97 protein-coding genes and 1 riboswitch (2 of these 98 only partly in view) are annotated in these 115,343 nt (G+C 72.0%); of the genes, 34 read left to right on the forward strand and 63 right to left on the reverse strand.

The features are described 5' to 3' along the window. From ROT00_RS09305 to ROT00_RS09330, 6 genes are all read right to left on the reverse strand, one after another. Positions 1–1,566, reverse strand: the 5' portion of a protein-coding gene (locus ROT00_RS09305; RefSeq protein WP_404774254.1) for an ABC transporter ATP-binding protein. It extends 219 nt beyond the left edge of the window; 1,566 of the gene's 1,785 nt are visible here — the first part of the coding sequence; its start codon is at positions 1,564–1,566; its stop codon lies off the left edge, out of view. Between the two features lie 71 nt (positions 1,567–1,637). After that, positions 1,638–2,693 carry a glycosyltransferase family protein gene (locus ROT00_RS09310; RefSeq protein WP_404774256.1) on the reverse strand — a complete coding sequence of 352 codons (1,056 nt, stop codon included), beginning with the start codon at positions 2,691–2,693 and terminating at the stop codon, positions 1,638–1,640. Between the two features lie 134 nt (positions 2,694–2,827). Next, a complete protein-coding gene (locus tag ROT00_RS09315) occupies positions 2,828–3,985 on the reverse strand; it encodes a glycosyltransferase family 4 protein (RefSeq protein WP_404774258.1) in 1,158 nt (385 codons plus the stop codon). 16 nt (positions 3,986–4,001) lie between these two features. Continuing rightward, positions 4,002–4,991: a Gfo/Idh/MocA family oxidoreductase gene (locus ROT00_RS09320; RefSeq protein WP_404774260.1), complete on the reverse strand. Its 990-nt coding sequence runs from the start codon at positions 4,989–4,991 to the stop codon at positions 4,002–4,004. Continuing rightward, positions 4,991–6,091 (reverse strand): DegT/DnrJ/EryC1/StrS family aminotransferase, encoded by a 1,101-nt coding sequence (locus ROT00_RS09325; RefSeq protein ID WP_404774261.1) that lies wholly within the window; start codon positions 6,089–6,091, stop codon positions 4,991–4,993. Before ROT00_RS09325 ends, ROT00_RS09320 begins: the two co-directional genes overlap by 1 nt. Further along, positions 6,088–6,699, reverse strand: coding sequence for an acyltransferase (locus ROT00_RS09330; RefSeq protein ID WP_404774263.1), 612 nt, complete (start codon positions 6,697–6,699; stop codon positions 6,088–6,090). Before ROT00_RS09330 ends, ROT00_RS09325 begins: the two co-directional genes overlap by 4 nt. A 74-nt stretch (positions 6,700–6,773) precedes the next feature. On the opposite strand from ROT00_RS09330, the gene ROT00_RS09335 reads away from it, so the two are divergent. From ROT00_RS09335 to ROT00_RS09345, 3 genes are all read left to right on the forward strand, one after another. Continuing rightward, on the forward strand, positions 6,774–7,475 hold the full coding sequence (locus ROT00_RS09335; RefSeq protein ID WP_404774265.1) for a glycosyltransferase family 2 protein: 702 nt from the start codon (positions 6,774–6,776) through the stop codon (positions 7,473–7,475). A 5-nt stretch (positions 7,476–7,480) separates the two neighbouring features. After that, positions 7,481–7,885, forward strand: a complete 405-nt coding sequence (locus tag ROT00_RS09340; RefSeq protein ID WP_404774266.1) for a DUF2304 domain-containing protein — start codon at positions 7,481–7,483, stop codon at positions 7,883–7,885. A 62-nt stretch (positions 7,886–7,947) separates the two neighbouring features. Continuing rightward, positions 7,948–8,973 (forward strand): acyltransferase, encoded by a 1,026-nt coding sequence (locus tag ROT00_RS09345; protein WP_404774268.1) that lies wholly within the window; start codon positions 7,948–7,950, stop codon positions 8,971–8,973. Between the two features lie 19 nt (positions 8,974–8,992). On the opposite strand, the gene ROT00_RS09350 is transcribed toward ROT00_RS09345, so the two are convergent. From ROT00_RS09350 to ROT00_RS09370, 5 genes are all read right to left on the reverse strand, one after another. Continuing rightward, positions 8,993–10,954: a DUF6541 family protein gene (locus ROT00_RS09350; RefSeq protein ID WP_404774269.1), complete on the reverse strand. Its 1,962-nt coding sequence runs from the start codon at positions 10,952–10,954 to the stop codon at positions 8,993–8,995. Continuing rightward, the gene (gene galE / locus ROT00_RS09355) at positions 10,951–11,931 is read right to left on the reverse strand and encodes a UDP-glucose 4-epimerase GalE (protein ID WP_404774271.1); all 981 of its coding nucleotides are present in this window, start codon (positions 11,929–11,931) and stop codon (positions 10,951–10,953) included. The genes ROT00_RS09350 and galE overlap by 4 nt, the downstream gene beginning before the upstream one ends. A gap of 48 nt (positions 11,932–11,979) precedes the next feature. Continuing rightward, entirely contained in the window at positions 11,980–14,337 is a 2,358-nt protein-coding gene (locus ROT00_RS09360; RefSeq protein WP_404774273.1) for an FG-GAP repeat domain-containing protein, read from the reverse strand. A gap of 116 nt (positions 14,338–14,453) precedes the next feature. Then, positions 14,454–15,299: a glycosyltransferase gene (locus tag ROT00_RS09365; RefSeq protein ID WP_404774274.1), complete on the reverse strand. Its 846-nt coding sequence runs from the start codon at positions 15,297–15,299 to the stop codon at positions 14,454–14,456. Beyond that, a complete protein-coding gene (locus tag ROT00_RS09370; protein WP_404774276.1) occupies positions 15,296–16,249 on the reverse strand; it encodes a glycosyltransferase in 954 nt (317 codons plus the stop codon). The genes ROT00_RS09365 and ROT00_RS09370 overlap by 4 nt, the downstream gene beginning before the upstream one ends. A gap of 147 nt (positions 16,250–16,396) precedes the next feature. Here ROT00_RS09370 and ROT00_RS09375 point away from each other — a divergent pair, with 147 nt between their 5' ends. Beyond that, positions 16,397–17,539 (forward strand): glycosyltransferase, encoded by a 1,143-nt coding sequence (locus tag ROT00_RS09375; RefSeq protein ID WP_404774278.1) that lies wholly within the window; start codon positions 16,397–16,399, stop codon positions 17,537–17,539. Between the two features lie 45 nt (positions 17,540–17,584). Here ROT00_RS09375 and ROT00_RS09380 read toward each other — a convergent pair whose 3' ends face one another. The 4 genes from ROT00_RS09380 to ROT00_RS09395 all read right to left on the reverse strand — a co-directional run bounded on the left by ROT00_RS09380 (position 17,585) and on the right by ROT00_RS09395 (position 21,959). Beyond that, positions 17,585–18,967, reverse strand: coding sequence for an LCP family protein (locus ROT00_RS09380; protein ID WP_404774279.1), 1,383 nt, complete (start codon positions 18,965–18,967; stop codon positions 17,585–17,587). Beyond that, positions 18,964–19,431, reverse strand: coding sequence for a 5-(carboxyamino)imidazole ribonucleotide mutase (purE, locus tag ROT00_RS09385; RefSeq protein WP_404774519.1), 468 nt, complete (start codon positions 19,429–19,431; stop codon positions 18,964–18,966). Before purE ends, ROT00_RS09380 begins: the two co-directional genes overlap by 4 nt. Before the next feature lie 129 nt (positions 19,432–19,560). Then, entirely contained in the window at positions 19,561–20,796 is a 1,236-nt protein-coding gene (locus ROT00_RS09390) for an acyltransferase family protein (RefSeq protein WP_404774281.1), read from the reverse strand. 11 nt (positions 20,797–20,807) lie between these two features. Then, on the reverse strand, positions 20,808–21,959 hold the full coding sequence (locus ROT00_RS09395; RefSeq protein WP_404774521.1) for a 5-(carboxyamino)imidazole ribonucleotide synthase: 1,152 nt from the start codon (positions 21,957–21,959) through the stop codon (positions 20,808–20,810). 96 nt (positions 21,960–22,055) lie between these two features. On the opposite strand from ROT00_RS09395, the gene ROT00_RS09400 reads away from it, so the two are divergent. Next, a complete protein-coding gene (locus ROT00_RS09400; RefSeq protein WP_404774283.1) occupies positions 22,056–22,646 on the forward strand; it encodes a GtrA family protein in 591 nt (196 codons plus the stop codon). Here the strand turns inward: ROT00_RS09400 and ROT00_RS09405 are convergent. From ROT00_RS09405 to ROT00_RS09415, 3 genes are all read right to left on the reverse strand, one after another. Next, positions 22,613–23,452 (reverse strand): DarT ssDNA thymidine ADP-ribosyltransferase family protein, encoded by an 840-nt coding sequence (locus ROT00_RS09405; protein WP_404774284.1) that lies wholly within the window; start codon positions 23,450–23,452, stop codon positions 22,613–22,615. The genes ROT00_RS09400 and ROT00_RS09405 overlap by 34 nt on opposite strands. A 121-nt stretch (positions 23,453–23,573) precedes the next feature. Continuing rightward, complete coding sequence (locus ROT00_RS09410; RefSeq protein ID WP_404774286.1) at positions 23,574–24,113, reverse strand: PH domain-containing protein; 540 nt, start codon at positions 24,111–24,113, stop codon at positions 23,574–23,576. A gap of 4 nt (positions 24,114–24,117) precedes the next feature. Continuing rightward, a complete protein-coding gene (locus tag ROT00_RS09415; protein WP_404774288.1) occupies positions 24,118–25,032 on the reverse strand; it encodes a biotin--[acetyl-CoA-carboxylase] ligase in 915 nt (304 codons plus the stop codon). Between the two features lie 124 nt (positions 25,033–25,156). Between ROT00_RS09415 and ROT00_RS09420 the strand changes: the two genes are divergently transcribed. Together ROT00_RS09420 and ROT00_RS09425 are read left to right on the forward strand one after the other, a co-directional pair. After that, complete coding sequence (locus tag ROT00_RS09420) at positions 25,157–26,758, forward strand: acyl-CoA carboxylase subunit beta (protein ID WP_404774290.1); 1,602 nt, start codon at positions 25,157–25,159, stop codon at positions 26,756–26,758. A 9-nt stretch (positions 26,759–26,767) separates the two neighbouring features. Then, a complete protein-coding gene (locus ROT00_RS09425; protein WP_404774292.1) occupies positions 26,768–26,998 on the forward strand; it encodes an acyl-CoA carboxylase epsilon subunit in 231 nt (76 codons plus the stop codon). Between the two features lie 497 nt (positions 26,999–27,495). Here the strand turns inward: ROT00_RS09425 and ROT00_RS09430 are convergent, their stop codons facing one another. Genes ROT00_RS09430 through ROT00_RS09445 form a run of 4 tightly spaced genes read right to left on the reverse strand, consistent with a single transcriptional unit; the run spans position 27,496 to position 31,813 of the window. Then, positions 27,496–28,560, reverse strand: a complete 1,065-nt coding sequence (locus ROT00_RS09430) for a hypothetical protein (protein ID WP_404774293.1) — start codon at positions 28,558–28,560, stop codon at positions 27,496–27,498. Beyond that, entirely contained in the window at positions 28,557–29,747 is a 1,191-nt protein-coding gene (locus ROT00_RS09435; RefSeq protein ID WP_404774295.1) for a sensor histidine kinase, read from the reverse strand. The genes ROT00_RS09430 and ROT00_RS09435 overlap by 4 nt, the downstream gene beginning before the upstream one ends. Before the next feature lie 34 nt (positions 29,748–29,781). Then, positions 29,782–30,471, reverse strand: coding sequence for a response regulator transcription factor (locus ROT00_RS09440; RefSeq protein ID WP_404774297.1), 690 nt, complete (start codon positions 30,469–30,471; stop codon positions 29,782–29,784). 28 nt (positions 30,472–30,499) lie between these two features. Continuing rightward, positions 30,500–31,813, reverse strand: a complete 1,314-nt coding sequence (locus tag ROT00_RS09445) for a class I SAM-dependent RNA methyltransferase (RefSeq protein ID WP_404774299.1) — start codon at positions 31,811–31,813, stop codon at positions 30,500–30,502. A 54-nt stretch (positions 31,814–31,867) separates the two neighbouring features. Between ROT00_RS09445 and ROT00_RS09450 the strand changes: the two genes are divergently transcribed. The 3 genes from ROT00_RS09450 (at position 31,868) to ROT00_RS09460 (ending at position 35,625) form a co-directional block, all read left to right on the forward strand. Beyond that, positions 31,868–32,503: a Maf family protein gene (locus ROT00_RS09450; protein WP_404774301.1), complete on the forward strand. Its 636-nt coding sequence runs from the start codon at positions 31,868–31,870 to the stop codon at positions 32,501–32,503. Between the two features lie 171 nt (positions 32,504–32,674). Further along, positions 32,675–34,453, forward strand: coding sequence for an acetyl/propionyl/methylcrotonyl-CoA carboxylase subunit alpha (locus ROT00_RS09455; RefSeq protein WP_404774303.1), 1,779 nt, complete (start codon positions 32,675–32,677; stop codon positions 34,451–34,453). 128 nt (positions 34,454–34,581) lie between these two features. Then, the gene (locus tag ROT00_RS09460) at positions 34,582–35,625 is read left to right on the forward strand and encodes a GNAT family N-acetyltransferase (protein ID WP_404774305.1); all 1,044 of its coding nucleotides are present in this window, start codon (positions 34,582–34,584) and stop codon (positions 35,623–35,625) included. A 4-nt stretch (positions 35,626–35,629) separates the two neighbouring features. Here ROT00_RS09460 and ROT00_RS09465 read toward each other — a convergent pair whose 3' ends face one another. From ROT00_RS09465 to ROT00_RS09480, 4 genes are all read right to left on the reverse strand, one after another. Next, positions 35,630–36,145, reverse strand: coding sequence for a hypothetical protein (locus tag ROT00_RS09465; protein WP_404774307.1), 516 nt, complete (start codon positions 36,143–36,145; stop codon positions 35,630–35,632). A 54-nt stretch (positions 36,146–36,199) separates the two neighbouring features. Then, positions 36,200–37,057 (reverse strand): MBL fold metallo-hydrolase, encoded by an 858-nt coding sequence (locus tag ROT00_RS09470; protein ID WP_404774309.1) that lies wholly within the window; start codon positions 37,055–37,057, stop codon positions 36,200–36,202. Positions 37,058–37,131: 74 nt separating this feature from the next. Then, entirely contained in the window at positions 37,132–38,307 is a 1,176-nt protein-coding gene (locus tag ROT00_RS09475; protein WP_404774311.1) for an adenosylhomocysteinase, read from the reverse strand. 54 nt (positions 38,308–38,361) lie between these two features. Further along, the gene (locus tag ROT00_RS09480; protein WP_404774312.1) at positions 38,362–39,552 is read right to left on the reverse strand and encodes an MFS transporter; all 1,191 of its coding nucleotides are present in this window, start codon (positions 39,550–39,552) and stop codon (positions 38,362–38,364) included. A gap of 79 nt (positions 39,553–39,631) precedes the next feature. Between ROT00_RS09480 and ROT00_RS09485 the strand changes: the two genes are divergently transcribed. Then, positions 39,632–39,985 carry an ArsR/SmtB family transcription factor gene (locus ROT00_RS09485; protein ID WP_404774314.1) on the forward strand — a complete coding sequence of 118 codons (354 nt, stop codon included), beginning with the start codon at positions 39,632–39,634 and terminating at the stop codon, positions 39,983–39,985. A gap of 38 nt (positions 39,986–40,023) precedes the next feature. Here the strand turns inward: ROT00_RS09485 and ROT00_RS09490 are convergent, their stop codons facing one another. From ROT00_RS09490 to ROT00_RS09500, 3 genes are read right to left on the reverse strand one after another with little or no spacing between them, the layout of a single operon-like run. Next, the gene (locus ROT00_RS09490; protein WP_404774316.1) at positions 40,024–40,644 is read right to left on the reverse strand and encodes a dihydrofolate reductase family protein; all 621 of its coding nucleotides are present in this window, start codon (positions 40,642–40,644) and stop codon (positions 40,024–40,026) included. Continuing rightward, positions 40,644–41,186, reverse strand: a complete 543-nt coding sequence (locus ROT00_RS09495; protein WP_404774318.1) for an SRPBCC family protein — start codon at positions 41,184–41,186, stop codon at positions 40,644–40,646. The genes ROT00_RS09490 and ROT00_RS09495 overlap by 1 nt, the downstream gene beginning before the upstream one ends. Further along, positions 41,183–41,524 carry an ArsR/SmtB family transcription factor gene (locus tag ROT00_RS09500; protein WP_404774320.1) on the reverse strand — a complete coding sequence of 114 codons (342 nt, stop codon included), beginning with the start codon at positions 41,522–41,524 and terminating at the stop codon, positions 41,183–41,185. Before ROT00_RS09500 ends, ROT00_RS09495 begins: the two co-directional genes overlap by 4 nt. A 267-nt stretch (positions 41,525–41,791) precedes the next feature. Here ROT00_RS09500 and ROT00_RS09505 point away from each other — a divergent pair, with 267 nt between their 5' ends. Then, the gene (locus ROT00_RS09505) at positions 41,792–43,300 is read left to right on the forward strand and encodes a nucleobase:cation symporter-2 family protein (RefSeq protein WP_404774322.1); all 1,509 of its coding nucleotides are present in this window, start codon (positions 41,792–41,794) and stop codon (positions 43,298–43,300) included. Between the two features lie 31 nt (positions 43,301–43,331). Here the strand turns inward: ROT00_RS09505 and ROT00_RS09510 are convergent, their stop codons facing one another. Continuing rightward, on the reverse strand, positions 43,332–44,762 hold the full coding sequence (locus ROT00_RS09510; RefSeq protein ID WP_404774323.1) for an NAD(P)H-quinone dehydrogenase: 1,431 nt from the start codon (positions 44,760–44,762) through the stop codon (positions 43,332–43,334). 85 nt (positions 44,763–44,847) lie between these two features. Here ROT00_RS09510 and ROT00_RS09515 point away from each other — a divergent pair, with 85 nt between their 5' ends. Then, a complete protein-coding gene (locus ROT00_RS09515) occupies positions 44,848–45,675 on the forward strand; it encodes a purine-nucleoside phosphorylase (RefSeq protein ID WP_404774325.1) in 828 nt (275 codons plus the stop codon). Positions 45,676–45,735: 60 nt separating this feature from the next. Then, the gene (locus ROT00_RS09520; RefSeq protein WP_404774327.1) at positions 45,736–47,445 is read left to right on the forward strand and encodes a phospho-sugar mutase; all 1,710 of its coding nucleotides are present in this window, start codon (positions 45,736–45,738) and stop codon (positions 47,443–47,445) included. A 30-nt stretch (positions 47,446–47,475) separates the two neighbouring features. Here the strand turns inward: ROT00_RS09520 and ROT00_RS09525 are convergent, their stop codons facing one another. The 11 genes from ROT00_RS09525 to ROT00_RS09575 all read right to left on the reverse strand — a co-directional run bounded on the left by ROT00_RS09525 (position 47,476) and on the right by ROT00_RS09575 (position 59,202). Further along, the gene (locus tag ROT00_RS09525) at positions 47,476–47,760 is read right to left on the reverse strand and encodes a PTS sugar transporter subunit IIB (protein ID WP_404774329.1); all 285 of its coding nucleotides are present in this window, start codon (positions 47,758–47,760) and stop codon (positions 47,476–47,478) included. Continuing rightward, positions 47,757–48,209: a PTS sugar transporter subunit IIA gene (locus ROT00_RS09530; RefSeq protein WP_404774331.1), complete on the reverse strand. Its 453-nt coding sequence runs from the start codon at positions 48,207–48,209 to the stop codon at positions 47,757–47,759. Before ROT00_RS09530 ends, ROT00_RS09525 begins: the two co-directional genes overlap by 4 nt. 72 nt (positions 48,210–48,281) lie before the next feature. Then, complete coding sequence (locus tag ROT00_RS09535) at positions 48,282–49,397, reverse strand: adenosine deaminase (RefSeq protein ID WP_404774332.1); 1,116 nt, start codon at positions 49,395–49,397, stop codon at positions 48,282–48,284. Between the two features lie 126 nt (positions 49,398–49,523). Continuing rightward, entirely contained in the window at positions 49,524–50,825 is a 1,302-nt protein-coding gene (locus ROT00_RS09540; RefSeq protein WP_404774333.1) for a thymidine phosphorylase, read from the reverse strand. Positions 50,826–50,827: 2 nt separating this feature from the next. Next, positions 50,828–51,274 carry a cytidine deaminase gene (locus ROT00_RS09545; RefSeq protein WP_404774334.1) on the reverse strand — a complete coding sequence of 149 codons (447 nt, stop codon included), beginning with the start codon at positions 51,272–51,274 and terminating at the stop codon, positions 50,828–50,830. Positions 51,275–51,385: 111 nt separating this feature from the next. Next, positions 51,386–52,702 carry an ABC transporter permease gene (locus ROT00_RS09550; RefSeq protein ID WP_404774336.1) on the reverse strand — a complete coding sequence of 439 codons (1,317 nt, stop codon included), beginning with the start codon at positions 52,700–52,702 and terminating at the stop codon, positions 51,386–51,388. Further along, positions 52,699–53,979, reverse strand: a complete 1,281-nt coding sequence (locus ROT00_RS09555; RefSeq protein ID WP_404774338.1) for an ABC transporter permease — start codon at positions 53,977–53,979, stop codon at positions 52,699–52,701. The genes ROT00_RS09550 and ROT00_RS09555 overlap by 4 nt, the downstream gene beginning before the upstream one ends. Further along, a complete protein-coding gene (locus tag ROT00_RS09560; protein ID WP_404774340.1) occupies positions 53,976–55,490 on the reverse strand; it encodes an ABC transporter ATP-binding protein in 1,515 nt (504 codons plus the stop codon). The genes ROT00_RS09555 and ROT00_RS09560 overlap by 4 nt, the downstream gene beginning before the upstream one ends. A gap of 169 nt (positions 55,491–55,659) precedes the next feature. Further along, positions 55,660–56,757, reverse strand: a complete 1,098-nt coding sequence (locus tag ROT00_RS09565) for a BMP family lipoprotein (protein ID WP_404774342.1) — start codon at positions 56,755–56,757, stop codon at positions 55,660–55,662. 217 nt (positions 56,758–56,974) lie between these two features. After that, a complete protein-coding gene (locus tag ROT00_RS09570; protein ID WP_404774343.1) occupies positions 56,975–58,033 on the reverse strand; it encodes a BMP family lipoprotein in 1,059 nt (352 codons plus the stop codon). Between the two features lie 53 nt (positions 58,034–58,086). Further along, positions 58,087–59,202, reverse strand: a complete 1,116-nt coding sequence (locus ROT00_RS09575; protein ID WP_404774345.1) for a mannose-1-phosphate guanylyltransferase — start codon at positions 59,200–59,202, stop codon at positions 58,087–58,089. Positions 59,203–59,363: 161 nt separating this feature from the next. On the opposite strand from ROT00_RS09575, the gene sdhC reads away from it, so the two are divergent. Genes sdhC through ROT00_RS09595 form a run of 4 tightly spaced genes read left to right on the forward strand, consistent with a single transcriptional unit; the run spans position 59,364 to position 62,817 of the window. Beyond that, positions 59,364–59,786 (forward strand): succinate dehydrogenase, cytochrome b556 subunit, encoded by a 423-nt coding sequence (gene sdhC / locus ROT00_RS09580; RefSeq protein ID WP_189086221.1) that lies wholly within the window; start codon positions 59,364–59,366, stop codon positions 59,784–59,786. 11 nt (positions 59,787–59,797) lie between these two features. Continuing rightward, entirely contained in the window at positions 59,798–60,241 is a 444-nt protein-coding gene (locus tag ROT00_RS09585; protein WP_243568929.1) for a succinate dehydrogenase hydrophobic membrane anchor subunit, read from the forward strand. 7 nt (positions 60,242–60,248) lie between these two features. Further along, positions 60,249–62,054, forward strand: a complete 1,806-nt coding sequence (gene sdhA, locus ROT00_RS09590) for a succinate dehydrogenase flavoprotein subunit (protein ID WP_404774348.1) — start codon at positions 60,249–60,251, stop codon at positions 62,052–62,054. A 1-nt stretch (position 62,055) separates the two neighbouring features. Continuing rightward, on the forward strand, positions 62,056–62,817 hold the full coding sequence (locus ROT00_RS09595) for a succinate dehydrogenase iron-sulfur subunit (protein WP_404774350.1): 762 nt from the start codon (positions 62,056–62,058) through the stop codon (positions 62,815–62,817). 314 nt (positions 62,818–63,131) lie between these two features. On the opposite strand, the gene ROT00_RS09600 is transcribed toward ROT00_RS09595, so the two are convergent. Beyond that, positions 63,132–70,808 (reverse strand): DUF5979 domain-containing protein, encoded by a 7,677-nt coding sequence (locus ROT00_RS09600; protein ID WP_404774352.1) that lies wholly within the window; start codon positions 70,806–70,808, stop codon positions 63,132–63,134. A gap of 488 nt (positions 70,809–71,296) precedes the next feature. Further along, positions 71,297–74,716, reverse strand: coding sequence for a DUF7927 domain-containing protein (locus ROT00_RS09605; protein WP_404774354.1), 3,420 nt, complete (start codon positions 74,714–74,716; stop codon positions 71,297–71,299). A gap of 359 nt (positions 74,717–75,075) precedes the next feature. Between ROT00_RS09605 and ROT00_RS09610 the strand changes: the two genes are divergently transcribed. The 4 genes from ROT00_RS09610 to ROT00_RS09625 all read left to right on the forward strand — a co-directional run bounded on the left by ROT00_RS09610 (position 75,076) and on the right by ROT00_RS09625 (position 79,111). Beyond that, positions 75,076–76,395 (forward strand): YihY/virulence factor BrkB family protein, encoded by a 1,320-nt coding sequence (locus ROT00_RS09610; RefSeq protein ID WP_404774356.1) that lies wholly within the window; start codon positions 75,076–75,078, stop codon positions 76,393–76,395. A 10-nt stretch (positions 76,396–76,405) separates the two neighbouring features. Further along, the gene (locus ROT00_RS09615) at positions 76,406–77,242 is read left to right on the forward strand and encodes an exodeoxyribonuclease III (RefSeq protein WP_404774357.1); all 837 of its coding nucleotides are present in this window, start codon (positions 76,406–76,408) and stop codon (positions 77,240–77,242) included. 74 nt (positions 77,243–77,316) lie between these two features. After that, positions 77,317–78,327, forward strand: coding sequence for a tryptophan--tRNA ligase (gene trpS, locus ROT00_RS09620; protein WP_404774359.1), 1,011 nt, complete (start codon positions 77,317–77,319; stop codon positions 78,325–78,327). Next, a complete protein-coding gene (locus tag ROT00_RS09625) occupies positions 78,302–79,111 on the forward strand; it encodes an HAD family hydrolase (RefSeq protein ID WP_404774361.1) in 810 nt (269 codons plus the stop codon). The genes trpS and ROT00_RS09625 overlap by 26 nt, the downstream gene beginning before the upstream one ends. A gap of 213 nt (positions 79,112–79,324) precedes the next feature. Here ROT00_RS09625 and glpK read toward each other — a convergent pair whose 3' ends face one another. The 3 genes from glpK to ROT00_RS09640 form a co-directional block, all read right to left on the reverse strand. After that, positions 79,325–80,839 (reverse strand): glycerol kinase GlpK, encoded by a 1,515-nt coding sequence (glpK, locus tag ROT00_RS09630; RefSeq protein ID WP_404774362.1) that lies wholly within the window; start codon positions 80,837–80,839, stop codon positions 79,325–79,327. 122 nt (positions 80,840–80,961) lie between these two features. After that, entirely contained in the window at positions 80,962–81,735 is a 774-nt protein-coding gene (locus ROT00_RS09635; RefSeq protein ID WP_404774364.1) for an MIP/aquaporin family protein, read from the reverse strand. A gap of 151 nt (positions 81,736–81,886) precedes the next feature. Further along, a complete protein-coding gene (locus ROT00_RS09640) occupies positions 81,887–83,632 on the reverse strand; it encodes a glycerol-3-phosphate dehydrogenase/oxidase (protein WP_404774365.1) in 1,746 nt (581 codons plus the stop codon). Between the two features lie 121 nt (positions 83,633–83,753). Between ROT00_RS09640 and ROT00_RS09645 the strand changes: the two genes are divergently transcribed. The 5 genes from ROT00_RS09645 (at position 83,754) to ribH (ending at position 88,590) form a co-directional block, all read left to right on the forward strand. Further along, the gene (locus ROT00_RS09645; RefSeq protein WP_404774367.1) at positions 83,754–84,743 is read left to right on the forward strand and encodes a sugar-binding transcriptional regulator; all 990 of its coding nucleotides are present in this window, start codon (positions 83,754–83,756) and stop codon (positions 84,741–84,743) included. A gap of 127 nt (positions 84,744–84,870) precedes the next feature. After that, a riboswitch (FMN riboswitch) is annotated at positions 84,871–85,008 on the forward strand. Between the two features lie 76 nt (positions 85,009–85,084). Next, positions 85,085–86,131, forward strand: a complete 1,047-nt coding sequence (ribD, locus tag ROT00_RS09650) for a bifunctional diaminohydroxyphosphoribosylaminopyrimidine deaminase/5-amino-6-(5-phosphoribosylamino)uracil reductase RibD (RefSeq protein ID WP_404774369.1) — start codon at positions 85,085–85,087, stop codon at positions 86,129–86,131. Position 86,132: 1 nt separating this feature from the next. Next, a complete protein-coding gene (locus ROT00_RS09655) occupies positions 86,133–86,795 on the forward strand; it encodes a riboflavin synthase (RefSeq protein WP_404774371.1) in 663 nt (220 codons plus the stop codon). After that, complete coding sequence (ribA, locus tag ROT00_RS09660; protein ID WP_404774373.1) at positions 86,792–88,105, forward strand: GTP cyclohydrolase II; 1,314 nt, start codon at positions 86,792–86,794, stop codon at positions 88,103–88,105. Before ROT00_RS09655 ends, ribA begins: the two co-directional genes overlap by 4 nt. Beyond that, positions 88,102–88,590, forward strand: coding sequence for a 6,7-dimethyl-8-ribityllumazine synthase (gene ribH, locus ROT00_RS09665; RefSeq protein WP_404774374.1), 489 nt, complete (start codon positions 88,102–88,104; stop codon positions 88,588–88,590). Before ribA ends, ribH begins: the two co-directional genes overlap by 4 nt. 73 nt (positions 88,591–88,663) lie before the next feature. Here ribH and ROT00_RS09670 read toward each other — a convergent pair whose 3' ends face one another. Next, positions 88,664–89,125 carry a DUF2269 family protein gene (locus ROT00_RS09670; protein WP_404774376.1) on the reverse strand — a complete coding sequence of 154 codons (462 nt, stop codon included), beginning with the start codon at positions 89,123–89,125 and terminating at the stop codon, positions 88,664–88,666. A gap of 275 nt (positions 89,126–89,400) precedes the next feature. Here ROT00_RS09670 and ROT00_RS09675 point away from each other — a divergent pair, with 275 nt between their 5' ends. Both ROT00_RS09675 and ROT00_RS09680 read left to right on the forward strand, forming a co-directional pair. Next, positions 89,401–90,780 (forward strand): MFS transporter, encoded by a 1,380-nt coding sequence (locus ROT00_RS09675; RefSeq protein ID WP_404774378.1) that lies wholly within the window; start codon positions 89,401–89,403, stop codon positions 90,778–90,780. A 91-nt stretch (positions 90,781–90,871) separates the two neighbouring features. Continuing rightward, on the forward strand, positions 90,872–91,099 hold the full coding sequence (locus tag ROT00_RS09680; RefSeq protein WP_243568948.1) for a hypothetical protein: 228 nt from the start codon (positions 90,872–90,874) through the stop codon (positions 91,097–91,099). A gap of 15 nt (positions 91,100–91,114) precedes the next feature. On the opposite strand, the gene ROT00_RS09685 is transcribed toward ROT00_RS09680, so the two are convergent. The 10 genes from ROT00_RS09685 to ROT00_RS09730 form a co-directional block, all read right to left on the reverse strand. Beyond that, positions 91,115–92,515: an FAD-dependent oxidoreductase gene (locus ROT00_RS09685; RefSeq protein ID WP_404774379.1), complete on the reverse strand. Its 1,401-nt coding sequence runs from the start codon at positions 92,513–92,515 to the stop codon at positions 91,115–91,117. Next, positions 92,512–93,399 carry a uroporphyrinogen-III C-methyltransferase gene (gene cobA / locus ROT00_RS09690; protein ID WP_404774381.1) on the reverse strand — a complete coding sequence of 296 codons (888 nt, stop codon included), beginning with the start codon at positions 93,397–93,399 and terminating at the stop codon, positions 92,512–92,514. Before cobA ends, ROT00_RS09685 begins: the two co-directional genes overlap by 4 nt. Further along, positions 93,396–94,430: an ABC transporter permease gene (locus ROT00_RS09695; protein ID WP_404774383.1), complete on the reverse strand. Its 1,035-nt coding sequence runs from the start codon at positions 94,428–94,430 to the stop codon at positions 93,396–93,398. The genes cobA and ROT00_RS09695 overlap by 4 nt, the downstream gene beginning before the upstream one ends. Continuing rightward, complete coding sequence (locus ROT00_RS09700) at positions 94,420–95,175, reverse strand: ABC transporter ATP-binding protein (protein ID WP_404774385.1); 756 nt, start codon at positions 95,173–95,175, stop codon at positions 94,420–94,422. The genes ROT00_RS09695 and ROT00_RS09700 overlap by 11 nt, the downstream gene beginning before the upstream one ends. Continuing rightward, positions 95,175–96,266 (reverse strand): ABC transporter substrate-binding protein, encoded by a 1,092-nt coding sequence (locus ROT00_RS09705; RefSeq protein WP_404774387.1) that lies wholly within the window; start codon positions 96,264–96,266, stop codon positions 95,175–95,177. The genes ROT00_RS09700 and ROT00_RS09705 overlap by 1 nt, the downstream gene beginning before the upstream one ends. Positions 96,267–96,359: 93 nt before the next feature. Further along, positions 96,360–97,673 carry a sulfate adenylyltransferase subunit 1 gene (locus tag ROT00_RS09710; RefSeq protein WP_404774389.1) on the reverse strand — a complete coding sequence of 438 codons (1,314 nt, stop codon included), beginning with the start codon at positions 97,671–97,673 and terminating at the stop codon, positions 96,360–96,362. Continuing rightward, on the reverse strand, positions 97,673–98,662 hold the full coding sequence (gene cysD, locus ROT00_RS09715; protein ID WP_404774390.1) for a sulfate adenylyltransferase subunit CysD: 990 nt from the start codon (positions 98,660–98,662) through the stop codon (positions 97,673–97,675). Before cysD ends, ROT00_RS09710 begins: the two co-directional genes overlap by 1 nt. Next, a complete protein-coding gene (locus tag ROT00_RS09720; protein ID WP_404774392.1) occupies positions 98,659–99,420 on the reverse strand; it encodes a phosphoadenylyl-sulfate reductase in 762 nt (253 codons plus the stop codon). The genes cysD and ROT00_RS09720 overlap by 4 nt, the downstream gene beginning before the upstream one ends. Then, the gene (locus ROT00_RS09725; RefSeq protein ID WP_404774393.1) at positions 99,417–101,165 is read right to left on the reverse strand and encodes a nitrite/sulfite reductase; all 1,749 of its coding nucleotides are present in this window, start codon (positions 101,163–101,165) and stop codon (positions 99,417–99,419) included. The genes ROT00_RS09720 and ROT00_RS09725 overlap by 4 nt, the downstream gene beginning before the upstream one ends. Before the next feature lie 146 nt (positions 101,166–101,311). After that, complete coding sequence (locus ROT00_RS09730; protein WP_404774395.1) at positions 101,312–102,115, reverse strand: sirohydrochlorin chelatase; 804 nt, start codon at positions 102,113–102,115, stop codon at positions 101,312–101,314. Between the two features lie 193 nt (positions 102,116–102,308). On the opposite strand from ROT00_RS09730, the gene ROT00_RS09735 reads away from it, so the two are divergent. Then, complete coding sequence (locus ROT00_RS09735) at positions 102,309–104,192, forward strand: ABC transporter ATP-binding protein (protein ID WP_404774397.1); 1,884 nt, start codon at positions 102,309–102,311, stop codon at positions 104,190–104,192. Between the two features lie 349 nt (positions 104,193–104,541). Here the strand turns inward: ROT00_RS09735 and ROT00_RS09740 are convergent, their stop codons facing one another. Continuing rightward, on the reverse strand, positions 104,542–106,413 hold the full coding sequence (locus ROT00_RS09740; RefSeq protein WP_404774398.1) for a phosphoenolpyruvate carboxykinase (GTP): 1,872 nt from the start codon (positions 106,411–106,413) through the stop codon (positions 104,542–104,544). Between the two features lie 210 nt (positions 106,414–106,623). On the opposite strand from ROT00_RS09740, the gene ROT00_RS09745 reads away from it, so the two are divergent. Further along, positions 106,624–108,066, forward strand: coding sequence for a helix-turn-helix domain-containing protein (locus ROT00_RS09745; RefSeq protein WP_404774400.1), 1,443 nt, complete (start codon positions 106,624–106,626; stop codon positions 108,064–108,066). Positions 108,067–108,136: 70 nt separating this feature from the next. On the opposite strand, the gene ROT00_RS09750 is transcribed toward ROT00_RS09745, so the two are convergent. Both ROT00_RS09750 and ROT00_RS09755 read right to left on the reverse strand, forming a co-directional pair. Beyond that, positions 108,137–109,012, reverse strand: a complete 876-nt coding sequence (locus ROT00_RS09750; RefSeq protein WP_404774402.1) for a M48 family metalloprotease — start codon at positions 109,010–109,012, stop codon at positions 108,137–108,139. Between the two features lie 26 nt (positions 109,013–109,038). Further along, positions 109,039–109,605, reverse strand: a complete 567-nt coding sequence (locus tag ROT00_RS09755) for a LemA family protein (protein WP_251202224.1) — start codon at positions 109,603–109,605, stop codon at positions 109,039–109,041. A 160-nt stretch (positions 109,606–109,765) separates the two neighbouring features. Here ROT00_RS09755 and ROT00_RS09760 point away from each other — a divergent pair, with 160 nt between their 5' ends. Genes ROT00_RS09760 through ROT00_RS09770 form a run of 3 tightly spaced genes read left to right on the forward strand, consistent with a single transcriptional unit; the run spans position 109,766 to position 112,102 of the window. Further along, on the forward strand, positions 109,766–110,464 hold the full coding sequence (locus tag ROT00_RS09760; protein ID WP_404774404.1) for a TetR/AcrR family transcriptional regulator: 699 nt from the start codon (positions 109,766–109,768) through the stop codon (positions 110,462–110,464). After that, positions 110,454–111,371, forward strand: coding sequence for an ABC transporter ATP-binding protein (locus tag ROT00_RS09765; RefSeq protein WP_404774406.1), 918 nt, complete (start codon positions 110,454–110,456; stop codon positions 111,369–111,371). Before ROT00_RS09760 ends, ROT00_RS09765 begins: the two co-directional genes overlap by 11 nt. After that, positions 111,368–112,102, forward strand: a complete 735-nt coding sequence (locus tag ROT00_RS09770; RefSeq protein ID WP_404774408.1) for an ABC transporter permease — start codon at positions 111,368–111,370, stop codon at positions 112,100–112,102. Before ROT00_RS09765 ends, ROT00_RS09770 begins: the two co-directional genes overlap by 4 nt. 228 nt (positions 112,103–112,330) lie before the next feature. Here ROT00_RS09770 and ROT00_RS09775 read toward each other — a convergent pair whose 3' ends face one another. The 3 genes from ROT00_RS09775 to ROT00_RS09785 all read right to left on the reverse strand — a co-directional run. After that, entirely contained in the window at positions 112,331–113,644 is a 1,314-nt protein-coding gene (locus ROT00_RS09775; RefSeq protein ID WP_404774523.1) for a D-arabinono-1,4-lactone oxidase, read from the reverse strand. Between the two features lie 59 nt (positions 113,645–113,703). Continuing rightward, positions 113,704–114,945 (reverse strand): alanine racemase, encoded by a 1,242-nt coding sequence (locus ROT00_RS09780; RefSeq protein WP_404774525.1) that lies wholly within the window; start codon positions 114,943–114,945, stop codon positions 113,704–113,706. Positions 114,946–115,046: 101 nt separating this feature from the next. Further along, positions 115,047–115,343 carry the 3' portion of an MFS transporter gene (locus ROT00_RS09785; protein ID WP_404774410.1) on the reverse strand. 1,020 nt of this gene lie beyond the right edge of the window, so the window shows 297 of its 1,317 coding nt (coding positions 1,021–1,317); the start codon falls outside the window, past its right edge; it ends in the stop codon at positions 115,047–115,049.

Consider the following 115,343-nt stretch of genomic DNA (forward strand, 5'->3'; position numbering starts at 1 on the left):
CGCGCTCGTGGCCTCATCGAGCACGAGGATCAACGGATCGCTGTAGAGCGCCCGGGCGATGCCGAGGCGTTGCCGCTGCCCCCCAGAAAGCGACATCCCCCGCTCGCCAATCTTGCCGCGCATCCCCCCGGTGCGCGCTTCGATCGTCTCCCAGAGCTGCGCCCGTTCGAGCGCCTCCCGCACCTTGTCGAAGTCGATCCGGTCGTCGTCCCAGGCGAGCGCAACGTTCTGCGCGACGGTCCCGTCGAACAATGCGACGTCCTGCGGTACGTAGCCGACTCGCGAACGCCAGGCGGCGAGCACCCGTTCGAGCTCGATGCCGTCGAGCGTGATGGAGCCGTGCTGCGGCACGAGGAGTCCGAGCAGGATGTCGACCATGGTCGACTTTCCAGCTCCGGACGTGCCCACGAGCGCGAGCGAGCTGCCGATCGGGATCTCCAGGTCGATGTCATGCACCGCCGGAGTCTCCTCGTGTCCCGGGTAGCCGTAGCTGACGCCCTCGAGTCGGAGCGAACGCGGCGTCCCATCGATGGGCTCTCTTCCGAGCTTCTCGGCAACGTCGATGTGCAGTTGCGAGGCCTTGATGTCGAAGATCACGGCCTGCACGTGCGGGACGTTCGCGGTGGTCGTCGTGACGATGCCCTGGAAGCCGGTGAGCGACGGGATCAGCCGGAAGCCCGCGACGGCGAAGAGCGCCACCGACGCGAGCGCCGCCTCGAGGCCGCCCGTGGCAAAGCCGATGCCACCGACCAGGATGAACCCGCCGACGAGCGCCGCGTTCAGCACGAACACGGGGAGCGAGCTCAGGAAGTTCATGTTCGCCCTCGCACGCGTGCTGAAGACGCGGTTCTGCTGGACGACGTCGGCGACCTCGCCCGTCTTGTCGCGGAGCGTGATCTCCTTCAGGGCCTGCATCATCTCGGTCATCAGGGTGGCGACCCGGAACGAGTAGTCGCGAGAGACGCGGCCGGCTTGCACCGACTTCCCCGACACCACCCAGTACAGCAGCGCCATGATGCCGCCGAGGTACACGACGGTGATGAGCGCCATGAGCGGCTGGGCGACCACGATGATCAGCAGGATCGTGATGAAGCTCACGACGAGCGCCGGCAGCTGGATGATCGGCAGCAGGAAGCCGCTCGTCGCGTTCGCGATGCCGACATCGGCGATGCGCACGATCTCGGCCGTGTTTCGGGCGATCCGGTGCGTCCACGGTGCCTTGATGTACGCGTCGAACAGGCGCCGTCCGATCTCCAGTTCGAAGCCGGCGAAACGACGGGTCGCGAACCACTGCTGAACCATCGCGAGGATGGACTTTGCGAGGATGAGGCCGGCGACGGCGCTCACGATCCAGATGTACTGATCAGGTCCGATGGTGCCGATGACCGGGAACGTCATGGAGGCGCCGGAGAGCATCGGAGCCAGGCTCAACGCGAGCAGCATGATCGCCGCGATGTCGAGCACTGCAAGGAGGCAGGAGATCACGACATAGCGCCACAGGTAGGACTGCGCGTTGCCCGGCAGCCAGGGCAGGAGGTCGCGGAACGTGCGCCACACGAGTTTCATGCGTCGGGTTCTCCGCTCGAACGGTCAGTCGGCATGATCAGTAGTCTCCCATGTCGATGCTGGCGGTCGGCTCAACGGACCACGGACGTGCTGACGCCGAGGAACGGCGCGAGCACCGCCGCGGAGCGCCGCCCGTCGTGCACGGCCTCGACGAAGGCCGGACCGGCCTCGGCGATCGTGGAGAAGCGTGCGCGTTCGCCGCAGATCGTCCGGAGCGCGCCCTCGAGCTCGCCCGCGCTCGCCTCGACGATGGGCAGTTCGAGGCCAGTGGTACGGCGCACGTGCGCCCGGGTCTCCTCGCCGACGTGACTCACGACGATGCGGCCCGCGGCCATGGCCTCGCAGGCCGCGACCCCGTAGATGCCCAGCGAGAACTGATCGAGCACGATGTCGGCGGCGCCATAGATCTCGGGCATCGCCGCCGACGGCACTCCCGAGACCGGCCGGTACTCGACGACGCCTTCCCCGTGCAGTCGCTCGAGGACGGGGGCGATGAGCTCGCTCCCCTTCAGACCCGCGTTACTCGGCGCGTGAACCACGACGGGTCGCGCACGGGTGAGCGGGGCGACGGGCCCGGCTCCGCGCCAGCGCGCGACATCGATCACCACCGGGAGCCAGCTGGCCCCAGGGACGAAGTGGAGCAGATCCGGAGTCGACACGAACGACGGCGCTGCGCTCACGGCGATCAGCTCGCCGTTCCGCGTCGCGATCTCTTCGAGCCGATCGGTCTCGTGATAGCGCCCGCCGATGAACGGCGAGTCCGGTTCACGCCGCGCGTGTTCGCTCGGCAATCGGATATCGCTGCCGTGCCAGAGCAACCCGACCGTGACGCCGCGGGCGCGGAGACCGTCGATCTGCTGCAAGACGGTGCCCTCGGTACCGAAGAGGTGCCGACCGGACTCCAGCAGCACATGCGTGAAGCGCCGGGCGACCGCCCGACGTTGATCGCGTTGCCACCCCTCGCTCGACCGGAAGAACGTCGTCGGAACGGAATGGTCCGCAGGAAACGCGAACGGGTCGCTCGGGTTCCGGTACATGAAGTCGGCCGCTGCGACCCCGTCGAGTCGTTCGGCGGCACGCGCCCAGGCGAAACCCTGCCCCGCCGAGTTCACCGGGCCGATGAACACGCGTCGACGTGCTCGGCCGACCCGTGTCGTCCCCTCGGCTTTGATGCGACGGCGGCACCCGGGCAGTACCCGGTCCGCGACGAGTGGAGGGAGCGTCCCGGCCAGACGGTTCGCGGCCGCACGGACACGGCCGATCATTGCGCCCGCTCCACCACCAGCGCCGCCTTCGCACCGGTCGCGGCGATGGACGCGTGCCCCCGGACCCATTCCGCCGTACGGCGGCGCTCGAGCGGTGACGGCTCGATCGCGAGACCCGCCACGAGCGCGCTCGCGACATCCGCGACCTCATGGTCGACCGCGCGGCCGATGCCACCCGACTCGATGACCGCGACCGATGCGCCGGCTCCGGCGAAGATCACCGGCGTGCCGCACGCGGCCGCGGCGAAGAGCTTCGTCGGAACGGCGAAGTCGTAGCCGATGCCCGGCCGAAGGCTGACCAGCCCCACCCTCGCCGAGCGCAGCGCGGTCGCGGCCTCCGCCGGTGGCACCGGATCGCGGAACTCGATCGCGTCCCGAGCCAGGCCCGATGCGAGCCGCTCGAGCTCGGCTCGTGCGCTGCCCTGGCCGACGAAGACCAGGCGGGCTTCCGGGTTCGCGGCGAGGACGGCGGGCATCGCGCGCACGAACACATCGGCGCCCTGCCATTCGGAGGTGGTACCGGCGTACACCGCAGTCGGCGGGCCGGACACCCGCGGGCCGTCGGGGGTGAAGATGTCGGTGTCGACGCCGTTCGGCACGAGTGCCACGCGGTCGTGGCCGCCGAGCTCGCGCACCCGGTCTGCGACTCCCTGGGTCACGGCGATGACCTGCGCCGCACCGCGGAGTGCGCGACGCTCGAGCCAACGGACGAATCGCACGACGGGCTGCGGCGCTCCGGTCGACTCCGCCGCATCCGACCAGATGTCGGCCGCATAGTACACGTAGGGCGTCCGCCGAAGAGCGGCGGCGAGCCGAACGACGAATCCGGTGGTCGGCGGCGGCTCGGTCACGATGCGTTCCGCCCGCCGGCCGAACAGCAGGCGGAAGAACAGCGGCACGTCGAACGAGAGGTACGGCACGTACCCCCGGACCTGTCCCGCGCCGTCCCGCAGCACCGGAGCCCGTCGCACGTGCACGCGACCGGTCCCGTGCACCCGGGCGACGTCAGGCTTGCCCATCGCCGCCGGCGCCCGCGTCGTCAGGACCGTCACTTCATGTCCCGCGTCGGCGAGCGCGGTCGCCAGGGCGGAGAGGCGATACGCCGCCGCCGCCGGCTCCGGGGCGAAGATCCGGCTGGTGATGGTGACGCGCATCAGCGAACGACCGGGCTCAGAACTCGACCACGGTGCCCGTCGCCGCCGAGGCGATGACGCCCTCGACGACTTCGAGCGTTCGCAGGCCCTCTTCCATCGTGACGACGTCGTGCCGCTCCCCGAGCACCGCGTCGCGGAACGCTTCGTGCTCGACGCGCAGCGGCTCCCGCTTGGCGAACGCGAATCGGATCATGTCGCCCTCACTCACCCCGCGGAAGGCGGAGACGGCCTCCCACTCGGTGGGCACGGTGCCGTTGCGGAACAGGGTGAGGTCGCCGGTCGAGGTGTCGGCGACGAGGGCGCCGAGCTCGCCGGTGACAATGGTGACCCGCTCCTTCATGGGGCTCAGCCAGTTGACGATGTGGTTCACGAGGACGCCGCTTCGGAGCATCCCGGTGGCCAGCACCATGTCCTCGTACTCGCGACCGCTCTTGTGCAGGGTGCGGGCGGAGATCGAGGCGTAATCGCTCTGCGCGACCCAGGCGGTGAGATCGACGTCGTGCGAACCGAGGTCCTTCACCACGCCGACATCCGCGATGCGCGCCGGGAAGGGTCCCTGACGACGGGTCGCCACCTGGTAGACCTCGCCCAAGTCGCCCGCGGCGATCCGCCGGCGCATCTCTTGCAGGGCGGGATTGAAGCGCTCGATGTGGCCGACGGCTCCGACGAGGCCGCGTTCGGCGAAGGCCGCCGTCATCTCCCGGCCCTGCTCGACCGTCTGCGCGATCGGCTTCTCGACGAGGGTGTGCACGTCGGCATCCGCGAGCTTCATGGCCGCGTCGTAGTGGAAGCGCGTCGGGATGGCGACGACGGCGAGGTCGATCCCCACCGCGATCATCGCGTCGACATCGGGCAGGACCTCGAGGTCGCCGGCGACGCCGTGGGGGTCTCCCCCGGGATCGGCGATCGCGACGAGTTCGACGCCGGGGAGCTCACGCAGCACGCGGGCGTGGTGGCGTCCCATCATGCCGACGCCGATGAGGCCGGCGCGCAGTGCCGCTGCCATCAGGCGCCGGCTCCGGCCAGCGCGTTCACGGCCTCGACGATGCGCTCGAGGTCGCGGGTCGTGAGCGAGGGGTGCACCGGGAGCGAGACGACTTCGGCGGCCGCGCGCTCGGTCTCCTCGAGGTGCAGGCCGGGCGCGTACTTCGTGAGCGAGGCGAGCCGGTGGTTCGGCACGGGGTAGTAGACCCCGCTGCCGACCTGGTACTCGTTCTTCAGGGCGGCGACGAAGCCGTCGCGGTCGTCCGGCACGCGAACGGTGTACTGGTGGTAGACGTGCACCGCGCCGTCGGCGACGGGCGGCACGACGACGCCGCGGAGCTCGCGATCCAGCAGGGCGGCGTTGGCCCGGCGGGTCTCCGTCCAGGCGCCCACCTTCGTGAGCTGCACGCGGCCGATCGCCGCATGGATGTCGGTCATGCGGGCGTTGAAGCCGACGACCTCGTTCTGGTACTGCGCCTCCATGCCCTGGTTGCGCAGGAGCTTGACGTTGCGCACGAGCTCGGGCGTCTCGCACGTGACCATGCCGCCCTCGCCGCTCGTCATGTTCTTCGTCGGGTAGAGGCTGAACATCGCGAAGCGGCCGAAGGTGCCGACCTTGCGGCCGCCGAGCGAGGCGCCGTGCGCCTGCGCGGCGTCCTCGAAGATCGCGAGACCGTGGCGGTCGGCGACGGCTTGGAGCTCGGTCATGTGCGCCGGGTGGCCGTAGAGGTGCACGGGCATGATCGCCGCGGTGCGCTCGGTGACGGCAGCCTCGACCGCGGCCGGGTCGAGGGTGAACTGCGCAGGCTCGATGTCGGCGAACACGGGCGTCGCACCGGTGAGGGCCACCGAGTTGGCGGTCGCCGCGAAGGTGAAGGACGGGACGATCACCTCGTCGCCCGGGCCGATGCCCGCGGCCAGCAGCCCCAGGTGGAGACCCGAGGTGCCGGAGTTCACCGCGACCGACTCGCGGCCGTCGACGAGCGCCTCGGCGAACTCCCGCTCGAAGGCGGCGACCTCGGGGCCCTGCGCGACCATGCCGGACTGCAGCACGCGATCGACCGCGGCGCGCTCCTCGTCGCCGATGATCGGCTTCGCGGGCGGGATGAACGACTCAGTCATACGTTCTCACTCATCTCTCTCAAGACTCCATCGGTCTCGACGTACGTGGCTCCGGTCTCGGGGCACCGCCAGACCGCCCCGTCGTCGACCAGTCGGTGCCCGGCACGGCCGACCCAACCGATGCGGCGCGCCGGGACCCCCGCCATCAGGGCGAAGTCGGGCACGTCCTTCGTCACGACCGCGCCGGCGGCGATCGTCGACCATGCACCGATGGTAACCGGTGCGACGCAGACGGCCCTGGCGCCGACCGCCGCTCCCTCGCGGATGGTGACGCCGACCGGCTCCCAGTCGTGGGCGCTCTTCAGCGAGCCGTCCGGGTTGATCGCGCGGGGATAGGTGTCGTTCGTCAGCACGACGGCCGGGCCGATGAACACGCCGTCGGCGAGCACGGCAGGCTCGTAGACGAGCGCGTAGTTCTGCACCTTGCAGTTGTGGCCGAGGCGCACGCCGGTGCCGATGTAGGCACCCCGGCCGATCACGCAGTTCTCACCGAGCACGGCCTGCTCGCGCACCTGCGCGAGGTGCCAGACCGAGCTGCCGTCACCGATGACCGCATCGGGCGAGACGTCTGCGGAGTCGACGATGCGGGCGCTCGAAGGTGTGGACAATGCTGGGCTCCTCATGCCGATCCAAGCAGCCGCGGCTGCGCGGATAGCCTACCGCCTTCTGCAACAATGGCCTGATGGACAGTTCCGCCCTGGATGACCCCCGGCGGCATTCCGACGACACCTGGATCGTGATCCCCCTCTACAACGAGGAGACCGTCATCGGCCGGGTCGTCGACGAGCTCCGTGCCCACTTCGAGCACGTCGTCTGCATCGACGACGGCAGCACCGATGCCTCCATCGCCGCGGCGGCGGCCGCCGGCGCGCGCATCATCCGCCACCCGGTGAACCTCGGCCAGGGCGCCGCCCTGCAGACCGGCTTCGAATACGCCGTGAATCAGCCGGGTGCGCGGTACCTCGTCACGTTCGACGCCGACGGCCAGCACCGCATCGAGGATGCGATGCTCATGCTCGACCTCGCCAAGCAGGAGGACGTGGCCATCGTGTTCGGCTCGCGCTTCCTCGACGACCGCACGAATCCCGGCGTGCTGAAGCGCATCGTGCTGAAGACGGCGGTCTGGGTGACGAACAAGACGACGGGCCTGCAGCTCACCGACGCGCACAACGGCCTGCGGGTCATCCGAACCGACGCGGCCGCGCAGATCCACCTCGAGCAGGACCGGATGGCGCACGCCTCGGAGATCGTGCTGAAACTCGGGCGCACGAAGCTCCCCTGGCGGGAGTTCCCCGTCGAGGTGCTGTACACGGACTACTCGAAGGCGAAGGGCCAGTCCCTCTTGAACTCGGTCAACATCCTCGTCGATCTGCTGGTGAGGTGAGCGGCATGTGGATCCAGATCCTCCTCGTCGTCGGAGTCATCCTCATCGGGCTCTTCCTCGCCCGCCCGACGGGCGGCGACAATCACCTGGCACTCCGTCGGCTCTTCATGGCCGCCTTCGTGCTCGTGGCGATCCTCTCCATCCTCTTCCCGCAGTGGCTGAGCTGGATCGCCAACCTCATCGGCGTCGGCCGCGGCGCCGACCTGATGCTGTACGCGCTGATCCTGGCGTTCCTCGTGTTCGTTGCGACGACGTATCGGCGGAACGTGCAGATGAACCGGCGCATCACGCTCCTCGCCCGCCAGATCGCCCTCGCCCGCGCGGAGGCGGAGGACGCGCGCACCGTCGCCGAGGACGCGATCGAGGCCCACCCCGACACCCCCGGCTCGGAGCCGGGCTCAGGCGAGTGACCGAGGAGTCAGCCCCACCCCCTCCCCCAGCCCGCGCTGCCGGCCGGAGACTCAGTCTCGATGTGCTCCGCGTCGTCTCGATCGTCGGTGTGGTGGCCATCCACACGTTCAGCCTGGTGGTGACGAATCCCGAGAACGCGGGTGCGTGGCAGCGCTTCGCGGCCGTCGTCCTCGACCTCGGCTTCGTCTGGGCGGTGCCGGTGTTCGTCATGCTGTCGGGCGCCCTCGTGCTCCGGCCCTCGGCGCTCGCCGACGGCGTCGGCGCGTTCTACCGCAAGCGGGCGCTGCGGCTCGTCCCCGCGCTCATCGCCTGGCACCTGATCTACTTCCTCGTCGTCCGGCTGTGGCTCCAGTCGGAGCGCCCATCGCTGCGCGAGTTCGTGCTCCTCGTCATCGACGGCAAGGTCTACACGCAGCTCTACTTCTTCTGGATCATCCTCGGGCTGTACCTCGTCGCACCGATCATCGGCAGTTTCGTGAACCAGGGATCGCCGCGCCGCCCCGCCGTGTTCGCGGCCTTCTCCCTCGCGTGGTGCGTGCTCGTCTTCGCCATTCCGTCGCTCACCGCAGCCGCGGGGATGCCCCGGCCGATCGCCGTGACCCTGCTGACGTTCTGGGTGCCGTACGTCGGCTACTTCGCCGCCGGCTACGCGCTCAGTCTGCGCCGGCTGCCCACCTGGCTCGTGACCGTGGCCGGCCTGTTCGCGCTCGGAACCATCACCTACACGGTGCTCCAGTACGCCTCGCCGGCTTCGTTCGGCGTCCTCAACGCGGTTTCACCGGTCAGCTACTACGCGCCGATCGTGACCGCCATGAGCCTCGCCGTCTTCGTCTGCGTCGTCGGGGCGCTCGACCGGGTGCGATTCGGTGAACGGACGCGCCGGGCCATCGTCGTGCTCTCGAACGCGGCGTTCGGCGTCTTCCTCGTGCATCTGCTGGTACTCGCCGTCATCCGGGCCCTGTTCCCGGCCTTCACGAGTGGATCGTCGTTCGCGGAGACGGCGCTGCTGTTCGCCATCGTGGCGGTGACGTCGTTCGCGATCACCATCGGCGCGCTGAAGGTGCCGCTCCTGCGGCGCATCTTCTGACGGATGCCGATCGGCGGTGTCAGCCGCAGGCCGTGATCCGGTAGAGCACCGAGTCACCCTCGCGGTCGACCTCCTCTGCGACGCCGGCCTCTTCGAGATCACGCAGACCGCGGAACGGGGTCGTGCCGTCGATCTCGAGCCCGGTCTCCCCGGCGTCCTTGAAGTAGCCGCCGAAATCGAGCACATAGGACACACCCGTCTCCCGGACGGCCTCGCAGACCGCCGGATCCTCCAGCGCCTCGTTCAGGTGCTCGTTGATGAACGAGGCTTGCGGGTACACGTAGGAGTTGAAGTGCGGGTTCAGCATGTGGATGCCGGTGAGGGCGTACGCGAACGGCGCCCCCGTCCAGGGGTTCCCGGCGACGACCGCGTCTGCCGGCACATGCTGCGGCATCCGTTCGATGAGCGTCCGCTCGCTCTGCGACAGGATCGGCGCGTCCTCGGCGTTTGTGTAGGCGCGCTCGGTCAGCGCGAGCTGGGCGGACATCGCCGGACTGAGCTGGGTGGCGAGCACGAGCACGAGCAGCGCCGCTGCGGCCACGACGCGCGCGCCACGGCCCGTCGTCGCGACCCCGGCGCGACGTTCCAGGAGGCGACGCAGGAGACGCCAGACCGCGATCGCGCCGAAGACGGCCATCGGCACCGCGGCCATGACGAGGAGCGCGCTGAGTCGTGGCGGGTCTCGGTAGAACAGCCCCGCGAACCACGCGCGGAGCTTCCACGAGGGGCCGCCGGCCGCGACCGTGAAGAGCACGATCGTGATCGCCCACGAGACGACGAACCAGAGCTTCTCCCGACGGCGGACCAGATCGATGACGCCGATGAGCGCGAGCACGGTGGCCACGATGGACGGGAACGTGAACTTGAATCCGTGGAACAGCGCCTCGCCGAGCGCACCGAGCAAGTTCGTGTATGCGACCCAGGGGGTGTCCGCGCCGATGCGGCCGAACCAGATCCACGCCGCGCCGAAGACGGCGACCAGCGCGACCAGGGCGATCCACGCGAGCACCCGACCGAGCCCGCGGAGCCGTGCCGCGAACGGTACGGCCCGCCAGAGCGCGAGCGGCAGCACGAGCGCCGCCCATGCGAAGACCACCGACGACTGCGCGAAGGCGATTCCGACCAAGGCGAGCGCGAGCAGCGCGCCACGGAGCACCACGGCATTGCCCCGCCATGCCCGGGTCTGCCCCAGCATGAATCCGAGGCCGAGCGCGGCCGGAAGCAGGGCCAGCGCGAGGCAATACGGGTACAGCACACCGAAGGTGAGCATGAGCAGCGGGAAGGCGGGGAATGCCGCCGCGAGCACGCCCGTGACGAGCGCCGCGCCGCGCCGCGCCGGCATCAGGGAGCGCACGAGCAGGAGCATCCCGGCCGGCCATACGAGCGTCGCGATCACGACGCTCACCGCGTTCACGGCCACGGGTATCTCGATTCCCGCTGCTGCGACGAGGGAGGCCGCGGCGTGCCATCCCGCCGGGTAGAAGGCGTGCTGACCCGCCGGGAGCACCAATCCCTGCAGGTCGAACGATGACGCGCTGCCGGTCTCGAGGATGTACCGGATGCCGTTCAAGTGGAAGAACGCGTCGAAGGTCTGGGAGATCCGGTCGGGAGCCTGGATGCCGATGACGAGCTGGACGCCGATGATCACGCCCGCGACCGCGAGAGCGCCGATCGTCCACAGCGGTGCACCCGGCACCGGACGATCCGGCACGAGCGGGAATCGGCTGCGCACGAGCAGACGCGCAGCCCAGACGAGTCCCGCGATCACCACGACGGCGACGGCGACGGCGAGCGGCTCCCAGCGGATGCCGATCCGCCCGAAGACGATCGCGATGAGCGAGAGCACTGCGATCGAGATCGCCGGCGCGATCGACCAGAGCAGCAGCCGTCTCGCACCGGCTGCGAGCGCGAGGAGCCCACCGGGTACGAAGATGACGGCCGTGGCGATCGCCAGCGGCAGAACGAACTCCAGCCAGCTCATCGGACGGTCTGGGCCCGGTGCTCGCTCGCCCGCCAGGCCGAGGCGACCATGTCGTCGAGCGATCGGGTGGCGCGCCAGCCGAGCTCCTCGGCGATCAGCTCGGGGTCGGCGACGACAGCGGGCGGGTCTCCTGGCCGCCGGGGCTCGACGATCGGTTCGAGGCCGCTTCGGGCGGCCTCCTCGAGTCGGTCGAGCACTTCTCGCACGCTCGAGCCTCGGCCCGTGCCGACGTTGTAGACCCGGTGGCGGCCGCGCTCCTCACCGACCGCGGCGAGCGCGTGCAGATGGGCCTCGGCGAGGTCGAGTACGTGGATGTAGTCGCGGACGCCGGTGCCGTCCGGCGTGTCGTAGTCGTCGCCGAGAATCACTGGGGCGAGCCCCTGCCGGATGCGGTCGATCGCGATCGTGACGAGGTTCAGCGGCGCCGGGTCGCCGAGATCGTCCCAGCCCGCGCCGGCGACGTTGAAGTAGCGGAGGCTGATCGCGTCAAGCCCGTACGCCGTCGCTGCATCGCGCATGAGCCATTCCCCGGCGAGCTTCGTCTCGCCGTAGGGATTGATCGGGCTGGGAGGTGCCGTCTCCGAAACCGGTGATGCAGCCGGGGTGCCGTAGACCGCGGCGGAAGAGGAGAAGACGAAGCGCGCGACCCCCGTATCCGCGGCCGCGCCGACGACCGCGGCGAGGCTCGACACGTTGTCGCGGAAATAGGCCTCCGGATGAGCGACGGACTCGCCGACCTGCTTTCGCGCGGCGAAGTGCACGATGCTCGTCACCCGATGCTCGGCGATCACGGCCCGGAGCGCGGCTCGGGCGCCGTCCGAGGCCAGATCGACTCGCACGACCGGGGCGCCCGCGACTCGCCGCGCGTCGCCGCCCGACAGATCGTCGACGACGACGACGCGCTCACCGCGCTCCTGCAGGAGTCGGACGATGTGCGCGCCGATGTAGCCGGCGCCGCCGGTGATGAGGATTGACACGGCTGACAGCTTACTTCGCTCGATCTGAACGACCTCCGGGGGCGACACTCATCCGATGAGGTCCATCCCGTTCCAGCCGGCGCCGATCTTGGTGGATGCCTTCCAGCCGCCCTTGCCGTTGCCCGGGTACAGGATCATCTCCCCCGCGGCGTTCCGCGCGATGAGGTCGGGGACTCCATCGCCGTCGAAGTCACCCGGAGTCATCACCCAGGTCATCGACTGCCAGGATTTGCCGATCACCGACATGCCGGAGAAGCCGCCGGCGTTGTTGCCGCGGTAGAGGCGCAGGTCGCCCGACGGAGTGATCGCGAGCAGATCGGCCTTTCCGTCTCCGTCGACATCCCCCGGGGCGAGGATCCAGCTCATGTCCTGCCAGCCGCTGCCGATGAGCGACTTGCTCGGGAAGTTGCCCGCGCCATCGCCCCGATAGAGCCAGAGCTCGCCCGCCGCATTCCTCGCAACGACGTCGAGGTTGCGGTCCCCGGAGAAGTCGGAGCCCGAAGCGAGCGCGGTGAATCCTCCCCAGCCGGTGCCGATGCGGACGCGTTCGCCGAGCCCGCCGGACCCGTTCAACGGGTAGCGCCAAAGGGTGCCGCCCTCATCGCGCACGAGCAGGTCCCGGAGACCGTCGCGGTCGAGGTCGCCGGCACCGACGACCGCGGTCATCCCGCCCCAGTCCTCTGCCAGTCGAGTCCGCGTCGCAAACGCCCCCGCCCCGGTCCCCGGATACACCATCAACAGGCCGTCGCTCGCACGACGCGCGAGGACGTCAGCGGGTCCGTCGCCGGTCACATCGCCGACGCCCCCGAGCGGAACGTAGGGAGCCAGTGCCGGCGCGCCGGGTCCGGACATCGACTTCATGCCGCTCCAGCCGACGCCGATCTGCTTCATCGTCTTCCAGCCACCGGTGCCGTTGCCCGGGTACAGCCGGAGCGCACCGCTGCCGTCCCTCGCAAGCACGTCCGGCAGGCCGTCACCGTCGAAGTCACCCGGTGTGAACATCGCAGACATGCCGTTCCAACCGATGCCGATGAGCCGCTGGCCGTTCCAGCCGCTCCGCCCGTTGCCCGGATAGAGCCGAAGGTCGCCGTTGGACACGCGCGCAAGCATGTCCGGCGTTCCGTCGCCGTCGAAATCGGCCCCGCCGATGAGGGACGTCATTCCGTTCCACCCCACCCCGACTCGCTTCGGGGGCGCGAACTGCCCGAACCCGTTGCCCGCGTGGAGACGCAGGTCGCCGTTCGAGATCCGGGTGAAGAAGTCCGGCGCACCGTCGGAGTTGAAGTCGCCGGCGTCGACGATGGCTGTCACGTTCCCGTAGCCGTCGCCGACCTTGATCCGGGTGAGGAATCGCCCCTTCCCGTTCGTGGGGTACAGCCAGAGCGTCCCGGCCGAATCGACTGCGAGGACGTCTCGATTCCCGTCGCCGTTCAGATCGCCGACCCCGGTGACGTGACGGAACCCGCCCCAGCCGGCGCCGATCTTCACCCGGGACTTCCACCCGCCGGCGCCGGATCCGGGGTAGAGCCAGAGATCCCCCTCAGTGTCGACTGCGTAGACGAGCGGGATCTTGTTCATCGCCACGTCCACCACCGCGGGCGTGCTCGTCGAACCGAACCAGTCGGTGAACATGCGCCAGAAGTTCCGGTTGCCGTAGCTCGAGCAGGAGTCGCCGGTCCCGTAGAGGTTCCGCAGCGCCGCGGTGTTCGGACGGTACGGCGTGTAGATGTAGAGGCCGGCGGTCGCCTGGTTCTTGATGTAGACGCTGGACGACCCGCAGGACGCGTTCGGATGCCAGAGGATCGTATTGTTCCGGCCGGCCTGGTACTGGCGGATGCCCGGGTTCGCCCGGTACTTCTTGAACTGCCAGGACGCGTGGTACACCTGGTTGAAGAACCCGTAGTAGTTGGTATCGCAGTCTGCGGTGTCGGGGCAGCCGTACCCGGTGGCCGAGCGGTACTGGCGGCTGGTGGGCCAGTCGTCACTGATCAGCCCCTGCTCCTTCTCGATGAGGACGATCAGCGCGCGCGGGTTGATGCCGCATGCGGTGGCCACCTTGAAGATGATCTGCGCCGCCGTCTCGTTCGCCCTGCCTGCGTACGCTGCGCAGCCCTCGGAGCGGGCCGGCTGGTTCGTCGTGTTCTGCCGGTAGTCCTTCAGGCACACGTACCCGCTGCGGCAGCTCGGCACCCGCGCGTTCAGGAAGCTCTGGATCTGCGCGACCGTCATCGTCGTGCTGTCGTAGAAGACGGCGTCGCTGATGATCATGCCCGGGTCGAAGTTCGAACCATCGGCGGCGCTCGCGCTGGTGTCTGGGACGACGGTCGCTGGAACGATCGTCAGTCCCGACGCCACGATGATCGCGGCCAGGAGGCCGACGGTCAGCTGGCGAAGTCGTCGTCTCACGGCAAAAACCCCCGAACGCCGCGGGTAGGGGGACCACGGCCCCCTCATGCTACGGAAAGACGGGGGTCACCGATGCTTTCGCATCGGTGTGGCGCGAGGCGGCGCAACGGAATCCGTCAGGCTCCGGCCGGACCCGCCGCTCCCCCGTTCGCGATGAGCCGGCGGTAGGCGATCTTCCGCACCGGCTCGGGCACGAAGCGGTACGCTCCGCGGACCGCGACGTTGCGCAGGTACTCCCAGCGCGTCGTGAAGCCGATCGAGCGCAGCGCCTTCTGCAGCGCCAGCTCGCTCCGCCACTGCGCACGCCCGCCGCGACGCGCGTACGCCCCGGCGCCCACCCGGTACATGACGAGCGGATCGGCGAGGTTCTCCACTCGAGCGCCGGCGTGGATCATCCGCGCGAACAGCCAGTAGTCCTCCATCAGCCCGAGCGGTCGGTAGCCGCCGGCGCTCGCGACCGCCGAGCGCCGGTACATCACCGTCGGATGGCTGAACGGGTCGTGGAACCGGGCGTACCGGGAGATCTCCTCGTGCCCGGTGCGGGGCGTCCGCCGGGCCACGATCGAGCCGTCGTCGTCGAGGAACTCGAACATGCCGGTGCCGACGAGGTCGGCCCCGGCCTCGATCACGGGCAGTTGCTTGGCGAAGCGCTCGGGCAGGGAGATGTCGTCGGCATCCATCCGCGCCACGATGTCGTGGGCGCAGAGCGTCAGCCCGTGCTCGAGCGCCGTCGCGAGCCCGACGTTCTCCTCGAAGACGTGCCTCGTGACCGGCACCGGGCTCTGCGCCACCGCCCGCTCGATCGCCTCGGCGAGCTCCTCGCCGACCGGGCCGTCCTGCACGAGCACGAGCTGCGCCGGGCGGACGGTCTGCTCGGCGGTGCTCGATCCGACGGCCTTCAGGAAATGCGCGGGGTCATCGCCCCGGTACACCGGGAGCAGGAGCGAGAACGGTGCGCTCACGAGTCCGGCTCCAGCCGCTCGATCGCCGCGCTCGCCCGACCGAGCCCGGCGAGCGACATGCGGTTCGGGCGCGGCCGGGTGCGCGTGCCATCGCGGTACCCGCGCCGCCAGCCGTCGCGGAGGACGGCGCGATCGCTCGAGCGCAGGAAGGTACGGATCCAGCGGCGCACGCTCGACGCCCCGTAGACGGCCTTCTCGAACGCGGAGAGGCTGGCCGAGCGGCGCAGCATCCAGAGCTTGTTGCGCACCTCGTAGTAGAACCGCGGACCGGGGTCGGCGTCGGAGGCGCCGAGCACCTTCGTCTTGTGCACGACCACCGAGGCCGGCACGTGCAGGCCGCGACGGCCCCGGAGCGCCCGCGTCGAGTACTCGAAGTCGTCGTTCCAGATGAAGTAGTCGGCGATCGGCAGGCCGATCTCGCGGACGACGTCGGCGCGGACGAGCATCGAGACGAACGAGGTGCTGCGGATGGCGAGGCCGCCGTGCTCCGCCGCGGCGCGCCGCTCGGCGCCGCCCGCGAAGGGGTTCTGCCGCGGCGTGTTCATCGGATGGTCGGTGCCGTCCGTCCAGACGACGCGCGAGCCGGCGACGACGTACTCCGAGCCGTCGACGGCGGCGAGGAGCCGCCCGAGCGCGCTCGGCGTCGGGACCGTGTCGTCGTCCATGAGCCAGAGCCAGTCGGGTGCGTGCTCGTCGAGCGCCACCGCCATCCCCGCGGCGAATCCGCCGGCGCCGCCGGTGTTGCGCTCGAGCCGCACGAGATCGACGAGCTCGCCGTGCGCCTGCGCCACGGCCGCGGAGTCGTCGTCGGAGGCGTTGTCGACGACGACGATCTTCGCGAGCGGGGCCTCCTGGGCCGACAGCGACTCGAGGACCTCCACGAGCAGGTCTCGGCGGTTGTAGGCGACGACGACGGCGACGACGCGCGGCGGCGCACTGGAAACGGTCATGTGTCGGGGTCTCGCTCTCGGTCCTGTCTATTCTGCCCGACGTGGCGCGGCGGGCCGCGCCGGGCCGGGCGGACGCACGCCGGATTCGCAGTCTGGGACCGGTAGATTCGTACGAGCGCCAGGAGGGCGCCGCGAGGAGGAAGCCGGATGCCGATCACGCTGCGCGTCGTCGTCGATCAGCTCGTCGCTCCCGTCCCGGGCGCGCTCGGACGGTACGCGGAGGAGCTGAGCCGGGCGATCATCCGCACCGCGCCGGAAGGCTGCGCCGTGGAGGGCATCGTCTCCTCCTCCCCGGAGGCCGACTACGCGCGCCTGCTCGAGGCGCTGCCGGGGCTCGCGGACCTCTACAAGACGAGCCTCGCGCGACGCGAGCTCGCGGCCGCGTGGCAGCTCGGGTTGACGACGTCCCCGGGTGGCGGCATGATCCACGCCCCCGGGCTGTTCGCCCCGGTTCGCAAGCACGAGCGCGGCTCCGGCGATCAGACGGTCGTCACCGTCCACGACGTGCTCGCCTGGACGAACCCCGAAGCCCTCAGCTCGACGGCCGTCGCCTGGCAGAAGGGCATGCTGAAGCGGGCGCGCAAGCACGCCGACGCGGTCGTCGTGCCGACGCACGCGCTCGCGGACCGGCTCTCGATGATCGTCGACTTCGGCGATCGGCTGCGCGTCATCGGCACCGCGCCGCGCACCGGCCTCGTGCTCGGGCCCGACGCCGACGCGCGCGCCGAGCGGCTCGGGCTGCCCGCGGAGTACCTGCTCGTGCAGGGCACCCTCGAACCCCGGAAGGGCCTCGTCGACGTGCTCGCCGCCCTCGGACGCACCGGCGTCCCCGAACTCCCGCTCGTCGTGCTCGGCCCGGAGAGCTGGGGCGACCAGCACCTCGCGACCGTCGCCGAGGAGCACGGCCTCGCGGCCGGGCGGCTGCACCGCCTCGACGAGCTCGACGCCGCCGATCTCGCGGTGGTCATCGCCCGGGCGACGGCCGTCGTCGCCCCCGCGCACGACGAGGCGAGCGGCACCTGGCTGATCGAGGCGTTCAGCCTCGGCGTCCCGGTCATCCACTCCGACGCCCCGGCGCACCAGGAGATCGCCGCGGGGGCGGGGCTCTCCGTCGCGGTCGGTGTCGGGGGCGCAGAGGGGTTCGCCGATCGGCTCGCCGCAGCGATCACGAACGTCGCCGAGGACCGCGAGCTCGCCTCCCGCCTCGCGATCACCGCCGCGGACCGCGCGCGGGCGTTCAGCTGGCAGGACGCCGGCGAGCGGGTCTGGCAGCTGCACGCCGACCTCTGAGCCGGCCGCACGATCGCACCCTTCGCGACCGCGCCGCGGGCGGTGCTACTGCGCGGGCTCCTCGGTCGGATCCGGGCTCGGCGGGAACAGCGCCTCCTGGATCATCGCGCGGATCTGCTCGAAGTCGGGATCCGTCGGATCCACACCGTTGTCGGGCACCAGCTCGACCTGGCCGATCGGCAGCTCCTTCGTCTTCATCGCGAGGTTCGCGAAGTAGCCGAGCATCGACTGCGGGATGTCCGTCTTCACCGTGTCGGCGCCCGCGGATGCGACGTCCTGGAACTTCGCGAGCACGTTGCCGGGCGTGAACTGGTGCAGGATCGCCTCCTGCAGCACGCGCTGGCGCGCCATCCGCTCGTAGTCGCCGCCGGCGACGCCGTAGCGCGCACGCCCGTACCAGAGCGCGTGATAGCCGTCGAGGTGCTGCTGGCCCGGCTCGATCCAGCCGTCGACGCCGTCGTTGTCCTCGTCGCCGCCGATCGGGATGCGGGTCTCGACGTTGATGTCGACGCCGCCGAGGGCGTTGATGAGCTGCTCGAAGCCCTGCATGTCGATGAGGACGTAGTACTGGATGTCGAGGCCGGTGACGCCCTCGGCGGCGTCGCGCATGCCCTCGATGCCGGGCTCGCTGCCGCGGGAGACCGCATCCGGGTACATCTCGGGGCTCTTCAGCTCGACCTCGGTGTAGATCGAGTTCAGCATGCAGACGTCGACCTCGCAGCCGTCGATCGCCCCGTAGCCCTCGGGGTACACCTGGGCGAGCGGCGAGTCGTCGGGGAAGGGGACGTCCTCGAGGTCGCGGGGCAGGCCGATGATGACGGCCTGGCCGGTGTCGGCGTCGATCGAGACGACCGACATGCTGTCGGGGCGGAGGCCCTCGCGGTCGGGTCCGGAGTCACCGCCGAGCAGCAGGATGTTGTAGCGGCCGTTCTCGTCCGGCGGCTCCGTCGGGCCGGCGATGAAGACCGAGTTCAGGAAGCCGCTCGCCGTGAACGCGAGGTAGGCGCCGTAGGAGGCACCGCCGGACAGCACGACCATCAGCACGGCGGTGAGGCCGGCGATCCAACCGCGGGCCGAGGGCGCGGTCTTCACGAGTCGCACGACCCGCAGCGTGTCGACGGTCAGGATGACCCAGAGCACCGCGTAGAAGAGGAGCGCCGCGGCGATGATCCAGAGCGACCAGGCCATGGAGACGGCGCTGAAGAGCACCGTCGGCCAGAGGAACCACGACACGATCGCCGCGAGCAGCACCAACCAGAGCACGAGCGTGGCGGCGAGCCCGAACCGGCCGAGCCGACGGTTGCCCGCGAGCACCTGCGGGGAGCCCGGGATCAGGAAGTTCAGCGCGACGAGCCACCAGCCGCGCTTCGTCATCAGCGGGCGCGACGCGACGTCCGGATACCGGATCGGGCTGGCGGCGAGGCTCATCGGGACTGCTTCAGCCGCTCGTTCTTCTCCTCGACGAGCTCGGCGAGCGCCGTCGCGTAGGCGGCGAGCGCCTCGGTGAGCGCCGGGTCGGCCGTCGCGAGGATCTTCGCCGCGATGAGGCCGGCGTTCTTCGCCCCGCCGATCGAGACCGTCGCGACCGGGACGCCGGCCGGCATCTGCACGATCGAGAGCAGCGAGTCGAGCCCGTCGAGCCGCGAGAGCGGTACCGGCACGCCGACGACGGGCAGGGTCGTGACCGAGGCGAGCATGCCGGGCAGGTGCGCCGCGCCCCCGGCGCCGGCGATGATGACCTTGAGCCCGCGGCTCGCGGCGCGCTTGCCGTAGTCGATCATCTTCTCGGGCGTGCGGTGGGCGGAGACGACCTCGACCTCGTGCGCGATGCCGAACTCGTCGAGCAGCTCGGATGCCTCGCGCATGACGTTCCAATCGGAGTCGGAACCCATGACGACGCCGACGAGCGGAGCGGGAGAGGTCTCAGTCACTCGAATGAGTGTAGGGGCGAGTGCTGGGAGATGACCGCAACGCCGCCGCGCGTCAACCGGGAGCGATCGACGGGCCGGCGACGGGCGCGGTCAGGCGCGGCGCTCCGCGAGACCCGCGACGAGCGCCGAGGACCGCCGGCCCACCCAGCCGGAGGCCCGATGCGCCGGCGCCTCGACGAAGCGGTGGAAGAGCGCGCCGACGAGGAGCGACAGCAGGACGCCGAGCACCATGATCCAGTGCGCCGGCAGCTCGGGCAGGGCGAAGCGGAGCGCCACGATGATCGGGACGTGCACGAGGTAGAGGCTGAACGAGATGCGCGCGAGGAACTGCACCGGGCGCGTGCCGAGCGGGCGCGCGGCACCGCGGCAGCCGAGGCAGCAGAACACGAGGAGCGCCGCGCCCACCACGGTCACCAACTTCAGCGCCGCGGCGAACGGGGCGATGGAGCCGAAGGCGCCGAGCTCCCAGCGGAGGACGAGCAGCACGAGTGCGAGGGCGAACAGCCCGGTCCAGGCGAGCGCCGCCCAGCGTGCGCGGGCGATGCGCTCCGCGGCGCGCTGGAGCACGTCGAGCTTCGCCGCGAGCAGCACACCGATGAGGAAGACCGGCAGGTACTCGAGCGCAGCGGTCTCCGTCTCCGCGCCCACCCACACGCCGGCCAGCGCGGCGACGAGCCCGATCGGCCACCAGCGTCGGAGGGCGAGGGCGAGCACCACGAAGACCGGCAGGGTGACGGAGAAGATCATCTCCCACTGGATGGACCAGAGCGGGTTGTCGAGCTTGTACGAACCGTTGAAGAGGTTCAGCGCGTCGAGCACCCCGTGCCAATCGACGCTCTTCGCCGTCCGCTCCTCCACCCACGGGGAGAACCGTTCGACCGAGGGGCGCGGCACCACGGCGATGAGGAACGCGGCGAACGCGACGGCGCCGGCCACCGGCAGGCCCAGCCGCACCACCCGTCGGGGGAAGTAGGAGACCCAGTCGAAGCCGCCGCGGAGCACCGGCAGGGCGAGCACGAAGCCGCTCAGCACGAAGAACACCATGACCGCCTCGTGCCCCGCGTTCGTGAGCTTCAGCGGGCTGTACGTGAGCCACCAGAGCGCGGTGCCCGGCTCGGGCGCGGTGCCGCCGTCGACGTACAGCGAGGAGATCGACGGGTTCAGGAGCAGCGCATGGTGGAACAGCACGACGAGCGCGGCGATCCCGCGCAGGCCGTCGAGGGCGAGCAGGCGGCCGCGGCCCTGGGCGGCTCCCCCGCCGTCCCGGTTCGCGGGCACGGTGGAACGGGTCGACGACAGCGCCGTCGAATCCAGCGATGCGGTCATCGCGCCGGACATCAGTCCTGGAACACCGCCGCCGCCGCGCGTGCTTCGTACACCACGTCGTCGAGGTCCGCGCCGACCGCGGTGACGTGCCCGATCTTTCGCCCGGGACGGGGCGCCTTGCCGTAGTTGTGCACCTTGACCGTGGGGTGGCCCGCGAGCGCCTCCGGGTAGCGGTCGGCGAGCGAACCCTCCGCAGGTCCCCCGAGGATGTTCACCATGACCGACCAGTCGTCGTGCGTGCCCGTCCCGCCGAGCGGCAGGTCGAGCACCGCGCGGAGGTGCTGCTCGAACTGCCCAGTGGTGGCGCCGTCCATCGACCAGTGGCCGCTGTTGTGCGGACGCATGGCGAGCTCGTTCACGAGCACGCGATCATCGCGGGTCTCGAAGAGCTCGACGGCCAGGACGCCGGTCACACCGAGGCCCTCGGCGATCGCGATGGCGACGTCGGCCGCGACATCGGCGATGCGGCCGGCCGAGCGCGGCGCCGGGGCGATGACCTCGCTGCACACGCCGCCGACCTGGACCGTCTCGACCACGGGCCACGCGGCGAGCTCGCCGGAGGGACGACGGGCGACGAGCTGAGCGAGCTCCCGGCGGAAGTCGACGAGCTCCTCCACGAGGAGCGCGCCGGGACGTCCGTCCTCGGCGAGCGCGGCGAACCACTCGGCCACCTCGGCCGAGCCGTGCACGACGCGCACGCCCTTGCCGTCGTAGCCGCCGCGCGGCGTCTTCACGACGGCGGCCCCGCCGTGGGCGTCGAGGAAGCGGTCGAGTTCCTCGGCGGTCTCGACCCGGGCCCAGTCGGGCACGGGGAGTCCGAGTTCGGAGAGGCGCTCGCGCATGAGCAGCTTGTCCTGGGCGAACCGGAGCGCGTCGGGCCCGGGGTGCACGCGGACGCCGGCGTCGACGAGCGCGTGCAGCACGTCCTGCGGCACGTGCTCGTGGTCGAAGGTCACGACGTCGACCTCGCGGGCGAAGGCGAGGACCGCCGAGGCATCCCGGTAGTCGCCGACCGCGGTCGCCGCGAGTTCGGCCGCCATGCCCTCGGCTTCCGCGAGCACGCGGATCTCGACGCCGAGCTCCACCGCGGCGGGAATCATCATCCTCGCGAGCTGTCCGCCACCGATCACTCCGACCCGCACCCGATCGACCTCTTTCCTCAGCGTTCGCGCACGCCGACCGGAGCCGGCGCCGTCCGGCCGATGGCCGGAACCCTGCCACCCAGTCTACGGGCGGCGCCTGTGGCTATGATGTGCCGGGTGACGACGCGCGACCTCCCGGCGGGAGCCGCGGCCCTGTCGAGGGCACGCGAGCTCGGCGGCCGACTGTGGCGGGGCGTCGTCGCGTACGCGGTGAAGTTCGGCGTGGTCGGGCTCATCGGCCTCGCGATCGACGTGGCCCTCTTCAATGCGCTGCGGCTCGGCGTGTTCGGCGCCGACGGCTGGGCGCAGTCCGCGCTCGGCGCGAAGACGATCTCGACGAGCGTCGCGATCGTCTTCAACTGGCTCGGCAACCGCTACTGGACCTTCCGCAGCCATCGGCGGAAGAACTACCTCCGCGAGTTCGCGGAGTACGTCATCGTCTCGCTCGGCGGCATGGCGATCGCGCTCGCCTGCCTCTGGATCAGCCACCACGTGCTCGGCCTCACGAGCCTCGTCGCCGACAACATCGCCTCGAACGTGATCGGGCTCGGCCTCGGCACCCTCTTCCGCTTCGTGCTGTACCGCTACTGGGTGTACGGCCACCACCGCGCGGACGGGCTCTCGCAGCTCGCCCGCGCGGAGGAGGCGCAGCGCACGCTCTTCGAGGAGCCGGCTCAGTCCTCCGCGGGCAGGAACCAGGGCGGGTAGACGGCGATCCGCGTCTTCGCGCCGACGGCGGAGAGCGCCGCGCGCACGCGGTCGCGCACCCGCTCGTTGCCGACGGCGATGAGGGCGATCCGCTCGAGCGGGACCTCGCCGCGCACGAGGAACTCGGCCGTGAGCAGGCGCCCGACCTCCTGCTCGTGGGCGAGGACCCGGAGGGTCCGCTCGACCGCGGGCCAGGAGACGGCGAGCTCGGCCCCGGGCAGCGCGGCATCCACGTCGCTCACGGCGACGGCACCGACCGCGGTCGCGGCGCCGCGGGCCGCGGCGACGGAGCTGACGAGCATGACGTGGTCGGCGGCGGGGCGCTCGACGGCCTCGGCGGTGAGGCGCGGATCGGGCGTGCCCTCGCGCACCGCGTTCCAGACGAGGGCGTCAGGGGTCAGCAGGAACGGCACGTAGTCGGCGATGACGGCATCCGTGCCCTCGACCGTGCGTCCGCGCCGGAACTCCCGCACCGCCGGAGCCGCGAGATCGACCACGGGCGACGCGCCGGCCGCGTCGGGGACGAGCGCTCCGGCGCCGAGGATGCGGGCCAGGTTGTCGAGGTGGGTGACGTGGTAGATGCGGAGCGCCCCGGCGTCGACCGGCGGCGCGCTCAGCGAGCGCTCGCTCGCCTTCGCGCGGGCCGTGCGGGCGGGCGCGGGCGGCGGCACGGCCGACGGACGCCGGCCCGGGACGCGGTGCGCGCGGGACGCCGGTTCAGGCTGCGCGGCCGGCTCGGGAGCCTTCGGCGGGAAGCAGATGGCGCAGAGGCCGTCGTCGAAACCGTGGATGCATTCGTCGGCCAACAGGCACCTTTCCTCTGCGTCCCGCGCCGGGGGCGCGCGGGAACCGCCCGTCTACTTTACGCGTGCCCGACGGGTGCGGAGCACCACCGGGGACGGACGGGACGCCGCGGGAACGGGCGGGTCAGCGCCGCCCCCACGCGACGGTGTCGGCATCCGTCTGCGCGGGCTGGAGCGGGGCGACCGACGGCGCCGCCGCGATCAGCTCGTGCAGCGCCTGCTGCACCTGCATCGGGGCGGGGAGGTCCTTCAGGACGAATGGGCGTTCGCGCCCGACCTCGATGCGGACGTCGCCGGAACCGGCCATGCGCTGGCCCGGCGTGCGCCGCACCGTGACGTCGTAGCCGCGGCGGAGCGGCAGCTCGCGGCGGACCCGGACGAACACCCCGCTCGTCGCGATGACCCGGCGGTCGGTGATCGTCACCCGGCCGGCGAGCCAGGAGAGGAACGGCAGCAGGCAGACGAGGAGCACGAGGAGCACGGAGCCGCCGAGGAGCGCCCAGCGCTGCCAGTCCTCGAGCAGGATGCCGCTCCCGTACGCCGCCCCGCCGGCGAGCGCGATGAGCACGATCGCCGGGAGGACGAGCCGGCGGCCGTGCCGTCGCAGGCGCGCGACGACGCGCTCGGGCGGCGGCTGGCGCAGCTCGGACTCGGGTGGCCTCATAGCCTCATTCATACCGCAGGTGCGTCACATCGCCCGCGGCGACGGCCTGCGATTCGTCCGACTCGCGGCCGAGCACCAGGAGCCGCCCGTCGCCGTCGAGGCCCTCCGCCGTGCCGAGGAGCATCCGGCCGCCCGGGAGCTCGACCCGGACCTCCTCGCCGATGGTGCCGCACAGCTCGGCGACGCGGGCGGCGACACCGGAGGCGACCGCGTCGCCGCCCGCGGCGCGATACGCGTCGAAGAGTGCGAGGAATCCGCTGAGGTAGTCGGCGAGCACCCCGTCGGCGTCGGGGCGACGGCCCCCGGCGAGCAGGAGCGACGTCGACGTCAGCGTCGGCAGATCGTGCTCGTCGAGGGTGAGGTTGAGCCCCGCTCCGACGACGACCCCCGCCGGGGCGTCCTCCCCCAGCGCGGGCGGCAGGAGCTCCGAGAGGATGCCGCAGACCTTGTACCCCGACACGAGCACGTCGTTCGGCCACTTCAGCTCCACGTCGAGGAGCCCGGGGCCGTCGGCCGCGTCGTCGGCACCGTCCTCGCTCGCGGCCGCGGCGGTCCGGGCGGCATCGAGCTCGCGCCGCACCGCCTCCGTCATCGCGGCACCCGCGATGAGCGGGATCCAGCCGTACGCGTCGAGCGGGAGCCCGGCAGCACCCGGGTCGTCCGGATTCAGGAGCCCGGGTCGCAGGAGCCCGGGTCGCAGGAGCAGGGAGATGGCGAGCGTCTTCCCGCTCGGGGCCAGCCAGCTGCGGCCGAGCCGCCCCCGACCGGCGGTCTGCTCGTCGGTGACGATCACCGCACCGTGCGGCCAGCCCTCGGCATCCGGCCCGGTCGCGGCGATGCGCAGCTCGTCGTTCGTCGACCCGGCCCGCTCGAGGAATTCGAATCGCGGCACGGCGGCCCGCGAGCGCTCCCAATCCATGGCCCTCACCCTACCGAGCCGCGCGCCGCGGACGGCCCGGTGGCGAGAGGCGGGAAAGGACGGGCCGAGATTTGTAGGAATCCGTCAACGATCCGGCCCGAGTCCTCGCCGGTAGAGTGATCCGGTGACCGAAGCGACGAACGACGGCCCCGACCTCTCCACCACCGCGGGCAAGCTCGCCGACCTCAAGGCGCGCTACCACGAGGCGGTGACCGCGTCCGGCCAGGCCGCCATCGAGAAGCAGCACGCCAAGGGCAAGATGACCGCGCGCGAGCGCATCGAGGGCCTGCTCGACCCGGGCTCCTTCGTCGAGCTCGACGAGTTCGTGCGGCACCGCACCCACGCCTTCGGCATGGAGTCGAAGCGGCCCTACGGCGATGCCGTCGTCACCGGCACCGGCACCATCCACGGCCGCCAGGTCGCCGTGTACTCCCAGGACTTCACGATCTTCGGCGGCTCGCTCGGCGAGGTCGCCGGCGAGAAGATCATCAAGGTCATGGAGCTCGCGCTGAAGACCGGCGTGCCCATCATCGGCATCCTCGACTCCGGCGGCGCCCGCATCCAGGAGGGCGTCGTCGCCCTCGGCAAGTACGGCGAGATCTTCCGGCGCAACACCGCCGCCTCCGGCGTGATCCCGCAGATCTCGATCATCATGGGCCCGGCGGCGGGCGGGGCGGTCTACTCCCCCGCGCTCACCGACTTCGTGATCATGGTCGACAAGTCGAGCCACATGTTCGTCACCGGCCCCGACGTCATCAAGACCGTCACGGGCGAGGAGGTCGGCTTCGAGGAGCTCGGCGGCGCGCTCACCCACAACACGGTCTCGGGCGTCGCGCACTACCTCGCGAGCGACGAGGACGACGCCCTCGACTACGCGCGCACCCTCGTCTCGTTCCTGCCCGACAACAACATGGCCGACCCGGTCGTCTACGAGTCGGAGCTCGAGCTCGAGATCACCGACGACGACCGCCGGCTGAACACGGTCATCCCCGACTCGCCGAACCAGCCCTACGACATGCGCACGGTCATCGAGGGGCTCGTCGACCACGCCGACTTCCTCGAGGTCCAGCCGCTCTACGCGCCGAACATCGTGATCGGCTTCGCCCGCATCGAGGGGCGCACCGTCGGCATCATCGCGAACCAGCCGAGCCAGATGGCGGGCACGCTGAACATCGCCGCGGGCGAGAAGGCGAGCCGCTTCGTGCGCTTCTGCGACGCCTTCTCCATCCCGATCCTGACCCTGGTCGACGTGCCGGGCTACCTCCCGGGCACCGACCAGGAGTGGACCGGCGTCATCCGCCGCGGCGCGAAGCTCCTCTACGCCTACGCCGAGGCGACGGTGCCGCTCGTCACCGTCATCACCCGCAAGGCGTACGGCGGCGCGTACATCGTCATGGGCTCGAAGCAGCTCGGCGCCGACATCAACCTCGCCTGGCCGACCGCGGAGATCGCCGTGATGGGCGGGCAGGGCGCCGTCAACATCCTCTACCGCGCGGAGATCAAGCGCGCCGAGGAGGCCGGCGAGGACGTCGCCGCCGTGCGCACGCAGCTCGCGAACGAGTACACCTACAACGTGGCCTCCCCGTTCCTCGCCGCCGAGCGCGGCGAGCTCGACGGTGTGATCGAGCCTGCGGCCACCCGCGTCGCCGTCGCGAAGGCGCTCCGCACGCTGCGCACCAAGCGCGCGAGCCTGCCGCCGAAGAAGCACGGCAACATCCCGCTGTAAGGAGCCGCTGTGACCGATCAGGACGCCCGTCCCGCCGTCGACCTCCGTTTCGTCGACCGCCGTCCGCCGACCCCGGCGGAGACGGCGGCCGTCATCGCCGTCGTCACCGCGGTGCTCGAGGAGCACGCTCCCGAGGCATCCGTCGCGCCCGCCGGCCGGGACGAGTGGGTGCGCTCGGGCTCGGCACTCCGCCGGCCGGTCGAGACCGGTCAGGGCCGCTGGCAGCGCTCGCTCCGCTAGGGGGACGCGATGAGGACCCGGTGTCCTCACAAATGCTGACTATTGCGGACCCCGCCACTGTTGCACTATTGATGTGCAGGCTCCAGAGGAGTCGCCATCATCACCGGTCGGGTAACCGGTGATTGTTGGGGGCGAGCCAGGGCGATATTCGGGTTGTCGCCGTGGCTCGGGCTGTGAGGGGGCCGGTCATCGACCGGCCCCCTCCTCATTTCCCCGGCAGTTTCTCCTGCGGTCCCGCGGTCCCGCCGTCGCCACACTGGCCGGTCCGCTCGGCCTCGCGTCGCGGCAGCGCCACTTCCGACGCGTTGCGCCAGTACAGATGGCGCTGGGCGCACGAAGTGGCGTGATCGCTCGGTGCGGCTGCCGGTGCGCGAGCGGATGCCGGCGCGCGAGCGGATGCCGGACCGGATGCTGGTGCGCGAGCGGATGCCGATGCGCGAGCGGATGCCGGACCGGATGCCGACCCAGGAACGGGGACCGCACCGCGCCCGGCGGGCTCAGTCCTCCGCGGGCTCCCCGGCCTCGACGGACGCGACGGGCGCGGCGCCCGCCTCGCCCTCGGGGACGCGCGGGATCTCGAGCCACAGCTCGACCTCGGCGTCGTCGCCGTCGTCGCCAGCCACGGCGGAGGTGCGGAGCCCCACGACCGTCACGGCCGCGGCGGATCCCTCGGCGGCGGTGCGCGCGATGATCCGGTCGGCGTTCGAGCCCGCGATCGCCTCGGCGAGCTGGGACAGCACCCGGTCGCGGGCGACCTCGTCGAGGTCGTCGATGCCGCCCTCGTCGAGCAGGGTCACCGTCATCCCACGCTCGCGGGCGCGCTGCACCTCCACGCGCACGGCGTCGGTGAGGAGCATCCGCCCGCGGATCTCATCGCGGATCGCGGCCTCGAGCCTGCGGCACTCGTCGCGCTGGGACTCGCTCAGCACGCCGTCCCGGTCGATGATGCGCCGGAGCATCGGTGCGGCGACACGATTCGTGTGCGCGAGACGCATCCGCCCCTCGAAGAGGTACGCGTCCTGCGCCGCCTGCCAGGCGGCGGCCTCCCGCTCCGCCTGGGCGTAGCGGCGCGTCTCCCGCGCCGAGTTCGCGAGCGCCGAGGTCAGGGCGTGCGCGATCGCCACCCAGACCACGCTGCCGATGACGCCGAGCGAGCCGAGCGCGAGCGGCCCCGCCCACACCATGGTCTGCACGGCGAGGGCGATCACGCCGAGCCAGGCCACGACGAGCTGGCGCCGCGCCGCGGCGATCGTCATGAGCGTGCCGACGGCGGCGACGTACCACGTGGCGTAGCCGTTGTCGCCCGACGCGTCGAGCTGGCTCGTGGCGAGGAGCGGCAGCGCGATGCTCACCGCGAGGTCGAACGCCGCGAGCCAGTCGGGCATGCGCGCCCGCGACGACGGCCAGAGGCTCAGCACGGTCGCGACGGCGTAGCAACCGAGCGCGACGAGCGCCGGCCACGGGCTCGCCGGCACCGCGAGCGAGTAGATGCCGAGGATGACGTGATAGGTCGAGAAGAGCGCCGCGAGGACGAGGAGCAGCCACCTGGGGACGGAGATCACGAGTCGCCCCCGATCGCGCCGGTCGGCCAGGCGAGGATGATCGTGGTGCCGTGGCCGGCGAGCGACTCGATCTTCGCCAGCCCGCCGGAGTTCGCCATCCGCTCCTCGATCGAGACGCGCACGCCGAGCCGCTCGTGCGGCACCGTGATCGGGTCGAAGCCGACGCCGTTGTCGGACACCTCGATGACGCAGCCGTTCGCCCGGACCCCGCGCACCCGCAGCTCGCGCCGGGTGACGCGGCCGGGCTCGTCGGCGTGCTGCAGGCTGTTCACCATCGCCTGCACGGCCGCCGAGTAGAGCGCCTCGACCGCTTCGACGGGAAGTTCCACCCCGCCCGCGTTCACGACGCGCACCGCGAAGCTCGCGTTGAACGTGCCGATGGCCGTGCGGAGGCGTCGCACCAGCACCCCGAGCGAGACGCGGTCGAGCGAGCGCGGGCCGGCCGCCCCGGCGTCGTCGAGCCGGGCGATCGCGTCCTTCGCCATCCGCGCGGCGAGTGCCTGCTGCTCGGGGCGGGTGGCGGCGGCCGCCGAGAGGAGGGTCGTGAGCACGCTGTCGTGGACGAGGGCGTCGACCTTCACGCGTTCGAGCTCGTTCGCGTGCAGCCGGGCGGCGAGGTCGTAGCGCTGGAGCGCGGCCTCCTGGGCCTGGTCGACGCCGATCGCGGCCTGGCGGAGCATCGTGATGATGACGAGCACCACGATGCCGAGGATGAGCGCGTAGGTCGCGTCGAGCACGGCGAGGAGCGGTTCGGCGGAGCCGCCGGAGGGCGAGACGCGCACGATGCCGTAGACGATCGGCACGACGACCGTGTAGGCGGCCGCCCACCAGCTCGGCAGGGCGACGACGGCGGCCGTCGTGGCGACCGTGCAGAGGAAGTAGAGCCAGGGCACCTGCCCGGCCATCGCGTCGAAGTTCTCGACGAGGGTCGGCCAGGACAGGAGCGCGAGCAGGTACAGGATCGCGAAGGACAGGCACGCGGCGCGGATCGCGACCTTCGAGAGCGTCGCCGCGGCGAGCGCGACGATCGCCCCGTACACCACCGCCATGAGCGCGGCGCCCGCGCCCGGGCGGAGCACCGCGGCCTCGGCGAGCGCGGAGGGCACCGTCTGCGCGGCGAAGACGAGTCCGGCGATCCCGACGGCGCGAGCGGAGATCGTCTCGACCTGGCTCCGGCTGACCGACATCCTCCGCCGTGCGGTGGGCCGGGCGACGCGCCACTCAGCGGACGGCATCGCCCGCTTCGCCATCGAGGCCGGGGAGGATGCCGTCTTCCACGGCGCGCCGCAGCAGGTCGACCTTCGTCGGCGCCGGACGGCCGACCTCGACGTACTTGGCGCGGATGCGGTCGAGGTACTCGCGCGCGGTCGAATGCGCGATGCCGAGCTGGGCGGCCACGAGCTTCAGCGGCAGGCCGGAGGCGTAGAGGTGCAGCACGTCGCGCTCCCGGCGGCCGAGCTGGGCGCGGGCGAAGTCGCGGTCGGCCTCGATGGCGCTCGCCCACTCGACGTTGTTCAGCACGTCGCCGCGGGCCACCGTGGAGATCGCCCCGATCACGGCCGCCATGGGCGAGGCCTTCGGGATGACGCCGGCGGCGCCGGCCGCGAGCGCTTCCCGCACGGCCGCCACCCGGTCGGCGATCGAGTGCACGAGCACGTGGCTGCCGGTGGCGAGCACCTGGCGCACGTTGTCGGTGACGCTCGAGCCGTCGCCGAGGGAGAGGTCGAGGACGACGACGTCGCAGCGACCGCCGCCGAGCGCGGCGAGGAGCTGCGGGACGTCGGCCGTATCGGCGATCACGTCGTAGCCGGCGTCCTGGCAGGCGGCGCGCAGGCCGAGCCGGACGGCCTCGTGATCGTCGACGATCGCGACCGTGGCCTGGCGTGCGTCGCTGTCGCGCTCGTCGCTCACAGCACCCCCCGTTTCCTCAGGTGCCACCCTAGCGGGCGAGACGCGCGACTGCTTCGAGGTGGTGCGTGTTCGGGAAGAGATCGAACGCCTCGATCTGCTCCGGCTCGTAGCCGTGCCCCCGGAAGAGCGCGATGTCGCGGGCGAGTGCCACCGGGTCGCAGGCGACGTAGACGATCTGCGCGGGCCCGAGCGCGGCGAGTCGGTCGACGACGTCGCGCCCCGCCCCGGCGCGCGGCGGGTCGAGCACGACCGTGCCGCCCGCGAGCGCGGTGCGCTCGGTCGCGCCGGCCGTGGCGGCGAGCTCGCCGAGGTAGCGGTCGACACGGGAGGTCACGGCCTGCGCGCCGACCCACTCGGCGAGGTTCTCCCCCGCGTGCACGGTGGCGCGCGGTTCCGACTCGACGGTCGTGATGCGCGTCGTGGGGCCGAAGCGGTCGCCGACGGCGGCGGCGAGGAGCCCGACGCCGCCGTAGAGGTCGAGATTCGCCGCGCGCGGGTCGAACCGCTCGGCGTCGATCGCGCGCTGCACGGCGTCGTGGAGCGTGGCGGCGGCCCCGCGGTGCACCTGCCAGAAGCCGCTGCGGTCGACGCGGAACCGGCGCCCCGCGACGAGCTCCTCGACGACGGTGGTGTCGTGCTGCGGCTCCGGACGGCGGGCGCCGCGTCGGCCGCGCTGCCCGCGGCGCTCGGAGCGGGGCTCGGCGATCGCCGAGCGGTCGACGGTGACGAGCTGCGGCTCGCCGGCGCTCGGGAGCACGAGGTCGATCGCGCCGACGTCGGGCAGCCGGCCGTCGAGGGGGGCGAGCGCGGCGAGCTCCGGGGCGGCGAGCGGCAGGGAGGCGACGGGTACGACCCGGCGGCTCCGCGCAGCATAGGGGCCGATCCGCCCGGCCTCGTCGACGTGCAGGCGCACCCGCGTGCGCCAGCCGGTGCCGTTCGACGCGTCGACGCCGGGCGCGAGCGCGTCCGCGACGGCCTGGACCTCGGGCGCGAGCTCGACGCCGCCCATGCGCGCGAGCGCGTCGGCGAGGACCTCGCCCTTCAGCGCCCGCTGGCGCTCGATGCGGATGTGCCCGAACTCGGCGCCGCCCGCGCGCTCGGCCGGGTCGCGGTCGACGGAGGCCTCCGCCCAGACGTGCTCGCGGCGGTCCGGCGAGGCGTCGAGCACCTCCACCGTGTCGGCGCGCCAGAACCGGTCCTTCGAGGCATCCGTCACCCGCGCCCGCACCCGCTCGCCGGGGATGGCGTCGGCGACGAAGACGACGCGGCCGTCGTGGCGGGCGACCGCGACACCGCCGTGGGCGATGCGGTCGACCTGGAGGTCGAGCAGGGTTCCGAGCATGCATCGAGCATCCCACAGCGGCGCTGGGCGGCCGCCGCGCGGCAAGATGGACGCATGCGCCTCTATCTCGCCTCCACCTCCCCCGCTCGGCTGCAGACGCTCCGCGCCGCGGGCGTCGAACCGATCGCGGTCGCGCCGGGCGTCGACGAGCGCGCCGTCGTCGAGGCGTACGAGGGCCAGCACGGCCCGCTGCCGGTGGAGCGGATGGTGCAGCTCCTCGCCCAGGCGAAGGCGGAGGCGCTCCTCGGCACGACGCCGGGCGGCGAGCCGATCGACGGCCTCATCTTCGGCGGCGACTCGGCGTTCCTCGTGGACGGCCGCATCCACGGCAAGCCGCACACCCCGGAGGTCGCGAAGGAACGCTGGCTGGCGCAGAACGGCGGCAGCGGCGCGCTCTGGTCGGGGCACTGGCTCATCGACCACCGCGGAGGCCGGGTCAACCGGGCGGTCGGGCGGGCGGATGTCGCGACGGTGCGCTTCGCGCAGCTCGACGAGGCGGAGATCGACGCCTACATCGCGACGGGCGAGCCGCTCGCGGTGGCGGGGGCGTTCACCGTCGACAGTCTGGGCGGCCCGTTCATCCGCTCGGTCGAGGGCGACCCCTCGACGGTCGTGGGCCTCTCCCTGTCGACGCTCCGCGAGCTCGTGCGCGAGCTCGGGGTGCCGTGGACCGGGCTCTGGAACCGCTGACCGGGCTGAAACGCCGACCGGCCGGAATCGCCGACCGGGCTGAATCGCCGACCCGATCGGCCTGGAGCGGCGGACTGACGCCGGAGTTGTGAGCGGCCGCACCCTGGACCCCGGTCTTTTTGTGGGAGCCCTTCAAAGCCGCGGGGGTCGCGAGCAATAGGCTTGAGAACTATGCCGCGTATCACCAAGGTCCTCATCGCCAACCGTGGCGAGATCGCCGTCCGCGTCATCCGGGCGGCTCGCGACGCCGGGATCGGCTCCGTCGCCGTCTACGCCGACCAGGACCGCGACGCGCGGCACGTGAAGCTCGCCGACGAGGCGTACGCCCTCGACGGCGCCACGAGCGCCGACACGTACCTCGTCATCGACAAGCTCCTCTCGGTCGCCCGCCGCTCGGGCGCCGACGCCGTGCACCCCGGCTACGGCTTCCTCGCCGAGAACCCCGACTTCGCCCGCGCCGTGATCGCCGCCGGGCTCATCTGGATCGGCCCCTCGCCCGAGGCCATCGAACGCCTCGGCGACAAGGTCTCCGCGCGGCACGTCGCCGAGAAGGTCGGCGCGCCCCTCGCCCCCGGCACCCTGAATCCGGTCGCCGGCGCCGAGGAGGTGCTCGACTTCGTCGACCAGCACGGCCTGCCCGTCGCCATCAAGGCGGCGTTCGGCGGCGGCGGTCGCGGCCTGAAGGTCGCCCGCACCCGCGAGGAGGTCCCAGAGCTCTTCGACTCCGCCACCCGAGAGGCCATCGCCGCCTTCGGACGCGGCGAGTGCTTCGTCGAGAAGTACCTCGACAAGCCCCGGCACGTCGAGACCCAGTGCCTCGCCGACCAGCACGGCAACGTCGTCGTCGTCTCGACCCGCGACTGCTCGCTGCAGCGCCGGCACCAGAAGCTCGTCGAGGAGGCGCCCGCGCCGTTCCTCAGCCAGGTGCAGATCGACGCCCTCTACTCGGCCTCGAAGGCCATCCTGAAGGAGGTCGGGTACGTCGGCGCCGGCACCTGCGAGTTCCTCATCGGCCAGGACGGCACCGTCTCCTTCCTCGAGGTGAACACCCGCCTCCAGGTGGAGCACCCCGTCTCCGAGGAGGTCACCGGCCTCGACCTCGTGCGCGAGCAGTTCCGCCTCGCCGAGGGCGGCGTGCTCGACTACGACGACCCCGAGGCGAGCGGCCACTCGATCGAGTTCCGCATCAACGGCGAGGACCCGGGCCGGAACTTCCTGCCCGCGCCCGGCCCGATCCACCAGCTCCGCTTCCCCGGCGGCCCCGGCGTGCGCGTCGACTCCGGCGTGACGAGCGGCGACGAGATCTCCGGCGCCTTCGACTCGCTCCTCGCGAAGCTCATCGTGACCGGCAAGGACCGCCAGGAGGCGCTCTCCCGCGCCCGTCGCGCCCTCGACGAGTTCGAGGTCGCGGGCCTGCCGACGGTGCTCCCCTTCCACCGCGACATCGTGAACAACCCGGCGTTCGCCCCCGAGGGCGAGCAGCCGTTCTCCATCTACACGCGCTGGATCGAGACCGAGTACGACAACCGGCTCGAGCCCTGGTCGGGCGAGCTCGAGGAGGTCCGCGGTCCCGCGGCGCGCGCGAGCGTCGTCGTCGAGGTCGACGGGCGCCGCATCGAGGTCTCGCTGCCGAAGAAGCTCGTCGGCACCGCGGGCTCGAACGGCGGCGCGGCGAGCAGCGCCCCGGCGCCCCGGCGGCGCTCCGCCGGCGGCTCGGTCGACACCGCGACGGGCGACGCGGTGAAGGCGCCGATGCAGGCGACGGTCGTGAAGGTCGCCGTCGCCGAGGGCGACAAGGTCGTCAAGGGCGACCTCGTGCTCGTGCTCGAGGCGATGAAGATGGAGCAGCCCATCATCGCGCACAAGGACGGCATCGTCGGCGTCGTGAACGCCGAGCCCGGCGTCACCGTGTCGAGCGGGCACCTGCTGCTGTCGATCGCGGACGCGTAACGCGCGGTCGCGGATCGGGTCCGAGTGCTCGGTCCCGGGCTCCGAGGCGATCGCGTGCGGCCCGGGGGCGCCCGGCTCGCCTCCGCCCGCCCGTTGTCGGCGCCCGGCCCGCCGCCTAGGCTGAGCGGATGACCGAGCAGCACGCAGCGCCCCTCGCGCCGCTGCGCGAGCGGGTGCGGCCCACGGAATCGCCTCACCTGGCGCATCCGGATGTCGCCGAGTGGCGCGCCATCGGCGAAACCGAGCTCGACGCCGTTGCGGAGCTCGAGCGGGCGATCGCCGAGGCCGACCATCCCGAGTACTCCACGACCCGCGACGACCTCGCCGACGAGCTCGGCATGTCGTTCGTCGACCGCGAGCGAGACTCGCTCGTCGCCCTCGACGCCGCGGGCCGCGCCGTGGCGTGGGGCCTGGTGCAGCAGCCGCCCGGGCAGGAGACGCTCGTGCGCTCGATCGCCATGGGCGGCGTGCACCCGCGGTTCCGCCGACGCGGCATCGGGCGTCTCCTGCTCGCCTGGCAGCGGGCGCGCGCGGAGCGGCAGCTCGCCGCCTCCGAGCAGCGGCTGCCCGGCTGGATCATGGCCTTCTCCGACGATCGCGCGACGGGCGCCGCCCCGCTCTTCGCCGGCACCGGCTTCACGGCCGCGAGGTTCTTCGCGGGCCTGCGCCGGGATCTCGGCGAGCCGATCGAGGAGCTCGCGCTCGGTGACGGGCTCCGCCTCGAACGGCTGACGCCGGCGCGCTTCGACGAGCTGCGCCGGGTGCGCAACGACGCGTTCCGCGACCATTGGGGCAGCCAGCCCTCCTCCGCCGAGCAGTGGCGGGCGTTCGTCTCGCGCACGGCGTTCCGACCGTCGCTCTCCTTCGTCGCGGTCGACCCGGTGAGCGACACGGCCGTGGGGTTCGTGCTCGCCGACGTCGACGAGGACGACTGGCCGCGGCAGGGGTACTCGAGCGCGCATGTTCCGCTCGTGGGCGTCGCCCGTGCCGCGCGGGGCCGCGGGGTGGCGAGCGCGCTCCTCGCCGCGCACCTCCGGGCGACCGCCGCCGAGGGGATCGCGTTCTCGACGCTCGAGGTCGACGCCGCGAGCCCGACGGGCGCGTTCGCCCTCTACGAGCGGATGGGGTACCGCCCGGCGGCCCGGGAGACCGGCTACACGATCGTCGTCTAGCGGCTCAGCAGCGCTCTTCCGAGTGCTCGGTGAGGATCCAGCGCGCCCCCTCCGGGACGAGCACGACGGTGCCGCAGTCGGCGGAGGCGTAGGTGACGAACAGCTCCGCCCGGTCCGCGGTCTCGCTGATCGTCTCGACCTCGGCGTCGGGACTCTCGCCGATCGCGGCGTAGAGCTCAGCGGTCGTCGTGATCATCTCCGCGCAGCCGTCGACGGCGATGCCGTTCGCGGCGAGCTCCGCGAGCATCCGCTCGACGAGCCCGTCGCTCAGGTACGAGCAAGCCGTTCCGGCATCCGGCTCGCGGCTGGCGGCGAGCCAGGCGCGGAAGCTCTCCTCCGGGGTCTCACCGGTCGAGGCGGCGGGCGGCGGGGAAGCGGCCGGGGTCGAGGCGACCGGGGTCGAAGCGGCCGGGTTCGCGTCATCGGTCGGAGCGGCGGTGCATCCGCTCAGGATGCCGGCGAGGAGGGCCCCGACGGCGAGCGGACGGATGGCGCGGCGGAACGGGCTCGGCGGGGTCACCACTCCATCCTGCCCGGTTCGGCGGCGGGATGCCGCGGCCGGCGCGTCGCGCCCTCAGCCGGGCCCGGTGAGGTGGTCGAAGTCGCCGCGGGCCCAGGCGGCATGCCGGATCGCGGACGAGCGCAGCCTCGCCTTCCCCTCGGAGCGGATGGCGCCGCCGAAGTTGCCGTAGATCCGCTCGAACGCGTACCGCTCGACATGGTCGGCGATCCGCAGCACGACGCCGGCCGACAGCGGGATGCGGTTGGGGTAGGAGCGCATGAAGGCGAGCGTCTCGCCGTCGGGATTGACGCCGATGGTGTCGCCCGTCAGCAGCACCCCTGCGCCGTCGCGACCGGGCCAGTGCACCACGCAACTGCCCGGGAAGTGACCGCCCGGCTGCGACGCCACGACGCCCGGCACGAGCTCGATCTCCCCCTCCCAGGAGACGAGCGACGGCGGTACGACGCCGAGCCACTCGCGGTCCGCGGCGGACACGTAGACGGGAGCGTCGTCGAGCGCGCGCGACCACAGCGACTGCACGCCGTACATGTGCGGGTGCGAGGCGATGATCGCGGCCACCGGGCCGAGCGCCCGCACGGCCTCGACCGCCCGCTCGGTGATCGAGGCGGGGACCTCGACCATCACGTTGCCCGCCTCGGTGACGATGAGCTGCGCCTGCTGATCGATGCCCGGCCCGCCCTCGACCGCGATCGACCACAGCCCGGGCTCGGTCTCGAACACCCGGATCGCGCCCGCGTAGTCGGCGGGGTCGACCCAGTGCTGCTGCCGGTCGGCGGCCAGGTACTGCCGCTCGTCGGCGCAGATCGGACAGACGTCGGGGAGCCGGCGCCGGTCGTACTCGACGCCGCAGACGGCGCACTGCAGGACGGGGACGGGCGCCGTCGTCCCGGCGGTGTCGGATGGATTCATGCTCGCTCCTCGGCTCGAGCCCTCAGTGTCGGACATCAAGCGCACTTGAGGTCAAGCCGGGTCGCGCCGGGTCCTCACCGCCACACGTCGACGAGCCGCGCGGCGAGCGCCCGATCGACGTCGGCCGGGACGGCGTGGGGGCCGGTGAACGGCGCCCGTCCCGTCGCGATCGCCGCGAGGCTCACCGCCTGCAGCGACAGGCCGAGGTCCATCGCCTGGATCGGGTTGCCGCTCGCCGCGACGAGGTTGATCATCCGGGTGCCGTGGAGCACGACGATCTCCCGTCCGTCCGGCATCCGGTACAGGGTGCGCGCCGACGGATCGCCGCCGGGCGCCGACAGCGTGCGCCGCTCGGCCGCCGCCTCGGCGAGCGCGCCGAGGTCGAGCTCGTACGGCTCGTGGCCGACGCCTGCGACGATGAGCCCGTCGGGCAGCAGCGGCAGCGACTCCACCGGCACGACATCGGGATGCCCCGTCGCGAGGAAGAGCGCCTGCGCACCCGGCAGGGTCTCCTCGAGCGAACCGACGCGGTGGCCGTGCATGATCGCCTCGAGCGCCCGGTAGGGGTCGCGGTCGACGACGCTCACCCGGGCGCCGAGCCGCTGCAGCGTGTCGGCGACGCCCTTGCCGCACGGACCGTAGCCGATGACCGTCGCCCGGATGCCGGGCAGCATCGCGTTCGTGGCGTTCATGAAGCCCTGCACGATGCTCTGACCGACGCCGAACTCGTTCTCGACGAGGAGCTTCAGCGTGCTGTCGTTGATCACGATGACGGGGAAGTCGGCGGCGACGTCGAGCTCGCGCAGCCGGCGTCCGCCCGTGGTCGTCTCCTCGGTCGCGCCGAGGAACCCGGCGCCCCGCGGGCCGCCGCGGAGCACCAGTTCGATCATCTCGCCGCCGTTGTCGAGGAGGAGGTCGGGCTCCGCCGCGACCACCCGCGCGACGTTGCGGGAGTGCTCGGCCGGGTCATCCGTCCGCTCCCCCACCACCGTGGCGCCGAGCTCGGCCAGCGCCGCGGCCGTCTCGGGGACGGTCGTGCCGAGGTTGCCGGTGATCGTCACGCGCGCGCCGACCCGGAGCAGCCACTGCACGAGCACTCCCGTCTTCGGCTCGGTGTGCAGGCAGATGCCGACGTGGCGTCCGGCGAAGGCGTCGGCGTGCTCGCGCATCGTCGCGGCGAGCACGGGCATCGAACGGGCGGCCCAGTCGAGGGCGGGGAACCCGCTCGGCGGGAGGGTGAGGTCGGTCATCGAGGCATCCTTTCCACTCCCTGGAGGCTACGTGGTCCCGCCCGCAACCTCCCCTCAGGCCGGATCGACCGGGCGGGGCGAACGCCACCGCAGCACCGCCGCGAGCGCCGCCAGCAGCACGACGACCGCGCCGTAGCCGTAGGTCGTGGCGCCGAGGGTGAGCAGCGGCGCGAGCACGCCGGCCACGACGGCCGGGACCCCGAACGCGAGGTAGGACACCGTGTAGAGCGCGGCGAAGGTCGCCGCGCGCTCATCGGGCGCCACAGCGGGGATGATCGAGCGGAGCACGCCCATGAACGCGGTGCCGAACCCGGAGCCGGCCACGAGGACGGCGGCGAAGTACGCGCCGAGGGAGTGCGAACCGAGCGCCACGAGGCTGAGCGCGGTGCCGACGGCGAGCGCCGACGCGCCGTACACGGTGATGGTCCGCGGCGAGCGCGAACGGATGAGGGCGGCCGACACCGCTCCGGACCCGGCGAGCGCCGCCACCGCGAGCCCCTGCCACAGGTGGCTGTCGCCGCCGAGCTCGCGGTGCACGATGCTCGCCCCGAGCGAGAGGAACAGGCCGCCGGTCGCCCAGCCGGCGAGCACGACGGGCGCGCTCTTCAGGAACAGCGGGCGCACGTGGGCCGGGATCGCCATCCTCGGCCTCAGGGAGCCGAGCCAGCCCGCGTGCCGCGGAGACGTCTCCGGCGCGGTCCAGACGAGCCCGGCGAGCGCGAGATAGGCGAGGGTGAGCGGCAGGAAGACCGCGGTGAGCGGGTCGCTCGCGAGATCGAGCACGGCGCCGGCGGCGACCGCACCGACGGCGAGGCCGGCCATCGGCGCCACGGCGTTCCAGAGCGCGGCGGCGCCGGGCCGATTCGCGGGTTCCAGGTCGGCGATGCTCGCCGACAGGGCCGAGAGCAGGATGCCGCTCGCCGCGCCCTGCACGGCGCGGGCGGCGAACAGCGTCCCCGTGGCATCCGCGTGCCAGAACAGCAGCACGCTGAGCGCGAGCAGCAGGAACCCGGCGCTCGTCACCGGGCGGCGACCGAGGTGGTCGGAGAGCGACCCCGTCGTGAGGAGCGCAGCGAGGAGGGTGATCGCGTAGACGGCGAAGACCGCGGTGATCGTGCCGGAGTCGATGCCGAGCTCCTCCTGCAGCACCGGGTAGAAGGGCGACGGGGCGCTCGCCCCAGCCATCATCGCGGTGACGCCGGCGACGCCGAGGACGAAGCCGGGTCCGGTGGATCGCGTGCGCATCGGCATCCCATCTGTTCCAATTCTTTCGAACGATGAGACCCTACTCGCCTTTCCTCGATGATTCAACTATTCTCGAACCATGCGCGCCCCGGTCGAGCTCCCCCACCCCGAGCGGGACGAGATCTCCCTGACCGGGGTGCTGTTCGCCCTGAGCGACCCGGAGCGCTTGGCCATCGCGCAGCAGCTCCGCGACGGCCCGCTCGACATGGCCGCCTGCCATCCGAGCGACCCCAACGTGCCGAAGTCGACGAAGTCGCACCTCATGAAGGTGCTGCGCGAGGCGGGCGTCATCCGTAACGAGCCGAACGGGCGGGGCCGGTTGCTCACGCTCCGCCGCGACGACCTCGACGCCCGCTTCCCGGGCCTCCTCGACACCATCGTCGACGCGGCGGAACGGCCCGAGGCGTCCGGGCCGGACACGACCGGGAGCTAGGGCGCGCCCGGGGCTCGCAGGCCGGACGCGCCCAGAAATCACCCGCGCCGGACCGCGTAGCGGAGGTGCGTCGTGTGCGGCGACGGCTCCACTCCGATCTGCTCCACCCCGACGCCGGCCGCGTCGATGCGATCGAAGAGGCGCACGCCGGTGCCGAAGAACACCGGCGAGACCGCCAGATGGAACTCGTCGACGAGTCCGGCGTTCAGCGCCTGCACGATGACGTCCGCCCCGCCCGCGACCCGGACATCACGCGGGCCCGCGGCCGCTCGCGCCTGCGCGACGGCGGACTCGACGCCGTCGGTCACGAAGAAGAAGGTGGTGCCGCCGTCCCGCACCCAGGGCTCGCGCGGCGAGTGCGTCACCACGAAGACCGGCGTGTGGAACGGCGGGTCCGCCGGCCACATCTCCTCCCCCGCATCGAACATCCGCCGGCCCATCACGCTGGCGCCGGTGCGCTCGAAGGTGTCGCGGACGATCTCGTTGTCGCGCCCCTCCTCCCCGCCGGTGCCGAGCTTGAGGTTCTCGCGGAAGTGCTTCTGGCGGAAGACCCACTGCTGCAGCTGCATCCACTGCCGCCCCATGAGCTCGTCCGGCGAGTCGGGCGCGAGATAGCCGTCGAGCGACACCGAGACGCTGAAGAACACGGTGCCGGCCATCAGCGCACCTCCTCGCTCCGCGCGGACGCCTCGACGTAGGCGGCCAGTTCGGCGAGCGTCTGCCGGCCGCCCTCGATCGCCCCGTGCCGTTCGATGGCGGCATCCCGAAGCGCCGCGGTCGGGAACACCGTCAGCATGCGCACCAGGGTCGCATCGCCGTCGGCCTCGAAGCTCAGCACGGACTCGAAGGCCTCCGGGTCGTCGCGACGCTCCCCGTGCAGCATCGCGATCCGCTCCGGCCGCGCGATCGCGGTCCAGGTGATCCACTCGGGGTACTTCGTGCCGTCGGGCCCGTGCATCACGAAGTCCCAGACGCCGCCCTCGCGGAAGTCGAACTCCCGCGTCGTGGTGGTGAAGCCGTGCGGCCCCCACCACTGCGACAGGTGCCGCACCTCGGTGAACGCCTCGAAGACGCGGTCCCGAGGGGCGTGGATCACCCGCGTGATCAGGATCTCCCGATTCGCAGTCGCTGACTCCGTCGATCCGACCGACTCCGTCGGCCCGGCCGACTCCGTCGCGGTCGTCGCCTCGTCGTTCGTCATTCCGTGCTCCCATCCTGTTCGAGTCCCTGCACGTACGCGTCGAGCCGGTCGAAGCTCTCGTTCCAGAACCGCTCGAAGCCGCCGGCCCACTCGTGCACCGGCCGCAGCCCGCCGGCGTCGAGCGCGTACACCCGCCGCTTGCCCTCGCGGCGGTCGTGCACGAGCCCGACCTCGCGGAGCACGCGGAGGTGCTTCGACGCGCCGGGTTGCGTCATGCCGAGCTCCTCGGCGATCGCCGTCGCCGGACGTTCGCCGGCGCGGAGGAGCATCAGGATGTCTCGCCGCTGCGGTTCGGCGATCGCGTTGAAGACGTCGGAGGTCGTCGCTGCTCGGGCCATGGCCACATCATATTCCTATATGGGCAAATGATACAACCAGGCGATCCGCCGTGGACGGCCGGCGCACGCCGACCCCCTTGACAGCCGGCCACGGCAATGCTTCACTCTTCTCACTCATCGGAATCGGTTTTCCGAATCACGAAACCGATTCCCCGGCAAGGTCGCCGGCGCCACGTCGGTGCACCTCGCCACCTCGCCCGTTCCCCACACGGGCCCGGTGAAGACACATGCGAAACCGCATCAACCGCAACCGACAGCAGAGGAACCATGGGACGCACACGAGCCACCGCGGCGAACACCCCGACCAGGCCGGAGGACGCGAAGCTCGGCCTCGGCCCGAGCTTCGCCTACGGACTGCAGCACGTGCTCACGATGTACGGCGGGATCATCGCCCCGCCGCTCGTCATCGGGCAGGCGGCCGGCCTGAGTCAGCTCGAGATCGGGGTGCTGATCGCGAGCGCCCTCTTCATCGGCGGCCTCGCGACGCTCCTGCAGACCATCGGCATCCCCTTCTTCGGCTCCCAGCTGCCGCTCGTGCAGGGCGTCTCCTTCGCCGGCGTCGCCACGATGCTCGCCATCCTCTCCGGCGGCGGCGGGCTCCCGGCGGTCTTCGGCGCCATCCTCGCCTCCGCCGTCATCGGCGTCATCATCGCGCCGTTCTTCGCGATGATCGTGAAGTTCTTCCCGCCGGTCGTGACCGGCGTCGTCATCACCTCGATCGGCCTGACGCTCATCCCCGTCGCCGGCACCTGGGCGATGGGCGGTGCCGGCGCGCCCGACTTCGGCGACCCGGCGAACCTCGGCCTCGCCGGGGTGGCGCTGCTCATCATGGTGCTGCTCACGAAGTTCGGCACGCCCGCACTCGCCCGCCTCGCCATCCTCATCTCGCTCGTGCTCGCGACCGTCGTCGCCGCCTGCTTCGGCCGCGTCGATTTCGCGGGCGCGCTCGAGGGGCCGATCTTCGCGCTGCCGATGCCGTTCCAGTTCGGTCTCCCCACCTTCGAGCCGGCCGCGATCATCTCCATGCTCATCGTCGTGCTCGTGACCTTCACGGAGACGACCGCCGACATCCTCGCGGTCGGCGAGGTGGTCGGCACGAAGGTCGACTCCAAGCGGATCGCCGCCGGCCTCCGCGCCGACATGCTCTCGAGCGCCGTCTCGCCGGTCTTCAACTCCTTCACGCAGAGCGCCTTCGCCCAGAACGTCGGGCTCGTCGCGATCACCAAGGTGAAGAGCCGCTACGTTGTCGCCGCCGGCGGCGTCGTGCTCGTGCTCCTCGGCGTGCTGCCGGTGCTCGGGCGGATCGTCGCCGCCATCCCCACCCCCGTCCTCGGCGGCGTCGGCGTGGCCCTGTTCGGCACGGTCGCGGCGAGCGGCATCGCGACGCTCTCGAAGGTCGACTACCGGAACAACCTGAACCTCATCATCGTCGCGATCTCGCTCGCCTTCGGAATGCTGCCGGTCGTGCTGCCGGCGATCTACGACGCGTTCCCGACCTGGTTCCAGATCATCTTCCACTCGGGCATCAGCTCGGCGACGATCATGGCGGTGCTGCTCAACGTGCTCTTCAACCACGTGGTGCGCCGCTCGAACTCGCGCGGCGACCGCTCGACGTTCGTCGCGGCGCCGACGCGTCTGGTCCCGGAGGAGGCGCTCGCGGCGCTCGAGGAGGGCGACTACTACGTCGGCGGCAAGCTCATCGACAAGGATGGCGGCGAGGTTCGGATCGTGCCGACCGGCTCCATCCCCGCCGTCGACCCCGACGCCCGCCCCTGACCGCCGGCGCGGCCCGGGTCAGCGAACGGCGTCAGCGCACGACGTGCATGGCGCGGGCCGCGTCGGTGAGCGAGCCCGAGAGCGAGGGGTAGACGGGGAACGCCTCGGCGAACTGGTCGACCGTGAGCCGGTGCTCCACGGCGAGCGCGAGCGGGAAGATCAGCTCCGAGGCCTTCGGGGCGACGATGACGCCGCCGATGATCGCGCCGGAGCCGGCCGAGGCGAAGAGCTTCACGAAGCCGTCGCGGATGCCCATCATCTTCGCGCGCGGGTTCGAGGCGAGCGGCAGCTTGTAGACCGTGCCGGGCACGACGCCCTCCTCGATCTCCTTCTGCGTCCAGCCGACGGTCGCGATCTCGGGCTGGGTGAAGATGTTCGAGGTGATGTTGCGGTTCTCGGGCGGGTTCACGACGTCGCCCATCGCGTGGAACACGGCCGTGCGGCCCTGCATCGACGCGACGGAGGCGAGCGGCAGGAACGTCGTGCAGTCGCCGGCGGCGTAGATGTTCGGCATCGAGGTGCGGGCGACCCGGTTCACCCGGATGTGCCCCGACTCGGTGAGCTGGACGCCGGCCTCCTCGAGCCCGATGCCGGAGGTGTTCGGCACCGAGCCGACCGCCATCAGGCAGTGCGAGCCGCGTACCTCGCGGCCGTCGGTGAGGGTCGCGACGACGGAGTCGCCGTCGCGCACCACGGACTCGGCGCGCGACTTGTTCATGACCTTCATGCCGTTGCGCTTGAAGACCTTCTCGATGACGGCGGCGGCGTCGGCGTCCTCGCCGGGCAGCACCTGGTCGCGGCTCGAGATGAGCGTGACCTTGGCTCCGAGCGCCCGGTACGCGGAGGCGAACTCGGCGCCGGTGACGCCGGAGCCGACGACGATCAGGTGCTCGGGGATCTGCTGCAGGTGGTAGAGCTGCGTCCACGTGAGGATGCGCTCGCCGTCGGGCACCGCGGTGGGCAGCACGCGGGGCGTCGCCCCCACCGAGATGACGAGGGTGTCGGCCTCGATGCGGTCGAAGTCGGTGCCGCCCTTCGAGGTCGAGACGATGACCGCGTTCGCGCCGTCGAGGCGCCCCTCGCCCTGCACGAGGTGGACACCCGCCTCGATGAGGTTCGAGCGCATGTCCTCCGACTGCTGGGCGGCGAGGCCGAGCAGGCGCTTGTTCACGGCGGCGAGGTTGATCGCGACCTGCGGCTTCACCGCCTTCTCGGACTCGCCCTTGGCGTAGAACTGCACACCGAGGTCGGCGGCTTCCTTCACGGCGTTCGAGGCCTCGGCGGTCGCGATGAGCGACTTCGACGGCACGACGTCGGTGAGCACCGCCGAGCCGCCGACTCCGGCCCGTTCGATCAGCGTCACTTCGGCGCCGAGCTGCGCGGCGGCGAGCGCCGCCTCGTACCCTCCGGGACCGCCGCCGAGGACAGCGATTCTCTGGGTGCGCTCGAATTCATAGGCCATGCTCAATATTCTGTCGCAGTGGCCGAAAGGGCAGCAAACGAGCAGGCGGCTGCCACGGCCCTCCCGTGCTGATTAGCATGGTGGGATGACCGAGCAGAACCCCCTCGACGACCCCGCCGCCGACCCCTTCGTGGTGGCCCAGCAGGCGGCCGACCGCATCGCCGAGCTCACCGGGGTCGCCCGGCACGACCTCGCCCTCACCCTCGGCTCCGGCTGGGGCAAGGCGGCCGAGATCATCGGCGAGACGACGCACACGATTCCGGCGACCGAGGTCCCCGGCTTCTCGAAGCCCGCGCTCGAGGGGCACGTGGGCACCCTCCGCTCGGTGCTGCTGCCGAACGGCAAGCGGGCGCTCGTCATCGGCGCCCGCACGCACTACTACGAGAACCACGGCGTGCGCCGGGTCGTGCACTCGGTGCGCACCGCGGCCGCCACGGGCGCGAAGACGATGATCCTCACGAACGGCGCCGGCGGCATCAAGTCGCACTGGAAGCCGGGCACGCCCGTGCTGATCAGCGACCACATCAACCTCACCGCCGACTCGCCGCTCGAGGGCGCGACGTTCATCGACCTCACCGACCTGTACTCGCGCCGGCTGCGCGAGCTGGCCAGGTCGATCTCGCCCGAGCTCGACGAGGGCGTCTACTGCCAGTTCCGCGGGCCGCACTACGAGACGCCGGCCGAGGTGCAGATGGCGAAGACCATCGGCGGCCACATCGTCGGCATGTCGACCGCGCTCGAGGCGATCGCCGCGCGCCAGTCGGGCATGGAGGTGCTCGGCATGAGCCTCATCACGAACCTCGCCGCCGGCATCCAGACCACCCCGCTCAGCCACGAGGAGGTCATCGAGGCCGGCCGTGAGGCCGAGCCCGTGATCTCGAAGCTCCTCGCCGAGATCGTCGCCGCGATCTGAGCCCAGCGCCGCCCTGCTGGCGGCCCCCGGCGTTCCCGCCGCCCCCGAAAGGACCATCGGATGCCCGAGCAGCACCACTCCGACGACGCCCGCGTCGCCCTCGCCGAGGCCTGGCTCGCCCAGGACCCCGATCCGGAGACGCGGGAGGAGCTCACCGGCATCCTCGCCGCCGTCCGGGCCGGCGATGCCGCCGCGGCGGCCGAGCTCGCCGACCGCTTCGACACGCGCCTCGCGTTCGGCACGGCGGGCCTGCGCGGCGCGATCGCCGCGGGCCCCAACCGGATGAACCGGGTGCTCGTGTCGCAGGCGGCCGCCGGGCTCGCCGCGTACCTCCTCGAGCAGGCGGCGCCCGGCGAGACACCCTCGGTCGTGATCGGCTACGACGGCCGCAAGAACTCGGCCGTGTTCGCGACGGACTCGGCGGAGATCATGGCGGGCGCCGGCGTCCGGGCCGTGCTGCTGCCGAGGCTGCTGCCGACGCCCGTCACGGCGTTCGCCGTGCGGCACCTGGGCGTCAGCGCCGGCGTCATGGTGACGGCGAGCCACAACCCGCCGAACGACAACGGGTACAAGGTGTACCTCGGCGGCGAGCACGGCGGATCGCAGATCGTCTCCCCCGCCGACGCCGAGATCGCCACGCACATCCTGCGCGTCGCCGAGACCGCGCTGGTGCCCGAGCTGCCCCGCGGCGAGTACACCACGGCCGACGAGTCGGTGGTCGCGGCCTACGTCGCCGAGACGGCCGCCGCGGCGGGCGGCGCGCCCGCCGCGCAGCCGAAGGTCGCCTATACGGCGATGCACGGCGTCGGCTGGGAGACGACGGCGAAGGTGCTCGCGGCCGCGGGCTTCGACGAGCCCGTGCTCGTCGCCGCGCAGATCGAGCCCGACGCGGCGTTCCCGACGGTGGCGTTCCCGAATCCCGAGGAGCCGGGCGCGATGGATCTCGCGTTCGCCACGGCTCGTGAGTCGGGTGCGGAGCTCATCGTCGCGAACGACCCCGACGCCGACCGGCTCGCGATCGCGATCCCCGATGGCATTGCAGCAGATGGGTACCGCCGGCTCACCGGCAACGAGGTGGGGCTCCTGCTCGGCTGGCAGGCCGCGGAGCGCGCGGTCGCGGCCGCGACGGGCGACGGCGGGCCCGAGGGCACCCTCGCGTGCTCGATCGTCTCCTCCCCCGGCCTCGAGACGGTGGCCCGCCACCACGGCCTGGAGTTCCGCGCGACTCTCACGGGGTTCAAGTGGATCTCCCGCGCACCGAACCTCGTGTTCGGCTTCGAGGAGGCGCTCGGCTACCTGGTGAACCCCGGCACGGTGCGCGACAAGGACGGCATCTCCGCCGCCGTCGCGTTCCTCGCGCTCGCGGCGGAGCTGAAGGCCGCAGGCCGCACCGTCGCCGACCATCTCGACGACTTCGTCGAGCGCTTCGGCTGCTTCGCGTCAGCCCAGGTCTCGATCCGGGTCACCGACCTCGCCCGCATCGGCGAGGTGATGGCGCGGCTCCGCGCGAACCCGCCGGCGGAGGTCGGCGGCATCCGCGTCGAGCGCATCGAGGACCTCGCGGAGGGCGGCGAGCTGCCCCCCTCGGACGTGCTGCGCATCCTGCTCGAGGGCGGCGGCCGGGTCATGGTCCGCCCGAGCGGCACCGAGCCGAAGCTCAAGGTCTACATCGACGCCGTCTCCGACGAGGGCACCGTCGCCGAGCGCCGCGCAGCAGCGACGGCCGCGGCGGCCGCGCTCGAGGCGGGCATGCGCGAGCTCGTCGCCTGAGGCCCGTCCTGACTGGTGGCGCGGACCGGCTCAGCCGAGCGAGCGCTCCAGCAGCACGGACAGCTCGTCGAGGTCGAGGAAGTTCCGCACCTCGACGATCTCCGCGAAGTTGCGGCCGATCGCGCGGCGCACGGCCGGCGCGAGCTCGGTGGAGGTGAGGATCACCTGCGCGTCCGCCGCAGCGACGGCGACGCCGTCGAGGTCGCTCGCGCCGACCTCGGCCTCGATGCCGAGGCGCTCGAGCACGCGCTCCGCGTTGACCTTCAGGATGGCGGAGGTGCCGATGCCGGCGCCGCACACCGCCACGATCCTCATCGTCCGTCCCCCATGCCGAGGATGGCGCGCACCTCGGCGGCGCTCGTCGCCGCGGCGACCCGCTCGACGGCCGCCGGGTCGTTGAAGGCGTTCGCGAGCGCGGCGACGCTCGCGACGTGCTCCTCCGCGTTCGCGACGGCGAGCCCGAGCACGACGCGCACGGGGTCGTTGTGCGGGTGCCCGAACGCGACGGGCTCGGCGAGGGTCACCACGGCGAGCCCCTCCCGCAGCACGTCCGGCCCCGGACGCGCGTGGGCGAGGGCGAGGCCGGGGGCGATGACGACGTAGGCGCCGAACTCGTCGATGACCGAGATCATCCGCTCGGAGTACTCGATGCGCACCGCTCCGGCGCGGGTCAGGGCGCGCCCGGCCTCGCGGACGGCGGCGCGCCAGTCCGCGGCGTGCGCGCCGAGCGCGACGGCCTCGTCGGGAAGCGGAGGGAGGGTCACTGGCGGTTCCGTTTCACGGCCCGGTGCGTTCGTGGCGCACGGGGCGGGTTGCGACGGGGTCGTCGCGGCCGGTCAGGCCTCGTCGAACCCGTCTTCGATCAGCTCGGCGAGCTCTTCGCGGTCGTCGAGCGGCAGGAAGGCGGCGGCCGCCGCGTTCAGCTGGAAGGCCTCGAGGTCGTCGAGGTCGTAGCCGAACGCGTCGGACAGCAGGGCGAGCTCGCGCGTGAGCGAGGTGCCCGACTGCAGCCGGTTGTCGGTGTTCACGGTGACCCGGAAGCCGAGCTGGTACAGGAGGTCGAAGGGGTGGTCGACGAGCTCGTCGCCCCACGCCGCGATCGCCCCGGTCTGCAGGTTCGACGAGGGGCTCGTCTCGAGGGCGATCTCGCGGTCGCGCACCCACTGGGCGAGCTGGCCGAGCGAGACGTAGGTGTTCTCGTCGTCCTGGCGCTCGATCACGAGGTCTTCGGCGAGCCGCACGCCGTGGCCGAGGCGCAGGGCCCGGCCGTCGACGAGGGCGCTGCGGATGGAGTCGAGGCCGTCGGCCTCGCCCGCGTGCACCGTGACGGGCAGGAACTGCCCGGCGAGGTAGTCGAAGGCGGTGCGGTGCCGGCTCGGCAGGAAGCCCGCCTCGGCGCCGGCGATGTCGAAGCCGACGACGCCGCGCTCGCGGTGGCGGACCGCCAGTTCCGCGATCTCGAGGCCGCGGTCGGCGTGCCGCATCGCGGTCACGAGCTGGCCGATGCGGATGCCCCGGCCCTGGTGCCTGGCGTCGTCGATGCCCTGCTCGATGCCGGCCTGCACGGCCTCGACCGCCTCGTCGAGGCTGAGGCCCCGGGTGAGGTGCTGCTCGGGCGCCCAGCGGAGCTCGCCGTAGATGACGCCGTCGGCGGCCAGGTCCTGCACGGACTCGCGAGCGACGCGGCTGAGCCCCTCGCGGGTCTGCATGACGGCGGTCGTGAGCTCGAAGGTCTTCAGGTACTCGACGAGCGAGCCGGAGTTCGACTGCGTGGAGAACCACTCGGCGAGGCCGGCCTCGTCGGCGGCGGGCACGTCGAGGTCGATCTCCTCGGCGAGCTCGATGAGGGTCTGCGGGCGCAGGCCCCCGTCGAGATGATCGTGCAGGCTGACCTTGGGCAGGCTCCGCAGCTCGATGCCGTCGCCCTCGAGGCGGTACTCAGTCGTGTCCACGAGTCAACGATAGCCGGTCGCGCCCCGGGAGCATCGGCCGAATACGGCGAACGTCGCGCCGCGGCAGCCACGTGGGTGCGAGGATGCCGCGCGCGACGTTCGTGCGTCGCCGACCGCCGCGAGGGCTCAGCGGCCGATCCGGTCGGCGATCAGCGGGCCGCCGTCCTGCACGGGCTCCCCCGCGTCGCCGATGCGCCAGGCGCCCTCGACGGCCTCGAGCGCCCGGGCGAAGCGCTCGGGCTCGTCGGCGGAGAGCGTGAACAGCGGCTGGCCCGCGCGCACCTCGTCGCCCGGCTTCGCGTGCAGCTCGATGCCGGCGGCGTGCTGCACCGGGTCCTGCTTGCGGGCGCGGCCCGCGCCGAGGCGCCAGGCGGCGATGCCGAACGGGAGCGCGTGCTGCTCGACGAGCACGCCGTCGCGGTCGGCCGTGACGACGTGGTGCTCGCGGGCGACGGGCAGTTCGGCATCCGGGTCGCCGCCCTGCGCCTGGATGGCGCGCCGCCAGGTGTCCATGGCGCGCCCGTCGTCGAGCGCCGCCTCGACGTCCTCGCCGTCTCGGCCGGCGAGCGCGAGCATCTCCCGGGCGAGCGCGATCGTCAGCTCCCGCACATCGGCGGGTCCGCCGCCGGCGAGCACCTCGACGGACTCGCGGACCTCGTTCGCGTTGCCGATCGTGCGGCCGAGCGGCACGTTCATGTTCGTGAGGAGGGCGCTCGTCGCGACGCCCGCGTCCTCGCCGAGCTCGACCATGGTGCGGGCGAGCTCGCGCGAGCGCTCGATGTCCTGCAGGAACGCGCCGGAGCCGAACTTCACGTCGAGCACGAGCGCGCTCGTGCCCTCCGCGATCTTCTTCGACATGATCGAGGAGGCGATGAGCGGGATCGCCTCGACGGTGCCGGTGATGTCGCGGAGCGCGTAGAGCTTCTTGTCGGCGGGGGCGAGGCCCGCGCCCGCGGCGCAGATGACGCCGCCGACGTCGCGGAGCTGGGCGAACATCTCGTCGTTCGAGATCTCCGCACGCCAGCCCGGGATGGACTCGAGCTTGTCGAGCGTGCCGCCCGTGTGCCCGAGCCCGCGGCCGGACAGCTGCGGCACGGCCACCCCGAAGGTCGCCACGAGGGGCATGAGCGGCAGGGTGATCTTGTCGCCGACGCCGCCGGTGGAGTGCTTGTCGCTCGTGGGCTTGCCGAGTCCCGAGAAGTCCATCCGCTCCCCCGAGGCGATCATCGCCATCGTGAGGTCGCGGATCTCGCGACGGCTCATCCCGTTCAGGAAGATCGCCATGGTCATCGCCGACATCTGCTCGTCGGCGACGTAGCCCCGCGTGTACGCCTCGACGAGCCAGTCGATCTCGGCGGTCGTGAGCTCGCGGCGGTCGCGCTTCGCGCGGATCAGATCGACGGCGTCGAAGGCCTCGACTCCGGCCATGGTCACTCTCCCTTGCTGGGGCCGGCGGACTCGTCCGCCTGGCCGCGGTAGACGGCGAGCGTGCGGGGGCCGAAGGCGTCCGGCAGCACCTCGTCGATGGTCTTGAAGCCGGAGACGGTGTCGAGCACCATCCCCTCCGCCGAGTGCTCGAAGAGCAGCTGGCGGCAGCGCCCGCACGGCATGAGCGTCTCGCCGTGCCCGTCGACGCACGCGAAGGCGACGAGCTTGCCGCCGCCCGACATCACGAGCGCGGACACGAGCGAGCACTCCGCGCAGAGCGTCACGCCGTAGGAGGCGTTCTCGACGTTGCAGCCCGAGACGACCCGGCCGTCGTCGACGATCGCCGCCGCACCGACCGGGTACTCCGAGTACGGCACGTACGCCTTCGCCATCGCGTCCCGGGCGCGCTCCCGCAGGAGCTCCCAGTCGATCTCGTCGCTTCGGGTCATGGTGTTCCCCTTTCCGGGCGCTGGTGGACGGGCTGGTGGCGGATGCGGCGGTCGGATGGAACGCCGGAGGCCCCGGGCGGACTGGCCGCTCGAGGCCTCCGGACGCGTCGCCTAGGACTTTATGTAGGGTTTGCCCGCTGCGGCCGGCCCGCGGACCTTCCCGACGAGGCCGGCGACGGCGATGATCGTGACGAGGTAGGGCAGCATCAGCATGAACTCGCTCGGCACCGGCGAGCCGATGACCGACAGGGTGTTCTGCAGGTTCGACGCGAAGCCGAACAGCAGCGCCGCGAGCGTCGCCCGGATCGGATCCCAGCCACCGAAGATGACCGCCGCGAGGGCGATGAAGCCGGCGCCCGCCGTCATCTCCTTGTTGAACGCGATGCCGGAGCCGATCGTGAAGAAGGTGCCGCCGAGCCCGGCGATGGTGCCGGCGAGGGCGACGTTCCAGAACCGGGTGCGGTTCACGTTGATGCCCACCGTGTCGGCCGCCTGCGGGTGCTCGCCGACCGCGCGGAGGCGGAGGCCCCAGCGCGTGTAGAAGAGCCCCACGAAGACGAGCGCGACGGCGAGGTACATCAGGTAGACGACGAGCGTCTGGCGGAACAGCACCGGCCCGATGATCGGGATCTCGCTCAGGAACGGGATCGGCAGCCTCGGGAAGCGCGGCGGCGTGTTCAGCACGGCCGCGTTCGGCGCGAGCACCTGCGAGAAGAAGAAGCTCGTGAGCCCCGTGACGAGCACGTTCAGCACGACACCGACGATGACCTGGTCGACGAAGTACTTGATCGCGAAGGCCGCGAGCACCATGCCGACGAGCGCACCGGCGATCATGGCGCCGACCACGCCGGCGAAGAGCGCGAGGATCATCGACCCGGTCGAGCTCATCACCACGGAGGCCGTGACCGCCGAGGTGAAGGCGCCCGCGAGCAGCTGCCCCTCGATGCCGATGTTGATGACGCCGACCCGCTCGCCGATGACGCCGGTGAGCGCACCGAAGATGAGCGGCACCGCGAGGCTCAGCGAGCCGTAGAGCAGATTGATCATCGGCAGCATCGCCCCGGCGCCGGCCCAGGTGAGGAAGCCGAACAGGAAGGCGATCGCGAAGACGACGATGAGCCACAGCGGCACCCGGCGCTTCTGCGTGACGAGCCACACCGCGAACCCCGTCGCGAGGGCGAGGAGCACGACGACCACCCAGAGCGCCGGCATCGCCGGAACCGAGATGTTCGCGATGATGATCGCGTCCTTGTCGGAGGCGTTCAGCCGGTAGGTGGTGTCGCCGTCGCGCGGGGCGAAGACGGCGAGCGCCAGCGCCGCCACCGTGAACACGGCGAAGGCGATGGGGGCCTTCCAGCTCGTGACGACGGTGGTGGCCAGTGCGTCGGGCTGCGGTGAGACCTGGTGGTGTTCGGTCACGGTGGTCACTTCGCCGCCACCTCCTTCGTCACGATCGGCCGGGGTCGCTTCGGACCTCGGCTCGGGTCTGGCAGGCGGAAGATCGTGCGGACGAGCGGCGGCGCCGCGATGAACAGCACGATGAGGGACTGGACGACGAGCACGATGTCGACCGGCACGCCTTCGGCGGCCTGCATCGAGTAGCCGCCGGCCTTGAACGCGCCGAAGAGGAGGCCCGCGGCGAAGATGCCCCACGGGGTCGAGCGGCCGAGGAGCGCGACCGTGATCGCGTCGAAGCCGACGCCCGCGTCGATGCCGGCCGTGAAGCCGGTCGTCACGGTGCCGAGCACCTGGTTCACGCCGGCGAGGCCGAGCAGCGCACCCGAGATGAGCATCGCGTAGACGTACACGTAGGGGACGTTGATGCCGGCGACGCGGGCGGCGTTCGGGTTCTCGCCGACCGCCCGGAAGCGGAAGCCGAGGCTCGAGCGGCTGAGGATCCACCAGACGAGCACCGTCGCGGCGACGACGATCACGAAGCCGAGGTGCAGGTTGTAGCCGTACTCCTTCAGGTTCCAGAAGATCGCCGTGTCCTTCATCGGCGGCGTCTTCGGGTTCGACGAGCCCGGCGCCTGCAGCAGCCCCGGCGTGCGCAGGAGCCACGACACCAGGTAGAAGGCGACGAAGTTCAGCATGATCGTCACGATCACCTCGTGCGCGCCGGTCTTCGCCTTGAGGAACCCGGCGATGCCGCCCCAGAGCGCGCCGCCGAGGAGGCCGCCGACGAGGGCGACCAGCATGTGCAGGCCCCACGGCAGCTCGAAGCCGAAGGCGAGCCAGCCGGCGACCGAGGCCGCGATCAGCATCTGGCCGCGGCCACCGATGTTGAACATGCCGACGCGGAACGCGAGGCCGACGCCGAGACCGCCCGCGATGAGCGGGGTCGCGAACGTCAGGGTCTCCGTCAGCGGCTTGATGCCGGCGGCGAAGGTGTCGCGGCGGAAGTTGTAGATCGAGCCCTGGAAGAGCGCCGAGTACGCGCCCGACACCGACTGCCAGATGGCGACGAAGGTGTCGCCCGGGCGGGCGAAGAAGTAGCCGGCCGCCTTCTGCACGTCCTCGTCGGTGAACGCGATCATGATCGCGCCGACGACGAGGGCGAGGAGCACGGAGAGCACCGAGATGAGCGCGTTGCCGGTGGTGATCTTCTGGAACGTCTGGTGCCAGCGGGAGGGCTCGGGCGCCTGCGCGGGCACCGTCGTGGTGTCCCGCGGCGTGGTGCTGGTCTTGGGCTGGGGCTCGCTCACGCTGCGGCTCCTTCGGGCTGTTCGCCGGCCATCATCAGGCCGAGCACGTCACGGGGGGTGGTGCCGGGCACGATGCCGACCACGCGACCGCGGTACATCACCATGATGCGGTCGGCGAGGGCGACGACCTCGTCGAGCTCCGTGGACACGACGACCACGGGGACGCCGCTGTCGCGGGTCTCCACGATCCGCTTGTGGATGAACTCGATCGAGCCGACGTCGACGCCGCGCGTGGGCTGGGCGGCGACGAGGAGGGAGAGCTCGCGGCTGAGCTCGCGCGCGAGCACGACCTTCTGCGCGTTGCCGCCGGAGAGCTGGCGGACCTGCTCGTCGATGCCCTGGGTGCGGACGTCGAACTCCTTCACCTTCTCGCGGGCGAACTCGGCGAGGGTGCCGCGCTGGATGGTGCCGGCCTTCACGAACGGCTCGCCCGAGGAGCGGTCGAGCATGAGGTTCTCGGCGATGCTGAAGGCGCCGACGAGGCCGTCCTCGTTGCGGTCCTCGGGGACGAAGCCGACGCCCGATTCGAGGATGCGCTGGACGCTCGCGGTCGTGAGCTCCTCGCCGTTCAGGCGGATGGAGCCCTGGACGCGCGGCTGCAGGCCGACGAGCGCCTCCGTGAGCTCGGTCTGGCCGTTGCCCTGCACGCCCGCGACGGCGAGGATCTCGCCCTTCCGCACCTCGAAGCTCACGTCGTTCACGACGAGCTGGCCGATGTGGTCGACGACGGTGAGGCCTTCGACGACGAGCGCCTCGTCGCCGAGCTGCGGCGGGTTCTTGTGCACCGTGAGCTCGACGGCGCGGCCCACCATGAGCGAGGCGAGCTCGGTGTTCGACGCCGTGGGCGACGCCTCGCCGACGACCTTGCCGAGCCGGATGACGGTGATGCGGTCGGCGACCTCGCGCACCTCGCGGAGCTTGTGCGTGATGAACACGATCGACGTGCCGGAGTCGCGCAGCTGGCGCATGATCTGCATCAGCTCATCGGTCTCTTGCGGCGTGAGCACGGCGGTGGGCTCGTCGAAGACGAGCACGCGCGCGTCGCGCGAGAGCGCCTTGATGATCTCCACGCGCTGCTGCACGCCGACGGGCAGTTCATCGACGAGCGCATCGGGGTCGACGTCGAACCCGAAGCGCTGGCTGATCTCGCGCACCTTCGCGCGGGCCGCGTTCAGGTCGAGGAAGACCCCGCCCTTCGTGGCCTCGTTGCCGAGCATGACGTTCTCGGCGACGGTGAAGACCGGGATGAGCATGAAGTGCTGGTGCACCATGCCGATGCCGGCGGCCATCGCGTCGCCGGGGCCGGAGAACTGCTGGACGACGTCGTCCAGCAGGATCTCGCCCTCGTCCGCCTGGTAGAGGCCGTAGAGCACGTTCATCAGCGTCGACTTGCCTGCACCGTTCTCACCGAGCAGGCAATGGATCTCGCCGGCCTCCACGGTGAGGTCGATGTGGTCGTTCGCGACCAGGCTGCCGAACCGCTTCGTGATTCCGCGAAGTTCGAGCTTCATGTCCTTGATCCTAGTGAGCGGGCAGCATCTGCAGCAGGTGCTGCGCCGATGTTGGGGCGGGACCGATGGCCCCGCTCAGATGTTGCAGCGCGTGCACCGTCGCGCGCGCCGCGGGAAAGCAGATCGGGGAGGCCGGCGTACCGACCTCCCCGATCATGGCTGCCTCGACTTAGCCGGCGAGGTAGGACTCGACCTTGACGTCACCCGAGATGATCTTCGCCTTCAGGTCGTCGAGCTCGCCCTGGAGCGAGGACGAGACCTTGGACTCGAAGTCGTGGAACGGGGCCATGCCGACGCCGTCGTTCTCCAGCGTGCCGACGTACGGGGTCGGGTCGAAGTCGCCCTTGCCCGCGGCGAGCACCGAGTCGTACGTCGCGACGTCGATGCCCTTGAGGATCGAGGTCAGGATGAGCTCGGCGACCGACGGGTCGGTCTGGGTCAGGTCGGCGTCGACGCCCACCATCGCGATGTCGCGACCCGAGTCGCGGACCGCCGCGGCACCCGACTGGTAGATCGGGCCGCCGACGGGCAGCAGCACGTCGATGTTCTGGTCGATCAGCGCCTGCGCCGTCTGGCGGGCGGTGTCGTTCGCCTCGAAGCCGCCGGTGAAGGAGCCGTCCTGCGCGGTGCGGTCCCAGCCGACGACCTTGACGGCCTTGCCCTTCTCCTTGGCGTAGTAGTCGACGCCCTGGGCGAAGCCGTCCATGAAGATCGAGACGGTCGGGAAGTTCATGCCGCCGTAGGTGCCGACGACGTTGGTCTTCGTGTAGTCGGCCGAGGCGTAGCCCGCGAGGAACGCGGCCTGGGCCGTGTCGAAGAGGATCGGCTTGATGTTCTCGGCGTCGGTCTTGCCGTCGAAGTCGTTGTCGGCCGCGTCGTCGATGATGACGTACTCGACGTCGGGGTTCGCCGTGGCGGACTCGACCGTGGCGGCCGAGAGCGCGAAGCCGACGGTGACGATCAGGTCGCAGCCCTGGTCGACGAGGCTCGTGAGGTTCGGCGCGTACTCGGTCTCGTCCTTCGACTCGACCGTCTTGATCTCGACGCCGAGCTCGTCGGCGGCCTTCGTGATGCCCTCGAAGCCGAGCTGGTTGAAGGACTTGTCGTCGAAGCCGCCCGCGTCCGAGACCATGCAGGGGAGGAAGTCGATCGCCTCGCCGCTTGCCGAGCCGCCCGCTTCGGGGGCCGAGGCGCAGCCGGCGAGCAGCGCTGCGCTGCCGAGCAGCGCGAGGCCGCCGAGGGCGGCCTTCTTGGTCGTGACCTTCACAGTGTCCTCCAAAGACGTGCGGGCCCCCGCCTTCGCGCAGGGGCTGATCGAGGTTACGTTACCGAATGTTGCGCCGGATGCCTCGGGCGCGAAGAGCCGCAGCGTCAATGGTTATCAAGACGCGACATTCTGCTCATATGAGCAGGACCCCGGCTCCCCGGGCTCGTCGAAGCAGTTGGTTCCCTTCGACGGGCTCAGGGGACCAGGAGCCGGCGGGCTAGGGGGCGCTCGGGGAGGTGATCTCGAGCTCGCCGGCGATGATCTGCTTCCGCAGCCCGTCGATCTCGGCATCCAGCTCCACGCTCACGAGCGCCGCGCGGTCGTGGTACGGCGCGATCTCGACCCCGCCGTTCTCGAGCGTGCCGATGTAGGGCTCGTTCGAGAACGAGCCGTCCTGCACCTCGCCCACGATCTGCACCATCGCGTCCTGCGTGTTCTTCAGCACGCTCGTGAGGAGCACCGGCCGGTACTGGGCGGCGAGCGTCTCGTACCCGTCGCTGTCGACCCAGATCACCGAGACGCCCTCGCGCTCGACGGCCGCCGAGGCGGCGCCCTCGCCGACCTGGCCCGCGACCGGGAGGATCACGTCGGCGCCCTGGTCGATGAAGCCCTCGGTGAGCGCCTTGCCCTTGTTGATGTCCTCGAAGTCGCCGGTGAACGCGCCGTCCTGCGCCGCCTTGTCCCAGCCGAGCAGGCGCACGGTCGCACCATGGGCCTCGTTGTACTTCGCGACGCCGTCGGCGAAGCCGTCCATGAACAGGGTCACCGGCGGCTGGTTGCCGCCGCCGAAGGTCGCGACGACCCCGGTCTTCGAGACGCCGGCGGCGAGGTAGCCGGCGAGGAACGCCGCCTGCGCGGTGTCGAAGACGACGGGCTTGATGTTCTCGCCCTCGACGGTCTCGTCGACGATCGCGAAGGCGAGGTCCGGGTTCTTGCCGGCCTGGTCGGTGGTGGCCTCGGCGAGCTCCCATCCGACCGTGACGATGAGCCCGCAGCCGCTGTCGACCGCCTGCTGCACGTTCGGGGCGAGATCGGTCTCGCCGGTCGAGACGATCGCCTCGGCCTCGATGCCGAGCTGCTCCTCGGCCCGCTGCAGGCCCTCCCAGCTCGACTGGTTGAAGGAGCGGTCCTCGAGTCCGCCGGAGTTCGTGACCATGCGCGCGCAGAGCTCGCTCTGCGTCTCGCCGGCGCCCTCCGGCGCCTGGCCGCATGCCACGAGGGCGAGGGATGCCGCGGCCAGCACGGCGCCGATTCCGATCCGTGTGCGTCGGGTCATCCGCCCGCTCCCCCATCCGCCCCGCCGTGCGGGGCCTCGTTGCCGCCGTCCGGCTAGAGCACGTCGCTCGAGCCGCCGAGCCGGAGGGCGTCGACGACGGCCTTCACCCGCTGCGCGTGCTCGCTCGTGGTGACGAGGAGCGCGTCGGGCGTGTCCACCACGACGATATCGTGCACGCCGATCAGGCTGATGACCCGCTTCGACCGGCTCACCACGATGCCGCTCGAGGCGTCGGCGAGCACGCGCGCGCCCTCGCCGAGGATCGCGAGCTCGCCGGAGCGGCCCGCGGTGTTCAGCTTCGCGAGCGAGGCGAAGTCGCCGACGTCGTCCCACTGGAAGTGCCCGCGGACGACGGCGAGGCGACCGGCCGCGGCGGCCGGCTCGGCGACCGAGTAGTCGATCGCGATCTTCTCGAGGCGCGGCCAGATCCGGTCGACGGCCGGGCCCCGCGTCGCCGGGTCGTCCCAGGCCTCGGCGAGCTCGACGAGCCCGGCGTGCAGCTCCGGCTTGTTCCGCGCGATCTCGGCGAGGAGCTGGTCGGCCCGCGCGATGAACATGCCCGCGTTCCAGAGGTGCTTCCCCCCGGACAGATAGCGCTTGGCCGTCGCGAGGTCGGGCTTCTCGACGAAGCTCGACACCGTCTCGACGTCGTCGGCGCCGGCGACCTCGAGCCGCTCCCCGCACTCGATGTAGCCGAAGCCGACGGCCGGTTCGGTGGGCGTGATGCCGATGGTCGCGATGTATCCGGCCTCCGCGGCCGCGACCGCCTGGGCGACCGCGTGCTGGAAGAGCGCGTCGCCCGAGATGACGTGGTCGGCGGCGAAGGAGCCGACGATGACGCCCGGCTCGCGGCGCTCGAGGATGGCGGCGGCGAGCCCGATGGCCGCGGTGGAGTCGCGCGGCTCGCTCTCCAGCACGATGTTCTCGTCGCCGAGCTCGGGCAGCTGCGCCTCGACGGCGGCCCGGTGCGCCCGGCCGGTCACGACCATCACGCGCTGCTCGCCCGAGAGCGGCGCCAGCCGGTCCCAGGTGTCCTTCAGCAGCGTCTGCCCCGAGCCGGTGAGGTCGTGCAGGAACTTCGGCGCGTCCGCCCGGGAGAGGGGCCAGAGGCGGGAGCCGATGCCCCCGGCGGGGATCACCGCGTAGAACCGGTCGAGCTTCGCTGACATCCGCCCAGGATAGCCGGAGCACTCGCCGGCGCGGCGATCCGCTAAGGCTCGCCTAACCCGCGCGGCGAGCGGCACGGGTCTAGACTCGGCACAGGGCGCACTGCGCCTCGACGCGCCCGCTCGTCACGGGCCGATCGTCACACAGCCAGGGAGGGTTGTTCATGCCAGAGTCCTCGGCAGGAACCCTGACCGCACCCGAAAAGCCGGCGAAGCAGAAGCCGGGCGGCACGCTGTATCGCGGCCGCGAGGGAATGTGGTCATGGGTGCTGCACCGCATCACGGGTGTCGCCATTTTCTTCTTCCTGCTCGTGCACATCCTCGACACCGCGCTCGTCCGGGTCTCCCCCGAGGCGTACAACGCGGTGATCGGCACGTACCAGACCCCGATCATGGGCCTCGGCGAGGTCGCCCTCGTCGGCGCGATCGTGTTCCACGCCCTGAACGGCCTGCGCATCATCCTGGTCGACTTCTGGACCTGGGCCACGCGCCACCAGAAGGTGCTGTTCTGGATCGTCATCGCCCTCTGGGTGGTCACGATGCTCGCCTTCACCCCGCGCCACCTGATCAACGTGTTCAGCCACTGAGGAGTGCGAGCGTGACCACCATCGAAGCACCCCGCACCCCGGTCCGCCCCGCGCCCAAGCGCGGCGTGAACCTGGAGAAGTGGGGCTGGATCTACATGCGCGTCTCGGGCGTCGTGCTCATCGTGCTGATCTTCACCCACCTGTTCGTCAACCTCATGCTGGGCGATGGCGTCAAGGCCATCGACTTCGGCTTCGTCGGCGGCAAGTGGGCCGACCCGTTCTGGCAGTGGTGGGACGTCGCGATGCTCTGGCTCGCGCTCATCCACGGCGCGAACGGCATGCGCACCATCGTGAACGACTACACCAAGCCGGGCACGGCGCAGAAGCTGCTGAAGCTCGCGCTGTTCCTCGCCGCCGCCGTGCTCATCGTGCTCGGCACCCTCGTGGTCTTCACCTTCGACCCGTGCCCCGCCGGCGCCCCGGCGGACCTCCTCCCCTCGTTCTGCGCCGCCTAGGAGACACGTGACCAGCGAGACCCACGCCGAGACCAAGGTCGTCGACGGCGTTCACTACCACCAGTACGACATCGTCATCGTCGGCGCCGGCGGCGCCGGCATGCGGGCGGCCATCGAGGCCGGACCCGGCGCGAAGACGGCCGTCATCTCGAAGCTCTACCCCACCCGCTCCCACACGGGCGCGGCGCAGGGCGGCATGGCCGCGGCGCTCGCGAACGTCGAGGAGGACTCGTGGGAGTGGCACACCTTCGACACCGTCAAGGGCGGCGACTACCTCGTCGACCAGGACGCGGCCGAGATCCTCGCGAAGGAGGCGATCGACGCCGTCATCGACCTCGAGAACATGGGCCTGCCGTTCAACCGCACGCCCGACGGCAAGATCGACCAGCGGCGCTTCGGCGGCCACACCCGCGACCACGGCAAGGCCCCGGTCCGCCGGGCGTGCTACGCCGCCGACCGCACCGGCCACATGATCCTGCAGACGCTGTTCCAGAACTGCGTGAAGCTCGGCATCGAGTTCTACAACGAGTACTACGCGCTCGACGTGATCATGACCGAGGTCGACGGGGTCCCCCAGCCCTCGGGCGTCGTCGCCTACGAGCTCGCGACCGGCGAGCTGCACGTCTTCCAGGCGAAGGCGATCATCTTCGCGACGGGCGGCTTCGGCAAGATCTACAAGACGACGTCCAACGCCCACACCCTCACGGGCGACGGCGTCGGCATCATCTGGCGCAAGGGCCTGCCGCTCGAGGACATGGAGTTCTTCCAGTTCCACCCGACCGGGCTCGCCGGCCTCGGCATCCTCCTCACCGAGGGCGCCCGAGGCGAGGGCGCCATCCTCCGCAACGCCTCCGGCGAGCGGTTCATGGAGCGCTACGCCCCGACCATCAAGGACCTGGCTCCCCGCGACATCGTCGCGCGCTGCATGGTCCAGGAGGTCGCAGAGGGGCGCGGCGCCGGCCCGCACAAGGACTACGTGCTGCTCGACTGCACGCACCTCGGCGCCGAGGTCCTCGAGACGAAGCTCCCCGACATCACGGAGTTCGCCCGCACCTACCTCGGCGTCGACCCGGTCTACGAGCCGGTCCCCGTGATGCCGACCGCGCACTACGCGATGGGCGGCATCCCGACGAACAACGACGCGGAGGTGCTGCGCGACAACACCACGGTCGTGCCCGGCCTCTACGCCGCCGGCGAGTGCGCCTGCGTGTCGGTGCACGGCTCGAACCGCCTCGGCACCAACTCGCTGCTCGACATCAACGTCTTCGGCAAGCGCGCCGGCCGCAACGCGGTCGAGTACGTGAAGACGGTCGACTTCACCCCGCTCCCCGAGGACCCGGCCGCCGGCGTCCGCGAGCTGCTCACGGGTCTGCGTGACTCGACGGGCACGGAGCGCATCGCAGCCATCCGCAAGGAGCTGCAGGACGAGATGGACCGCAACGCCCAGGTGTTCCGCACCGAGGAGTCGCTCACGCACGCCGCCGGCGTCGTGGCGGGCCTCCGCGAGCGCTACAAGCACATCGCCGTGCAGGACAAGGGCAAGCGCTTCAACACCGACCTGCTGGAGGCCGTCGAGCTCGGCTTCCTCCTCGACCTCGCCGAGGTCGTCGTCACGAGCGCCCGCAACCGCAAGGAGAGCCGCGGCGGGCACATGCGCGACGACTACCCGAAGCGCGACGACGAGAACTTCATGCAGCACACGATGGCCTACCTGTCGGGCGACGCGCACTCGTCCGACGCGAGCGACCACATCCGGCTCGACTGGAAGCCGGTCGTCATCACTCGCTACCAGCCGATGGAGAGGAAGTACTGAGGTGAGCACCGCTACGCTCGAGCACCCGCCGGCCGAGGCCGACGCCATCCAGTCGTTCACGGTCACCTTCCTGATCCGTCGCTTCGACCCGGACGTGGACACGGAGCCGCGCTGGCAGGACTTCGACGTCGAGATGTACGCGACCGACCGCGTGCTCGACGCCCTGCACAAGATCAAGTGGGAGCAGGACGGCTCGCTCACGTTCCGTCGCTCCTGCGCCCACGGCATCTGCGGCTCCGACGCCATGCGCATCAACGGCCGCAACCGCCTCGCCTGCAAGACGCTGATCAAGGACCTCGACATCTCGAAGCCGATCTACGTCGAGGCGATCAAGGGCCTCCCGCTCGAGAAGGACCTCATCGTCGACATGGAGCCGTTCTTCGCGAGCTACCGCGAGGTGCAGCCCTTCCTGCAGGCGAGCACGACGCCGGAGCCCGGCAAGGAGCGCGTGCAGTCCGTCGCGCAGCGCGCGATCTTCGACGACACCACGAAGTGCATCCTCTGCGCCGCGTGCACGTCGAGCTGCCCCGTGTTCTGGACCGACGGCCAGTACTTCGGCCCGGCCGCGATCGTGAACGCGCACCGCTTCATCTTCGACTCGCGCGACGACGAGGCGAAGGTGCGCCTCGACATCCTGAACGACAAGGAGGGCGTGTGGCGCTGCCGCACGACCTTCAACTGCACCGAGGCGTGCCCCCGCGGCATCGAGGTGACGAAGGCGATCGCCGAGGTGAAGCAGGCCGTCATGCGCGGCCGCCCCTGACGGCACCGGGACGAACGAACGGCGGATGCCGCGGCGCGTGTCTCGCCGGGGCATCCGCCGTTTTCGCGTCCGTACGCCTCGCACTGCAGCGGGCGAGCCGCGGCGCGGATCGCGGCGCGGATCGCGGTGCGGCGTGCGCCCCGTCGGGCGCCTTCACCCGATCCGCTCCCCCGGAATGCACTCACCCGGGCCGCTCTCGGGGGAAAGCGGCCCGGGTGGTGTTATGGGGAACGGGCCCGGAGCTCGGGATGGACTCCGGACCCGCTGGAGCAAAGAAGGCTCCAGCCTCGGCGGCGACGACGGCCGCCGGGGTCTTACTCCGCGGTGCGGCGGCGGCGGATGATCAGCAGCAGCCCGACACCCCCGATCACGAGGATCGCGGCGCCCCAGATGCCCCAGCTCGGGTCGAAGCCGGTGCTGGCCATGCCGCCAGGCGTGTTCGGCTTCGGCTGGGTGGGAGCGGCGTTGCAGTCGGGCGTTGCAGGCGGGTAGGCCTCGACCGCGTCGGTGCTCGGGTTCATGCGGATCTCGACGACCGCCTCCCCGCGCAGGTTGTAGAACGGGGCCGTCGGGTCGAGCACCCAGCGGCCGTTCGGCAGCAGGCGCCATCCGGGCCAGGCGATGCCGTTGCCGGCCTCGTCGACCGCGGCACCAGGCCAGAGCTTCTGACCGGAGATGGTCACCCCGCTCTGCGCGTCGGCCGGGGGCACGATCTCATCGACCTTCGCGGCGCCGTCGGCGAGGATGCCGTCGATGTCGCTCGCCGGGATGTTGGGGTTGCGGGCGGCGTAGGCCTCCGGCGTCCACCAGATCATCACGATGCGGGGCAGTTCGACGTTCTCGATGTTGTACGGCGTCAGGTCGTAGGTGACCCACGGGGCGTTCGCGATGCACATCGCGAGGGCGTTGACCTCGATCGACTTCACCGGCGTCTCCTCGGTCGACGTGTTGTCGTCCGGGGTTCCCTCGATGCCGCCGCTCGTCACCGTCGCGGTGTTCTCGATGTCGAGGATCTTGCCGGTGTCGCTGCCGTCCTCACGGGGCAGGCTCGAGGCCGTCGTCACCTGGAAGCCGAACTCGTAGCTCTGCTCCTCCTCCGGCGACCACGAGGTGTCCTTCGTGAAGGTGATCGTGCCGCCGAAGCCGTCGGCCGAGGCGCCGCTGATGGCGGCGGTCCAGCCGGCGGGGACGGTCCACTCCTCGACCGGGGCGGCCTTCAGGGTGGCGGGCAGCTCATCCTTCACGACCACGTTCGGCACGACCAGGTTCGGCGTGTTGTTCTTCACGGTGATCGAGTACGGGTAGCTCGCGTCCTCGTCGGTCGGCACGAGCCAGTCGCCGCTGTCGTTCTGCTCGACGTGGTGCTTGTCGATCGACAGGTCGACCGTCTTGGCCGTGTTCAGGATGGTGCAGGTGCCGTCGGCGCCCGGGTCGAGCGTCAGGACGCCCTCGCTGAGCGACACGCCCTCACCGACGCAGCTCCAGTCGCCGGGGCTGTAGAAGCCGAGCAGCGGGTTCGTCTCGTTGTCGAGCGACTCGAGCAGGGTGTACGCACCCGGCTTCACCTCGCGATCGAAGATCGCGGCGGAGCCGCCGACGCCGTGGAAGATCGACGAACCGTCGCCGAGCAGGCGCAGGCGCCAGTCGGACGGCTTGCCGGGCACCTGGCCCTCGCCGAGCTTGCCCTCGAAGGCCGAGTTGTCGACCTCCTTCACCAGGGTGAGGTGGGCGGGCTCGGGGTCGGTGTGGTGGTCCGTCGTGCAGGGCTCCTCCGGCGTGCACTCGTCGGACGGCACGTCGCCGCCGGCGGTGACCGAGTTGCCGATGGTGGCGTCCCACGCGTCCGCGTTCACCTTGACCGAGTAGACGAGCGTCTGGGGCTCGGCGTTCGCGGCGAGGTCGCCGACGGTCCAGGTGAGCTTCTTCGTGGCCTCGTCGAAGGCGAAGGTGCCGGTGCTGGCGGTGATGCCGTCCTCGTCGAGGACCGCCTTGCCGAGCACGCCGCTCAGGTCGTCGACCGCGACGATGTCGTGCACGGTGACCTGACCGGTCGGGGTGACCGTCACCGTGTAGGTGATGGTGTCGCCCGGCTTCACCGTGCTGCCGCTCGGCGGGTTCGACGTCTTCGCGGTGGTGAAGGCGCCCGGGGTCTTCGTGATCGGGTTCGTCGCGGTGACGAGCACGTGTCCGAGCTCCTCAGCGCCCTTGCCGGCGATCGTGAAGGTGATGCTCCGGCCCTCGGTCGTCGCTCCCGCGTCGCTCGAGGTGTAGCTCACGTCGCCCCACGAGTAGGCGTCGTCCTTCAGGCCCGGGAGCCCGTCGACCGGCTCGGTCACGGTGCACTCGGTGCCGGCGGGGAGCTCGACGTCCTTCGGGAGGTACGCCGGCTCGGTCGCCGTCGCCGTGAGCTCACCGGTCACCGGGTCGCCGCCCTCGGGCAGGACGCACGAGTACTCGAAGGTGTACGAGGCATCCGGGTCGACGCCCTCGAGCGCCGCATCCGTGCCCGACACGACCTTCTCGATCGTGAAGTCGCCCTTGAGGCGGAAGGTGTCGTTCGTGACGGTGATCACGGGCCAGTCGTCGCCCGCGGCGGGGACGGTGGCCGGGTTGCCGTCGTAGCCGACGACCTCGACCCACTGGTACGACGGGTCGGTCGGCACCGGGCCGGTGGTCGGCGCCGTCTCCACGGCGGTGCAGTCGCTCGTCGCGAGCACACCGGTCACGGTCGCGTTGCCGTCGGGCGTCGCGGTCCACTCGTACTCGACCGCGGGGTCGTCGCCGTAGACGCAGCTCAGGGTGCCGGTGAACGGCGTGGCGCCGTCCACGAGGTCCTTCGCCGGGCCGGTCACGACCTTGTCGATGATGACCGTGCCGCGCACCCGCTCCACCGTGTTGGTGACGGTGATGCCGGCGGTCTGGCCGTCGACCAGGGTGACGGTCTCGCCGTTGTCCGGGGTGGCCCAGGCGTACGACGGGTCCTTCAGCTCACCGTTGTCGAGCGTGTCCTCCTGCACCTGGCAGTCGGCGCCCACGGGCACCTTCTTCTGCGCCGCGGTGAAGAGGGAGACGGTGCCGCCGGCGGCCGGGACGGTCCACTGACCGCCGGCCTGGGCGTCCTCACCCTCGCCGTCGACCCAGTCGCAGGTCCACGAACCGGTGACGTCGAGCCCGGCGGGGATACCCGCCGTGTCGCCCTCGGCCACCTTGGTCAGCTCGAGCGCGCCCCACTGCTGGGACACCGAGTTCGTGACCTCGGCCGTGGGCACGACGTCGGACGAGACGATCTCGACCGGCCCCGCGATGGCGGGCGTGTTCCACGACCAGCCGGTCGCGAGGTCGCCGTCGCTCGGCGCGTCCTCGGTGATCGAGCACTCGCTGGTCAGCGGCACCGGGCCGAAGGCCCCGGTGGTGCCGCCGGTCGCGTCGTCGACCGTCCAGTCGCCCGAGGCGACGACGTCGCCGTCGTAGGTGCAGCTCCAGGTACCGGTGTACTCGGTGCCGTCGGCGACGACCTTGCCGGGGACCTGGTCGAGCTGCTTCGTCACCGTGAAGGTGCCGAAGGCCTGCGAGATCGGGTTCGTGACGTTGACGAGCTTGGTCTCACCGTTCGAGGAGAGGGTCACCTTCTCGGGCGACACGGTCGCCGTGCCCCAGCTGTAGGACGCGTCCTTCAGCGTGTCGGGGTCGAGCTGGCCCTCGCTGAGCTCGCAGCTCCAGCCGAGCGGCACGCCGTCGACGAGCACGGTCTTCTGGCCGTCGGCCACGTTCACGGTGCCCATGAGGTGACCGGCGACGCCGTCCACGGAGCAGTCGTAGTTGATCGGGAAGTCCGTGCCGCCCGCGGCCTGGGCCACGTAGCCCTCGGTGTCGCCGGTGACCTGCTTCAGGACCTCGATCTTGCCGGTCTCGCGGCTGAACGAGTTGCCGACCACGAGCAGGGCGGGCTCGGCCGCGCCGACGGAGTCGCCGGTGAACACCGGGGTGCCCCAGGTGTACGACGGGTCGTTGGACGGCTTCTGCGAGAGGTCCTCGCCGAGCACGACGCAGTCGGAGTCGACGAGCACCTCGTCGCTCAGCGTGATGGCGCTCGCGCCGGCCGTCGTCGTCCAGTCGCCGCTCACCGGGTCGTCACCGTCGTGGGTGCACTGCCAGGTGCCGGAGTACTCGCGGTCGGGGTCGACCACGCCGGTGGGACCGCTGAGGGTCTTCTCGAGGGTGACCGAGCCGTAGACCCGCTTCAGCGTGTTCGTGATCGTGACGTCGATCTTCTGGCCGGGCTCCGTGATGGTGAAGGTGTCGGGCGAGACGGTCACGCCGTCCCAGGCCCAGCTGCCGTCGGCGAGCCCGCCGACCGGCGTGACCTCGGTCACGGTGCACTCGGAGCCGAGCGGGAGCTCGAGCGCGTCGCTGCCGCCGGTCGTGAAGGTCACCGACTCGGTGCCGTTCACGCCGCAGGCGACGGATGCCTCGAACTCCATGTCGGCGCCGCCGGTGTACCCGTCGCCCTCGACCACCTTCGTGATCTCGACCGAGCCGTACTTCTTCGACAGGGCGTTCACGGCGGAGACCTGCACGGTCACCGGGTCGCCGTTCTGCGGCGCCGGGATCGTGAAGGAGACCGAACGGCCGTCCTGCGCGCTGCCGCCGGGGGTCGCCGTGAGGGTCACGCCGTCCCAGGTGTAGCCCGAGGAGGGCGCCGGGGCGTCGTGCTCGGTGACGGTGCAGTCGCTGCCGGCGGGGATGTTCTGCCCGGGGCCGCCGACCGCGCCGGCGAGGACGTCGAAGCTGCCGCTGTACTCCTTGTTGCTGTCGTCGGTGCAGACCCAGTCGAAGCCGAACGGCGTCGCGGCGTTGTAGCCGGCGGCGTCGCCCTCGACCGTCTTCGCGACCGCGAAGGAGCCCGACTGGCGCACGATGGTGTTCGTGACCGTGACGGCGGGGTTCGGCGTGGCGGCGCTGAGCGTCACCTGGGTGCCCGGCGCGTAGCCGATGCCGGCCCAGACGTACGACGCGTCACCGGAGGCCGGAGCGGCGGGGGCCGTCTCCGTCACGGTGCAGCTCGAGCCCAGCAGGATGTTCGAGACGGTGGCGCTGCCGCCGTCCGCGAGCGGACCCCAGTTGCCGTTCGAGCCGTCGGTGCAGCTGTACGTGCCCGAGAAGCCGGGGCCGGAGTAGACGTCGTCGGGGTCGACGAGGTCCTTCGTGATGACGAGCGAGCCGTAGACGCGCTTCGTCGTGTTCGTGATCACGACGTTCTTCGTCTCGTTCTTCGCGACGGTGACCTTGACGTCGTTCGCGACGGGCGTCGCCGCCCAGGCGTAGGAGTCGTCGACGAGACCGCCGGAGACCGCACCCTCGTGCACGGTGCACTCGGTGCCCGCGAGGAGCTCGCCGGCCGGCGTCGTGTAGGTCTCGCCGGCCTTCAGCGAGGCGTTGTAGGTCTTCGCACCGCAGCTCACGGTGAAGTCGAAGGTCTTGTCGGCCGCGATGCCGCCGCCCTCGGTCTGCTTGGTGACCGAGACCTGGCCGTAGACCGGGACCGTCGTGTTGGTGACCGTGACGAGCTTGGTCTCGCCCTTCACGACCGTGACCTGCGTGCCCGGCGCGTACGTCGGGGCGCCCCACTCGTGGCCCGCGTCGAGCGGCGCCGTGATCGGGGTGACCTCCTGGACGGTGCAGAGGCTGCCGACCGGGATGTTCTGGACGGTCTCGGTCTCGCCGTTCTTCAGGGTGAGCGGCGTCGTGGTCGAGCCGCAGACGACGTTGACCTTGAAGTCGTCACCGGTCGAGGTGTAGCCGGCGCCGGTGACGACCTTCTTGACGTCGAGCTTCGTGAAGTTGCGCACGAAGGTGTTCGTCACCGTGGAGTCGACGGTCGCGTCGACGCCCTTCGGGATCGTGACGACGTTCGGCACCACGGTGCGGTTCGCCCACTCGTAGGAGGCGTCCGCGAAGTCCCCGGCCTTGGCCGAGAACGCGGGCTCCGTGAGCGAGCAGCTGGTGCTCGTCGGCAGCGTCGGCCCGGAGACCGGCGTGCCCGGCGTCACCTGCAGGTCGCCCTCGGAGACCGTCTGGCCGCCGAGCGTGCAGACGTAGTGCACGGTGAACTGACGGCCGGTGCCGCCGGTGTAGCCGCCGGCGGGGGTGTTCGCGTCGGCCGGCTGCACCTTCTTCTCGACGGTGAAGGTGCCGCTGTTCTGCTTCGTCGAGTTCGTGACCGTGATGGTCGTCTTCTGGTTGTCGACGATCGTCTTCGGCCCGTCGGTGGCGTACTGCACCCACTCGTAGGAGCCGTTCTTCAGGTTGCCGCTCGGCCCGTTCTCGGTGACGGTGCAGTTCGCGCCGGCGGGGAGGGTGGTGCTCACGGTCTGCGCGGTGCCCGTCGAGACGGAGTAGTTGCCGCTCTGCACGACGCCCTGACCGGCGACGGTGCAGCTCCAGGTGCCGGTGAACTGCGTCGAGGCGGTGCCGGAGAAGCCCGAGGCATCCGTGATGACCTTCTTCACCTCGAGCGAGCCGGTCTGGTACCGGTTCGTGACGATGCACGTGACCGAGGCCTTGTCGACGAGGTCGACGTTGCCGTTCGTCACCGTGACGCTCGAGCCGTTGCCGTCGTTCGTGCAGACCCAGTTGCCCTGCTGCGTGTAGCCGCCGGGGCCGCCGGACTCGGCGAGCGCGTAGGTGCCGGCCGAGAGGTTCGCGTTGCTCACGCCCGTGCCCTGGTCGTTACCGGAGAGCTCGGCCGCGCCGCCGCCGGTGTTGGCGGAGAGGGTCCACGAGTTCTTGTTCGCGGTGCCGGAGGCGACGACCTTCTTCAGCGTCAGCTTCGCCTTCGTGGCGTAGGTGTTCGTGAAGGTGCAGGTGATGTCGGAGTTCGCGCTGGCCGGGATGTTCGTGAGGGTCACGTTCCGGCTGCCGAGGTTCGGGGTGCCGATCGGCTGGTTCGCGCTGTCGACGCAGGCGACGCCGGTGAGCGACCACTGGGCGTCGGCGACCGCGTTCTCGGCGATCGTGATGGTCTCGCCCTGCACCGCGTCGGCCGTCTTGGACTGGCCGGCCTTCAGCGCGAAGCTGCTCTTCCACGGCGAACCGTCGATGGTGCTCGTGGGAGCGAAGTTGAACGTGGTGTCGGGGGCGCCTGCGCCGACGACGACCTTCTTGACCGTGAGCTTCCGGACCTGGGCGAGCTTGCCGTAGAGGCAGGCCTGGGTCTGCTGGCCCTCGTAGGTCAGCCACTCGTTGACCGCGCTGCCCGGGTCGGCCGGGCACGCCGCGCCGTTCGAGACGGTGCGGAAGCCGAGGATGACGAGCTTGTAGTCGATGCCGCCGACCGAGATGGTCGTGTCGGAGGCCTGGTTCAGGAACTTGAACTGGTCGCGGTTCTGGTCCGCGTTGCCGTTGTTCGGCGTCTCCCACATCCACCAGTTGAAGTCGAACTGCTTCGACAGGCTCGGCAGCCGGTAGCTGACGGTGCCCTTGAAGTAGTCGCTCGACCCGTCGTAGTTGATCGGGTTGTTGTAGTGCGTGATCTTCCCGATGTTGAACGCCGCACCCGGCTCCGGCGCCAGCGAGCCGGCGGCCGGCTGGACGCCGATCGCGCTCTGGCTGGAGGTGCTCAGGTTGTTCGGACAGTTGTTGCTGCCGCGGCCGTGGGCCGTGAGGGCTTCGCTGCCGCTCGAGACCCAGTCCGACGGTCCGGTCGAGCTCGAGGAGTTCGGCGGGCTGTAGCGGATGCAGTAGCCCGTCGTCGTCCCGGAGTTCTGGCCGGTGCTCCCGGCGTCGCCCACGTGGTTCGACACCTGGGCCTGCACGGCACCGAGGTTCACGGGTGCGGCCTGGGCTGGCGCCGCGGCGAAGAGTGCGCCGCTCACCCCCATGCCGATGATGAGCGCACCGCTCGCGAGGACCGAGAGCGCCTTCTTCAGGCGGCCCTTGGGTAGGGTGTCGCGGTGCCGAGGGGTCGACGAAACACGGGTTCGGGTAAGCATGGCTGCACGCCTTCGGGTTCGACGCGAAATTTCGGGTTGCGCGTCATTCGGGTTTCGGGTTTGCAACCCACGCAGAACGTGAGTCCCTCGTAGCGTGGCAGAGATGAGGGTCGTTCGGAATACTGGCGCCGCCACCAAAACGGGGGTCAACTGACGGATCCACGTCCCCCGCGCCCGTTCGGGCGCGCTCCTTCGCCTGCTGGGACGGCGCGATTGCCCCAGTTTGCCCGATGCGCACGACGATTCGCCCACTTTTGATGAAAAGTGGGCGAAATCGACTTCGCGATGCCCGGGCACGGCGGATGCCTCGGCGCACGAGCACCGGCACGGCGGATGCCTCGGCGTGCGAGCACCGGCACGGCGGATGCCTCGGCGTGCGCCGAGGCATCCGTCTTCCCAGGACCGGAGCCGGGCGGGGTCCCCCGACCCGCCGGCTCCGGCCGAGCGGTGCGCCGCCGCGCCGGGTCGCGACGCGGCGGCGCGCGGGCTCAGCCCGAGTCATCCCTCCGCTGGCGGCGGGTGACGAACCAGACGCCCAGCCCGCCGATCGCGAGGAGGCCCGCGGCGAGCGGCAGCAGCCACCCGTCGTCGAAGCCCGTCGACGCCATGCCGGACGGCTTCGGCGGCTTCGGCGAGTTCGTCGGCGCCGCGTTGCAGTCGGGCGTCGCCGGCGGGTAGGCCGTGATCGTGTCCGTCGACGGGTTCACCCGGATCTCCACGACCGCCTCGTTGCGGAGGTCGTAGAACGGGGCCGCGGGGTCGAGCACCCAGGTGCCGTTCGGCAGCAGGGTCCAGCCCGGCCAGTCGGTCGGGTTGCCCTCGGCATCCACCTCGGCGCCCGGCCAGAGCTGGGCTCCCGCGATGGTGTCGCCCGGCTGCCAGCCGGGGGGCACGGTCACGTAGTCGACCTGGGAGGCGCCGTCGGCGAGGATCGCCGCTTCGTCACCGGCCGGGATCGACGGGTCGTGCCCGGCGAATGCGTCGACCGTCCACCAGATGAGGGCGACGTCCGGCAGCGTGTCGAGGTTCGACGGCGTGATCGAGTAGTTGAACCACGGCGTGTCGTTCAGGCACTGCGCGAAGCCGTCGAGCGCGATCGACTTCACCGGCGTCTCCGTCTGGTCGCAGTCCGCGAGCGGACCGTCGGGGTCGGGCTCCTCGTCCTCGGCCGCCGCGATCACGGCGGTGAGCGAGGCCGGGGCGAGCTCCGGCGGGGTCTCCTCCTCGGGCGGCGGCGGCACCTCGGCCGCCACGCAGGCGGTGTTCACGAGGTCGGGGATCGGCACCGTCGGGTCGGGCTGGGCGAGCTCGCCCACCTCGACGTCGAAGGTGATCGTCACGCCCGGGTACGCCATGCTGCCGAACTCCCCCGTGTAGGAGAAGGTCAGCTCGCCCTCGACCGAGTCGTCGAGCGTCCAGCCGGCCGGCAGCACCTCGCTGCCCGGCACGAAGGTCACGCCCTCGGGCAGGGTGTCGGTCACCACCGGGTCGACGACCGGGTCGCCGTCGTTCCACACGTTCAGCGTGTAGGAGATGACGTCGGGCGGGGCGTCGCCGGAGTCGACCGGGTTCTCCCCCTCGTCGTGCGACCACAGCTTCTCGATGCGCACGTCGGGCTCGGCCACCTCGTGGTCGGTCTCGCAGGAGTCGCGGACGAGCTCCTCGCCCTTCACGAGCGGGGCGTCGCCCACGTCCTCCGGCGGGCACTCGCCGACGCCGTCGGGCGTGACCACGTTGTGCAGGGTCTCGCCCCAGGCGTCGTCGGCGACCGTCACCGTGAAGGAGACGCTCGTCTCCTCACCCGGTGCGAGGTCCGGGATGGACCAGGTGAGGTCCGTGCCGACCAGCGACAACTGCGGATCCAGCGGCTCGACGACGGTGGCGTCGTCGAGGACGTCGGAGAGGTCGTCGACCGCGGTCGCGCCCGACACCTCCGCCTGGGAGAAGTTGTACGCGTGCAGGGTGTAGATCACGTCGTGCCCCGGGTAGACCGTGCTCCCGGATGCCGGGTCGGCGGTCTTCCACAGCTCCCACCCGGGGGTCGGGTGCTCGGTGACGCAGGGATCGGGCTCGGGCGCCGGCACCGCGGCCACCGTCACCGGCGGCTCCTCGGGCGGGCAGTTCGTGAGCACGTGGTTGCGGAGGACGGCGCCGGGATCGGCGTCGTCGCGCACGGTCACGCGGTACACGAGGTCGAGCGTCTCGCCGGGGTCGAGCTGGTCGACCTTCAGCCAGAGCTTGCCCGGCTCGTCGTCGTCCCAGCTGAACTCCGCCGGCTGGGTGCCGATGAAGCCCTCGAAGTCGACGTACGGCGCGAGCTGCGAGATGTCGTCCTCGATCTCGATGTCGCTCACTCCGGGTCCGGAGACGTGCTGCACCGAGAGCGTGTAGTCGATCGTGTCGCCGCGTTCGACGGAGGTGCCGCTCGGCGGATCGCTCGACTTCGTGACGCCCCACACGGGTTCGTTCTCCCGGTTGGTGACGCTGCAGTGCACGATCTCGAACTTGCCGACGTCGACGGTCCAGCCGTGATCGCCGACGAGCGTGACCTCGCGGTCGTCACCGCCGACCTCGCAGCTGACGGCGACCATCTGCCAGTAGGGCCGGTCCTCCTCGGTGAAGGTGATCGCCCGGCTGTCGTCGTCGCCGTAGCCGGAGACGTCGTACGGGTCGGTCATGCCGTCGGCCGCGGTCTCCTGCGAGGCGGGCGTGACGTCGGCATCGCTCGTGGAGAACTCCCAGCCCTCGGCGGGCTGCCCGTTCACCGACTTGTCGATCACGACGGAACCGCCGCAGAGGGCGATCGCGACCTCCTTCAGGGAGTCGGCGAGGGTCGAGTAGTCGGTCGTCGTGAGGTAGTCGGCGGTGGTGATGTTCGTCCCGTCGAAGGCCTCGTCGCCGGAGATCGCCTGGATCGGGGCGAGCGTGACGCTGCCGCCGACCGCGATGACGAGCACGTGCGATCCGTCGCCCTTGATGGCGTTCGCCTGCTCGATCGCGGGGTTCAGCGCACCGGGCGAGCCGTCGGGGAACTCCCCGCCGTTGTTCGGGTCGACCGTGTTCGGGTTGCCGTCGGTGATGACGATGGTGAGTTCGACCGGTCCGTCGCTGAAGCCGCCGAACGTGCTGTGCCCGACCTCGAGGCCGCGCTTCCAGTTCGTCCAGCCGTCCGAGCTCAGCCCGCTGTATGAGCCCTGCACGGTGCCGACGTTGCCGCCGCTCAGCTCGGTCGCGCCGAGCAGCACGGAGGCGTCCTGGTCGAAGGACGTCACGGAGACCTCGGAGCCGGTGTCGACGAGCGCGCTCGAGAACGCGTCCGCCGCGGCCTTGAGGTTCGCGATGCCGGCGCCGCCGATGGAGCCCGACTTGTCGAGGATGAAGGCCATGTCGAGGCCGCACACATCGGGCAGGTCGGGGTTCGGGGCCGGTTCGACGACATCCTGCGCCGCCATCGACCGCATCGAACTCTGCTGCGCGGCGAGACACGCGTCCCGCTCGCTGCGATCGTCGTTCGCGATCGGGATCGCGTTGCAGTCGATGGGTGCCGGAGCCGCGTCCGCCTCCGGCACCGTGGCCGGCGCCTGCGGGTCAGGCGCCGCCGGGGCATCCGTTTCGGGTTCTACGGCTGCGTCCGGGGGGTCGACTGGGGCGGGAGGCGGGACCTCCTCGGCGGGGGGCGCTGGCTCCTCCGCGGGCGGCGGGACCTCCTCCGCCGGCGGGGCCGGCTCCTCTGCGGGCGGCGCGGCCGGATCGGGCTCCGACGGCGTCGTCGCAGCGGGATCGGTGGCGGTGTCGCCGGATGCCGGATCGGCGACGAGCGCGGTCGCGCCCGCCCCGGGATCGGGCAGCTCCTCGGCTGCGGCGAGCGTCGGCGCGCCGAGGAGGACGAGTGCGGGGATGGCGAGCATGGACACGAGTGCGGCGACGGGTCGCCGCCTCGGTCCGGATCGTGCGGGCGCGCTGAAGCGCCCACGACTCGGTGCGTGCATGACAGCTCCTGTGTTTCATCGGGTTGGAGCCGGCTCGAACTTCGGGTCAGCTGGCGCCAGTTCTGCCACACTTCGACGCCATCCGCAAGGATTCCTCATGTTCGACCCCCCGAATGCGGGGTGTCCCCCGATCGGGGCTCAGTGCCCGCCCTGGCGGCGCGCAGGTGCCGCCCCTGGGACGGCGATGGGCCGACGCCCGCCCCGGCGCGGCGACGCGCGGGAGCCCGACCGCCCGTCGCCGCCTCCGTCTGGCCGTCTCGCGTCGGTAGGGTGAGAGCGTGAGCGGACGGGATGCCTCCGGGGGCGCACGGCGGAGGGGCGCGACCGACCCCGACGCTGCCCACGACGCGGCACCGGAGCCCCCGGCCACGCCGTCGCGCAGCGCACGGCTCCGCTCGGAGATGACCGCGGCCGGGCAGGAGGCGAAGCAGCGGCTCGAAGAGGTCGAGCAGCCGCTCCGCCAGCGCTTCGACGAGCCGATCAAGAAGGTGACCGCGATCACCCAGCGCACGCTCGCACTGTTCCCGGTGCGCGTGTGGCGGCACTTCCTCGACCGGAACGGATTCATCCTCGCCGCCGGCCTCAGTTACCAGGCGCTGTTCGCGGTCTTCGCCGCGCTCTACGTCGTCTTCGCGATCGCGGGCATCTGGCTCACGAACAACGAGGAGGCCCTGAACGCGCTGCTCGGGCTCATCAACACGCTCGCCCCCGGGCTCGTCGGCGACAACGGATCGGCCGGGGTGATCTCCGAGCAGGACATCACGGAGATCGCGAGCTCGAGCACGAGCCTGTTCGGCTGGACCGGCGCGATCGCCCTCGCCGGCCTCATCTGGACCGCGATCGGCTGGATCACCTACACCCGCACCGCCGTGCGCAGCATCTTCGGACTGCCGAAGGACAAGCGCGCATACCTCCTGCTGAAGACGCGGGACCTGCTCGCGGGCCTCGGCTTCGGGATCGTCCTGATGCTCGCCTCGGTCCTGTCGCTCGCGGCGACCTCCTTCGTCAGTTGGATCTTCTCGCTCCTCGGCTGGAGCAGCGAGTCGGGCTGGTTCACCTTCTTCGTCCAGCTCGGCTCGCTCGTCGCGGTGTTCCTCATCGACACCCTCGCCCTCGCCGTGCTCTTCCGCTTCCTCTCCGGAGCGGCGATGCCGTGGCGGCGGATGTGGATCGGCTCCCTGCTCGGTTCGGCCGGGCTCTCGGTGCTGCAGCTGTTCAGCAGCCTGCTCCTCTCGAGCACCTCCCGGAACCCGCTGCTCGCGACCTTCACGGTGTTCATCGGTCTGCTCCTGTGGTTCCGGCTCACGAGCATCGTGATCCTCGTCGCCTCGGCCTGGATCGCGGTCGAGGCCGGCGACGCGCACGAGTCGCTCCGGCTCGTGACGCCCGAGCAGCTCGAGGCCGAACGCCTCGCCGAGGAGCACCGAGCGCTCGTCACGGCGGCGCGGGTCCGCGTCCGCGAGGCGGAGCACGAGCTCGGCGAGGCCGGATGGCTCGCACGGTTCCCGGCGAGGCGGCGTCTCGAACGGGCGAGGCTCGAGCTCGAGGAGGTCGAGCGCGGCGGCCCGACGGGCGGCCGTGTCGGCGGCCTCCCGTAGGATCGGTGTCATGCCCGCACAGCCCCTCCGCATCGCCAGTGTCAACGTCAATGGGGTGCGCGCGGCGTTCCGCAAGGGCATGGGCGACTGGCTCGCCGCCCGCGACGTCGACATCCTCGCCCTGCAGGAGGTGCGCGCCTCCACCGACGACCTCGTCGGCCTCCTCGGCGAGGAGTGGGACGTGCTGCACGACCCCGCCACCGCGAAGGGGCGCGCGGGCGTCGCGCTCGCGAGCCGGCACCGCGCGAGCATCCACCGCGTGGAGCTCGGCCCCGACGAGTTCGACAGCGCGGGCCGCTGGCTCGAGGCCGACTACGAGGTCGGCGGCAAGGTCATCACGGTCGTCAGCACCTACGTGCACTCCGGCGAGGTCGACACCCCGAAGCAGGTCGAGAAGTACAAGTTCCTCGACGCCATGGTCGAGCGGCTCCCCCAGCTCGCGCAGCACTCCGAGTACGCGGTGATCATGGGCGATCTGAACGTCGGGCACCGCACCCTCGACATCAAGAACTGGAAGGGCAACGTGAAGCGCGCCGGTTTCCTGCCGGAAGAGCGCGCCTACTTCGACCGCTTCCTCGGCGCCGAGGGCGAGCCCGGCTACAACGACGGCGCAGGCCTCGGCTGGATCGACGTCGGCCGCCGCCACGCGGGCGAGGTGCCCGGCCCCTACACCTGGTGGTCGCAGCGCGGCAAGGCGTTCGACACCGACACCGGCTGGCGCATCGACTACCACCTGGCGACGCCGCAGCTCGCGGCGACGGTGCAGGACTACGTGGTCGATCGGGCCGCGGCCTACGACGAGCGATGGTCCGACCACGCCCCCGTCGTGGTCGACTACGCGATCTGACGCCGCACGCGACCCGCGACCCCTCGGCCTTCGGCCGTCCCACCGAGCGTCATCCGAACTCCATCGAGGACACCATGAGCACCGAACGACCCGTCGTCTTCTCCGGCATGCAGCCGTCGAGCGACTCCCTCCATCTCGGCAACTACCTGGGCGCGCTCGTCAACTGGGTCGCCCTGCAGGACACGGTCGACCCCATCTACTGCGTCGTCGACCTGCACGCCATCACGGTGGCCCAAGACCCCGAGAAGCTCCGCGAGAGCTCGCGTCGCACCGCCGCGCAGTACCTCGCCGCGGGCATCGACCCCGAGCGGTCCACCCTGTTCGTGCAGTCGCAGGTGCCCGCGCACGCCGAGCTTGCCTGGGTGCTCGGCACCATCACGGGCTTCGGCGAGGCCGGGCGCATGACGCAGTTCAAAGACAAGTCGCAGCGCTACGGCGCCGAGTCGACGACCGTGGGCCTGTTCACCTACCCGGTGCTGATGGCCGCCGACATCCTCCTCTACGAGACGAACCTCGTGCCCGTCGGCGACGACCAGCGCCAGCACCTCGAGCTCACCCGCGACCTGGCCGGCCGCTTCAACTCGCGCTACGGCGAGACCTTCGTGATCCCCGAGGCGTACATCCCCGAGGCCTCGGCCCGCATCTACGACCTGCAGGACCCGTCGGCGAAGATGTCGAAGTCGGCCGCCTCCGAGGCCGGGCTCGTGAAGCTGCTCGACGACCCCAAGGTCACGGCGAAGAAGATCAAGAGCGCGGTGACCGACGCCGAGCGCGAGATCCGCTACGACCGGCAGGCGAAGCCGGGCATCTCGAACCTGCTCGACATCTACGCGGCGGCGAGCGGCGAGTCGATCGAGACGATTGCGGCCCGCTACGAGGGGCGCGGCTACGGCGACCTGAAGAAGGAGCTCGCCGAGCTCGTCGTCGACCGCCTCGAGCCGTTCCGCGCGCGCACCTTCGAGCTGCTCGACGATCCCGCGGAGCTCGACCGGCTCCTCGCGATCGGCGCGGAGAAGGCCTCGGAGCGCGCCGAGCGGGTGCTCGCCCAGGTGTACGAGCGTGTCGGCTTCCTCCGCCGCCGCTGAGCCGGGCGGCGGCGTGAACCGCACCGACGACGGTCCGTCGGCACGCCCGGCGCCCGTCGTGCTCTTCGACCTCGACGACACGCTGATGGCCCACCGCGAGGCCGTGCGCCTCGGCATCGAGCAGCACATGCGCCTGCGGGCATACGATCCCGTCGAGGGCGTCGACGTGCCCGCCCTCTGGCACGAGCTGGAGGAGCGGCACTACCACGCGTACCTCGCCGGCGAGCTGAGCTTCGAGGGTCAGCGCCGGGCCCGGGCGCGCGACTTCGCGCGCGCCCACGGGCGCACCCTCGACGGAGCCGACGCCGGCGCCTGGTTCGACGAGTACTTCGAGCGCTACCGCGAGTCCTGGCGGCTGCACGACGATGTCGCGTCGAGCTTCGCAGCGCTCGAGGCGGCGCTGCCGGGAGTGCGCTTCGGGGTCATCACGAACGGCGAGCTCGACTTCCAGCTGGCGAAGCTCGAGCGGCTCGGGCTCACCGATCGCTTCGAGCACGTCGTCGCCTCCGGCGCGCTCGGCGTCACGAAGCCCGACGCCGCGATCTTCCGGGCCGCGGTCGAGCGGTTCGAGGCGACCGCGCCCACGGGCGGCGTCGCCTACGTCGGCGATCGGCTCCGCACCGACGCCATCGGGGCCGCGCAGGCCGGCCTCCTCGGCGTCTGGCTGAACCGCACGGGTGCGACGCCCGACGCCGACGAGGCATCCCTCGTCCGCGCGCTCGGCGTGCTCGAGGCGACCACCCTCGACGAGGCGGCCGCGCTCCTCATCACGCACCTCGCCTAGCGGGCAAGGCCGCGGGCCGAGTGCCGCGGGTCGAGTGCCGCGGGCCGATTGCCGCGCAGCGAGTGCCACGGGGCCACGCGGCGCGCAGAACCGGCCTACCACGGGCATGCGAACGGGCCGGATGCCTCGGCATCCGGCCCGTTCCCCCTTCGGGGCCTCCCCAGGCCCCGTGCGCCGTGTCGGCGCCAGGTCCCGCAGGACCCGGGCGTCCGATCAGCGCACGTCGTCGTCGACCCAGTCGAGGGTCTTCGTGACGGCCTTCTTCCAGTTGCGGTCGAGGCGGGCGCGCTCGGCCTCGTCCATCGACGGGGTCCAGCGGCGGTCCTCCTGCCAGTTGGCACGGAGCTCGTCGAGGCCCGACCAGAAGCCGACCGCGAGCCCGGCCGCGTAGGCGGCGCCGAGCGCCGTCGTCTCGGCGACGACCGGCCGCACGACCGGCACGCCGAGGATGTCGGCCTGGAACTGCAGCAGCGTGTTGTTCGCGGTGGCGCCGCCGTCGACGCGGAGCTCCGTGAGGTCGACCCCGGCGTCCGCGTTCACGGCCTCGATGACGTCGCGGGTCTGGAACGCGATCGCCTCGAGCGCGGCACGGGCGATGTGGCCCTTGTTCACGTAGCGGGTGAGCCCGACCAGGGCGCCGCGCGCGTCGGGCCGCCAGTACGGGGCGAAGAGGCCGGAGAACGCGGGGACGAAGTACGCGCCGCCGTTGTCCTCGACACCCTTCGCGAGCTCCTCGACCTCGGCGGCCGAGCTGATCAGGCCCAGGTTGTCGCGCAGCCACTGGATCAGCGAGCCGGTGACCGCGATCGAGCCCTCGAGCGCGTAGTGCACGGGGGCGTCGCCGAGCTTGTAGCCGACGGTGGTGAGCAGGCCGTTCTTCGAGTGCACGATGTCGGTGCCGGTGTTGAAGATGAGGAAGTTGCCGGTGCCGTAGGTGTTCTTCGCCTCGCCGGCCTCGAACGCGGCCTGGCCGAACGTCGCCGCCTGCTGGTCGCCGAGGATGCCGGCGATGGGCGTCTCGCGCAGCAGGCTGGACGCCTCGGCCGTGCCGTAGACCTCGGAGGAGCTCTTGATCTCGGGGAGCATCGAGCGCGGGACGCCGAAGGCGGCCAGGATCTCGTCGTCCCAGGCGAGGGTCTCGAGGTCCATGAACATGGTGCGGCTCGCGTTCGTCACGTCGGTCGCGTGCACGCCGCCGTCGGCCCCGCCGGTGAGGTTCCACAGGACCCAGGTGTCGGTGGTGCCGAAGAGGAGGTCGCCGGCCTCGGCCTTCTCGCGCGCGCCCTCGACGTTCTCGAGGATCCAGACGATCTTGGTGCCCGAGAAGTAGGTGGCGAGCGGCAGGCCGACCTTGGCCTTGAATCGCTCGACGCCGCCGTCCGCGGCGAGGCGGTCGACGATGTCCTGGGTGCGGGTGTCCTGCCAGACGATCGCGTTGTAGACGGGCTCGCCGGTCGTCTTGTCCCAGACGACGGCGGTCTCCCGCTGGTTGGTGATGCCGACCGCGGCGATGTCGTGCCGGGTGAGGTCGGCCTTCGCGAGGGCCTGGCCGATGACCTCGCGGGTGTTGTTCCAGATCTCCTTCGGGTCGTGCTCGACCCAGCCCGCCTTGGGGAAGATCTGCTCGTGCTCGAGCTGTCCGGTCGAGACGATCGAGCCGGCCTTGTCGAAGATGATCGCGCGCGACGAGGTCGTGCCCTGGTCGATCGCGAGAACGTAGTCAGCCATCTGAGAACTCCATTGCTGTCAGTGAACGGTGGATTCGGGGTGGGACCCGCGGGCCCCGGGTCTGCGGGATCCGGGGCGCCCGCGCTCGCTCGAGCGCGGGCGGCCCGGGATGTTCGGCCGGGTCAGCCGAGGATCGGGAGCAGCGGGGTCGCCGCGAGCCCCGCGAGGACGCCGCCGATGATCGGGCCGACGACGGGCACCCAGGAGTAGCCCCAGTCGCTCGAGCCCTTGCCCTTGATCGGCAGGATGGCGTGCGCGATGCGCGGTCCGAGGTCACGGGCCGGGTTGATCGCGTAGCCGGTCGGGCCACCGAGGGAGGCGCCGATACCGATCACGAGCAGCGCCACCGGGAGCGCGCCGAGGGCGGCGAGGCCGGATGCGTCGCCGTTGCGGCCGAAGCCGATGACGACGAACACCAGCACGAAGGTGCCGATGATCTCCGTCACGAGGTTCCAGCCGTAGGAACGGATCGCCGGACCGGTCGAGAACACGCCGAGCTTGTTCGCCGGCTCCGGCTCCTCGTCGAAGTGCTGCTTGTACGCGAGCCACGTGACGACGGCGCCGAGGAATGCACCGAGCATCTGTGCACCGAGGTACGTCAGCACCGAGACGAACGACACCGCGACGGTGGTGCCCATGCCCGCGTTGCCGAACTCCTCCGCCCCGTTCGCGACGAGGCCGAGCGTCACCGCCGGGTTCAGGTGCGCGCCCGAGGCGTACGAGACGACGACACCGGCGAAGACCGCGAGGCCCCAGCCGATGTTGACCATGAGGAAGCCGCCGTTGAAGCCCTTGTTGCGCACGAGCGCGACGTTGGCGACGACGCCCGTGCCGAGCAGCACGAGCAGGGCGGTGCCGACGAGTTCCGAGAGGAACAGGACGCCGAGATTGTCCACGTTGACCTTCTTTCAAACTGGGTGGCGCGGCACGGGTCGCCGCGTCCGGTGTGGCTGCGGGCCGAGAGGCCCTGGTGCACGCTATCCGCCGAACTGCCCGGTGCGGAGCGTTTTCGGGTGCACATCCGTGCAGATCTGCGCCCCGAGCCCGCTACCCGGCGGCCGTGACCTCGGGCGCGGCGAGCCGCACGCCGTGCCGTTCGGCGAGCAGTGTGCTCGTCGCCTCGACCTCGGCGCTCCGGCGTTCCGCGTCCCAGCCGAGCTCCTCGCCCGCGATGCCCGCGAGCTCCTCGAGGAGGGGCCGGGTCGCGGTGCCCGTGAAGGCGATGCTGGTGCGCCGCAGCACGAGGTCGTCGAGTCGCACGACCCGCTCGTTGCGGACGAGCCACGCGATCTCCTGGCGGCTGTACCCGGAGTGGTGCGCGAGGGCGAGGTCCTCGGCCGAATCGAGGTCCTCGATGATCGCCTCGGCGCGGGTGCCGTAGCGCTCGAGCAGCTCCTCCGCGCGCTCGGCGCCGAGCTCGTCGCCGTGCGAGACGACCCAGACGCGCCGGGCGTCGGGGGTCGTCGGGTATCCGGCGCCGCCGCCGATCGCGAGGCCGGCGGTGCTGCGGCTGCGCTCGGTGCCGAGGAGCTCCAGCACCTCGTTCGCGAGGTGCTCGGCGAGCGCGCGGAACGTGGTCCACTTGCCGCCGACGAGGCTCAGCACGGTCGTGCCGCGCCGTCCCGGCGCCTCGGCCCGTTCGATGCGGTAGTCGCGGGACACGAAGCCCGGCTGGGTGTCGTCGTGCCGCGGCAGCGGCCGGACGCCCGAGAAGCGGTAGACGATCTGCGAACGGTCGACCGCGATGTCCGGGAACACGTGCGCGACGAGCTCGAAGAAGTAGTCGATCTCGGCCTCGGTGCACACGGCGGGCTCGCGCATGTCGTGCTCGAGGTCGGTGGTGCCGACCATGACGCGCCCCTTCAGCGGGTAGATCAGCACGATGCGGCCGTCCTCGTGCTCGAAGAAGATCTCCCGGCCGCCCGTGGCCTCGAGGAGCTCGGGGTGGTCGAGCACGATGTGCGAGCCCTTGGTGCCGCCCATGAACCGCGTCTCCTGGCCGAGCGCCTCGTTCGTGAGGTCGGTCCAGGGGCCGGAGGTGTTCACGACGACGTCGGCGGCGAGCTCGAACTCGGCTCCGCTCAGCCGGTCGCGCACCCGCACGCCGCCCGCGCCGAGGCCGACGGCCTCGAGGTGGTTCGCGGCGCGGGCGTGGGCGCCGGCGGCGAGGCCGTCGTGCAGCACGTCGAGGGCCAGCCGCTCGGGGTCGTGCATGCTCGCGTCGTAGTAGGTGGCGGTGTACTTCACACCCGGGTTCAGCTTCGGCAGCTCGGCGAGGGTGCGCTTCCGGCCGAGGAAGCGGTGGCGCGGCACGCTGCCGCCGTCGCGCGAGAACGAGTCGTAGATGGTGAGGCCGGTCTTGATGAGGAGCGCCCCGCGCTCGGTCGGCTTGCCGGAGCGGTGGGTGAGGAAGCGCAGCGGGGCCGAGAGGATGCCGGAGAAGGTCGAGAAGATCGGCACGGTCGTCTGCAGCGGCTTGACGTAGTGCGGCGCGAGGCGGATGAGCGCGTTCCGCTCGGTGACGGACTCCTGCACGAGGCGGAACTCGCCGTTCTCGAGGTAGCGGATGCCGCCGTGGATCATGTGCGAGGAGGCCGACGAGGCGCCGGAGACGAAGTCGTCGCGCTCGACGAGGACGACATCGACGCCCTGGAGCGCCAGATCCCGGAACGTCGCGATGCCGTTGATGCCGCCGCCGATGACGACCGCCTGCGCGGTCGGCCGTGCGCGCAGCTCGGCGATCTCGGGCCGCTCGGCGGCGGTCGGATGCGTCGACGTCGACGTGGTGCTCATCCTGGTCCTTTCGACGGTGCCGACGGGCTTGCCAGAAGCGTCCCGTCTGTGGATGAATACATCGTGAACGCGCGCGAACCTTCTTTCAACTCGCGTGCACAAACGTGCAAGGAGATCGGCGATGAGCTGGAGCCCGCAGGACGGCCCCGACCGCAGCCCGGAAGTGCCGGCGGGCAAGACCCGCGACGCGCTCCGCGCGGCCCACCTGTACTACATGCAGGACCTGACGATGGACGCCATCGCGGCCGAACTGCACACCTCGCGCTCCTCGGTCTCCCGCCTCCTGAGCCACGCCCGCGCGAGCGGGCTCGTCGAGATCTCCATCCACTCCCCGCTCGATCTGCCGAGCCGTTTGGAGCAGGAGATCCTGGAGCGCCACGAGATCGCCGCGCACGTGGTGCCGGTCCCCGACCAGGCGAGCGACGTCGATCGGCTCGACCGCGTCGCCCTCTCCGCTGCACGGATTCTCGGCCGATTCATCGACTCCAACCAGCTCGTGGGCGTCGCCTGGGGCTCCACGATGAGCGCCGTCAGCCGGCATCTCGTGCCGAAGGCGACGCACAACAGCGAGATCGTCCAGCTAAACGGCGCCGGCAACCTCCGCACCACCGGCATCCTCTACGCGAGCGAGCTGCTCCGCCGCTTCGGCGACGCGTTCGGCGCGAAGGTGCAGCAGTTCCCGGTGCCGGCGTTCTTCGACGACCCCGCCACGAAGGAGGCGTTCTGGCGCGAGCGCAGCACGAAGCGCCTGCTCGAGCTGCAGGGCCGGCTCGACGTCGCCCTCTTCGGCGTCGGCTCGCCGTTCGCCGAGGTCGCGAGCCGCGTCTACCAGGGCGGCTACCTCGAGCGCGACGACTATGCGGCGCTCAGCGCGGACGGCGTCGTCGGCGACGTCGCGACCGTCTTCTACCGGGCGGACGGCTCGAGCGAGGGCATCCCGCTGAACGAACGCGCGACCGGCCCCGCCTTCGGGGTGCTGCGGCAGGCGCCTCGGCGCATCTGCGTCGTCTCCGGGCGCGCGAAGCTGCCGAGCCTCCGCGGGGCGATCGCCGCGGGGCTCATCACGGACCTCATCGTCGACGAGGGCACCGCCCGCGCGCTCGTCGACTGAGCGGGGCGGCGCACCGCCGATCGAGCGGGGCACCGTCCGCCCGGCCGTCGAGCGGACCGCCCCTCCGCGTCGCCCCGTGACCGGGAATAGTCCAGCCGCCGGCGCGTTGACCTAGAATCGAACACGACAACGTGCTCCGGGGTCGGTGCAATTCCGAACCGGCGGTGACAGTCCGCGAGCTGCGCGAACCCTTCGGGGAACGCGTGGTTGAACCGGTGGAACTCCGGTACCGACGGTGAGAGTCCGGATGGGAGGCGGCACGTGTCGGCCGAGGTGCGTTCGCGCATCCGGCCGATCTGCGGCGCGCCGCGCACCCCGGAGCCTCGACCACGAGGACGGACATGACGGCAGGCCACGACGCGGAGCTCCGCGCGATGCGACGGGCGATCGAGCTCGCCCACCGCGGACCGGCGACGGGCGTGAACCCGCAGGTGGGCTGCGTGCTGCTCTCCGCCGACGGCGAGGTGCTCGCCGAGGGCTGGCACCGCGGCGCCGGCACGCCGCACGCCGAGGTCGACGCGCTCGCGAAGCTCCCCGCGGGCGCCGCCCGCGGGGCCACCGCGGTCGTCACGCTCGAGCCCTGCAACCACACCGGGCGCACCGGCCCCTGCGCGGTCGCCCTCATCGAGGCCGGCGTCGCCCGCGTCGTCTACGCCGTCGCCGACCCCGGCCGCGCCTCGAGCGGCGGCGCCGAACGCCTCCGCTCCGCGGGCGTCGAGGTCGAGCGGGGCCTCCTCGCCGACGAGGTCGAGGCGGCGATCGGCGACTGGCTGTTCGCCGCCCGCGCCCGCCGGCCCCGGGTGATCGTGAAGTGGGCGTCGAGCCTCGACGGCCGGGCCGCCGCGGCCGACGGCACGAGCCAGTGGATCACCGGCCCGGCCGCCCGCGCCGACGTGCACCGGCGCCGCGCCGCCACCGACGCGATCGCCGTCGGCACCGGCACCGTGCTCGCCGACGACCCCGCGCTCACCGCCCGCGACGGCGACGGCGCACTCCTCGAGCACCAGCCGGTGCCCGTCGTCTTCGGCCGCCGCGAGGTGCCGACGGACGCCGCGCTGCGCCGGCACCCCCTGGAGCTGCTCCAGTACGACGGCCGCGAGCTCGCCGCCGCGCTCGAGGACCTCGCGGCCCGGGGCATCCGCTCCCTCTTCGTCGAGGGCGGGCCGACGCTCGCTTCCGCGTTCCTCGCCGCCGGCCTCGCCGACGAGCTCCTCGTCTACCTCGCGCCGACGCTCCTCGGCGGCCCGAAGCTCGCCCTCGGCGAGCTCGGCGTCCCCACCATCGCCGCGGCCCCGCGCTTCGCGTTCACCGCCGTCGAGCGCCTCGGCGACGACGTGCTGCTCATCGCGCACCGGCCCGCCCCGACCACCCCCATCGAAGGGAACTGACATGTTCACCGGCATCATCGAAGAGCTCGGCCGCATCGAGCGGGTCGAGCGCAGCGCCGACGCCGCCCGGCTCACGGTCCGCGGCCCGCTCGCGGTCGAGGGCGTCGCGCACGGCGACTCGATCGCCGTCTCCGGGGTTTGCCTCACCGTCGTCGACTTCGACGCCGAGCGCTTCACCGCCGACGTGATGGGGCAGACGCTCGCCGTCTCGACGCTCGACGCCGCCCGCGAGGGCCTCGCCGTGAACCTCGAGCGTGCGGCCCGCGTCGGCGACCGGCTCGGCGGGCACATCGTGCAGGGCCACATCGATGGCACCTCGCGGGTGCTCGAGGTGCGGCAGGAGGACGGCTGGCGCGTGGTGCGCTTCTCGCTCGACGACGCGCATGCCCCGCTCGTGGTCGACAAGGGCTCGATCGCCGTGGACGGCGTCTCCCTCACGGTGAGCACGGTGGGCGCGGAGCCCTCCGGCGCCGACGCCGGGCACTGGTTCGAGGTGTCGCTCATCCCCGAGACCCTGCAGGCGACGACCCTCGGCGAGCGCGTGCCCGGCGAGCACGTGAACATCGAGACCGACATCCTCGCGCGCCACGTCGCGCGGCTGCACCGATTCGAGGGGCGCGAACTGCCGAGCTCCCTCGCCGACGAACAGGAGGTGCGGGCATGAGCCTCGCCACCATCCCCGAGGTCCTCGACGCGCTGCGCGCGGGCAAGCCCGTGATCGTGGCCGACGACGAGGCGCGGGAGAACGAGGGCGACGCCATCATGGCCGCCGAGTTCGCGACGCAGGAGTGGATCGCCTGGATGGTCCGCCGCACGAGCGGCTTCCTCTGCGCGCCCATGCCGAACGCCTTCGCCGACCGGCTGCAGCTGCCGCCGATGGTCGTGCACAACGAGGACCGCCGCGGCACCGCGTACACGATCTCGGTCGACGCCGCCGACCGCACCTCGACCGGCATCTCGGCCGCCGATCGCGCGCACACCCTCCGCGTGCTCGCCGACCCCGAGGCGACCCCCGAGCGGCTGATCCGCCCGGGGCACATCCTGCCGCTCCGCGCGGTCGACGGCGGCGTGCGCGAGCGCGCCGGCCACACGGAGGCCGCGGTCGACCTGATGCGGCTCGCGGGGCTCTCCCCCGTCGGCGTCATCGGCGAGCTCGTCGCCGACGACGGGGAGATGATGCGCCTGCCCGGGCTCATCGAGCTCGGCGAGGAGGAGGGGCTCCCCGTCACGACCGTCGCCGCGCTCGTCGACTGGCTCCGCGCCCACGGCGACGCCGCGGTCGGCGCAGACGCCGCCGGCGCGGCGCCGGCCCCCGCGATCGCCGAGTCCGCCCGGGTCGACTTCGAGGTCGAGACCCTGCTGCCGACGACGTTCGGCGAGTTCCGGGTGCGCGCGTACCGCGACCGCAAGACGGGCGCCGACCACCTCGCGATCGTCTCGGGCGAGCCCGCCGCGGCCGCCGACGGCGCGATCGTGCGGGTGCACTCGGAGTGCCTGACGGGCGAGGCGCTCGGTTCGCTGAAGTGCGAGTGCGGGCCGCAGCTCGACGCGGCGCTCGAGACCATCCAGCGCGAGGGCGGCGTGGTCGTCTACCTCCGCGGCCACGAGGGACGGGGCATCGGCCTCATCAACAAGCTGCGGGCGTACCGCCTGCAGGAGGACGGGCTCGACACCCTGGACGCGAACGTGGCGCTCGGCCTGCCGGCGGACGCCCGGGACTACGGCGCCGCGAGCGCCATCCTCGCCGAGCTCGGCGTCTCCCGGGTGCGACTCCTGACCAACAACCCCGAGAAGGTGCGCCAGCTCGCCGAGCACGGCGTCGACGTCGCGGAGCGCCTGCCCCTCGTCGTCGGCGTCGGCGCCGGCAATCAGCGCTACCTCGAGACCAAGGCCGCCCGGATGGGGCACCAGATCGACGAACAGCAGCTCGCGGATGCCGCGGCTGAAGCACTCCTGGAAGGACACGCATCATGAGCGGAGCAGGCTCCCCCACCCTCGGCAGCTCGAACCTCGACCTCGATGGCTCGGGCCTCGAGGTGGTCGTCGTCGCCGGCAGCTGGCACGACGAGATCACCGACGGCCTGATCGCGGGGGCGACGCGCACGCTCGACGCGGCGGGCGCCGCGCACCGGCTCGTCCGCGTGCCGGGCAGCTTCGAGCTCCCCGTGGTCGCGAAGGCGGCCCTTGAGGCGGGCGCCGACGCGGTGGTCGCCCTCGGCGTGATCATCCGCGGCGGCACCCCGCACTTCGAGTACGTCTCCGCGGCGGCGACCGACGGCCTCACCCGGGTCGCGCTCGACACGGGCAAGCCGGTCGGGTTCGGCGTCCTCACCCTCGACGACGAGCAGCAGGGACTCGACCGGGCCGGGCTCCCCGGCTCGAAGGAGGACAAGGGCCGCGAGGCGGCGGAGGCCGCGATCGCGACCGCCCGCGTGCTCCGCGGGCTCGCGGGCGCCTGAGGCGTCCCGGCTCAGCACGAGGAAGCGCCTCGGAACCGGTCGGTTCCGAGGCGCTTCGTCGTGCGTGGCTGCGTTACGGCTTCCAGACCATCAGCACGACGACCACGACGAGGAGGAGCGAGACGATGCCGCTGCCCGCGGCGATCGCCGGGTAGCCCGACTTCTCGGCGGCCACCGCGCCGCCGGCGCTCGCCGCCGCGCTCGCCTCGAGGGCGTCGGCGGCCTTGTTCATCGCCGGGACGACGACGAACACGCTGAGCGCGAAGGCGATGACGTAGAGGATGATCGACCAGAGGATCCACGGGGTCGTGAACGTGAGGCCGTACTTCTCGTCGGCCATGCCCATGACGCCGAAGCCGAGCACGAAGACGATGAGCGAGAGCCAGCTGAAGATCGTCGTCGACTTCGCGAGGACGCGGACCTGCGCCGCGTTGCCCGCGCGCACCGCCCGCATCGCCGTCATCGGGATGATCGCCATCGGCCCGACGATGAAGACCGCGGTGACGACGTGCAGAACGGTGAAGATGGTGTCCATGGCCCCAGCCTAACGAGGCGGCCCGGCCGCCGCTTCGAACCTTCGATTGACGCGCCGGATGCCTCGCCGCGAGCCGGGGCCTCCGCTCCGCCGCCGCGCCGCCGCCGTTCGTCGCCCGGATGCGACCGCTCGTCGCAGCAGGGCCCCCGTTCGCGGGCGACGCGCGTAAGGTTTGTGGGTTGCCACAAGCAGCAGATCATCCCGCCACCAGCGGAACCGACGCCAGACCGACGCCAGTCCGCCGGGGGCATCGAACCGCACGGAGTCTCTGCAGCATGTCAGCCCCATCGACCGCCCCCGCCGCGCCGGCCAATCCGCGCAGCCGGGTCATCCTCGCCAGCCTCATCGGCACCACGATCGAGTTCTACGACTTCTACGTCTACGCGACCGCGGCGGTCCTCGTCTTCCCGCACCTGTTCTTCCCGACCGGCGACGCGACGACCGCGCTGCTCTCCTCCTTCGCCGTCTTCGGCGCCGCGATGGTCGCCCGGCCGCTCGGCGCGGTCGTGTTCGGCCACCTCGGCGACAAGATCGGCCGCAAGGCGACGCTCGTCGGGGCGCTCCTCACGATGGGCATCGCGACGTTCCTCATCGGCGTGCTGCCGACCTACCTCGCGGTCGGCTGGTTCGCCCCGCTCCTCCTCGTCATCCTCCGCATCGCGCAGGGCTTCGCGCTCGGCGGCGAGTGGTCGGGTGCGGCGCTCGTCGCGACGGAGAACGCGCCGAAGGGCAAGCGCGCCTGGTACGGCACCTTCCCGCAGCTCGGCGCGCCGATCGGCTTCATCATCGCCAACGGGCTGTTCCTGATCATCGCGGCGGCGCTGCCCTCCGACGACCCGTCGATGCCCTCGCAGGCGTTCCTCGACTGGGGCTGGCGCATCCCGTTCCTGTTCTCAATCGTGATGGTGGCCGTCGGCCTCTGGGTGCGGCTGCGGCTCGTCGAGTCGGCCGCGTTCTCGAAGGCGGAGCAGCAGGGCCGCATCCAGCGCCTCCCGCTCGCGACGGTGTTCCGCTCGTACTGGAAGCAGCTGATCCTCGGCACCTTCTTCATGCTCGCGACCTACGTGCTCTTCTACCTGATGACGACGTTCTCGCTGAGCTACGGGCGGGCCCCGGTCGAGGCGGCCGACGGCGCGCTGCCCGGCCTCGGCTACTCGTACAACACCTTCGTGCTGATGCTCATCGGCGGCGTGCTCTTCTTCGGCGTCTTCACCCTGCTCTCCGGCCCCTGGGCCGACCGCTGGGGCCGGCGCCGCACGCTCATCTGGGTGACCCTCGGCATCATCGCGTTCGGCCTCGTCTGGGTGCCGCTGCTCTCCGCCGGCTTCGCCGGGGTGATGACCTGGCTCGTCGTCGGCTTCGCGCTCATGGGCATGACGTTCGGCCCGATGGGGGCGCTGCTGCCGGAGCTCTTCCCGACGAACGTGCGCTACACGGGCTCGGGGATCTCGTACAACGTGTCGTCGATCCTCGGCGCCGCGGTCGCCCCGTTCATCGCGGTGGCGCTCTGGCAGGCCGGCGGCGGCAGCCCGTTCTGGGTGGGCGTCTACCTCTCGGCGATGGGCGTGCTGACCCTCATCGCGCTCCTCGTCTCGAAGGAGACGCGCGACGTCGACTTCGACGAGGCGGGCCTCGAGTCCTCGGCGGTGCTCTGAACGGCTCCGGGTCCGGCTCCGGTACCGGCTCCGGTACCAACTCCGTCAACTCGGATTGACAACATCCATGCCGTCAACGATGATTGACGGCATGGACGTGACCGGACTCTCCACCGCGATCGCCGCCGCCGACGGCGACGATCCCTACCGCGCGCTCCGCGAGCTGCACCGAGCGCGCGTCGAGCTCACCCGGGAGCTCGACCGCGCCGAGGCGCTCGCCGTGCGGCGCGCCCGGGCGCAGGGCTCGAGCTGGCAGCTCATCGCCCTCGCGCTCGAGGTCAGCAAGCAGGCGGTGCACAAGAAGTACGGCCGCGGCTGAGCCGCGGCGCGCCCCTCAGCGCGCGGCGAGCGCCCCCTCCCGGGACACCCGCACCTGCGCGTCGCGCGGCACGAGCTTGACCCGCTCGCGCGGGTACCGGTCGGCCTCGCCGAGGCCGCGCTCGTGCGCATCGAGGGCGAGCCAGCCGGCCCACGTCGTGTACTCCACCCCGCGCGAGTCGAGGAGCTCGAGCAGCTCCGTCTCGGCATCCGGCACGCTCGGCGCCCGGAGCCGCCCCGCTCCCGCGTCCTCGACGAGGTTCGCCACGGTCTCCATCGCGTCGCTCTTCGTGTGACCGATGAGCCCGACGGGGCCCCGCTTGATCCAGCCGGTGGCGTAGAGTCCCGGCACCGGCGCGCCGTCGCCCGCCCGCACGCGGCCTCCCTCGTTCGGCACGACCCCGCGCGACTCGTCGAAAGGCACCCCGTCGATCGGCGAGCCGAAGTAGCCGACGGCGCGGTACACGGCCTGCACGGCGACGTCGCGGAGCTCGCCCGTGCCCCGCACCACCCCGTCGGCCCGCACCTCGGTGCGTTCGAAGCGCACGCCCTCGACCCGCTCCGAGCCGAGCACCTCGACCGGCGCGTGGTGGAAGTGCAGGTGCAGGCGACGCGGCGCCCCGGTGCTGCGGCCGCGCCACGAGTTCAGGGTGCGGAGCATGATCTTCACCTGGTTCGTGCGGCCCGCGGGCGTCTCGCCCGCCTCGGCGAGCGCGTCCTCGGCCGCGAAGTCGGCCTCGTCGAGCACGACGTCGACCCCGGGCACCTCGCCGAGCTCGCGCAGCTCGATGGGCGTGAACTTCACGTCCGCGGGGCCGCGCCGGCCGAAGACGTGCACGTCGGTCACCGGCGAGGCCTCCAGTCCGGCGAGCACGTTCTCCGGCACTTCGGTGCCGCGGAGGTCGACCGGGTGCTTCGCGAGGATCCGGGCGATGTCGAGGGCGACGTTGCCGTTGCCGATCACGGCGAGCTCGCGGGCCTCGAGCGGCCACTCGCGCGGGACGTCCGGGTGCCCGTCATACCAGGCGACGAAGTCGGCCGCCCCGTGGGAGCCCGGCAGCCCGATGCCGGGGACGTCGAGCGCGGCGTCGCGGATCGCCCCGGTCGAGAGGATCACCGCGTGGTAGCGGGCGTGCAGCTCGTCGATGCCGAGGTCGCGGCCGATCTCGACGTTCCCGAGGAAGCGGATGCCCGGCTCGTCGAGCATCTCGTGCAGGGACGCGACGATGCCCTTGATCCGCGGATGGTCCGGCGCGACGCCGTAGCGGATGAGCCCGTACGGGGCCGGCAGCGACTCGAACAGGTCGATCGCGACGGAGCCGCCGGCGTCCGCGACGGCGGCGCGCAGCAGGTTGCCCGCGTACACGCCGGCGGGGCCGGCGCCGACGATCGCGACGCGGAGGGCGGGGAGGGTCATCTGGAGCCTTTCTCGGGGATCGCGCCGGCCTGCGGCGCTCCGGGGTCGGATGCCGCGCCGCCGAGCGGGGTGAAGGGGTCGTGAGCGACGGCCACGGCGTGGCCGTCGACGGCGAGCTCGACGGGCGCGTAGGGGCTCAGCCGCACGACGTCGCCCACGACGACGACCGCGGGCGAGCGCACGCCGCGGAGCGCCGCCTGCACGGCGATGGTGCCGAGGGTGCCGATCGTGACGCGCTGCCCCGCGCCGTAGCCGTCCTCGACGATCGCGACGGGGCAGCCGGCGCCGCGCTCGCCGCGCGCGAGGGTCGTCGCGGAGTTCGCGAGCGTGCCGACGCCCATGAGGAGCACGACGGTGTGGTCGCGTCCGCCGCCGAGCTCGGCGATCTGGTCGTGCCCGGTGGCGACGGTGAACGCGGTCGCGAGCCCGCGGTGGGTGAGCGGGATGCCGGCGACGGCGGGCACGGCGATCGCGCTCGTGATGCCGGGCACGACCTCGACGTCGACCCCGGCGGTGCGGCACGCCGCGAGCTCCTCGCCGCCGCGGCCGAAGACGTAGGGGTCGCCGCCCTTCAGCCGCACGACGCGGCGGCCGGCGCGGGCGAGCTCGACGAGGAGCGCGATGATGCCCTCCTGCGGCACGGCGTGGTGCCCGGGCCGCTTGCCGACGTCGACGATCTCCGCGTCGAGGGGCCGGCCGCGCTCGGCCTCGAGCTGGTCGAGCACGGCGCGGGCGCCGAGCCGGTCGGCGACGATCACCTCGGCGGCCTCGATCGCCCGCAGCCCGCGCACGGTGAGCAGGCCGAGCTCGCCCGGCCCTGCGCCGACGAGCTGCACGAGCCCGCGACCGCCGCCGATGCGGCGCGCGCGCGGCGCCGCGCTCATCGTGCGCCTCCCGCCGGCAGCAGCCCGCGCCGGCGCAGCAGCGCCCGCTCGAGCGGGGCGAACACGGCGAGCTCGACGAGGATGCCGATGAAGAGGATGGCGAGGATCGCGACGAACACCGAGGAGAGGTCGGCGAGCTGCCGCCCCTGGTCGAGGAGCGCCCCGAGGCCGAAGCCGATCGAACCGCCCGTCGCGATGATCTCCGCGGCCATGAGCGAGCGCCACGAGAACGCCCAGCCCTGCTTCAGGCCCGCGAGGTAGCCCGGGAGCGCGGCGGGCAGCACGACGAGCGCGGCGAGCTCGGCCCGGTTCGCGCCGAGCACCCGGCCGACCCGGCGCAGCTGCGGCGGCACCTGGCGGACGCCGGCGACGAGGCCGTTCACGATCGAGGGCACGGCGCCCATCAGGATGACGAAGTACACCGTCGCGTCGGAGAGCCCGAACCAGATGATCGCGGCGGGCACCCACGCGACGGAGGGCAGCACTTGCAGCCCGGACACGAACGGCCCGAAGGCGCGCTGCAGCGGCCGGGACTCGGCGAGCAGCAACCCGAGCGGGGTGCCGATCGCCGTCGCGATGAGGAAGCCGACGACGCCGCGCTCGAGGCTCGTGCCGACGGCGAGCTGGAGCCGCCCGGACTCCCAGGCCGAGCCGATGGAGGCGAGCACGTCGAGCGGGCCGGGGTACAGATCGGGCCGGGGCTGGGCGATGACGGTGTACGCCTGCCAGACCACGACGAGCACCACGAGCAGCACGATGGGCGGCAGCACGCCGCGCGCGGCCCGTCGCCACCAGGGCTCCCGCTCCGCGGGGGCGGTCTGCAGCCGGTCGAGGCCGGCCTCGAGGGCCCGCAGCTCGCTCGCCGAAGGGTGGGCGGGCACGGCACCGGCCGGGTCAGCCGACTGCGCTGAGGCATCCTGCTGCGCCGGGGCATCCTGCAGCGCCGGGGCATCCGGCTTGGCCGGGGCGTCCGTCGCCGTCGCGCCGGTGGCGTCCTCCGCGAGTGCGTCGCGCACGAGTTCAGGCGGCATTGCTCGCGATCTCCTTCCGCAGTCGCTCGGTGATCTCGCGGGCGACCCGCTGGGCGTCGAGCCCGGGGCCGTCGAACTCTGGGCCGTCGAGCTCTGGGCCGTCGACCCGCCACTCCCCCGCGATGCGGCCCGGGCGGCTCGAGAGCAGCACGATCCGCTGGGCGAGGCGCACCGCCTCGTGCACGTTGTGCGTCACGAAGAGGATGGTGCGCCCGGTCTCCCGCCAGACCCGCTCGAGCTCCTCGTGCAGCAGGTCGCGGGTGATCGCGTCGAGGGCGGCGAAGGGCTCGTCCATGAGCAGCACGGTGCGGTCCTGCGCGAGGGCCCGGGCGAGCGCGACGCGCTGCCGCATGCCGCCGGAGAGCTCGTGCGGGCGCTGGTCGGCGGCGTCGGCGAGGTTCACGAGCGCGAGCAGCCGCTCGGCCTCGGCGCGCCGGCCGGCCCGGGGCGCGCCGCGGAGGCGCAGGGCGAGCTCGACGTTCCGCCGGGCGGTGAGCCAGGGCATGAGCGCCGATTCCTGGAACATGACGGCGGCGCCGTCGCCCGGCACCTCGATCGCGCCCGACGTCGGGGCGTCGAGACCGGCGACGAGGTTCAGCAGCGTCGACTTGCCGCAGCCGGAGGCGCCGAGCAGGCACACGAACTCCCCCTCGGCGACGTCGAGGTCGATGCCGTCGAGCACGAGCGGCGAGCGCGGCCCGCCGAAGCGCTTGCCGACGCCGGACAGACGGATCGCCGTGGCCATCAGTCCGTCCCGAGCCCGCCGGCCGAGACCGCGGGCTCGCCGCGCGCCTCGAGCACCTCGTTCAGGATGCCGAGCGCGAACAGCCCGTCGATGGAGCCGTCCTTCGCGGTGCCCGCGGCGACGCCGTTCGCGAGGACCTCGGCGAAGGTGCCGGCGACCGGGTCGACCGTGAAGCGGACGTGCTCGAGCGCCCGGGCGAGCACGGCCTCGTCGAGCGGCTTGCCGGTGTCGGCGGCGAGCTTCGCGTTGAGGTCGGCGGCGGCCTGCGCGGGCTCGTCGGCGATGAACCGCACGGCGTCGGCGTGGCCCTCGACGAGGGCGCGGACGGTCTCGGGGTGCTCGGCGAGGAAGGACTTCGACACGAGCAGCACCGTCGTCGGGAAGTCGCCGTCCGGCCACAGCTCGGCCTCGTCGACGAGGACGTGCGCGCCCCCCTCGAGCACGAGCCGGGACACCCAGGGCTCCGGGAGCCAGGCGCCGTCGAGCTGCCCCTGCTGGAACAGCGTCAGAGTCTGCGCGTTCTCGGTCGGCGTGATGTGCACGTCGCCGCCGCCCGTCGTGTCGGTGGTGAAGCCCTCGTCGGCGAGCCAGGTGCGGAGCGCGACGTCCTGGGTGTTCCCGAGCTGCGGGGTCGCGAGCGTCGCGCCGGCGAGGTCGGCCGGCGCGTCGATGCCGTCGCGGACGACGAGTGCGGCACCGCCGGAGGCGGCGCCCGCGACGACGACCGCGGACTCCCCGCCGGACTTCACGAAGGTGTTGATCGCCGGGTTCGGGCCGATGTACGCGGCGTCGATCGCGCCCGCCGAGAGCGCCTCGACGGCGGCCGGTCCCGCGTTGAACACCTCCGTGCTGAGCTTCGTGTCGCCGAGCGCGTCGGCGAAGAAGCCCTCCTCGAGCCCGACGAGGGCGGGGGCGTGCGTGACGTTCGCGAAGTAGCCGAGCCGGAGCTCCGCGGCGGGCGCCGTCGTCGCGGCGTCGCCGCCGGGCTCGGCGGTGGCATTCGCGGCGCAGCCGGTGAGCATGGCGGCCCCGAGCCCCATGACCGCGATCGCTCGGATGACACGGCTGGATCGGATGGTGCGGTGGTGCATGGTGGTCGCCTCCTCTGGATTGCGGTGGGTGGTGCGGGATCGCGGTGGTGCGGGATCGCGGTGGTGCGGTCGTGGGGTGCTCGCGCGGCGGACTCAGCCGCTGCTTCGGGTGCCGGCGGCGAGGGTCGCGCCGTCCTGCGGGTGGATGACGAGGAACGCGCCCGCCGCGCGGTTCGCGGCGTACTCCTCGATCGGCAGCTCGGCGCCGAGGCGCAGGACGGCGCGGCCGATGTCGTTCGTCTCGAGCCGATCGGCGGGCGTCGTCTCGAGGGTGTCGAGGTCGCGGCGGCCGAGGATGCCGGTGACGAGCGCCGGCACGGTGGCGGTGCCCGCCTTCACGAGCACGCGCGCACCGGGCACGAGGGGACGGGCGTCGAGCTGGAACAGCTCCGCCTCGAGCTCCCGCACGGCCGCCGGCGCGGCATCCGCCGCCACGACGACCGCGCCGCGCGAGGCATCCACCTCGTCCGCCAGCCGCAGTGCGACCGAGCGGGGCGCGCGCGCCTCCGCGAGCTCGCCGTCCGCGGTGTCGATGCCGACGACGGTCGTGAGGATCCCGGCGGGCAGCACCTCGACGAGGTCGCCGCGGCGCACGGTGCCGCTCGTGACCCGCCCGGCGAAGGCGCGGTAGTCGCGGTAGGCCTCGGCCGCGTCCGGACGTGACACGAGCTCGGGCGCGAGCGCCCCCTGCGGCCGCAGCACGAGCTGCACGTCGAGCCGGAACGCCCCGTCGCCGTCCTCGCGCTCGGCGAGCTCCGCCGCGGACGGGAGCGTCTCGAGGAGCTCGAGCAGCGCCGGCCCCCGGTACCACGACGTGCGGGCGGAGCGCTCGACGACGTTGTCGCCGGCGAGCGCGGAGACCGGGACGACGTGGACGCCGTCGAGGCCGAGCTCACGGGCGACGGCGACGACGTCCGCGGCGACGCGCTCGAACACCGCGGCGTCGTAGTCGAGGAGGTCGATCTTGTTCACTGCGACCACGACGTGCGGGACCCGCAGCAGGCTCACCACCGCGAGGTGACGGCGCGTCTGCTCGAGCACGCCCTTCCTCGCGTCGACGAGCACGACGACCGCGTCGGCCGTCGTCGCCCCCGTCACCATGTTGCGCGTGTACTGCACATGGCCCGGGCAGTCGGCGAGGATGAACGAGCGCCGGTCGGTCGCGAAGTAGCGGTAGGCCACGTCGATCGTGATGCCCTGCTCGCGCTCGGCGCGGAGCCCGTCGGTGAGCAGCGCGAAGTCGAAGCCGCCCGCGTCGCCGCCGAAGCCGCGGGCGCGGCTCGCCGACTCGATCTGGGCGAATTGGTCGGCGAGGATCGCCTTCGCGTCGTGCAGCAGCCGCCCGACGAGGGTCGACTTGCCGTCGTCGACCGACCCGGCGGTCGCGAAGCGCAGCAGCGTGCTCATCAGAAGTACCCGTCCTTCTTGCGGTCCTCCATGGCGGCCTCGGAGATGCGGTCGTCGGCCCGGGTCGCCCCGCGCTCGGTGAGGGTCGAAGCGGCGACCTCGGCGGTCACGGCGGCGAGGTCGGCGGCCGCCGACTCGACGGCGCCCGTGCAGCTCATGTCGCCGACCGTGCGGTAGCGCACGGTGCGCCGTTCGACGGGCTCGTCCGGGCGCGGCAGCGAGTGCTCGCCCACCGCGCGCCACATCCCGTCGCGTCGGAACACCTCGCGCTCGTGCGCGAAGTACAGCGGCGGCAGCTCGATCCGCTCGCGCTCGAGGTAGCGCCAGACGTCGAGCTCGGTCCAGTTCGAGATGGGGAAGGCGCGCACGTGCTGGCCCGGGGTGTGCCGCCCGTTGTAGAGGCTCCAGAGCTCGGGGCGCTGGTTGCGCGGGTCCCACTGGCCGAACTCGTCGCGGAGGCTCAGGATGCGCTCCTTCGCGCGGGCCTTGTCCTCGTCGCGGCGGGCGCCGCCGAAGACGGCGTCGTGCCGGCCCGCGGCGATGGCGTCGAGGAGCGGCTGGGTCTGCAGCGGGTTCCGCGTGCCGTCGGCGCGCTCCTGCAGGCGGCCGTCGTCGAGGTAGTCCTGCACGCGCGCGACCTCCAGGCGGATGCCGAGGCGGGCGACGGTCTCGTCCCGGAACGCCAGCACCTCGGGGAAGTTGTGCCCGGTGTCGACGTGCAGCACCGGGAACGGCACCCGGCCCGGCCAGAACGCCTTCGTCGCGAGGTGCAGGACCACGACGGAGTCCTTGCCGCCGGAGAACAGCAGCACGGGCCGCTCGAACTCGGCCACGACCTCGCGGATGATGTGGATCGCCTCGGACTCGAGCTGGTCGAGCACGTCGAGCGCGTTCGGCCCGCCGGTCGCGGACCGCGGCGCGGCGGTGGATGACGCACCGGTGGCTGACGCGGCGGTGGATGGTGCCGCGGCGGACGTCGTCGTCGTCATAGGTGCAACCCGCATTCCGTCTTGGCGAGGCCGGCCCAGCGGCCGGACCTCGGGTCCTCACCGGCGGCGACCGGCTTCGTGCACGGCTCGCAGCCGATGGAGGGGTAGCCGCGGCCGAGCAGCGGATTCACGGGCACCCCGAACGCGGTCGCGTAGTCCGTCAGCTCGTCGAAGCTCCACGCGGCGAGCGGGTTCACCTTGACGAGCCCGTTGCGCTCGTCCCACGCGACGAGCGGCGTGCCCGCCCGGGTCGGCGCCTCGTCGCGGCGCACCCCGGTGAACCACAGCTCGTAGCCGGCGAGGGAGCGCTGGAGCGGCTCGACCTTGCGCCGTTGGCAGCAGAGCCCCGGGTCGCGGCCGAAGAGCTGCGCACCGAACTCGGCGTCCTGCTCGGCGACGGTCTGCGCCGGGCGGACGTCGACGACCCGCACCTCGAGCGCGGCCGCGACGGCGGCGCGCGTCTCGTGGGTCTCGGCGAAGTGGTAGCCGGTGTCGAGGAAGAGCACGTCGACGCCCGGCAGCGACTGCGCGACGAGGTGCGGCAGCACCGCGTCGGCCATCGAGCAGGCGACGGCCGCGAGCTCCGCGTCGAAGTGCCGGGCGACCCAGGCGACGACGGCGTGGGCGCTCGCCTCGCGCCCGCCGTCACCGGCCGCCGCCAGCTCGGCGGCGCCGGCCTCGGCGAGCGCGCGGAGCTCCGCGGCATCCCTCGTCCGCGCGCGCCGGGGCGCGAGCGTCGCGCCCGCCGTCCCGCTCATCGGAGCGCCTCCTCGTCGGCCCGGTGCGCCCACTCGGCGAACGTCTCGCCCGCGGCGGCGTCGCGCTCGGCGAGGTAGCGGCGCACGACCCGCTCGACGTAGTCGGCGAGCCCGTCCGCGGTGACCTTCAGCCCGCGGACCGTGCGGCCGGTGCCGGCCTCCTCGCGGTGCGCGGAGGCGAGCCCGCCGCCGAGGTGCACCTGGAAGCCGGGCGTCTGCCCGCCGTCGCCGTCGGGCAGGAGCTGGCCCTTCAGGCCGATGTCGGCGGTCTGGATGCGGGCGCAGGAGTTCGGGCAGCCGTTCACGTGCAGGCTGATCGGGTGCGGCAGGTCGAGGCCCGCGAGCCGCTCCTCGAGCTGCACGACCGCGCGGGACGCGGTCTGCTTCGTCTCGACGATCGCGAGCTTGCAGAACTCGATGCCGGTGCACGCGATCGCCCCGCGGCGGATGAGGCTCGGCCGCACCTGCAGGCCCAGCCGGTCGAGCTCGGCGACGACCTCCTCGATGTGGCGCTCCTCGATGTCGAGCAGGACGAGCTTCTGGTGCGGCGTGGTGCGCAGCCGTCCGGAGCCGACGCGCTCGAGCAGCTCGGCGATCCCCGTGAGGATCGTGCCCGAGACGCGGCCGACGAGCGGGGTCGCGCCGAGGTAGTAGCGGCCGTCGTGCTGCCGGTGCACGCCGACGTGGTCGCCCTGCGCGAGCGGCTTCGGCGCCGGCGGGCCGTCGGGCAGCGGCTGCGCGAGGTACTCGGTCTCGAGCACCTCACGGAACCGCTCGGCGCCCCAGTCCGCGACGAGGTACTTGAGCCGCGCGCGGTTGCGCAACCGGCGGTAGCCGTAGTCCCGGAAGATCGAGACGACGCCCTCCCAGACCTCCGCGACCCGTTCGGGGGCGACGAAGGTGCCGGTGCGCACGGCGAGATGGGCCGCGGTCGAGAGGCCGCCGCCGACCCAGAGGTCGTAGCCGACGCCGAGCTCGGGGTGCTCCACCGCGACGAACGCGACGTCGTTGATCTCGTGCACGACGTCCTGGCTCGGGTGGCCGGTGATCGCGCTCTTGAACTTGCGCGGCAGGTTCGCGAACTCCGGATCGCCGATGTAGCGGCGCTGGATCTCCTCGATCTGCGGCGTCGGGTCGATGAGCTCGTCCGCGGCGATGCCGGCGACGGGCGAACCGAGGATGACCCGGGGCACATCGCCGCACGCCTCCGTCGTCGAGAGCCCGACGGCCTCCAGCCGGCGCCAGATCTCGGGCACGTCCTCGACCCGCACCCAGTGCAGCTGCACGTTCTGCCGGTCGGTGAGGTCGGCCGTGTCGCGCGCGAACTCGGTGGAGATGCCGCCGATGGTGCGCAGCTGCTCGGTGGTGAGCTGGCCGCCGTCGATGCGGACGCGGAGCATGAAGTACTCGTCCTCGAGCTCGTGGGGTTCGAGCGTCGCGGTCTTGCCGCCGTCGATGCCGGGCTTGCGCTGCGTGTACAGCCCCCACCAGCGGAAGCGGCCGTGCAGGTCGGTCGGGTCGATGCTCGCGAAGCCGCCGCTGGCGTAGATCCGCTCGATGCGCTCGCGCACCGCGAGCCCGCCGTCCTGCTGCTTCCACTCCTCGTTCGCGTTGAGGGGGGCGCGGCCGTCGACCTTCCACTGCCCGTTGGGCTTGTTCGCCCCGCGCGTCGGGCGGACGCCCGCGGCGCGCCGGGCCGGCGCGGCCTGCTCGGCCGTCCTCGTCTCCGTGTCGCCCAGCGTCATGCCAGCTCCCCGCCACTCACCCCCGTCCGGGGGACGGCGATGATCGCCGTCGGAGCGACGCTAGGCGAGGGGGAATCCGGCGGCACGTTCGTGACGACGGGGGTCGTCACGCGATGAAACGGGATGTCTCGGCGCGCCGCATTCCGTCACATGGTTGACAGGCGGGCGGCGGCCGCTTCGAAGCGGTCGACGACGAGCTCGGCGAGCTCGTCCGGCGGCAGCACACCGGGACGGAGCAGCGGTTCGGTGATCGCCGCGGCGCCCGCCGCGCGAGCGGTGTCGACGGCGAGGTCCTGGAAGTAGCCTGGGGCGAGGAGGTAGCTCGCGACGACGACCCGGCGCCCGGCGGCCGCCGGGGAGCCGGCCGCCCGGCGGACCGCCTCGTCGAGCGTCGGCTCCGCCGCGGAGAGGTAGCCGACCGTGACGGGTGCGCCGAGCTCGCGCGCGAGCCGCTCCCCCATCGCCTCGCAGTCCACGACGGCGCGGGCGTCGCTCGATCCGGCGGCGGCGAGCACGACCGGTTCCCCGGCCCGCCAGTCCGCCTCGAGGAGGCGCCGGACGAGCACGCGCGCGAGCCGATCGTCGGGCCCGAGCGCGCCGGCGAGCACGACGGCTCGGCTCCGCTCGGCGGCGACGGCCTCGGTGAGGTCGACGTGCACGTGGTAGCCGGCCGACAGGAGCAGCGGCACGACGACCGCGGGCATGCCCGCCGGGAGGCTCGCGAGGGTGGCCGGCACATCGGGCTGCTCCACGTCGACGTGGCCGAGCCGGAGCGCCGCCGCGCCGGAGCCCGCCGCACCGGAGCCTGCGGCACCCGCCGCCGCGCCGGGCAGCTGCCCGCCCCCGCGCATGAGCCGGGCGCCGACGGCCTGGACGAGGCCGCGGACGGCGGCGCTGCCGTCGGGCGAGGAGGTGCCGTGCGAGATCGCGACGAGCGCAGGACGGGTCATCCCTCCATCGTGCCGTACCCGCCGGTGCGCCGGGGCCGGCAGCGGCATCCGTCCGTCCGTCCGTCGGCCGCATCCGCCCGTCCGCCGGAGGCATCCGCCCGTCCATCGGACGCATCCGCCCGTCCGCCGGAGGCATCCGCCCGCGCTCGACCCTGGGCGAGCTCCGAGGCCGACGGCGTAGGCTGCTAGACCGATGAGCACCCCGACCTCTCCCGCCCGTTCCCGCTTCGGCCGCCGCGAGACTCCTCCGGGCCCGCGCGCCACCTTCCGCCAGCTGCTGCCCTTCGTGTTCGAGCACCGTCCCGTGCTCGTCTGGGTCGCGATCCTCTCGATCATCGGCGCGCTCGCGAGCCTCGCCCAGCCGCTCCTCGTGAGCCAGGTGATCACCGTCGTCGAGGCCGGCGACCCGCTGGGCTGGATCGTCTGGGCGCTGATCGCGCTCGTCGTCGTGAGCGGCATCATCACCGGCTACCAGCACTACCTGCTGCAGCGCACCGGCGAGGGCGTCGTGCTGTCCAGCCGCAAGCAGCTCGTCGCGAAGCTCCTCCGCCTGCCCATCGCGGAGTTCGACACCCGGCGCACGGGCGACCTCGTCTCCCGGGTCGGCAGCGACACGACCATGCTCCGGGCGGTGCTCACCCAGGGCCTCGTCGAGGCGATCGGCGGCGCGGTCACCTTCGTCGGCGCACTCATCGCGATGCTCGTCATCGACCCGGTGCTGCTCGGGCTCACCGTGCTCGTCATCGCCGTCGCCATCACGACGGTGACCCTCCTGTCGGCGCGGGTGCGCGAGGCCTCCCACGCGGCCCAGGCGAAGGTCGGCGACGTCGCCGCCTCCGTCGAGCGGGCGATCAGTTCGGTGCGCACGATCCGCGCGGCGGGCGCGACCGAGCGCGAGCTCGCCGACGTCCAGGCCGAGGCCGAGGGCGCCTGGCGGATGGGCGTGAAGGTCGCGAAGATCTCGGCGCTCATCGTGCCGATCGCGGGCATCGCGATGCAGGTGTCGTTCCTCGTCGTGCTGGGCGTCGGCGGCTTCCGGGTGGCGTCGGGCGCGATCACGGTCGCGAGCCTCGTCGCCTTCATCCTGTTCCTGTTCATGATGATCCTGCCGCTCGGGCAGGCGTTCGGCGCGATCACCTCGGTGAACCAGGCCCTCGGCGCCCTCGGCCGCATCCAGGAGATCCTCGACCTCCCCGACGAGGACGCGCACGACCGCGAGCTCGCCCCGCTCGCCCTCGTCGTCGGACCGGCGAACGAGGGCGTCCGCCCCGACGCCCCCGCGATCGAGTTCGACGACGTGCACTTCGCGTACGCGTCGACGTCGCCGCAGGACCCGGCCGACCCGGGCAACGACTCCGCCGACGCCCACGCGCCGGAGCCCTCCGTCACCGAGCGCCAGCCCGTGCTCCGGGGCGTCTCCTTCGCCGTGCCGCGCGGGCAGCGCGTCGCCCTCGTCGGCCCCTCCGGCGCCGGCAAGTCGACGATCCTCGCGCTCGTCGAGCGCTTCTACGACCCCTCGGTCGGCGAGGTGCGGATGGGCGGGCTCGACCTCCGCTCGATCGACCGCGCCGAGCTCCGCGCGCAGATCGGCTACGTCGAGCAGGATGCCCCGGTGCTCGCCGGCACCCTCCGCGACAATCTGCTCCTCGGCAGTCCCGAGGCGAGCGACGAGGAGTGCGAGCACGTGCTCCGCGCCGTGAACCTCGGCGGGGTGCTCGAACGCGACCCCGCCGGGCTCGGCGCGCAGGTCGGCGAGGACGGCATCATGCTCTCCGGCGGCGAGCGCCAGCGGCTCGCGATCGCCCGCGCGCTCCTCGCCGCCCCGCCGATCCTGCTGCTCGACGAGTCGACGTCGTCGCTCGACGGCGTGAACGAGCGGATGATGCGGGAGGCGATCGACGAGGTCGCCGCGGGCCGCACGCTCATCGTCATCGCGCACCGGCTCTCGACCGTCGTGGACTCCGACCGGATCGTCGTGCTCGACGGCGGGCGCATCATCGGCGAGGGCACGCACGCGGAGCTCGTCGACGAGGTGCCGCTCTACCGCGAGCTCGCGGAGCACCAGCTCCTCGTCTGAGGCGCCTGCGCGAAACGGCCCGCTTCCGATCGGAAGCGGGCCGTTTCGCGTCTCGTGCGAAGAGATTGCCGCGGGCGGTGCGCCTTCCCGTGCCCACAACGCCCGCGGCGGGTCCGTAGACCCATGGATGCCGCGGGCGGTGCGCCTTCCCGTGCCCACAGCGCCCGCAGCATCCATCGGTCTGCGCATCCCATGATGACGCATTCCGCGCCGTTTCCCGTCATCGGCGGCGAACCGCCCGTCCGATCGAGCGGACGAGGATCGCGCCAGACCTGGGACCCCGGCGCGATCCTCCTCCGCTCGATCGTGCGCCCCGGTGGCCGGGGCGCACGATCGACGGGACCGTGTGTCAGTCGGTCACGGGCACCTGCCCGTGCTCGAGGTGGTAGCGGAGGCTCGACAGCTCGGCGCGCAGGGCGGCGGGCACCCGGTCGCCGAACTGGCCGAAGTACTCCTCGGTCAGCTCGCACTCGGCGAGCCACGAGGCCGGGTCGACGTGGAAGAGCTGCTCGAGCTCGCCGTCGGTGATCTCGAGGCCGTCGAGGTTCAGCGCGTCGTCGGCGGGGAGCAGCCCGATCGGCGTCTCCTTCGCGCCGGCCTCGCCCTCGAGCCGGCCGACGATCCACTCGATGACGCGCGAGTTCTCGCCGAACCCGGGCCAGAGGAAGGAGCCGTCGGTGCCCTTGCGGAACCAGTTGACCTGGAAGATCTGCGGCGCGCGGTCGCCCAGCACGCGGCCCATCTTCACCCAGTGGCCCCAGTAGTCGGCCATGTTGTAGCCGCAGAAGGGCAGCATCGCGAACGGGTCGCGGCGGAGCTCGCCGACGGTGCCCTCGGCGGCCGCGGTCTTCTCGCTCGAGATCGTCGCGCCCATGAAGACGCCGTGCTTCCACGAACGGGCCTGCGCGACGAGCGGCACGTTGGTCGCGCGGCGACCGCCGAACAGGATGGCGTCGATCGGCACGCCGTCGTGGGCGTCCCAGTCGTCGGAGATCTGCGGGCACTGCGCCGCGGCCACCGTGAAGCGGGAGTTCGGGTGCGCGGCGGGGCGGCCGGACGCGGGCGTCCAGGGCTGGCCCTGCCAGTCGGTGAGCTCCTCGGGCACCTCGTCGGTGAGCCCCTCCCACCAGACGTCGCCGTCGGGCCGGAGCGCCACGTTCGTGAAGATCGTGTTGCCCCAGAGGGTCTGCACGGCCGTCGGGTTCGTGGTCTCGCCGGTGCCCGGCGCGACGCCGAAGAAGCCGGCCTCGGGGTTGATCGCGTAGAGGCGGCCGTCATCACCGGGGCGCATCCAGGCGATGTCGTCGCCGATCGTCTCCACGGTCCAGCCGGGGATCGTCGGACGGAGCATCGCGAGGTTCGTCTTGCCGCACGCCGAGGGGAACGCCGCGGCGATGTGGTAGACCTTGCCGGCGGGCGAGGTGACCTTGATGAGCAGCATGTGCTCGGCGAGCCAGCCCTCGTCGCGCGCCATCACCGAGGCGATGCGCAGCGCGAAGCACTTCTTCGCGAGGAGGGCGTTGCCGCCGTAGCCGGAGCCGAACGACCAGATCTCGCGCGAGTCCGGGAACTGCACGATGTACTTCGTCGGGTTCGACGGCCAGTCGATCTCGTCGCGGCGCTGGCCGATGCCGTCGACGAGCGGGTAGCCGACCGAGTGCACGGTGCGCACCCACGGCTCGCCGGCCTCGATGAGGCGGTAGACCTGCTCGCCCATGCGCGTCATGATGCCCATCGAGAGCACCACGTAGGGCGAGTCGGTGATCTCGACGCCGAGCTGCGAGATGGGGCCGCCGAGCGGGCCCATCGAGAACGGCACCACGTACATGGTGCGGCCCTTCATGGAGCCGTCGAAGACGTCGACGAGCTCTTCGCGCATCTCGCGCGGGTCGCGCCAGTTGTTGGTCGGACCGGCGTCTTCCTCGTACGTCGAGCAGATGAAGGTGCGGTCCTCGACCCGGGCGACGTCGGAGGCGTCGGTGCGGGCGAGGTAGCTGTTGGGGCGCCACTCGGGGTTCAGCTTGATCAGCTTGCCCTCGGCGACGAGCTGCTTCGTGAGGAGGTCGGCCTCCTGCTTGGAGCCGTCGCACCAGACGATCTCGTCGGGCTTCGTGAGGGCGGCGATCTCGTCGACCCAGGCGCGGAGGGCCGGGTCGGTGGTGCCGCGGGGGGTATCGCGGGCGTCGGAGTCCGTTCCGATGGAGAACTCGGAGAGGGTCATCGTCGTCGCGCCTTCCTGTGTCTGCCGCGACCTCGTGGCCGCGGCGGCCGAACCGGAACCGGTTCACACGGACCGGAATCGGTTCGTAGTTCAAGAATGCGGGAAGAGCGAGCAGTCATCTGGACGAAATCGATGGAAAGAATCGTCGATCTTTCGATATCCTTAAGCCATGACGGCAGGCGCACTCCCCCGCACGGCGGGCATCTGGCGATGAAGGCGGGCACCCCCGACCTCGCGACCCTCGGGCATCGCATCCGGCACTTCCGCGGCGAGCGCGGCCTCACCCTCGACCAGCTCGGCGAGCTCGTCGACCTCGCGGGCAGCCAGCTCTCGCTGATCGAGAACGGCAAACGGGAGCCGAAGCTCTCGACCCTCGACGCCCTCGCCGCCGCCCTCGACGTCGAGCTCGCCGAGCTCCTCTCCCGGGAGGCGCCGAGCCGCCGGGCGGCGCTCGAGCTCGAGCTCGGCCGATCCCAGGCGAGCCCGCTCTACGCGAGCCTCGGCCTGCCGCCGATCCGCGCCGGGCGCGGCATCAGCGACGAGACCCTGGAGTCGATCGTCGGGCTCCACCGCGAGCTGCAGCGCCGGGCCAGCGAGGCGATCGCGACGCCGGAGGAGGCGCGACGGGCGAACACGGAGATGCGGGAGCGGATGCGCGAGCGCGCCAACTACCTCCCCGACATCGAGCAGCTCGCCGAGGAGCAGGTGCGCGCGTCGGGGCACCGCTCAGGCGCGCTCACGCACCGCGAGGTGAGCGTCATGGCCGAGCGGCTCGGCTTCAAGCTCATCTACGTCGACGACCTGCCCGACTCCACCCGGTCGATCACCGACCTCGAGAACGGCCGCATCTACCTGCCGCCCGCGTCGATCCCCGGCGGCCACGGGCTCCGCTCGATGGCGCTCCAGGCGATGGCGCACCGGCTGCTCGGCCACACGCCGCCGGCGAGCTACGACGAGTTCCTCTGGCAGCGGCTCGAGATCAACTACTTCGCCGCCGCGTGCCTGATGCCCCAGGAGGCATCCGTCGCCTTCCTGCAGGAGGCGAAGAAGGACAAGCGCCTCGCGATCGAGGACTTCCGCGACGCCTTCGGCGTCACCCACGAGGCGGCCGCGCTCCGCTTCACGAACCTCGGCACCTCGCACCTCGACATGACGCTGCACTTCCTCCGGGTCGCGGGCGACGGGGCGCTGCTGAAGGGCTACGAGAACGACGGGCTGCCGCTGCCGACCGACGTCACGGGCTCGATCGAGGGGCAGTGGGTGTGCAAGAAGTGGAGCGCGCGCACCGCCTTCGAGCACACGAACCGCACGACCGAGAACTACCAGTACACCGACACGCCCGCCGGCACCTTCTGGTGCGCGACGCAGACGGGGCGCACGGATGCCGCGGAGTTCTCGATCACGGTGGGCGTGCCGTTCAGCCAGGCGAAGTGGTTCCGCGGCCGCGAGACGACGCTGCGGGCAACGTCGAGCTGCCCCGACGAGAACTGCTGCCGCCGGGCGCCCGACGGCCTCGCGGAGCGCTGGGCGGGCCGCGCGTGGCCGAGCGCCCGGCTGCACGCCCACGTGCTGTCGCCGCTGCCCTCCGGCACCTTCCCCGGCGTCGACGACGTCGAGGTCTACGCCTTCCTCGAGGCGCACGCCGAGCAGTAGCAGGCACCGGGCGCACGACGAGCAGGAGCAGGCACCAAGCGCGACTTGCGATTCGCGTCTCGCGCAGCTCCTAGAAGCTGCCGCCCATCTCCTGCAGGCGCTTCACGCGCTCGGGGATCGGCGGGTGCGTGGCGAAGAGGCGGTCGACGATGCCGGGCTTCAGCGGGTCGGCGATCCAGAGGTGCGCCATGGAGGTGTTCTGCCGCTGCATGGGCCGCCCGTAGGCCTCGAGCTTCAGCAGCGCCCGGGCGAGCGCGTCGGGGTGCCGGGTCGTCATCGCGCCGGTCGCGTCGGCGAGGTACTCGCGCTGGCGGGACACGGCGAGCTGCACGAGGGTCGCGACGAGCGGCGCCACGAGCATCGCGACGATGCCGAAGATCATGACGATCGGGTTGCCGTTGTTGTTGTTCCGGCCGAAGAAGGCCATGCGCACGAGCATGTCGGAGATGAAGCCGACAGCGACGACGAGGCCGAACACGATCATCGAGAGGCGGATGTCGTAGTTGCGCACGTGTCCGAGCTCGTGCGCCATGACGCCCTCGAGCTCGGCGTCGTCCATGAGCTCGAGCAGGCCCGTGGTCGCGGCGACGGAGGCGTGCTGCGGGTCGCGGCCGGTGGCGAAGGCGTTCGGCGCCGGGTCGGAGACCACGTAGACGCGGGGCATCGGCGTGCCCGTCGTGATCGACAGGTTCTCGACGACGCGCCAGAGCCTCGGGTGCTCGGCCTTCGAGGTGATCTCGATGGCGCCGGACATCGCGAGCGCCTGCCGGTCGGCCGTGAAGTACTGGATGAGGGCGTAGCCGATCGCCACGACCAGGGTGATGACGACGATCGTCAGGTTGCCGTAGATCGCGGCGGCGAGCCAGCCGAGCCCGCCGATGATCAGCAGGAACAGCACGATGGTGAAGACGGTGTTGCGTTTGTTCTTGGCGATTGCGCGATACATCGGGTGGCGTCAGCGCTCCACTCGCGTCAGAACTGGACGCGCGGCGGCTCGGCGATCGCCGCCGGCTCCGCGACCTCGAAGAACTCGCGCTCGTGGAAGCCGAGGCTCCGCACGAAGAGCGTGTTCGGGAACACCTTGATCTTCGTGTTCAGCTCGCGCACGCCGCCGTTGTAGAAGCGGCGCGAGGCCTGGATCTTGTCTTCCGTGTCGACGAGCTCCGACTGCAGCTGCAGGAAGTTCTGGCTGGCCTGCAGCTGGGGGTAGGCCTCGGCGACCGCGAAGATCGACTTCAGCGCCTGCTGCATGTGGTTCTCGGCGGCACCGGCCTCGACGGGGCCCTGCGCCTGGAGGGTCTCGGCGCGCGCCTGCGTCACCGACTCGAAGACCGACTTCTCGTGCGCGGCGTAGCCCTTGACCGCCTCGATGAGGTTCGGGATCAGGTCGGCGCGGCGCTTCAGCTGCACCGTGATGTCGCTCCACGCCTCGTCGACCCGCACGTTGAGGGTGACGAGGGAGTTGTACGTGGCCCACAGGTAGATGCCGATGATGAGGACCAGCGCGACGACGATGATGACGGGAATGAGCCATTCCATGGCTGATCAGCTCCTAGCGCTGCGGGGAATCGGGGTGCCGTCTCATCTTATCCGCGGCCCCCTCGCGGCGGATGGATTTCCCATGAGACTCGAAGGCTTCTCACTCCCCGCTCACCGCGGGCGTGTCGCGGGCGTGCAGACGAGGCGTAGGCTCTGCGTCGTGGACCAGCACGGCACCCGGGTTCCCCCTCGTCGGCGCGGACGACCGCGTGCGTCGGAGGTCGGCGAGGCGCGCGGGCGGATCATCGCCGCGGCGACCGAGGAGTTCGCCGAGCGCGGCTACGAGGCGGCGTCGATCCGCGCGATCGCGCGGCGGGCGGAGGTCGATCCGGCGCTCATCCGGCACTACTTCGACGACAAGCAGGCGCTCGTCGCCGCGGTGGTCGAGGTGCCGCTCCGTCCCGACCGGGTGGTGCGCGGCGCGCTCGACGGCCCGTTCGACGGCATCGGCGCGGCGCTCGTCACGGGGGTCGTCCGAGCCTGGGACTCCCCCGCGGTGCGCCCGGCGGCGCTCGCGGCGCTCCGCGGCGCGGTGGGGCAGGGCCCCGTCTCGCGGATGCTCCGGGAGTTCCTCCGCCGCGAGCTCATGCACCGGATCGCGGCGCGCCTCGTCGACGAGGGCGTCGCCGACGGCGAGGCCGAGCTCCGCGCGGAATTCGCCGTCTCCCAGATCGTCGGACTCATCATGGTGCGCTACGTGCTCGTCGCCGAGCCGCTCGCGAGCCTGCCGCCCGAGGAGGTCGTGCGCCGGCTCGCGCCGGTGGTGCAGTTCCACCTCACCGGGGACGCGCAGGACCTCGCCGGGGCGGGCCTTGACAGCGCGGCGCACCCGGCGAAGAATTCCTCGCATGATGAATAACGCGGATGCCTCGACCGGCGCCGCCGTGGTCGTCCGCGGGCTGCACGTCCGCCGCGGCCGGAGCGAGGTGCTCGACGGCCTCTCGCTCGCCGTGCCGCGCGGCCGGATCGTGGGCCTGCTCGGTCCGAGCGGCAGCGGCAAGACGACGCTCATGCGCGCGATCGTCGGCGTGCAGGTCGTCCGCTCCGGGGAGATCGAGGTGCTCGGGCTCCCCGCCGGGAGCGCCGCGCTCCGCACCCGGGTCGCCTACGTCACCCAGCAGCCGAGCGTCTACGACGACCTGACCGTGCGGCAGAACCTCCGCTACTTCCGCCGGGTGCTCGGCGCACCCGCGGCCGACGTCGAGCGGGTCATCGCGCGCACCGAGCTCGGGCCGGTCGCCGACCGGCTCGCGGGGAGCCTCTCGGGCGGACAGCGCGGGCGCGTCTCGCTCGCCGCCGCACTGCTCGGCTCCCCCGAGCTGCTCGTCCTCGACGAGCCCACCGTCGGCCTCGACCCGGTGCTCCGCGTCGAGCTCTGGGCCCTCTTCCGCTCCCTCGCCGACGAGGGGGCGACCCTCCTCGTCTCGAGCCACGTCATGGACGAGGCGAAGCGCTGCGACCGTCTCCTCCTCATGCGCGACGGTGAGCTGCTCGCCGACGACACCGTCGACGGCGTGCTCGAGGTCACCGGCACCGACGACGTCGAAGCGGCGTTCCTCCGGCTCATCGAGCGCGGCGAGCCCGATCTCCGCTCCCCCGACGAGCGGGCGCAGCATCCGCGCGGCCGGCACGAGGCATCCGCCGCCGGAGCATCCGTCTCCGCGGCAGCCATCGCCGAAGCATCCGCCCCCGCGGCATCCACCCCTGCGGCATCCGCCGCTCCTGCGCACTCCCCGGCCGAGCCCGGACCGGAGGACCCGCGATGACCCTCGGCCGCACCTTCGCCACCGCCGGCCGCGTGCTCGCGCAGATCCGGCACGACCCGCGCACCATCGGGCTCCTCGTCGTCGTGCCGAGCCTCCTCATCGGCCTCGTCGCCTGGATCTTCACCGACACCGACGTCTTCAGCGACATCGGCCCCGCGATGATCGCCCTCTTCCCGTTCATCGTGATGTTCCTCGTCACGAGCATCGCGACGCTCCGCGAGCGGCGCAGCGGCACGCTCGAGCGGCTGCTGTCGATGCCGCTCGGCAAGGGCGACTTCATCCTGGGCTACGCGCTCGCATTCGGCCTCCTCGCGGTCGTGCAGACCGCCGTGGCGGTGTCGTTCGCGGTGTGGGTCTGCGGCCTCGAGATCGCCGGCTCGATCTGGCTGCTCTTCGCCGTAGCGGTGGCCGACGCCCTCCTCGGCACCGCGCTCGGGCTGCTCGCGAGCGCGTTCGCGCGCACCGAGTTCCAGGTCGTGCAGTTCATGCCGGTGCTCGTGTTCCCGCAGATCCTGCTCGGCGGCATCTTCATCCCGCGGGACCAGCTGCCCGACGTGCTCGAGGCGATCAGCGAGTGGCTGCCGCTCAGCTACGCGATCGATGCGCTCCAGGCGGTCGCCGCCGACTCCGAGTCGACGGCCTGGGTCGTCGGCAAGCTGCTCGTGATCGGCGCCTGGATCGTCGGCTCCATCGTGGTCGGCTCGATCACCCTCCGCCGCCGCACGCCCTAGCCCGGACCCGCCTGCCCGGCCTGCCCGCCGCCGCCGGCCCACCTGCCCCGGCCGCCCCGCCCTGGCCCCCGGCCCCGTCCGTCGGCGCGGGCGGAGGAGATTCGCACCCGGGGAGGTGAATACGGGTCCGAACACCCTCCCGCAGCGTGAATCTCCTCCCGCAGGCCGAGCCCCAGCCCCAGCCGCGCCCCAGCCCAGCCGCCGCATCCCCTCGCCCGGGCCCGCCGGCTACGCGCCGAGCACCCGATCGAGGTAGGGGTTGCGGAAGCGCCGCTCGGGGTCGAGCTCCTCCCGCACCGCGAGGAAGTCGTCGAAGCGGGGGTAGCGCTCGCGCAGGGCCTCCGCGTCGAGCGTGTGCATCTTGCCCCAGTGCGGGCGCCCCTCGTGGGCGAGCATGATCTCCTCGACGGCGCGGAAGTACTCCGTCGGGTCCTCGCGGAAGTAGCGGTGCACCGCGAGGTAGCCCGACTCCCGGCCGTGCGCCGTCGACAGCCAGTTCTCGTCGGCCGCCGCGGCCCGCACCTCGACGGGGAAGCTGATCCGCCAGCCGCGCCACTCGATGAGGCGCTGCACCTCGCGCAGGGCGTCGGGCACGGCCGCGAGCGGCACCGCGTACTCCATCTCGCGGAAGCGCACCGTGCGGTTCGTCACGAACACCTTCGGCGAGAAGTCGGCGAAGTCCCGGCTGCCCTGCAGGCGCTCGACCTGCCGGGCGAAGAACGGCACGACGCCCGGTGCGACGGTGCCGAGGGCGCAGACGCCCCGGTAGACGCCGTTCGCGAGCAGCTCGTCGTCGAGGTAGCGCGACATCCGCCCGAGGGGCTTCCGCGGCGCGTCGCCGGGCAGCCGGGTGTTCGTCTTCGTCATCGCGATCTCGGTGTGCGGGAACCAGTAGAACTCGAAGTGGTCGGCGCCGCGCACCCGCTGCTCCCAGCCGTCCAGCACCTCGGTGAGCGGCTCGGGGTGCTCGTCGGCGTGCAGCACGTAGCGGGGCACGAGCTGCAGGGTGAGCTCGACGAGCACGCCGAGCGCCCCGAGGCCGAGGCGCACGGCGGGCAGCAGCTCGGGGCGGGAGGTCTCGTCGACGGTGAGGAGCTCGCCCGTGCCGGTCACGAGCTTCGCCCCGACGATCTGCGTCGCGAGGCCGCCGAAGCCGAGGCCCGTGCCGTGGGTGCCGGTGGAGGTGGCGCCGGCGATCGACTGCCGGTCGATGTCGCCCATGTTCGGCAGGGCGAGGCCGTAGGGCGCGAGCAGGGCGGGCAGGCGGTGGAGGCGCGTGCCCGCGCCGAGCGTCACGCGTCCGCGTTCGACGTCCACGTCGAGGATGCCGTCGACGGCGTCGAGGTCGAGCTGCACGCCGGGTGCCACGGCGATGCCGGTGAAGCTGTGCCCGGCCCCCACGGGCTTGATCGCGAGCCCCGCAGCGGCGGCGGCGACCACGGCGCGCTGCACCGCCTCCGCGCTCGCGGGCCGCTCGACCCGGATCGGCCTGACCTGCTCGGTCCGTCCCCAGTTGCGCCAGATCGCGCCCGTCGCCGCCACGGCATCCCGTCCTCTCGTCACCGCCTGGCGCTCGCGCGCGCCCTCCGTCGTCGCCCCGCTCACAGGAACGCCCAGCCCTCGCCGCGGTACGTCGGCAGCTCGCCGACGACCGCATCGCCGTCGATGACCGCGAAGGCGTTCAGGTGCTCGGCGAGCTCGCCCGACTTCGTGTGCCGCAGCCAGACCCGGTCGCCGACGCGGAGCCGGCGCGCCGTCCGGCCGGTCACCGGCGACTGCACCTCCCCGGCCATCTCGCGCGGCAGCAGTTCGAGCCCCTCCGGCCAGACGATGCGGGGCAGCCGGTCGGCTCCTGGCGGGCCGGAGGCGATCCAGCCGCCGCCGAGGATCGTCGCGTGGTCCGTGCTCGGCCGGCGCACCACGTCGAGCGCGAAGGCGGCGGCGGGGGCGGGGGCGAACTGCGTGTAGCCGTCGAAGAGGTGCCCGGCGAGGATGCCGGAGCCGGCGGCGATCTCGGTGATCGACGGGTCGGCGCTCGTCGCCTCGAGCGAGCCCGTGCCGCCGCCGTTCACGAACTCCAGCTCCGCGTGCTCGCGGATGCGGGCGATGGCGCGGGCCCGCCGCTCGAGCAGCTCGGGCAGGGAGCGGGACTGCATCCAGCGGTTGAGGGCGCCGTCGACGGGCTTGCCGGGCGGCGCGGTCTGCACGCCCGCGATCTGCGCCTCGTACGACATGACGCCGACGAGCGCGAAGCCGGGACGCGCGGCGAGGTAGGCCGCGAACGCGCCCGCGTCGGCCGGATCGTGGATGGGCGAGCGCCGGACGCCGAGGTGCCCGAGCACGGGCGCCTGCCAGGAGGCGTCGAGCTCGAGGCACACCCGGATCGTCTCGCGCTCGCCGGGCGGGAGCACCGCGTCGACGAGGTCGAGCTGGGCCGGCGAGTCGACCATGAGCGTGATCTTCGCCGCGAGCTCGGGGTCGGTGGCGAGGCGGCGGATGCTCCCCCGCTCCGCCGTGGGGTAGCCGACGACGAGGTCGTCGACGGTGGCCGCGAGCTCGATCGCCTCGGCGAGCGTGTAGGCGAGCACGCCGCGGTAGCCGGGCATCCGGAGCAGGGCCTCGATCACGCCGCGGACGCGGATCGACTTCGAGGCGACCCGGATCGGCGTGCCCTGCGCGCGGCGCACCATGTCGGCGGCGTTGTGCCGGAGCGCGCCGAGGTGGAGGGCGCCGACGGGCGCGTCGAGGTGCGCGGTCGCCGCCGTCATCCGGCCCCAGTACTCCGCCGGATCGCGCCAGACCGCGGCATCCGCCGTCGGCCGGCCGGTGAGACGGAGGTCGATCGTCGTCACGCTGGGCTGCTCCTTCGTCGTGGTGCCGCGTTTCGCGGCGGGGCGCTTTTTCGCGGCGCGCTCGGGCGATCGCGCGGCTCGTTCCGTCGGGCTCATGCGACGCTCCGCACCCGCGCCACCGCAAATGCGCCCGCGGCCGCGAACGCGGCGGAGAGCACGAACACGAGCACGAAGGAGCCGGTCAGGACGACCGCGGCGGCGCCGATCAGCGGCGCGATCGCCTGCGGAACGGCGGAGGCGATGTTCATGATGCCGAGATCCTTGCCCCGGCTCGCCGCGTCGGGCAGCACCTGCGTCGCGAGCGCCTGGTCGACGGAGAGGAAGCAGCCGTAGCCGGCGCCGAGGAGCCCGGCGGCGACCATCGCGACCGTGAGGTCGGGCACGAGCGC

The sequence above is a fragment of the Agromyces mediolanus genome, from assembly GCF_044917495.1.
In the GTDB taxonomy this organism is placed as follows: Bacteria; Actinomycetota; Actinomycetes; order Actinomycetales; family Microbacteriaceae; genus Agromyces; species Agromyces mediolanus_B.

Bases quoted from the DNA above. Each gene is read 5' to 3' on its own strand.
- ROT00_RS09315 (WP_404774258.1), bottom strand. From the start codon at position 3,985: ATGCGCGTCACCATCACCAGCCGGATCTTCGCCCCGGAGCCGGCGGCG.
- ROT00_RS09320 (WP_404774260.1), bottom strand. From the start codon at position 4,991: ATGGCAGCGGCACTGCGCGCCGGCCTCATCGGCGTCGGCATGATGGGA.
- ROT00_RS09325 (WP_404774261.1), bottom strand. From the start codon at position 6,091: ATGACTGAGTCGTTCATCCCGCCCGCGAAGCCGATCATCGGCGACGAG.
- ROT00_RS09335 (WP_404774265.1), top strand. From the start codon at position 6,774: ATGGACAGTTCCGCCCTGGATGACCCCCGGCGGCATTCCGACGACACC.
- ROT00_RS09340 (WP_404774266.1), top strand. From the start codon at position 7,481: ATGTGGATCCAGATCCTCCTCGTCGTCGGAGTCATCCTCATCGGGCTC.
- ROT00_RS09350 (WP_404774269.1), bottom strand. From the start codon at position 10,954: ATGAGCTGGCTGGAGTTCGTTCTGCCGCTGGCGATCGCCACGGCCGTC.
- ROT00_RS09370 (WP_404774276.1), bottom strand. From the start codon at position 16,249: ATGACCGTTTCCAGTGCGCCGCCGCGCGTCGTCGCCGTCGTCGTCGCC.
- ROT00_RS09375 (WP_404774278.1), top strand. From the start codon at position 16,397: ATGCCGATCACGCTGCGCGTCGTCGTCGATCAGCTCGTCGCTCCCGTC.
- ROT00_RS09380 (WP_404774279.1), bottom strand. From the start codon at position 18,967: ATGAGCCTCGCCGCCAGCCCGATCCGGTATCCGGACGTCGCGTCGCGC.
- purE (WP_404774519.1), bottom strand. From the start codon at position 19,431: ATGGGTTCCGACTCCGATTGGAACGTCATGCGCGAGGCATCCGAGCTG.
- ROT00_RS09390 (WP_404774281.1), bottom strand. From the start codon at position 20,796: ATGACCGCATCGCTGGATTCGACGGCGCTGTCGTCGACCCGTTCCACC.
- ROT00_RS09410 (WP_404774286.1), bottom strand. From the start codon at position 24,113: ATGAGGCCACCCGAGTCCGAGCTGCGCCAGCCGCCGCCCGAGCGCGTC.
- ROT00_RS09415 (WP_404774288.1), bottom strand. From the start codon at position 25,032: ATGGATTGGGAGCGCTCGCGGGCCGCCGTGCCGCGATTCGAATTCCTC.
- ROT00_RS09435 (WP_404774295.1), bottom strand. From the start codon at position 29,747: ATGTCGGTCAGCCGGAGCCAGGTCGAGACGATCTCCGCTCGCGCCGTC.
- ROT00_RS09445 (WP_404774299.1), bottom strand. From the start codon at position 31,813: ATGCTCGGAACCCTGCTCGACCTCCAGGTCGACCGCATCGCCCACGGC.
- ROT00_RS09450 (WP_404774301.1), top strand. From the start codon at position 31,868: ATGCGCCTCTATCTCGCCTCCACCTCCCCCGCTCGGCTGCAGACGCTC.
- ROT00_RS09455 (WP_404774303.1), top strand. From the start codon at position 32,675: ATGCCGCGTATCACCAAGGTCCTCATCGCCAACCGTGGCGAGATCGCC.
- ROT00_RS09460 (WP_404774305.1), top strand. From the start codon at position 34,582: ATGACCGAGCAGCACGCAGCGCCCCTCGCGCCGCTGCGCGAGCGGGTG.
- ROT00_RS09470 (WP_404774309.1), bottom strand. From the start codon at position 37,057: ATGAATCCATCCGACACCGCCGGGACGACGGCGCCCGTCCCCGTCCTG.
- ROT00_RS09475 (WP_404774311.1), bottom strand. From the start codon at position 38,307: ATGACCGACCTCACCCTCCCGCCGAGCGGGTTCCCCGCCCTCGACTGG.
- ROT00_RS09480 (WP_404774312.1), bottom strand. From the start codon at position 39,552: ATGCGCACGCGATCCACCGGACCCGGCTTCGTCCTCGGCGTCGCCGGC.
- ROT00_RS09485 (WP_404774314.1), top strand. From the start codon at position 39,632: ATGCGCGCCCCGGTCGAGCTCCCCCACCCCGAGCGGGACGAGATCTCC.
- ROT00_RS09490 (WP_404774316.1), bottom strand. From the start codon at position 40,644: ATGGCCGGCACCGTGTTCTTCAGCGTCTCGGTGTCGCTCGACGGCTAT.
- ROT00_RS09495 (WP_404774318.1), bottom strand. From the start codon at position 41,186: ATGACGAACGACGAGGCGACGACCGCGACGGAGTCGGCCGGGCCGACG.
- ROT00_RS09500 (WP_404774320.1), bottom strand. From the start codon at position 41,524: ATGGCCCGAGCAGCGACGACCTCCGACGTCTTCAACGCGATCGCCGAA.
- ROT00_RS09505 (WP_404774322.1), top strand. From the start codon at position 41,792: ATGGGACGCACACGAGCCACCGCGGCGAACACCCCGACCAGGCCGGAG.
- ROT00_RS09510 (WP_404774323.1), bottom strand. From the start codon at position 44,762: ATGGCCTATGAATTCGAGCGCACCCAGAGAATCGCTGTCCTCGGCGGC.
- ROT00_RS09515 (WP_404774325.1), top strand. From the start codon at position 44,848: ATGACCGAGCAGAACCCCCTCGACGACCCCGCCGCCGACCCCTTCGTG.
- ROT00_RS09520 (WP_404774327.1), top strand. From the start codon at position 45,736: ATGCCCGAGCAGCACCACTCCGACGACGCCCGCGTCGCCCTCGCCGAG.
- ROT00_RS09525 (WP_404774329.1), bottom strand. From the start codon at position 47,760: ATGAGGATCGTGGCGGTGTGCGGCGCCGGCATCGGCACCTCCGCCATC.
- ROT00_RS09540 (WP_404774333.1), bottom strand. From the start codon at position 50,825: ATGGCCGGAGTCGAGGCCTTCGACGCCGTCGATCTGATCCGCGCGAAG.
- ROT00_RS09545 (WP_404774334.1), bottom strand. From the start codon at position 51,274: ATGACCCGAAGCGACGAGATCGACTGGGAGCTCCTGCGGGAGCGCGCC.
- ROT00_RS09560 (WP_404774340.1), bottom strand. From the start codon at position 55,490: ATGAAGCTCGAACTTCGCGGAATCACGAAGCGGTTCGGCAGCCTGGTC.
- ROT00_RS09570 (WP_404774343.1), bottom strand. From the start codon at position 58,033: ATGACCCGACGCACACGGATCGGAATCGGCGCCGTGCTGGCCGCGGCA.
- ROT00_RS09575 (WP_404774345.1), bottom strand. From the start codon at position 59,202: ATGTCAGCGAAGCTCGACCGGTTCTACGCGGTGATCCCCGCCGGGGGC.
- sdhC (WP_189086221.1), top strand. From the start codon at position 59,364: ATGCCAGAGTCCTCGGCAGGAACCCTGACCGCACCCGAAAAGCCGGCG.
- ROT00_RS09600 (WP_404774352.1), bottom strand. From the start codon at position 70,808: ATGCTTACCCGAACCCGTGTTTCGTCGACCCCTCGGCACCGCGACACC.
- ROT00_RS09605 (WP_404774354.1), bottom strand. From the start codon at position 74,716: ATGCTCGCCATCCCCGCACTCGTCCTCCTCGGCGCGCCGACGCTCGCC.
- ROT00_RS09615 (WP_404774357.1), top strand. From the start codon at position 76,406: ATGCCCGCACAGCCCCTCCGCATCGCCAGTGTCAACGTCAATGGGGTG.
- trpS (WP_404774359.1), top strand. From the start codon at position 77,317: ATGAGCACCGAACGACCCGTCGTCTTCTCCGGCATGCAGCCGTCGAGC.
- glpK (WP_404774362.1), bottom strand. From the start codon at position 80,839: ATGGCTGACTACGTTCTCGCGATCGACCAGGGCACGACCTCGTCGCGC.
- ROT00_RS09640 (WP_404774365.1), bottom strand. From the start codon at position 83,632: ATGAGCACCACGTCGACGTCGACGCATCCGACCGCCGCCGAGCGGCCC.
- ROT00_RS09645 (WP_404774367.1), top strand. From the start codon at position 83,754: ATGAGCTGGAGCCCGCAGGACGGCCCCGACCGCAGCCCGGAAGTGCCG.
- ribD (WP_404774369.1), top strand. From the start codon at position 85,085: ATGACGGCAGGCCACGACGCGGAGCTCCGCGCGATGCGACGGGCGATC.
- ROT00_RS09655 (WP_404774371.1), top strand. From the start codon at position 86,133: ATGTTCACCGGCATCATCGAAGAGCTCGGCCGCATCGAGCGGGTCGAG.
- ribA (WP_404774373.1), top strand. From the start codon at position 86,792: ATGAGCCTCGCCACCATCCCCGAGGTCCTCGACGCGCTGCGCGCGGGC.
- ribH (WP_404774374.1), top strand. From the start codon at position 88,102: ATGAGCGGAGCAGGCTCCCCCACCCTCGGCAGCTCGAACCTCGACCTC.
- ROT00_RS09670 (WP_404774376.1), bottom strand. From the start codon at position 89,125: ATGGACACCATCTTCACCGTTCTGCACGTCGTCACCGCGGTCTTCATC.
- ROT00_RS09675 (WP_404774378.1), top strand. From the start codon at position 89,401: ATGTCAGCCCCATCGACCGCCCCCGCCGCGCCGGCCAATCCGCGCAGC.
- ROT00_RS09680 (WP_243568948.1), top strand. From the start codon at position 90,872: ATGGACGTGACCGGACTCTCCACCGCGATCGCCGCCGCCGACGGCGAC.
- ROT00_RS09685 (WP_404774379.1), bottom strand. From the start codon at position 92,515: ATGACCCTCCCCGCCCTCCGCGTCGCGATCGTCGGCGCCGGCCCCGCC.
- cobA (WP_404774381.1), bottom strand. From the start codon at position 93,399: ATGAGCGCGGCGCCGCGCGCGCGCCGCATCGGCGGCGGTCGCGGGCTC.
- ROT00_RS09695 (WP_404774383.1), bottom strand. From the start codon at position 94,430: ATGCCGCCTGAACTCGTGCGCGACGCACTCGCGGAGGACGCCACCGGC.
- ROT00_RS09700 (WP_404774385.1), bottom strand. From the start codon at position 95,175: ATGGCCACGGCGATCCGTCTGTCCGGCGTCGGCAAGCGCTTCGGCGGG.
- ROT00_RS09705 (WP_404774387.1), bottom strand. From the start codon at position 96,266: ATGCACCACCGCACCATCCGATCCAGCCGTGTCATCCGAGCGATCGCG.
- ROT00_RS09710 (WP_404774389.1), bottom strand. From the start codon at position 97,673: ATGAGCACGCTGCTGCGCTTCGCGACCGCCGGGTCGGTCGACGACGGC.
- cysD (WP_404774390.1), bottom strand. From the start codon at position 98,662: ATGACGACGACGACGTCCGCCGCGGCACCATCCACCGCCGCGTCAGCC.
- ROT00_RS09720 (WP_404774392.1), bottom strand. From the start codon at position 99,420: ATGAGCGGGACGGCGGGCGCGACGCTCGCGCCCCGGCGCGCGCGGACG.
- ROT00_RS09725 (WP_404774393.1), bottom strand. From the start codon at position 101,165: ATGACGCTGGGCGACACGGAGACGAGGACGGCCGAGCAGGCCGCGCCG.
- ROT00_RS09730 (WP_404774395.1), bottom strand. From the start codon at position 102,115: ATGACCCGTCCTGCGCTCGTCGCGATCTCGCACGGCACCTCCTCGCCC.
- ROT00_RS09735 (WP_404774397.1), top strand. From the start codon at position 102,309: ATGAGCACCCCGACCTCTCCCGCCCGTTCCCGCTTCGGCCGCCGCGAG.
- ROT00_RS09740 (WP_404774398.1), bottom strand. From the start codon at position 106,413: ATGACCCTCTCCGAGTTCTCCATCGGAACGGACTCCGACGCCCGCGAT.
- ROT00_RS09745 (WP_404774400.1), top strand. From the start codon at position 106,624: ATGAAGGCGGGCACCCCCGACCTCGCGACCCTCGGGCATCGCATCCGG.
- ROT00_RS09750 (WP_404774402.1), bottom strand. From the start codon at position 109,012: ATGTATCGCGCAATCGCCAAGAACAAACGCAACACCGTCTTCACCATC.
- ROT00_RS09755 (WP_251202224.1), bottom strand. From the start codon at position 109,605: ATGGAATGGCTCATTCCCGTCATCATCGTCGTCGCGCTGGTCCTCATC.
- ROT00_RS09765 (WP_404774406.1), top strand. From the start codon at position 110,454: ATGATGAATAACGCGGATGCCTCGACCGGCGCCGCCGTGGTCGTCCGC.
- ROT00_RS09770 (WP_404774408.1), top strand. From the start codon at position 111,368: ATGACCCTCGGCCGCACCTTCGCCACCGCCGGCCGCGTGCTCGCGCAG.